General features: G+C 56.5%; 118 protein-coding genes, 3 tRNA genes, 1 other RNA gene and 2 pseudogenes (2 of these 124 only partly in view). 64 read left to right on the forward strand and 60 right to left on the reverse strand.

Features of this window, described 5'->3' with window-relative positions:
• The 5 genes from trpE to fabI form a co-directional block, all read right to left on the reverse strand.
• Positions 1-1,394: the 5' portion of an anthranilate synthase component I gene (gene trpE, locus ACXADZ_RS08010; RefSeq protein ID WP_475194688.1), read on the reverse strand. 118 nt of this gene lie to the left of the window's left edge; the window shows 1,394 of its 1,512 coding nt (coding positions 1-1,394); its start codon is at positions 1,392-1,394; its stop codon lies beyond the left edge, outside the window.
• 11 nt (positions 1,395-1,405) lie between these two features.
• Entirely contained in the window at positions 1,406-3,247 is a 1,842-nt protein-coding gene (locus ACXADZ_RS08015) for a peptidylprolyl isomerase (RefSeq protein WP_475194691.1), read from the reverse strand.
• Positions 3,248-3,327: 80 nt separating this feature from the next.
• Entirely contained in the window at positions 3,328-4,503 is a 1,176-nt protein-coding gene (locus ACXADZ_RS08020) for an aminotransferase (RefSeq protein WP_475194694.1), read from the reverse strand.
• A 65-nt stretch (positions 4,504-4,568) separates the two neighbouring features.
• On the reverse strand, positions 4,569-5,078 hold the full coding sequence (gpt, locus tag ACXADZ_RS08025; protein ID WP_171668292.1) for a xanthine phosphoribosyltransferase: 510 nt from the start codon (positions 5,076-5,078) through the stop codon (positions 4,569-4,571).
• Between the two features lie 4 nt (positions 5,079-5,082).
• Positions 5,083-5,889, reverse strand: a complete 807-nt coding sequence (gene fabI / locus ACXADZ_RS08030) for an enoyl-ACP reductase FabI (RefSeq protein WP_171090231.1) — start codon at positions 5,887-5,889, stop codon at positions 5,083-5,085.
• Positions 5,890-6,024: 135 nt separating this feature from the next.
• Here fabI and pdxH point away from each other — a divergent pair.
• The 4 genes and pseudogenes from pdxH (at position 6,025) to ACXADZ_RS08050 (ending at position 7,873) form a co-directional block, all read left to right on the forward strand.
• A pseudogene (gene pdxH, locus ACXADZ_RS08035) lies at positions 6,025-6,629 on the forward strand (pyridoxamine 5'-phosphate oxidase).
• 142 nt (positions 6,630-6,771) lie between these two features.
• Positions 6,772-7,278, forward strand: coding sequence for a cold-shock protein (locus ACXADZ_RS08040; RefSeq protein ID WP_174825370.1), 507 nt, complete (start codon positions 6,772-6,774; stop codon positions 7,276-7,278).
• Between the two features lie 7 nt (positions 7,279-7,285).
• Entirely contained in the window at positions 7,286-7,753 is a 468-nt protein-coding gene (locus ACXADZ_RS08045; RefSeq protein ID WP_171090225.1) for a DUF192 domain-containing protein, read from the forward strand.
• A gap of 43 nt (positions 7,754-7,796) precedes the next feature.
• Positions 7,797-7,873 (forward strand) — tRNA-Pro (locus ACXADZ_RS08050).
• Positions 7,874-7,884: 11 nt separating this feature from the next.
• On the opposite strand, the gene ACXADZ_RS08055 is transcribed toward ACXADZ_RS08050, so the two are convergent.
• Positions 7,885-8,319: a hypothetical protein gene (locus ACXADZ_RS08055; protein WP_171105261.1), complete on the reverse strand. Its 435-nt coding sequence runs from the start codon at positions 8,317-8,319 to the stop codon at positions 7,885-7,887.
• A gap of 542 nt (positions 8,320-8,861) precedes the next feature.
• Here ACXADZ_RS08055 and ACXADZ_RS08060 point away from each other — a divergent pair.
• Together ACXADZ_RS08060 and ACXADZ_RS08065 are read left to right on the forward strand one after the other, a co-directional pair.
• Complete coding sequence (locus tag ACXADZ_RS08060; RefSeq protein ID WP_475194699.1) at positions 8,862-12,482, forward strand: vitamin B12-dependent ribonucleotide reductase; 3,621 nt, start codon at positions 8,862-8,864, stop codon at positions 12,480-12,482.
• 540 nt (positions 12,483-13,022) lie between these two features.
• A complete protein-coding gene (locus ACXADZ_RS08065; RefSeq protein WP_171090220.1) occupies positions 13,023-13,268 on the forward strand; it encodes an EF-hand domain-containing protein in 246 nt (81 codons plus the stop codon).
• 43 nt (positions 13,269-13,311) lie between these two features.
• On the opposite strand, the gene ACXADZ_RS08070 is transcribed toward ACXADZ_RS08065, so the two are convergent.
• Positions 13,312-14,856 carry a trimethylamine methyltransferase family protein gene (locus ACXADZ_RS08070; RefSeq protein WP_475194705.1) on the reverse strand — a complete coding sequence of 515 codons (1,545 nt, stop codon included), beginning with the start codon at positions 14,854-14,856 and terminating at the stop codon, positions 13,312-13,314.
• Between the two features lie 400 nt (positions 14,857-15,256).
• Here ACXADZ_RS08070 and ACXADZ_RS08075 point away from each other — a divergent pair, with 400 nt between their 5' ends.
• Positions 15,257-15,787: an outer membrane protein gene (locus ACXADZ_RS08075; protein WP_475194709.1), complete on the forward strand. Its 531-nt coding sequence runs from the start codon at positions 15,257-15,259 to the stop codon at positions 15,785-15,787.
• 3 nt (positions 15,788-15,790) lie between these two features.
• Here ACXADZ_RS08075 and ACXADZ_RS08080 read toward each other — a convergent pair whose 3' ends face one another.
• Positions 15,791-16,978 carry a pyridoxal phosphate-dependent aminotransferase gene (locus ACXADZ_RS08080; RefSeq protein WP_475194714.1) on the reverse strand — a complete coding sequence of 396 codons (1,188 nt, stop codon included), beginning with the start codon at positions 16,976-16,978 and terminating at the stop codon, positions 15,791-15,793.
• A 57-nt stretch (positions 16,979-17,035) separates the two neighbouring features.
• On the reverse strand, positions 17,036-17,380 hold the full coding sequence (locus tag ACXADZ_RS08085) for an MmcQ/YjbR family DNA-binding protein (protein WP_475198523.1): 345 nt from the start codon (positions 17,378-17,380) through the stop codon (positions 17,036-17,038).
• Positions 17,381-17,598: 218 nt separating this feature from the next.
• Here ACXADZ_RS08085 and cysS point away from each other — a divergent pair, with 218 nt between their 5' ends.
• Genes cysS through ACXADZ_RS08100 form a run of 3 tightly spaced genes read left to right on the forward strand, consistent with a single transcriptional unit; the run spans position 17,599 to position 21,409 of the window.
• A complete protein-coding gene (gene cysS, locus ACXADZ_RS08090; RefSeq protein WP_475194719.1) occupies positions 17,599-18,996 on the forward strand; it encodes a cysteine--tRNA ligase in 1,398 nt (465 codons plus the stop codon).
• The gene (gene cimA, locus ACXADZ_RS08095; protein WP_475194725.1) at positions 18,996-20,630 is read left to right on the forward strand and encodes a citramalate synthase; all 1,635 of its coding nucleotides are present in this window, start codon (positions 18,996-18,998) and stop codon (positions 20,628-20,630) included. Before cysS ends, cimA begins: the two co-directional genes overlap by 1 nt.
• Positions 20,631-20,632: 2 nt before the next feature.
• Positions 20,633-21,409, forward strand: a complete 777-nt coding sequence (locus ACXADZ_RS08100; protein WP_475198525.1) for a squalene/phytoene synthase family protein — start codon at positions 20,633-20,635, stop codon at positions 21,407-21,409.
• Here ACXADZ_RS08100 and ACXADZ_RS08105 read toward each other — a convergent pair whose 3' ends face one another.
• The gene (locus tag ACXADZ_RS08105) at positions 21,410-22,636 is read right to left on the reverse strand and encodes an MFS transporter (protein WP_475194731.1); all 1,227 of its coding nucleotides are present in this window, start codon (positions 22,634-22,636) and stop codon (positions 21,410-21,412) included. It abuts the gene before it with no gap.
• Between the two features lie 97 nt (positions 22,637-22,733).
• Between ACXADZ_RS08105 and ACXADZ_RS08110 the strand changes: the two genes are divergently transcribed.
• Together ACXADZ_RS08110 and ACXADZ_RS08115 are read left to right on the forward strand one after the other, a co-directional pair.
• On the forward strand, positions 22,734-23,366 hold the full coding sequence (locus ACXADZ_RS08110; protein ID WP_171091163.1) for a DNA-3-methyladenine glycosylase family protein: 633 nt from the start codon (positions 22,734-22,736) through the stop codon (positions 23,364-23,366).
• On the forward strand, positions 23,363-24,028 hold the full coding sequence (locus ACXADZ_RS08115) for an alpha/beta hydrolase (protein ID WP_171183335.1): 666 nt from the start codon (positions 23,363-23,365) through the stop codon (positions 24,026-24,028). Before ACXADZ_RS08110 ends, ACXADZ_RS08115 begins: the two co-directional genes overlap by 4 nt.
• Before the next feature lie 45 nt (positions 24,029-24,073).
• Here ACXADZ_RS08115 and ACXADZ_RS08120 read toward each other — a convergent pair whose 3' ends face one another.
• On the reverse strand, positions 24,074-24,499 hold the full coding sequence (locus ACXADZ_RS08120; RefSeq protein ID WP_475194739.1) for a VOC family protein: 426 nt from the start codon (positions 24,497-24,499) through the stop codon (positions 24,074-24,076).
• A gap of 32 nt (positions 24,500-24,531) precedes the next feature.
• A complete protein-coding gene (locus tag ACXADZ_RS08125) occupies positions 24,532-25,137 on the reverse strand; it encodes an rRNA large subunit pseudouridine synthase E (RefSeq protein WP_475198529.1) in 606 nt (201 codons plus the stop codon).
• A 213-nt stretch (positions 25,138-25,350) separates the two neighbouring features.
• Between ACXADZ_RS08125 and ACXADZ_RS08130 the strand changes: the two genes are divergently transcribed.
• Positions 25,351-25,938 carry an HNH endonuclease gene (locus tag ACXADZ_RS08130; RefSeq protein WP_171090203.1) on the forward strand — a complete coding sequence of 196 codons (588 nt, stop codon included), beginning with the start codon at positions 25,351-25,353 and terminating at the stop codon, positions 25,936-25,938.
• Here the strand turns inward: ACXADZ_RS08130 and ACXADZ_RS08135 are convergent.
• On the reverse strand, positions 25,935-26,402 hold the full coding sequence (locus ACXADZ_RS08135; protein ID WP_475194748.1) for a disulfide bond formation protein B: 468 nt from the start codon (positions 26,400-26,402) through the stop codon (positions 25,935-25,937). The genes ACXADZ_RS08130 and ACXADZ_RS08135 overlap by 4 nt on opposite strands.
• Positions 26,399-26,977, reverse strand: coding sequence for a YqaA family protein (locus ACXADZ_RS08140; RefSeq protein ID WP_475194753.1), 579 nt, complete (start codon positions 26,975-26,977; stop codon positions 26,399-26,401). The genes ACXADZ_RS08135 and ACXADZ_RS08140 overlap by 4 nt, the downstream gene beginning before the upstream one ends.
• A gap of 147 nt (positions 26,978-27,124) precedes the next feature.
• On the opposite strand from ACXADZ_RS08140, the gene ACXADZ_RS08145 reads away from it, so the two are divergent.
• A tRNA-Leu gene (locus tag ACXADZ_RS08145) sits at positions 27,125-27,210 on the forward strand.
• Entirely contained in the window at positions 27,201-27,512 is a 312-nt protein-coding gene (locus ACXADZ_RS08150; RefSeq protein ID WP_475194757.1) for a hypothetical protein, read from the forward strand. The genes ACXADZ_RS08145 and ACXADZ_RS08150 overlap by 10 nt, the downstream gene beginning before the upstream one ends.
• On the opposite strand, the gene ACXADZ_RS08155 is transcribed toward ACXADZ_RS08150, so the two are convergent.
• Genes ACXADZ_RS08155 through fumC form a run of 3 tightly spaced genes read right to left on the reverse strand, consistent with a single transcriptional unit; the run spans position 27,497 to position 29,285 of the window.
• Positions 27,497-27,718, reverse strand: a complete 222-nt coding sequence (locus tag ACXADZ_RS08155; RefSeq protein WP_171090196.1) for a ribbon-helix-helix domain-containing protein — start codon at positions 27,716-27,718, stop codon at positions 27,497-27,499. The genes ACXADZ_RS08150 and ACXADZ_RS08155 overlap by 16 nt on opposite strands.
• The gene (locus ACXADZ_RS08160) at positions 27,715-27,891 is read right to left on the reverse strand and encodes a DUF4169 family protein (protein ID WP_475194766.1); all 177 of its coding nucleotides are present in this window, start codon (positions 27,889-27,891) and stop codon (positions 27,715-27,717) included. Before ACXADZ_RS08160 ends, ACXADZ_RS08155 begins: the two co-directional genes overlap by 4 nt.
• Positions 27,891-29,285: a class II fumarate hydratase gene (gene fumC, locus ACXADZ_RS08165; RefSeq protein WP_475194772.1), complete on the reverse strand. Its 1,395-nt coding sequence runs from the start codon at positions 29,283-29,285 to the stop codon at positions 27,891-27,893. The genes ACXADZ_RS08160 and fumC overlap by 1 nt, the downstream gene beginning before the upstream one ends.
• A 207-nt stretch (positions 29,286-29,492) precedes the next feature.
• On the opposite strand from fumC, the gene ACXADZ_RS08170 reads away from it, so the two are divergent.
• Entirely contained in the window at positions 29,493-30,056 is a 564-nt protein-coding gene (locus ACXADZ_RS08170) for a hypothetical protein (RefSeq protein WP_475194779.1), read from the forward strand.
• A gap of 26 nt (positions 30,057-30,082) precedes the next feature.
• Here ACXADZ_RS08170 and ACXADZ_RS08175 read toward each other — a convergent pair whose 3' ends face one another.
• From ACXADZ_RS08175 to ACXADZ_RS08215, 9 genes are all read right to left on the reverse strand, one after another.
• A complete protein-coding gene (locus tag ACXADZ_RS08175) occupies positions 30,083-30,541 on the reverse strand; it encodes an SspB family protein (RefSeq protein WP_171090189.1) in 459 nt (152 codons plus the stop codon).
• Positions 30,542-30,617: 76 nt separating this feature from the next.
• Positions 30,618-31,883, reverse strand: a complete 1,266-nt coding sequence (chrA, locus tag ACXADZ_RS08180; RefSeq protein ID WP_171090187.1) for a chromate efflux transporter — start codon at positions 31,881-31,883, stop codon at positions 30,618-30,620.
• A gap of 224 nt (positions 31,884-32,107) precedes the next feature.
• Complete coding sequence (locus ACXADZ_RS08185; protein ID WP_171183320.1) at positions 32,108-32,539, reverse strand: ester cyclase; 432 nt, start codon at positions 32,537-32,539, stop codon at positions 32,108-32,110.
• Positions 32,540-32,639: 100 nt separating this feature from the next.
• Positions 32,640-32,987: a transfer-messenger RNA gene (gene ssrA, locus ACXADZ_RS08190) on the reverse strand.
• A 36-nt stretch (positions 32,988-33,023) separates the two neighbouring features.
• The gene (locus ACXADZ_RS08195; protein ID WP_171090183.1) at positions 33,024-33,386 is read right to left on the reverse strand and encodes a DUF4345 family protein; all 363 of its coding nucleotides are present in this window, start codon (positions 33,384-33,386) and stop codon (positions 33,024-33,026) included.
• Positions 33,387-33,403: 17 nt separating this feature from the next.
• Positions 33,404-34,054 carry a TenA family protein gene (locus tag ACXADZ_RS08200; RefSeq protein ID WP_475194789.1) on the reverse strand — a complete coding sequence of 217 codons (651 nt, stop codon included), beginning with the start codon at positions 34,052-34,054 and terminating at the stop codon, positions 33,404-33,406.
• A 59-nt stretch (positions 34,055-34,113) separates the two neighbouring features.
• Positions 34,114-34,767: a hypothetical protein gene (locus tag ACXADZ_RS08205; RefSeq protein WP_171183317.1), complete on the reverse strand. Its 654-nt coding sequence runs from the start codon at positions 34,765-34,767 to the stop codon at positions 34,114-34,116.
• A 13-nt stretch (positions 34,768-34,780) separates the two neighbouring features.
• Entirely contained in the window at positions 34,781-36,181 is a 1,401-nt protein-coding gene (locus ACXADZ_RS08210; protein ID WP_171183315.1) for a selenium-binding protein SBP56-related protein, read from the reverse strand.
• 114 nt (positions 36,182-36,295) lie between these two features.
• Positions 36,296-37,027, reverse strand: coding sequence for a FadR/GntR family transcriptional regulator (locus tag ACXADZ_RS08215; protein ID WP_475194793.1), 732 nt, complete (start codon positions 37,025-37,027; stop codon positions 36,296-36,298).
• A gap of 97 nt (positions 37,028-37,124) precedes the next feature.
• Between ACXADZ_RS08215 and ACXADZ_RS08220 the strand changes: the two genes are divergently transcribed.
• The 19 genes from ACXADZ_RS08220 to ACXADZ_RS08310 all read left to right on the forward strand — a co-directional run bounded on the left by ACXADZ_RS08220 (position 37,125) and on the right by ACXADZ_RS08310 (position 53,941).
• The gene (locus tag ACXADZ_RS08220; protein WP_475198530.1) at positions 37,125-37,907 is read left to right on the forward strand and encodes a DUF2182 domain-containing protein; all 783 of its coding nucleotides are present in this window, start codon (positions 37,125-37,127) and stop codon (positions 37,905-37,907) included.
• 4 nt (positions 37,908-37,911) lie between these two features.
• Entirely contained in the window at positions 37,912-38,616 is a 705-nt protein-coding gene (locus ACXADZ_RS08225) for a DUF1326 domain-containing protein (protein ID WP_171090173.1), read from the forward strand.
• Positions 38,616-39,143 carry a DinB family protein gene (locus ACXADZ_RS08230; RefSeq protein WP_475194795.1) on the forward strand — a complete coding sequence of 176 codons (528 nt, stop codon included), beginning with the start codon at positions 38,616-38,618 and terminating at the stop codon, positions 39,141-39,143. The genes ACXADZ_RS08225 and ACXADZ_RS08230 overlap by 1 nt, the downstream gene beginning before the upstream one ends.
• Positions 39,144-40,247: a dimethylsulfoniopropionate demethylase gene (locus ACXADZ_RS08235; RefSeq protein ID WP_475194798.1), complete on the forward strand. Its 1,104-nt coding sequence runs from the start codon at positions 39,144-39,146 to the stop codon at positions 40,245-40,247.
• 104 nt (positions 40,248-40,351) lie between these two features.
• Entirely contained in the window at positions 40,352-41,347 is a 996-nt protein-coding gene (gene acuI, locus ACXADZ_RS08240) for an acryloyl-CoA reductase (protein ID WP_475194803.1), read from the forward strand.
• Between the two features lie 180 nt (positions 41,348-41,527).
• Positions 41,528-42,091 carry a ribosome recycling factor gene (frr, locus tag ACXADZ_RS08245; RefSeq protein ID WP_171183306.1) on the forward strand — a complete coding sequence of 188 codons (564 nt, stop codon included), beginning with the start codon at positions 41,528-41,530 and terminating at the stop codon, positions 42,089-42,091.
• A 9-nt stretch (positions 42,092-42,100) separates the two neighbouring features.
• A complete protein-coding gene (locus tag ACXADZ_RS08250; protein WP_171090161.1) occupies positions 42,101-42,832 on the forward strand; it encodes an isoprenyl transferase in 732 nt (243 codons plus the stop codon).
• Entirely contained in the window at positions 42,829-43,611 is a 783-nt protein-coding gene (locus ACXADZ_RS08255) for a phosphatidate cytidylyltransferase (RefSeq protein ID WP_475194806.1), read from the forward strand. The genes ACXADZ_RS08250 and ACXADZ_RS08255 overlap by 4 nt, the downstream gene beginning before the upstream one ends.
• Positions 43,611-44,783: a 1-deoxy-D-xylulose-5-phosphate reductoisomerase gene (gene dxr / locus ACXADZ_RS08260; RefSeq protein ID WP_475194811.1), complete on the forward strand. Its 1,173-nt coding sequence runs from the start codon at positions 43,611-43,613 to the stop codon at positions 44,781-44,783. Before ACXADZ_RS08255 ends, dxr begins: the two co-directional genes overlap by 1 nt.
• Before the next feature lie 4 nt (positions 44,784-44,787).
• Positions 44,788-46,140, forward strand: a complete 1,353-nt coding sequence (gene rseP, locus ACXADZ_RS08265) for an RIP metalloprotease RseP (RefSeq protein WP_475194818.1) — start codon at positions 44,788-44,790, stop codon at positions 46,138-46,140.
• Positions 46,141-46,219: 79 nt separating this feature from the next.
• Positions 46,220-46,363: a hypothetical protein gene (locus ACXADZ_RS08270; RefSeq protein ID WP_171090153.1), complete on the forward strand. Its 144-nt coding sequence runs from the start codon at positions 46,220-46,222 to the stop codon at positions 46,361-46,363.
• 127 nt (positions 46,364-46,490) lie between these two features.
• Positions 46,491-48,851: an outer membrane protein assembly factor BamA gene (gene bamA, locus ACXADZ_RS08275; protein WP_475194824.1), complete on the forward strand. Its 2,361-nt coding sequence runs from the start codon at positions 46,491-46,493 to the stop codon at positions 48,849-48,851.
• Positions 48,852-48,866: 15 nt separating this feature from the next.
• The gene (locus ACXADZ_RS08280) at positions 48,867-49,436 is read left to right on the forward strand and encodes an OmpH family outer membrane protein (RefSeq protein WP_253762022.1); all 570 of its coding nucleotides are present in this window, start codon (positions 48,867-48,869) and stop codon (positions 49,434-49,436) included.
• 72 nt (positions 49,437-49,508) lie between these two features.
• Complete coding sequence (gene fabZ / locus ACXADZ_RS08285) at positions 49,509-49,982, forward strand: 3-hydroxyacyl-ACP dehydratase FabZ (RefSeq protein WP_050602398.1); 474 nt, start codon at positions 49,509-49,511, stop codon at positions 49,980-49,982.
• A complete protein-coding gene (gene lpxA / locus ACXADZ_RS08290) occupies positions 49,979-50,764 on the forward strand; it encodes an acyl-ACP--UDP-N-acetylglucosamine O-acyltransferase (RefSeq protein ID WP_475194831.1) in 786 nt (261 codons plus the stop codon). The genes fabZ and lpxA overlap by 4 nt, the downstream gene beginning before the upstream one ends.
• A gap of 4 nt (positions 50,765-50,768) precedes the next feature.
• The gene (locus ACXADZ_RS08295) at positions 50,769-51,563 is read left to right on the forward strand and encodes an LpxI family protein (protein WP_475194834.1); all 795 of its coding nucleotides are present in this window, start codon (positions 50,769-50,771) and stop codon (positions 51,561-51,563) included.
• Positions 51,563-52,729, forward strand: a complete 1,167-nt coding sequence (gene lpxB / locus ACXADZ_RS08300; protein ID WP_475194836.1) for a lipid-A-disaccharide synthase — start codon at positions 51,563-51,565, stop codon at positions 52,727-52,729. The genes ACXADZ_RS08295 and lpxB overlap by 1 nt, the downstream gene beginning before the upstream one ends.
• A complete protein-coding gene (locus ACXADZ_RS08305; protein WP_171090142.1) occupies positions 52,722-53,297 on the forward strand; it encodes a hypothetical protein in 576 nt (191 codons plus the stop codon). The genes lpxB and ACXADZ_RS08305 overlap by 8 nt, the downstream gene beginning before the upstream one ends.
• A 98-nt stretch (positions 53,298-53,395) precedes the next feature.
• Positions 53,396-53,941, forward strand: coding sequence for a carboxymuconolactone decarboxylase family protein (locus ACXADZ_RS08310; protein ID WP_475194846.1), 546 nt, complete (start codon positions 53,396-53,398; stop codon positions 53,939-53,941).
• Here the strand turns inward: ACXADZ_RS08310 and mnmA are convergent.
• Positions 53,938-55,083, reverse strand: a complete 1,146-nt coding sequence (gene mnmA / locus ACXADZ_RS08315) for a tRNA 2-thiouridine(34) synthase MnmA (RefSeq protein ID WP_171090139.1) — start codon at positions 55,081-55,083, stop codon at positions 53,938-53,940. The genes ACXADZ_RS08310 and mnmA overlap by 4 nt on opposite strands.
• Before the next feature lie 130 nt (positions 55,084-55,213).
• Between mnmA and sciP the strand changes: the two genes are divergently transcribed.
• The 5 genes from sciP (at position 55,214) to ACXADZ_RS08340 (ending at position 61,007) form a co-directional block, all read left to right on the forward strand.
• Positions 55,214-55,507: a CtrA inhibitor SciP gene (sciP, locus tag ACXADZ_RS08320; protein ID WP_171668266.1), complete on the forward strand. Its 294-nt coding sequence runs from the start codon at positions 55,214-55,216 to the stop codon at positions 55,505-55,507.
• A gap of 85 nt (positions 55,508-55,592) precedes the next feature.
• Positions 55,593-56,309: a response regulator transcription factor CtrA gene (gene ctrA / locus ACXADZ_RS08325; protein WP_171183282.1), complete on the forward strand. Its 717-nt coding sequence runs from the start codon at positions 55,593-55,595 to the stop codon at positions 56,307-56,309.
• Positions 56,310-56,432: 123 nt separating this feature from the next.
• Entirely contained in the window at positions 56,433-58,685 is a 2,253-nt protein-coding gene (gene ligA / locus ACXADZ_RS08330; RefSeq protein ID WP_475194857.1) for an NAD-dependent DNA ligase LigA, read from the forward strand.
• The gene (gene recG / locus ACXADZ_RS08335) at positions 58,682-60,772 is read left to right on the forward strand and encodes an ATP-dependent DNA helicase RecG (protein ID WP_475194859.1); all 2,091 of its coding nucleotides are present in this window, start codon (positions 58,682-58,684) and stop codon (positions 60,770-60,772) included. The genes ligA and recG overlap by 4 nt, the downstream gene beginning before the upstream one ends.
• A 112-nt stretch (positions 60,773-60,884) precedes the next feature.
• Positions 60,885-61,007 carry a hypothetical protein gene (locus ACXADZ_RS08340; protein ID WP_256367922.1) on the forward strand — a complete coding sequence of 41 codons (123 nt, stop codon included), beginning with the start codon at positions 60,885-60,887 and terminating at the stop codon, positions 61,005-61,007.
• Positions 61,008-61,190: 183 nt separating this feature from the next.
• Here ACXADZ_RS08340 and ACXADZ_RS08345 read toward each other — a convergent pair whose 3' ends face one another.
• Together ACXADZ_RS08345 and ACXADZ_RS08350 are read right to left on the reverse strand one after the other, a co-directional pair.
• Positions 61,191-61,829 (reverse strand): MarC family protein, encoded by a 639-nt coding sequence (locus ACXADZ_RS08345; protein WP_216602802.1) that lies wholly within the window; start codon positions 61,827-61,829, stop codon positions 61,191-61,193.
• A gap of 58 nt (positions 61,830-61,887) precedes the next feature.
• A complete protein-coding gene (locus ACXADZ_RS08350) occupies positions 61,888-62,340 on the reverse strand; it encodes an iron-sulfur cluster assembly scaffold protein (protein WP_171090127.1) in 453 nt (150 codons plus the stop codon).
• Positions 62,341-62,388: 48 nt separating this feature from the next.
• Here ACXADZ_RS08350 and hisI point away from each other — a divergent pair, with 48 nt between their 5' ends.
• Complete coding sequence (gene hisI, locus ACXADZ_RS08355; RefSeq protein ID WP_171090125.1) at positions 62,389-62,778, forward strand: phosphoribosyl-AMP cyclohydrolase; 390 nt, start codon at positions 62,389-62,391, stop codon at positions 62,776-62,778.
• A gap of 9 nt (positions 62,779-62,787) precedes the next feature.
• On the opposite strand, the gene gluQRS is transcribed toward hisI, so the two are convergent.
• The 4 genes from gluQRS to ACXADZ_RS08375 form a co-directional block, all read right to left on the reverse strand.
• Complete coding sequence (gene gluQRS, locus ACXADZ_RS08360) at positions 62,788-63,669, reverse strand: tRNA glutamyl-Q(34) synthetase GluQRS (RefSeq protein WP_475194872.1); 882 nt, start codon at positions 63,667-63,669, stop codon at positions 62,788-62,790.
• Positions 63,666-64,280 carry a class I SAM-dependent DNA methyltransferase gene (locus ACXADZ_RS08365; protein WP_475194875.1) on the reverse strand — a complete coding sequence of 205 codons (615 nt, stop codon included), beginning with the start codon at positions 64,278-64,280 and terminating at the stop codon, positions 63,666-63,668. Before ACXADZ_RS08365 ends, gluQRS begins: the two co-directional genes overlap by 4 nt.
• A gap of 37 nt (positions 64,281-64,317) precedes the next feature.
• Positions 64,318-65,658 carry a methylenetetrahydrofolate--tRNA-(uracil(54)-C(5))-methyltransferase (FADH(2)-oxidizing) TrmFO gene (trmFO, locus tag ACXADZ_RS08370; protein WP_475194877.1) on the reverse strand — a complete coding sequence of 447 codons (1,341 nt, stop codon included), beginning with the start codon at positions 65,656-65,658 and terminating at the stop codon, positions 64,318-64,320.
• A 255-nt stretch (positions 65,659-65,913) separates the two neighbouring features.
• Positions 65,914-66,699: an enoyl-CoA hydratase gene (locus tag ACXADZ_RS08375; RefSeq protein WP_475194883.1), complete on the reverse strand. Its 786-nt coding sequence runs from the start codon at positions 66,697-66,699 to the stop codon at positions 65,914-65,916.
• 58 nt (positions 66,700-66,757) lie between these two features.
• Here ACXADZ_RS08375 and ACXADZ_RS08380 point away from each other — a divergent pair, with 58 nt between their 5' ends.
• A complete protein-coding gene (locus tag ACXADZ_RS08380) occupies positions 66,758-67,201 on the forward strand; it encodes a PaaI family thioesterase (RefSeq protein ID WP_475194887.1) in 444 nt (147 codons plus the stop codon).
• A gap of 61 nt (positions 67,202-67,262) precedes the next feature.
• Here the strand turns inward: ACXADZ_RS08380 and ACXADZ_RS08385 are convergent, their stop codons facing one another.
• On the reverse strand, positions 67,263-67,490 hold the full coding sequence (locus ACXADZ_RS08385; RefSeq protein ID WP_475194892.1) for a DUF1127 domain-containing protein: 228 nt from the start codon (positions 67,488-67,490) through the stop codon (positions 67,263-67,265).
• A 99-nt stretch (positions 67,491-67,589) separates the two neighbouring features.
• Here ACXADZ_RS08385 and ACXADZ_RS08390 point away from each other — a divergent pair, with 99 nt between their 5' ends.
• From ACXADZ_RS08390 to rpsI, 3 genes are all read left to right on the forward strand, one after another.
• On the forward strand, positions 67,590-68,993 hold the full coding sequence (locus ACXADZ_RS08390; RefSeq protein WP_475194898.1) for an aminotransferase-like domain-containing protein: 1,404 nt from the start codon (positions 67,590-67,592) through the stop codon (positions 68,991-68,993).
• Positions 68,994-69,155: 162 nt separating this feature from the next.
• Positions 69,156-69,614 carry a 50S ribosomal protein L13 gene (gene rplM / locus ACXADZ_RS08395; protein ID WP_039536983.1) on the forward strand — a complete coding sequence of 153 codons (459 nt, stop codon included), beginning with the start codon at positions 69,156-69,158 and terminating at the stop codon, positions 69,612-69,614.
• A 6-nt stretch (positions 69,615-69,620) separates the two neighbouring features.
• Entirely contained in the window at positions 69,621-70,106 is a 486-nt protein-coding gene (gene rpsI / locus ACXADZ_RS08400; RefSeq protein ID WP_171090107.1) for a 30S ribosomal protein S9, read from the forward strand.
• Positions 70,107-70,173: 67 nt separating this feature from the next.
• Here the strand turns inward: rpsI and ACXADZ_RS08405 are convergent, their stop codons facing one another.
• The 9 genes from ACXADZ_RS08405 to ACXADZ_RS08445 form a co-directional block, all read right to left on the reverse strand.
• Positions 70,174-71,334 (reverse strand): ABC transporter substrate-binding protein, encoded by a 1,161-nt coding sequence (locus ACXADZ_RS08405; RefSeq protein ID WP_475194902.1) that lies wholly within the window; start codon positions 71,332-71,334, stop codon positions 70,174-70,176.
• 25 nt (positions 71,335-71,359) lie between these two features.
• Positions 71,360-73,246 (reverse strand): AMP-dependent synthetase/ligase, encoded by a 1,887-nt coding sequence (locus ACXADZ_RS08410; RefSeq protein WP_475194906.1) that lies wholly within the window; start codon positions 73,244-73,246, stop codon positions 71,360-71,362.
• 5 nt (positions 73,247-73,251) lie between these two features.
• Complete coding sequence (locus tag ACXADZ_RS08415) at positions 73,252-74,025, reverse strand: ABC transporter ATP-binding protein (RefSeq protein ID WP_475194912.1); 774 nt, start codon at positions 74,023-74,025, stop codon at positions 73,252-73,254.
• Positions 74,022-74,786: an ABC transporter ATP-binding protein gene (locus tag ACXADZ_RS08420; RefSeq protein WP_475194918.1), complete on the reverse strand. Its 765-nt coding sequence runs from the start codon at positions 74,784-74,786 to the stop codon at positions 74,022-74,024. The genes ACXADZ_RS08415 and ACXADZ_RS08420 overlap by 4 nt, the downstream gene beginning before the upstream one ends.
• The gene (locus tag ACXADZ_RS08425; RefSeq protein WP_475194921.1) at positions 74,783-75,880 is read right to left on the reverse strand and encodes a branched-chain amino acid ABC transporter permease; all 1,098 of its coding nucleotides are present in this window, start codon (positions 75,878-75,880) and stop codon (positions 74,783-74,785) included. Before ACXADZ_RS08425 ends, ACXADZ_RS08420 begins: the two co-directional genes overlap by 4 nt.
• Before the next feature lie 3 nt (positions 75,881-75,883).
• Complete coding sequence (locus ACXADZ_RS08430; protein WP_171646993.1) at positions 75,884-76,759, reverse strand: branched-chain amino acid ABC transporter permease; 876 nt, start codon at positions 76,757-76,759, stop codon at positions 75,884-75,886.
• A 73-nt stretch (positions 76,760-76,832) separates the two neighbouring features.
• On the reverse strand, positions 76,833-77,861 hold the full coding sequence (locus ACXADZ_RS08435) for an alcohol dehydrogenase catalytic domain-containing protein (RefSeq protein WP_475194926.1): 1,029 nt from the start codon (positions 77,859-77,861) through the stop codon (positions 76,833-76,835).
• A 194-nt stretch (positions 77,862-78,055) separates the two neighbouring features.
• Positions 78,056-78,580 (reverse strand): hypothetical protein, encoded by a 525-nt coding sequence (locus ACXADZ_RS08440; RefSeq protein WP_171090091.1) that lies wholly within the window; start codon positions 78,578-78,580, stop codon positions 78,056-78,058.
• Between the two features lie 246 nt (positions 78,581-78,826).
• Positions 78,827-78,916 (reverse strand) — tRNA-Ser (locus ACXADZ_RS08445).
• 123 nt (positions 78,917-79,039) lie between these two features.
• On the opposite strand from ACXADZ_RS08445, the gene ACXADZ_RS08450 reads away from it, so the two are divergent.
• From ACXADZ_RS08450 to ACXADZ_RS08490, 9 genes and pseudogenes are all read left to right on the forward strand, one after another.
• Entirely contained in the window at positions 79,040-79,882 is an 843-nt protein-coding gene (locus tag ACXADZ_RS08450; protein ID WP_475194929.1) for a DUF2059 domain-containing protein, read from the forward strand.
• Positions 79,882-80,682 (forward strand): DUF2059 domain-containing protein, encoded by an 801-nt coding sequence (locus ACXADZ_RS08455; RefSeq protein WP_475194934.1) that lies wholly within the window; start codon positions 79,882-79,884, stop codon positions 80,680-80,682. The genes ACXADZ_RS08450 and ACXADZ_RS08455 overlap by 1 nt, the downstream gene beginning before the upstream one ends.
• A gap of 209 nt (positions 80,683-80,891) precedes the next feature.
• Positions 80,892-81,506 carry a 50S ribosomal protein L21 gene (locus ACXADZ_RS08460; protein WP_475194939.1) on the forward strand — a complete coding sequence of 205 codons (615 nt, stop codon included), beginning with the start codon at positions 80,892-80,894 and terminating at the stop codon, positions 81,504-81,506.
• An 11-nt stretch (positions 81,507-81,517) separates the two neighbouring features.
• Positions 81,518-81,787 carry a 50S ribosomal protein L27 gene (gene rpmA / locus ACXADZ_RS08465; protein WP_039535512.1) on the forward strand — a complete coding sequence of 90 codons (270 nt, stop codon included), beginning with the start codon at positions 81,518-81,520 and terminating at the stop codon, positions 81,785-81,787.
• Between the two features lie 95 nt (positions 81,788-81,882).
• Positions 81,883-82,491 carry a LysE family translocator gene (locus ACXADZ_RS08470; protein WP_475194944.1) on the forward strand — a complete coding sequence of 203 codons (609 nt, stop codon included), beginning with the start codon at positions 81,883-81,885 and terminating at the stop codon, positions 82,489-82,491.
• Positions 82,488-83,024 (forward strand): GNAT family N-acetyltransferase, encoded by a 537-nt coding sequence (locus tag ACXADZ_RS08475; RefSeq protein ID WP_475194949.1) that lies wholly within the window; start codon positions 82,488-82,490, stop codon positions 83,022-83,024. The genes ACXADZ_RS08470 and ACXADZ_RS08475 overlap by 4 nt, the downstream gene beginning before the upstream one ends.
• A 38-nt stretch (positions 83,025-83,062) precedes the next feature.
• Entirely contained in the window at positions 83,063-84,097 is a 1,035-nt protein-coding gene (obgE, locus tag ACXADZ_RS08480) for a GTPase ObgE (protein ID WP_475194952.1), read from the forward strand.
• A complete protein-coding gene (proB, locus tag ACXADZ_RS08485) occupies positions 84,085-85,191 on the forward strand; it encodes a glutamate 5-kinase (protein WP_475194955.1) in 1,107 nt (368 codons plus the stop codon). The genes obgE and proB overlap by 13 nt, the downstream gene beginning before the upstream one ends.
• Before the next feature lie 33 nt (positions 85,192-85,224).
• Positions 85,225-86,487 (forward strand): annotated as a pseudogene (locus ACXADZ_RS08490) (glutamate-5-semialdehyde dehydrogenase).
• On the opposite strand, the gene ACXADZ_RS08495 reads toward ACXADZ_RS08490, so the two are convergent.
• The gene (locus tag ACXADZ_RS08495) at positions 86,484-87,080 is read right to left on the reverse strand and encodes a histidine phosphotransferase family protein (protein WP_475194957.1); all 597 of its coding nucleotides are present in this window, start codon (positions 87,078-87,080) and stop codon (positions 86,484-86,486) included. The pseudogene ACXADZ_RS08490 and the gene ACXADZ_RS08495 sit on opposite strands and share 4 nt — an antisense overlap.
• 43 nt (positions 87,081-87,123) lie before the next feature.
• On the opposite strand from ACXADZ_RS08495, the gene ACXADZ_RS08500 reads away from it, so the two are divergent.
• The 5 genes from ACXADZ_RS08500 (at position 87,124) to tsf (ending at position 90,918) form a co-directional block, all read left to right on the forward strand.
• Positions 87,124-87,306 (forward strand): DUF3553 domain-containing protein, encoded by a 183-nt coding sequence (locus ACXADZ_RS08500; protein WP_050602459.1) that lies wholly within the window; start codon positions 87,124-87,126, stop codon positions 87,304-87,306.
• A 104-nt stretch (positions 87,307-87,410) separates the two neighbouring features.
• Positions 87,411-88,166, forward strand: a complete 756-nt coding sequence (gene olsB, locus ACXADZ_RS08505) for an L-ornithine N(alpha)-acyltransferase (RefSeq protein WP_475194964.1) — start codon at positions 87,411-87,413, stop codon at positions 88,164-88,166.
• Between the two features lie 5 nt (positions 88,167-88,171).
• A complete protein-coding gene (gene olsA, locus ACXADZ_RS08510; RefSeq protein ID WP_475194968.1) occupies positions 88,172-89,008 on the forward strand; it encodes a lyso-ornithine lipid O-acyltransferase in 837 nt (278 codons plus the stop codon).
• A gap of 166 nt (positions 89,009-89,174) precedes the next feature.
• Entirely contained in the window at positions 89,175-89,966 is a 792-nt protein-coding gene (gene rpsB / locus ACXADZ_RS08515) for a 30S ribosomal protein S2 (protein ID WP_171090068.1), read from the forward strand.
• Between the two features lie 76 nt (positions 89,967-90,042).
• Complete coding sequence (gene tsf, locus ACXADZ_RS08520) at positions 90,043-90,918, forward strand: translation elongation factor Ts (protein WP_475194970.1); 876 nt, start codon at positions 90,043-90,045, stop codon at positions 90,916-90,918.
• A gap of 382 nt (positions 90,919-91,300) precedes the next feature.
• Here tsf and ACXADZ_RS08525 read toward each other — a convergent pair whose 3' ends face one another.
• From ACXADZ_RS08525 to ACXADZ_RS08535, 3 genes are all read right to left on the reverse strand, one after another.
• On the reverse strand, positions 91,301-92,056 hold the full coding sequence (locus ACXADZ_RS08525; protein WP_475194973.1) for a LuxR family transcriptional regulator: 756 nt from the start codon (positions 92,054-92,056) through the stop codon (positions 91,301-91,303).
• Positions 92,053-92,502 carry a type II 3-dehydroquinate dehydratase gene (gene aroQ / locus ACXADZ_RS08530; protein ID WP_475194976.1) on the reverse strand — a complete coding sequence of 150 codons (450 nt, stop codon included), beginning with the start codon at positions 92,500-92,502 and terminating at the stop codon, positions 92,053-92,055. The genes ACXADZ_RS08525 and aroQ overlap by 4 nt, the downstream gene beginning before the upstream one ends.
• 129 nt (positions 92,503-92,631) lie before the next feature.
• Positions 92,632-93,627: an NADPH:quinone oxidoreductase family protein gene (locus ACXADZ_RS08535; RefSeq protein ID WP_475194978.1), complete on the reverse strand. Its 996-nt coding sequence runs from the start codon at positions 93,625-93,627 to the stop codon at positions 92,632-92,634.
• A 149-nt stretch (positions 93,628-93,776) separates the two neighbouring features.
• Here ACXADZ_RS08535 and ACXADZ_RS08540 point away from each other — a divergent pair, with 149 nt between their 5' ends.
• Together ACXADZ_RS08540 and ACXADZ_RS08545 are read left to right on the forward strand one after the other, a co-directional pair.
• Positions 93,777-94,595 carry an SDR family oxidoreductase gene (locus ACXADZ_RS08540; protein ID WP_475194981.1) on the forward strand — a complete coding sequence of 273 codons (819 nt, stop codon included), beginning with the start codon at positions 93,777-93,779 and terminating at the stop codon, positions 94,593-94,595.
• 14 nt (positions 94,596-94,609) lie between these two features.
• On the forward strand, positions 94,610-95,644 hold the full coding sequence (locus ACXADZ_RS08545; RefSeq protein WP_475194984.1) for a phosphotransferase: 1,035 nt from the start codon (positions 94,610-94,612) through the stop codon (positions 95,642-95,644).
• 18 nt (positions 95,645-95,662) lie between these two features.
• Here ACXADZ_RS08545 and ACXADZ_RS08550 read toward each other — a convergent pair whose 3' ends face one another.
• On the reverse strand, positions 95,663-96,274 hold the full coding sequence (locus ACXADZ_RS08550; RefSeq protein ID WP_475194990.1) for a DsbA family protein: 612 nt from the start codon (positions 96,272-96,274) through the stop codon (positions 95,663-95,665).
• Between the two features lie 196 nt (positions 96,275-96,470).
• On the opposite strand from ACXADZ_RS08550, the gene ACXADZ_RS08555 reads away from it, so the two are divergent.
• Positions 96,471-97,703, forward strand: coding sequence for a serine hydrolase domain-containing protein (locus ACXADZ_RS08555; RefSeq protein ID WP_475194993.1), 1,233 nt, complete (start codon positions 96,471-96,473; stop codon positions 97,701-97,703).
• 52 nt (positions 97,704-97,755) lie between these two features.
• On the forward strand, positions 97,756-98,625 hold the full coding sequence (locus ACXADZ_RS08560) for an acyl-CoA thioesterase (RefSeq protein ID WP_475194996.1): 870 nt from the start codon (positions 97,756-97,758) through the stop codon (positions 98,623-98,625).
• Here the strand turns inward: ACXADZ_RS08560 and ACXADZ_RS08565 are convergent.
• From ACXADZ_RS08565 to ACXADZ_RS08615, 11 genes are all read right to left on the reverse strand, one after another.
• Positions 98,622-99,389, reverse strand: a complete 768-nt coding sequence (locus ACXADZ_RS08565; protein WP_475194999.1) for an SDR family oxidoreductase — start codon at positions 99,387-99,389, stop codon at positions 98,622-98,624. The genes ACXADZ_RS08560 and ACXADZ_RS08565 overlap by 4 nt on opposite strands.
• Positions 99,390-99,628: 239 nt before the next feature.
• Positions 99,629-100,318, reverse strand: a complete 690-nt coding sequence (phoB, locus tag ACXADZ_RS08570; protein ID WP_171090046.1) for a phosphate regulon transcriptional regulator PhoB — start codon at positions 100,316-100,318, stop codon at positions 99,629-99,631.
• Positions 100,319-100,330: 12 nt separating this feature from the next.
• The gene (phoU, locus tag ACXADZ_RS08575) at positions 100,331-101,032 is read right to left on the reverse strand and encodes a phosphate signaling complex protein PhoU (protein ID WP_475198531.1); all 702 of its coding nucleotides are present in this window, start codon (positions 101,030-101,032) and stop codon (positions 100,331-100,333) included.
• Between the two features lie 25 nt (positions 101,033-101,057).
• Positions 101,058-101,855, reverse strand: a complete 798-nt coding sequence (gene pstB, locus ACXADZ_RS08580; RefSeq protein ID WP_171090042.1) for a phosphate ABC transporter ATP-binding protein PstB — start codon at positions 101,853-101,855, stop codon at positions 101,058-101,060.
• A 12-nt stretch (positions 101,856-101,867) separates the two neighbouring features.
• Entirely contained in the window at positions 101,868-103,199 is a 1,332-nt protein-coding gene (pstA, locus tag ACXADZ_RS08585) for a phosphate ABC transporter permease PstA (protein WP_475195007.1), read from the reverse strand.
• Positions 103,196-104,668, reverse strand: coding sequence for a phosphate ABC transporter permease subunit PstC (pstC, locus tag ACXADZ_RS08590; protein ID WP_171090038.1), 1,473 nt, complete (start codon positions 104,666-104,668; stop codon positions 103,196-103,198). The genes pstA and pstC overlap by 4 nt, the downstream gene beginning before the upstream one ends.
• A 94-nt stretch (positions 104,669-104,762) precedes the next feature.
• Positions 104,763-105,803 (reverse strand): substrate-binding domain-containing protein, encoded by a 1,041-nt coding sequence (locus ACXADZ_RS08595; RefSeq protein WP_171090036.1) that lies wholly within the window; start codon positions 105,801-105,803, stop codon positions 104,763-104,765.
• 193 nt (positions 105,804-105,996) lie between these two features.
• The gene (locus ACXADZ_RS08600; RefSeq protein ID WP_475195012.1) at positions 105,997-107,043 is read right to left on the reverse strand and encodes an ATP-binding protein; all 1,047 of its coding nucleotides are present in this window, start codon (positions 107,041-107,043) and stop codon (positions 105,997-105,999) included.
• A 28-nt stretch (positions 107,044-107,071) separates the two neighbouring features.
• Complete coding sequence (locus ACXADZ_RS08605) at positions 107,072-107,596, reverse strand: gamma carbonic anhydrase family protein (RefSeq protein ID WP_475195017.1); 525 nt, start codon at positions 107,594-107,596, stop codon at positions 107,072-107,074.
• A complete protein-coding gene (gmk, locus tag ACXADZ_RS08610) occupies positions 107,593-108,234 on the reverse strand; it encodes a guanylate kinase (RefSeq protein WP_171090030.1) in 642 nt (213 codons plus the stop codon). The genes ACXADZ_RS08605 and gmk overlap by 4 nt, the downstream gene beginning before the upstream one ends.
• 17 nt (positions 108,235-108,251) lie before the next feature.
• Positions 108,252-109,142, reverse strand: a complete 891-nt coding sequence (locus tag ACXADZ_RS08615; RefSeq protein WP_475195026.1) for a YicC/YloC family endoribonuclease — start codon at positions 109,140-109,142, stop codon at positions 108,252-108,254.
• Positions 109,143-109,386: 244 nt separating this feature from the next.
• Here ACXADZ_RS08615 and ACXADZ_RS08620 point away from each other — a divergent pair, with 244 nt between their 5' ends.
• The gene (locus tag ACXADZ_RS08620) at positions 109,387-110,061 is read left to right on the forward strand and encodes a PAS domain-containing protein (protein WP_475195032.1); all 675 of its coding nucleotides are present in this window, start codon (positions 109,387-109,389) and stop codon (positions 110,059-110,061) included.
• 61 nt (positions 110,062-110,122) lie between these two features.
• On the opposite strand, the gene ACXADZ_RS08625 is transcribed toward ACXADZ_RS08620, so the two are convergent.
• Positions 110,123-110,547 carry the final stretch of a class II 3-deoxy-7-phosphoheptulonate synthase gene (locus tag ACXADZ_RS08625; protein ID WP_475195036.1) on the reverse strand. Its footprint extends 946 nt past the window's final position, so the window shows 425 of its 1,371 coding nt (coding positions 947-1,371); the start codon falls outside the window, past its right edge; the stop codon is at positions 110,123-110,125.

Here is a 110,547-nt window from a genome sequence, read left to right on the forward strand (position 1 = left end):
CCACCGGCTTGAATATACAGCTTTTGATCTTTCACGATGGCAGTCCGCAGCGCGATACACATATCCATGTCACCGCCCGCGCTGAAATAACCTACGCCGCCGCCATAGACGCCGCGTTTTTCAGGCTCCAACTCGTCGATGATCTCCATCGCGCGCACTTTGGGCGCGCCCGAGACGGTGCCCGCAGGCATTCCGGCAAAAAACGCATCCAGCGCGTCTTTATCTTCGGCCAGCTCACCCACCACGTTAGATACAATATGCATCACGTGGCTGTAGCGTTCGATGATGAACTCTTCGGTCGGGCGCACGGTACCGATTTTGGAAACGCGCCCCGTATCGTTGCGGCCCAGATCCAGCAGCATCAGGTGCTCGGCCAGCTCTTTCTTGTCGGCCAGCAGATCCAGTTCGTTTGCCTTGTCCTCTTCGGGCGTCGCGCCTCGGGGGCGGGTGCCAGCAATGGGGCGAATGGTGACTTCATTGCCAAACACACGCACCAAAATCTCGGGGCTGGCACCGACGACCTGAAAACCGCCGAAGTTGAAATAGAACATGAAAGGCGACGGGTTGGTGCGCCGCAGCGACCGATAGAGTGCAAAGGGCGGCAGCGGAAATTCCTGCGCCCAGCGCTGCGCTGGGACAACCTGGAAAATATCACCTGCGCGGATGTATTCCTTGGCCTTTTCAACGGCTTCCATATAGCCGGACTTGGTAAAGTTCGACACAGGGGGTGCGATTTCACGTGCATCACCCAAATCGCGGGTTTCCGCAGGCATGGCACGCTCCAGATCGCGAACTGCATCCATAACGCGCTCAGCAGCTTGTGCATAGGCAGCCTTGGCGGATTGACCGTCACTGGCCCAAGCCGGTGATACAACGGTCACTTCACCTTTTACGCCATCCAGCACAGCGATGACCGAAGGACGCAACATGATCGCATCGGGCAGGTCCAGAGGGTCCGGATTCACGTCCGGGAGGTATTCCACCAGCCGCACCATGTCATAGCCCAAATACCCGAACAGCCCCGCTGCAGCCTGAGGCAGGTCATCCGGCAGGTCGATGCGACTTTCGGCCAGCAAAGCGCGGAGGTTGTCCATCGGGTTGCCGTCTTGCGTCGAGAACGCCTCGGAATCGAACCGGGCAGAGCGGTTGAGTTCGGATGCTTCACCGCGACACCGCCAGATCAGGTCGGGCTTCATACCAATGATCGAGTAACGACCACGAACTTCGCCGCCCGTCACGGATTCCAGCATGAACGCATCTTTCTGTGCGCCCGTCAGCTTGAGCATCAGCGACACAGGGGTGTCCAGATCAGCGGCAAGCCGTGTGTAAACCACCTGATTTTCGCCCGCTTCATAAGCGCGCGCGAAGGTGTCGAATTCGGGTGTCAGGGCCATATCGGTCTCGTTTAAAAGCTCGATTGCACGGCATTCAGCGCCTGTTGGTCTACGACCGGACGCGCGCGTGTCTGTGCATCGCGCACATAGGCGTTGAAAATATTCTGTGACAGGGCCTGATTCATCTGCGCGGACAGGGCTTCACGCAGTTGGCGCAGTTCGTCTGTGTCTGCGGGCGGAAGAATCTCATCCAAGCGCACCAGCAGTGCTGCGCCGTTTCCACCGATGACACGCAGTTCTCCGGGTTCCATCTGGAACACCTCGTTCATGAAATCTGCTGGAACGTCATCCAGAAACGCCGTGCGTGTCAGGGCATTTTCAACGCGGAAGGGCAGGCCGGTGGTCGTAAAGTCGCCGTCTGTTGCCAATTGCGTCAGAACTGCATTCGCCCGATCTTCCAGCGCTTTGTTGGTTTCGGCCTGAAGCCATGCGGCGGTCACTCGATCACGTGCGCTGTCCAGCGGCTCGGGGCGGCGCGGCAGCACCTCATTCAGGCGCAGGGCAAAGATCGACCCATCTTCGAGGAATGCGATTTCGGGGAAGTCACCTTCCTGCACGGCTTCGGCTGCAATGCGGAATCCGTCATAGGCGGCGATTTCGTCCGAACTCTCGCGGGTCCAGTCGATCTGACCCAGTTCCATTTCGGTCTCATCCGCCAGTTCTTCCAGTGTGGCTCCGCCAGCCAGCATGTCATTGATATCTTCGGACTGCGCCTCGATCAGGCGGCGGGCGCGTTCGGCTGCAAGCTCTTCGCGCAAGGCCGGTTCAGCTTCTTCGAAAGGCACATTGTTGGCTGCCAGAGAGCCGTTGATCCGGAACAAGGCCGGGCCAAAGACCGAAGGCAGAGGACCAACAACAGTATCGAGATCGGCTGCAAATACTGCATCCGCTGCCTCGCCCAGATCCTCGCGGGTCACGTCGCCGAGATCGATGTCGTTGAGCTCAAGATCGCGTTCACGAACCAGTTGCTCAAACGTAGTACCGCCAACCTCAAGCTGCGCCTTTGCTTCGCTTGCGGCTTGCTCATCCGGGAAGTTCAGGCGCTCAACCAAGCGGCGTTCCGGCTGGTTGTACTCGTCTGAGCGGTCTTCATAAAGTTTCTGCAGGGCGTCTTGATCCACTTCAACGCTGTCGATCAGCATGGCGGGTGACAGGATCGCGTATGTCAGTTGCTTGGTGCGGGGCAGGGTGAACAGGTCGCCGTTCTCATCATAGTAAGTCTGAATCTGCGCGTCGTTTGGTTCAGCAATTGGGTTTTCCAATGCCTCGGTCCCGACCGTGGCCACAGTAAAGCTGCGTCGCGCGCCAATATAGTCGGTCATCTTCTCTGTCAGAGTCGCTGGCATCTCGACCCCGCCCATGATCGCGCCTTGCACAATTGTGCGTGCAGATTCCTTGCGCAGATCCGTTTCAAACTCAGAGTCGGTCATGCCGATCTGTTCAAGTTGAAAGCGATAGGCTTCCCGATCGAAACTGCCGTCGACGCCCTGAAATGCGGGGATCGCTACGATCTCTTGCTGCAGGTTTTCGTCACCGATTGAAATTCCAAGTTGCCCAACTTCGTTGTCCAGAGCCGCCAACGCGGTCAGGCGGGCAAGCGCGTTCTGATCCAATCCCAGATCACGCGCCTGCGACATTTGCATCGGTTGGCCAGTCTGCGCTTCCACGGCGCGGATTTCTCGCTGCAGTTCCCGCACATACTCATCGACCGAGATGCTTTCATCGCCCACTTGTGCAACGGTTCGAACCGTTCCGCTGAGATTGGTGGCACCGAAGCCTGCGAGGCCCAGCATCAGCAGGCCCATCAGAATCCAGACAAAGGTTTTCGAAAGACTTTTAGCGCCTGCGGCCATGGTGCCCTCTTGTTATTGCGGCAGCGTTCTGCCCTGTCGGTTGCGGCCCTGAATACGACGCACACAGCCGAGGGGCAAGCTTAGAAGGACAGGCCCTGTAACCGGTCGAACAATTGGCCCAATCCAGCACGGTTCAGATTGGCGAATGCTACACGGACTTGCCGTTTTCCGGCGGGGTCGTGATCGGGCATGAACATGGTGCCGGGCAACAGCAGCACGCCTGCCTCTGCCACCAGACGGCGGGCCAGTTCATCCGAAGCCATATCGAATGGGTGTTCAAGATAAGCGAAATATGCACCAAGCCCCAAAAGACGCCATCCTTGGGCCTCAAGGGCGGGCATTCCATCATTAATTGCGGCTCTGCGGTCCAGAATTTCGTCTCGTTCACCCGCAAGCCATTGTGATAGGTTCTGCATCCCCCAAAGGGCTGCAAACTGGCCGATTTGGCCAGGGCAAATGGCAACAGTGTCCAGGAATTTCTCGACCTCGGCCAGAAGAGAACGGCTTGTGGCTATCGCACCAACTCGGTGGCCTGTCAGGCGATAGGCTTTAGAGAAGGAATAGAGATGAATAAGCGTCTCATCCCAAGCCGGTTGTTGGAACAGATCGTGTGGTGGACCGCTGCGGCTATCGAAATCGCGATATGTCTCATCGACGATGAGGCGAATTCCGGTGTCACGCGCCAGGTCATAGAAGGCCCGGACCAGATCAGTCGGGTATTCAACACCACCGGGGTTGTTGGGCGTGACCAGGGCGATGGCGCGCGTTTTTTTGGTGATCAGTGCGCCCGCACGATCCGGATCAGGCAGAAGGTCATCTCCTGTTGGCAGGTCAACGGCCTTCACCCCAGCCATGTCCAACCACATTTTATGATTGAAATACCATGGCGTTGGTAGAATCACTTCATCCGCCTCGTCAGTGATTGCCGAGATCACAGCCGAAAAGGCCTGATTGCAGCCCGAAGTGATTGCGGTCTGAGCCGGATCAACCTGTGCTGCGTAATGAGCGCTGATCTGTGCTGCCAGTTCAGTGCGCAGGTCGTCGTTCCCCAAGACCGGCCCATATAAATGCGCGCTGTCTTCCTGCACGGCAAAATCGGCCATGGCCTGACGCAGAGCAAGCGGAGGCGGGTCGACCGGCGCGGCCTGGCTGACATTGATCAGCGGGCGGTCAGCTGGGAAGGTGACACCTTCAACCCAACGGCGCGCCTCCATCACCGGAGGAGGGAAAGTGGCGCTGGTGCGGGTCTGGGTCATGGCGTACCGGTCTATTTGCGAGGCTCTGCCTCGCGCTCCGAGGTATTTTTAAACAGAAGAAGGGATCAGTCGGTGCCGCGATATGGCTCGACATATTGAAGTGCCATATCCCAGGGGAAGAAGATCCACGTATCCTGGCTGACCTCGGTGATGAAGGTGTCCACCATAGGGCGGCCCTTGGGTTTGGCATAAACAGTCGCAAAATGTGCGTTGGGGTACATTTTGCGGACCAACTCCAGCGTTTTACCGCTGTCTACCAAGTCATCGATGATCAGTACGCCGGTGCCATCGCCCATCAGATCAGCGTCGGGGGCTTTCAGAACTTCGGCTTCGCCTTGTTCCTGATGGTGGTACGACCGCACGCTGATCGTGTCGACCGTGCGGATGTCCAGCTCTCGGCTCACAATCATCGCAGGGGCCATGCCGCCGCGCGTAATGGCCACAACGGCGCGCCAGGCACCATCGTCTGGGCCTTGTCCATCAAGACGCCAGGCCAACGCGCGCGAATCGCGATGGATCTGGTCCCAGCTGATGTGAAATCCTTTTTCGTGGGGCAGGCGGTCTTTGGCGCTCATGATCCTAGCCCTTTTCCACGTCAGGTGCATCGACGGCCTTCATGCCGACAATGTGATAACCCGAATCCACGTGCAGATTTTCTCCGGTCACACCGCTGGACAGATCAGACAGCAAGTAGAGTGCTGATTTGCCCACATCATCGATGGTCACGTTGCGGCGCAGGGGCGAGTTATATTCGTTCCACTTCATGATATAGCGGAAATCGCCGATGCCGCTGGCGGCCAGGGTCTTGATCGGACCGGCTGAGATCGAGTTGACGCGGATGCCGTCCTTGCCCAGATCCTCGGCCAGATATTTGACCGATGCCTCAAGCGCGGCTTTGGCGACGCCCATTACATTATAATGGGGCATAACCTGTTCGGCGCCATAATAGGTCAGGGTGATGGCGCTGCCGCCTTCGCCCATCATCTTTTCGGCGCGCTGCATAACGGCGGTGAAGGAATAAACCGACACGTCCATTGTCAGCTTGAAATTCGCCCGGCTGGTATCGACATAGCGACCGCGCAGTTCGTTCTTGTCCGAAAAGCCGATGGCATGAACGATAAAGTCCAGTTTGCCCCATTTCTCTTCCAGCGCAGTGAACAGCGCATCAACGGATGCCTCATCGCTCACGTCACAGGGCAGGACGATTTCGCTACCCAATTGCGCTGCAAGCGGGTCTACGCGCTTTTTCAAAGCGTCGCCCTGGTAGGAAAAAGCAAGTTCGGCCCCGGCTTCGGACAAGGCGCGGGCGATTCCCCATGCGATTGATTTGTCATTGGCCAGTCCCATGATGAGGCCGCGTTTGCCGGCCATCAACTGATTTGACATGTGTGGTTCTCCGCCTGTCTTCGCGATGTGTTGAGTTGGTTTATGCCATTGGTAGCGTTGCATCAAGGCCGTGCGCTCTTGCCCGCAGCGGGTTCTCGCCTTAGGTTCGTCGTTAATACTTTCCAGGGGATGGAAATGACCGAGCGTGATGGCATCTTTGCTGGCTCCGATCCGTTTGAAATCGCGGGTCGGTGGCTAAGCGAGGCTGAAAAGACAGAACTAAACGACCCGAATGCGATTGCGCTGGCAACCGTCGACCCAGATGGAATGCCAAATGCGCGTATGGTGCTGCTGAAGGAGATCGAAGCAGATTCGTTTGTGTTCTATACGAACTACGAAAGCGCAAAAGCGGCCGAACTGGATGCAACCGAAAAAGCTGCATTTGTCATGCATTGGAAATCTTTGCGGCGACAATTGCGTGTTCGTGGTACAATCACCCGCGAAAATGGGCCTCAGGCGGATGAATATTACGCATCGAGGTCGCTGAAGAGCCGTTTGGGGGCTTGGGCGTCGAAGCAATCTCAACCCCTATCAAGCCGTACAGCCTTGATGGCTGAGGTGGCCAAGGTGACTGCTAAGCTGGGTCCGAATCCCCCCGCCCACCGTTTTGGGGCGGGTATAGATTGACGCCAACTGAAATTGAATTCTGGGCCGACGGGGCATTCCGTCTACATGATCGGTTCAGATGGAAACGCGCAGAGCCGGGATTGGCATGGCATGTGGAAAGGTTGAATCCATGACGTTCACGTGTCGTGAAATGCAACAGGCAGAAAATAAACAATTTTTTCGGCTTGAATTTACCTGTCATTCCCATAAACAACAAACCCTTAACGAACGGCTAAAACTCGCGATGGGAATACCGTGCCAGAAGATATGAACAACATGTATCGCGTTCGTGGACACGTGAAATGGTTCGACCCTGCCAAGGGGTACGGATTTGTTGTGTCCGACGATGGCGGCCCGGATATCCTGTTGCACGTGAACGTCTTGCGTAACTTTGGCCAGAGCTCGGTCGCAGATGGCGCAGGGATCGAGATCATGACGCACCGCACGGATCGGGGCGTTCAGGCCGTCGAAGTGGTCGCGATTGATCCTCCGGCGCGGACCGACTCGATGATGCTGGCCGATTTTGCCGAGTTGGATCCCGTGACGATCGCCGAGGCACCATTGGAAGCCGCGCGCGTAAAGTGGTTCGACAAGGGTAAGGGCTTTGGTTTTGCCAACGTCTTTGGCCGTGGCGAAGACGTTTTTCTTCATATCGAAGTGCTGCGCCGTTCCGGTCTTGCTGATCTGCAACCGGGCGAAGCGCTGGCAATGCGTGTGATCGATGGCAAACGGGGCCGGATGGCGGCTCAGGTGTTGGCCTGGGAAGCCGCACTGGACGGCTGACGTTTTCATGAAACGGTTTCTGACGCTTCTACCCCTGTTCCTAGTGCTTTGGACGGGTGGGGCGTTTGCAGCGTGCAGCGCTGACCGTGTTACCTTGCGAAATGACAACGCAACGGTGCGTTTTGACGTCGAACTTGCCGTTACACCTCAGGAACGCTCCCAAGGGTTGATGTTTCGCGAAACACTCCCGAATCGATCCGGAATGCTGTTTGTGTTTGACCCGCCTCAACGCGTCGCGTTCTGGATGAAGAACACTTTGATTCCCCTGGACATGATTTTTCTGGATCGCACCGGCTTGGTAACGCACGTGCATGAGGGGGCGATTCCTGGCGATCTGACCCCAATCGAGGGCGGAGATTCCGTTTTTGCAGTGCTGGAAATCAACGCCGGATTGTCGGCGCGCTATTCCATTACGCCCGGCACACAGATGCAGCACGAAATTTTTTCGTCAGGTCCTGCAATTTGGCCCTGTTAGGGCTTTTCAAATCAGATTGGCATCGTTAGGAAGGCGCACGGTCCGGGGCGTGGCGCAGTCTGGTAGCGCACCTGTTTTGGGTACAGGGGGTCGTAGGTTCGAATCCTGCCGCCCCGACCACTTCCACTCAATCATGAGGGCGATCCGCCCATTGCTTGGAACAGCCGGCTGATCGACTGATCCAGCTCGGTGCTGTCCAATGGCACTTCGACCACAGAACCGGTTCTCTGCGGGACTTTGAAGAACACGTTTGCATCTATGCGGTAACCGTCAGCGTTCTTGCTTGATGTCAGGCGCATAACGCTTTGTGGCAGGTCCTGAGGATTGCCGTCGTAATTCAGAATCAAATAGGCAGATGCCTCTGCGGGCAGAAACTCGCGGCATTCAAATGTTTGGCCGCTGGTTCTTTCAAAAGATTCCCCCGGACCGGAACAACTGGTTTCAAAAACATCGAACAGTCTTTGCGGATACGTTTCGAACTGGGCGCTGCGTGACGCATCGGGCACATCTTGTGGTGCGCAGGCCACGATACAGGCCAAGAACGGAATAAAGGTGAACAGCTTCATACCTTTGGACCTTTTCACAATTGAACGAACGGGCCGCGATCAAATTCGAACGCCTCAGAACAGAACCAGATGATTCCCGATCAGCCTAGACGTTGTCGCATTGGTTGATCAAATGCAGATAACTATGCTGGTAAAAACGGGAATTCGATTTGAGACTTTGAGGTTTCGGCGAAATTTTGCCGTGGATGATCCTGTGGAGGAATCGCGCACCGTTGGGTCACACTCCTGAAACGTCGTCAGGTCAACAAAAAAGATTTCAAAAAAGGCGGAAAAAGGGCGTTGACCTTATATGTGTTCATACGCCAAATTGTATGAGCCGAAGAGATTGCCACAATATCTGGTGTTGAAGCCGGAAGAGGCAGCAGGCGAGGGTCGGAAAGCACATCTAATTTAAGTGCGCCGTTTTTGCGGTTTTTCCGCTGTCTTTGACAGCGAAGGACGCCCTTGTCCGTAAAACTCTGGGCGTTGTGGGCGGCACCCTGCAACACAACATTTGGTGCCGGGAACTGAAAATTGGGCGGAATTTAACCAGGGCTGCGGACATGAAGATTGACAGAAAATTCACCAAACCAGATCAGGATGCCTACTCGGACCTTGATTTCGTGTCTGCAACGTCTGAAATCCGTAACCCGGATGGAACGATTGTATTCCGCCTGGATAACATTGAAGTACCCGCAAGCTGGTCGCAGGTGGCAAGCGACGTGATCGCTCAGAAATACTTCCGCAAGGCAGGCGTTCCCAGCAAGCTGAAGAAGGTCAAAGAAAAAGACGTTCCAGAATTTCTGTGGCGTTCGGTCCCTGCCGAAGGCGCTGAATTTGACGGAGAAACCTCGTCCAAGCAGGTGTTCGATCGTCTGGCGGGCGCATGGGCCTATTGGGGCTGGAAGGGCGGCTATTTCTCGGATGAAGAAGACGCGCGCGCCTATTTTGACGAGATGCGCTATATGCTGGCGACCCAGCGCGCCGCACCGAACAGCCCTCAGTGGTTCAACACAGGTCTGCACTGGGCCTATGGAATCGACGGACCGGCGCAGGGGCACCACTATGTCGACTACAAAACCGGCAAACTGACCAAATCGAAATCCGCGTACGAGCATCCGCAGCCGCACGCGTGTTTCATCCAGTCCGTTGACGATGATCTGGTGAACGAAGGCGGCATCATGGATCTGTGGGTGCGCGAGGCGCGCCTGTTTAAATACGGCTCGGGCACAGGAACCAATTTCAGCCATCTGCGCGCAGAAGGCGAAGCGCTGTCGGGTGGCGGCAAATCTTCGGGCCTGATGGGCTTTCTCAAGATTGGCGACCGCGCGGCTGGCGCGATCAAATCAGGCGGGACAACCCGTCGAGCAGCAAAGATGGTGATCGTCGATGCGGATCACCCGGACATCGAGCAATTCATCGAATGGAAGGTGATCGAAGAGCAGAAAGTGGCCTCGATCGTTGCCGGATCGAAGATGCACGAAAAGATGCTGAACGGCATTTTCGAGGCCATCCGTTCGTGGGACGGCTCGGCAGATGATGCTTATGATCCAAACGCGAACGACGCGTTGAAAAAGGCAGTGCGCGAAGCGAAAAAAGTCGCGATCCCAGAGACTTACATCAAACGCGTTCTGGATTATGCCAAGCAGGGTCACGACAGCATCGAATTCCCGACCTACGATACGGACTGGGATTCGGAAGCCTACAGCTCGGTCTCAGGCCAGAACTCGAACAACTCGATCCGCGTCACCAATGCGTTCCTGACCGCTGTCGAAAAGGACGCCGATTGGGAACTGATCAACCGCACCGACGGCAAGGTCGCCCGAACAGTCAAAGCGCGCGATCTGTGGGAAAAGGTCGGTCACGCCGCATGGGCATGCGCCGATCCGGGCATCCAGTTTCACGACACAGTAAACGAATGGCACACATGCCCCAATGATGGCGAGATTCGCGGCTCGAACCCGTGCTCGGAATATATGTTCCTTGATGACACGGCCTGTAACCTGGCGTCGATGAACTTGCTGACCTTCCTCAAGGATGGTGAGTTCCAGGCGGCGGACTATATGCACGCCTCGCGCCTGTGGACCCTGACACTGGAAATCTCGGTAACAATGGCGCAGTTCCCGTCGAAAGAGATTGCGCAACTGTCCTATGACTTCCGCACCTTGGGTCTGGGCTATGCCAATATCGGCGGTCTGCTGATGAACATGGGCTACAGCTACGACTCGGACGAGGGCCGGGCCATCTGTGGCGCACTGACTGCGATCATGACTGGTGTGGCCTATGCAACGTCGGCTGAGATCGCCGGAGAACTGGGCGCCTTCAAAGGTTACGAACGCAACGCTGATCACATGCTGCGCGTCATCCGCAACCACCGCCGTGCGTCGCAGGGTGTAACCGAGGGCTATGAGAAACTGGCGGTCAAGCCGGTGCCTCTGGACCACGGCAACTGCCCGGACAAGCGTCTGATCGATCTGGCCATGTCCGCTTGGGACGAGGCGTTGAGCCTGGGTGAAAAGAACGGCTATCGCAACGCGCAGGCCACCGTGATCGCGCCCACCGGCACCATCGGTCTGGTGATGGACTGTGACACCACCGGGATCGAGCCTGATTTCGCGCTGGTGAAGTTCAAGAAACTGGCCGGTGGCGGTTACTTCAAGATCATCAACCGCTCGGTGCCGTCGGCGCTGGAGAAACTGGGCTATTCCTCGTCTCAGATTGAAGAAATCGTCAGCTACGCGGTTGGTCACGGCACCATCGGCAACGCGCCGGGGATCAATCACACCTCGCTGACCGGTCACGGCTTTGGCCCCAATGAACTAGCGAAAGTGGATGCTGCACTGGAAAGCGCCTTTGATATCCGGTTCGTTTTCAACCAGTGGACACTGGGCGAGGATTTCTGCACCGGCGTTTTGGGCATCCCTGCGACCAAGCTGAATGACCCGACTTTTGATCTGCTGCGCCATCTGGGCTTTACCCGCGCGGATATCGATGCAGCCAACGACCACGTCTGCGGGACGATGACACTGGAGGGCGCGCCGCATCTGAAGGAAGAGCACTATTCGATCTTCGACTGCGCCAACCCCTGCGGCAAGAAAGGCAAGCGTTTCCTTGGGGTTGATAGCCACATCACCATGATGGCGGCGGCGCAAAGCTTCATCTCGGGCGCGATCTCGAAGACGATCAACATGCCGAATGATGCGACCATCGAGGATTGCCAGAAGGCATACGAACTCAGCTGGTCGCTGGGTGTGAAGGCGAACGCACTCTATCGTGACGGCTCGAAACTGTCGCAGCCTCTGGCCGCGGCGCTGGTCGAGGATGACGACGAGGCGGCTGAAGTGCTGGAAAGCGGTTCGACGCAGGAAAAAGCTGTCGTTCTGGCTGAGAAGGTGATCGAGAAGGTCGTGGTCAAGGAAATGATCCGCAGCCACCGCGAGAAACTGCCGCATCGCCGCAAGGGCTATACCCAAAAAGCGATCGTGGGCGGCCATAAGGTTTACTTGCGCACCGGTGAGTTCGAAGACGGCAAGCTCGGCGAGATTTTCATCGATATGCACAAGGAAGGCGCTGGCTTCCGGGCGATGATGAATAACTTCGCCATCGCCGTGTCGGTCGGTCTGCAATACGGCGTGCCGCTGGAAGAGTTTGTCGATGCCTTCACCTTCACCAAGTTCGAACCGGCAGGGATGGTGCAGGGCAACAACTCAATCAAGAACGCGACATCGATCCTGGATTACATCTTCCGCGAATTGGCCGTGTCCTACCTGGACCGCACCGATCTGGCCCATGTGAAACCCGAAGGCGCGACCTTTGACGATCTGGGTCGAGGCGAAGAAGAAGGTGTTTCCAACATCTCTGAGATCAGTGAAAGTGCTGCGTCCAAGTCATTGGAAGTGCTGAAACAAATTAGCTCGACCGGTTATTTGCGCAAGCGTCTGCCTCAGGACCTGGCTGTGTTCAATGCAGGTCAGGCTGAGCTAAACGGGATGGCTGAGACAGCGGCTGCATTTGAAGCACCAGTAGCAGAAACTGCAGTGGCAACCGGCATGGACGCCCGCACCAAAGCAAAGATGCAAGGCTATGAGGGTGATCCGTGCGGTGAATGCGGAAACTACACGCTGGTGCGCAACGGTACCTGCATGAAATGCAACACCTGCGGTGCGACAAGCGGGTGTAGCTAAGGCTTAACGCCCCGGCACCCCGGGGCGTAGGGGTCGGACGCTGCCCTTGGTTACCGACCCCGACGAATACGGAGAAAGGCACTGAGACTTACCAAGTTTGCCTTTTTCCACTCGGCCGACATGCCCGTGTTGGCCGGGAACAGGGTGGGGCGGAATATTTGCTCCCTCCCACTCTTTCACGGGGCGGGTGCGCTCGCCCCATGCGCAGTCCAGGCCGCAGGCAAAAAAACACCGGGCGGTCAACGACATGAGCCTGGAAGGCGAAACTGACAGGGGGCTTCGGCCCCCTTTCTTTTTTGCGTCACACGGCCCGCGTAAGCGCGGATTTGCCGGATTTGGTGAAATCCGTCGGGCAAGACCTGCCGAAACGGGTCAGGCGAAATTTTGCCCGGCGGCGCGTTGCGCGCCCGACTCGGCTAAACACGCAAGGATTGGCGCGAATCTCCAGCTTTCGCGCGATACGGGTGACGCGCTGAGATGTTGCGGTGTTTCTGGGACCTGTCCGGACGAAAGATAATCAACCTATCAGGAGGCACCAAAATGAAACCGCAGTATTTGATTGGGATTTCCATCGCTGCTTTGACCTTGCCGGGTCTCGTATCGGCGCAATCGACGGCAGATGCCAATGGTGATGGCGTTTTAACGATTGAAGAAGTGCAGGTGGTAGCACCAAGCGTGGATGCCGACACCTTCTCGGCCATGGATGCAAATGGCGACGGCGCGTTGGACGCAGATGAAGTGGCCGTTGCCCAAGAGGCTGGTTTGCTTCCGCCAAGTGACGGATAAACGTAAGGGCGGCCCGATGATGATCGGGCCGCCTGTTTTCCTGTTATCCGGGCAGGTGAATTTTGAACTTTTCGCGCAATTCCATGTCCAGCATCGGATCGAATCTGGCCTCGGATGGCGCGGATAGAATTTCTTCTTTTCGGGCTATGGCTTTGTCGATTAGATCCGGTTTGCCTAGCTCAACCCATTCTTTTGGCGAAGAACGGTCGCCGAAAACCGGATAGACATAGTCAGCTTGCATCCGGCTGAGCGTAGCATCCGTTCCAAGATAGTGACCGGGACCGCCCATGCAGACCTCGGCCATCTGGTCCAGTGCGAGGGTATCATCTGTAACTTCGATCCCGCGTACACAGCGTTGGGCCTGACCGATCAGATCATCACTGAGGATCAGGCTTTCAAAACAAAAACCCAGCAACGAGGCGTGCATACCTGCTGCTTCGTAGACCATGTTCAGACCGGACAGACCCGCCATCACGTTGGAACACATCTGTTCCCACCCGGCCTGCATGTCGGGAAGCTTCGAATCCGATGCCCCCGCAGCCGCACCGCCGGGCAGGTTGTAGAACCGGTGCATTTGCGCGCACCCAGCCGTCAGCAGGGCCTGTTCTCCAGAGCCGATGGACATTGCGCCTGTCCGAAGGTCCAGACCAAAGGGCCAAGTGCCAAAAACGGCTGGTGCTCCGGGACTTACGGCGTTTACGTAAACCAAACCAGCAAGGCATTCGGCGGTTGCCTGAGTGATAGCTCCGGCTATTGTCGAGGGCGCGGTGGCACCGGCCATCCCAGCCGAGAGCAGCAGAACAGGCATTCCGGCCTTGATGCATTCCTCCATCACTTCGCAGCTTTCCGTTGCGAATTTCATTGGCGGAACCACAAAGCAGTTCGAATTCGATACAAAAGGCCGCTCGCGGTACTTATCCTCACCACCCGCGATCATGTAGATCATCTCCATCGCGGTCGCGACGTGGCTGGGTTCGGTAAACGATGTCCCGATGTGTTTGAAAGTGCCGGAACAGCTGGCATAGATCGTGTTCAGGTCCATTTCCAGGTTGTCCGCGATGTCGCGGCAAACCATGGGCCGTTGAACAAAGTGAATGTTATCAAGTTGTTGACAGATTCGCGCGGCATCGTGCAGGTCCTGCACAGTTGAATCGCGGTATTCCCGTCCGTGTACGTCGACCATAGACACGGCAGCGCCCGCAGTGCCGTAATGAACCTTGGTGCCCGTCAGCTCGAGATCGGTTTTCCCGTCGCGACTGTAGAGCGTAACCGAGCGGTTCGCTTTGGCGATTGTATCTTCGACCAGCGCACGCGGAAACCGGATACGACCGTCGTCGCCAAGGATGCAGCCGGCGCCCACAAGGTAGTCGATGCCGCTTTGCGGAGCATCCGCCAGCCCAATGGTTTCAAGCGCGGTCAGGGCGGCCTCATGAATGCGCTCAATCTGTGCCTGCGTCAGAACATTCAGAACGCCGCCTTCCATACCGGGGCGTATAGGGCGCAAATGGTCAGGCAGGGCTGAGGCTCGGGCGGCACGGCGTGCAGCGCGGCCACCGCTGCGTGAAGTGTTGCGGGATTGGTCGTTCATTTCAAAATCCGGTCGTTGTGTGATGCGTTGGGGTGAGGGTAATCCCCCTTACGGTCGCCCCCGCGCGGCACGGCCACGATCCGCACCGATGGTGCGGCTAATCAGGCTGATCTTCCAATCGTGATCTGTCATGTGGCCTCTCAACAACTTCTCAATGCTTTCCAAAATGCTGCGACACAATCTGTCCTGTTTACGACCTTTGTTGGAATTTGCTGACGATTGTGCCGGTAATCTGCCGAGTGAAAGAGTGTTGGTTAGATTTTCTCCCGTTTTGGAAGAATTCTGTTATACTGCATTCACTTACTTTTGAGCGTTACGCTCCTGAAATTGAATTCTGAAGGAGTGGATCACAGATTAGAATTCGTTTGCGTCTTTGGATCGAAACAAGAGCGACATAGCTTTGAACCCGTGTGCAAAATCTCTTTCTGTCCTGTTTGCTGCGACCTTCATCGCAAGCGCAAGCCCGGTATCGGCCGAGGATTGGACAGGTGGGTATGTCGGCCTCAGCTTTGGATATGCAGATGCGGACGGACCGGGGGGTGCCAGCGGTGACGATACCGTTTTTGGGGCGCATATCGGGTATGATCAGGACTTTGGCAACTTTGTGCTGGGGGGCGAGTTTGAATACAACCGCCTCTCTCTGGATTTAGGGTCAACCCAGGGTAGCCTGGACAGCATGACTCGTCTGAAGCTGCGCGGTGGATACGATTTCGGCAGCGCCCTTGGGTATGTGGTTGTTGGCGCGGCGCGCGCCGAAACCTCGGTCGATAACGACACAGCAGCCGTTTACGGCATTGGCGTTGCCTATCCGATCGGCGAGAATTTTGTTATCAGCGGCGAGGCGCTGCGTCAGGATTTCGACGATGTCACCCGGTCCAATGGCCGTCTGGATTCCAACGTTTTCAACCTGCGCACCACGTTCCGCTTTTGAACTCTATTCAGCTGCGTGGCGCTTTGCGAGCTGTTCGGCAAATGAACATAGCGTTCTCAGGGCACTCGCAAAACGATCATCATCAACCGTCATGGCCACCCGAATGTGCCCAGCGGCGGCCGCCCCAAAGCTTTCGCCCGGCATGACGGCAATGGCGTGCGAATTGAGCAGAGCGTTGGCAAACCCTTCCCCTGACAATCCGGTCTTGCGCACGTCCAGCATCAGGTACATCGCACCTTGCGCCGGCACCAGGCCAACGGTGTCCTGCGTCTGAAGTATCTTCATCGCCATCGACCGCCGTCGGCGGAACGGGGCGGCGATCTTCTCCTCCAACTCGGACCCTGCGGTCAGCGCAAAACTCGACGCGTCCTGAATGAAGCCCGGCACGCCGTAGGTCGTGTGGGTGGCCAGATTGATCAGATGGGTGATGACTTCTTCTGGACCGACGATCCAGCCACAACGCGACCCCGTCATGGCATGAGATTTGGACATGGACCCTACAACCAGCGTCCGTTCCTTCATGCCGGGCAACGCGCGCGGCGACAGGTGTTCGCCTTCCCAGACTTGCGTGTCATAGACCTCATCTGAAATCAGCCAAAGTCCACGCCGCTGGCAAACTTCTGCGACTGCTTCAAGTGACTGACGGGAATAGACAACTCCGGTTGGGTTGTTGGGTGTATTGATCAAAAGCGAAACGGCACCGTCAGCAGCAGAATCAATCCTTTCGGCGCTGGGTTGAAAGGCATCTTCTGCCGCGGTCTGAACCGCGCGGGCAACCGCTCCGACCCCGCGAATCGTGCCCGGGTACGTGGCGTAGTAGGGATCGAGGAACAGGCCTACATCGCCCGGATCACAGACAGCCATATGGGCTGCAAACAAGGCTGATTGCCCACCGGGGGTGATCAGAACATTGTTGCGCGTTGTGGGTACACCCGTATGCGTTTGCACACGTGCAGCGACCGTATCGCGTAAAAGATCCGTGCCGGGCACCATGGCATAGCCGGTGTGCCCTTCACGGGCAGAAAGATCCATCGCATGTAGGATCGATGGATCGGTCCGAATGTCATGTTCACCAATCGTCAACTCGGTGACGGCCTGACCTTCGCTCAGCATCCTTCGGGCGCGATAAAACACGTCCCAGCCGTCGCTGCCACCGCCGGTGATCTGCGTGATGCGTTTTGACAGGTTCATTGGACCGCTCCCGGATTGCCTTTCGCTGAATGGGGCAGAGCGGCACGCCTTTGTCAATCAGCTTCGCGGCGGCAAGGTCGCCTTCAGCTTTTTCGTCAGGGATGCGCGGACAAGGTCGTAAGAAACAGTCAGTCGATGCCGGAGTTCCTCAGCCTCTGCATCGAACGGAAGGCGGACCCAACTGCGATGAAAGTATGGGGCTTTTACGCCGACACCAGCGTCGATGACCATCTGAGCCGTTTCCACGTCCGGGGTTTTCACGGACACCCCATCATTTGCGATGCCAATACAGGCGAACATCTTGCCACCAACTTTCCATGCATCGTGGCCGCCGCCCCACGGGTCAGAAAGCTCGGCCCCTGGGAACTCTTGGCAAATGGAGTTGATGTAGTCGCGGTCCATATCGGGGACTGTGCCCGAGGGGGTGCGCAAACTCAATGCTTGGCTTGAACCTGATCCCGTGCTAACCGATGCACATGAACCCGGTGACCTGCATCATTATCTGCTGCATTACCTGCTGATTTATCAAGCGGGCCGGTTTCTTTCGTTTTCATCCCTGAGACAAGTTGCTAAGCCCGCGCCAACGCGCAAGCACATGCTGTTTCTGAGGAGCACGACCGATGACGACGATCAAGCTGCACAACACACGGACGCGGACGAAGGAAGACTTCGCTCCGATCGACCCCGAAAATGTGCGGATGTATGTCTGTGGTCCGACAGTCTATGACCGCGCGCATCTGGGCAACGCCCGCCCAGTGGTGGTGTTTGACGTGCTGTATCGTCTGCTGCGCCATGTTTATGGCGCGGATCACGTGACCTATGTGCGCAATTTCACTGACGTGGACGACAAGATCAACGCCACCGCGCTGGCGCGTAAACAGGCGGGCGCGGAAGGCACGTTAGAGCAGTTGGTGCAGGAGCGTTCCGATGAGACCATCGGCTGGTATCTGCACGACATGGGCGCTTTGGGAACTCTTGAACCCAACGAGATGCCGCGGGCGACCCAATACATCGACCAGATGATTGTGATGATCGAGGGGCTGATCGCAAAGGGCCATGCCTATGCCGCCGAAGGCCATGCCCTGTTTGCTGTCGACAGTTGGAAAGAGGGCTATGGCAAGCTGTCGGGCCGTTCGGTCGATGACATGATCGCAGGCGCGCGGGTCGAGGTGGCACCCTACAAGAAGAACCCGATGGATTTCGTGTTGTGGAAACCCTCGACCGACGAACTGCCGGGTTGGGACAGCCCGTGGGGGCGGGGGCGTCCGGGCTGGCATATCGAATGCTCGGCCATGAGCTATGAGCTGCTGGGCGAGAGCTTTGACATTCACGGCGGCGGCAACGACCTGATGTTCCCGCACCACGAGAACGAGATCGCGCAAAGCTGCTGCGCGCACCCGGAAGGTGAGTTTGCGCGCTACTGGCTGCACAATGAGATGCTGCAGGTCGAAGGTAAGAAAATGTCCAAATCGCTGGGCAATTTCTTCACCGTGCACGATCTGTTGGAGCAAGGCGTGCCGGGTGAGGTGATCCGGTTTGTGTTCCTGCAGACCCATTACCGCAAGCCGATGGACTGGACCGAGAAAAAGGCGCGAGAAGCCGAAACGACGTTGCGCAAGTGGCGGGCGCTGACAGCGGGCGTCGAGCCCGCCGCCAGCGCGGCACCTGAGGTGATCGCAGCGCTGAGCGATGATCTTAACACAGCAGGTGCCATGACCGAGCTGTACCGTCTTGCCTCGGACGGTGACGCAGCGGGTCTGTTGGCGAGCGCGCAGTTGCTGGGGCTGTTGCTGCCGGAGATGGGCGCGTGGGCGGACACGGCATCTGTTGACTTGACTGCACATGCTGACCGTTTGGCCAACGCAAGGGCGACCGCCATGCAGAACAAGGATTTCTCGGAAGTTGACCGCCTCAAGGCCGCATATGTTGCCGCAGGGCTTGAAGTACGCATGAGCAAGGAAGGTGTGGAACTGGTGCCCGGTGCGGGGTTCGATGCCTCCAAACTGGAGGAGGTTTGATGTCCAAAGAACGCCTCTACCTCTACGACACCACCCTGCGCGATGGGCAACAAACGCAGGGCGTTCAGTTCTCGACCGCCGAAAAGGTGCAGATCGCGCAGGCGTTGGACGCTTTGGGTGTGGATTACATCGAAGGTGGCTGGCCCGGTGCTAACCCAACCGACAGCGCGTTTTTCGAAGCTGCGCCAAAGACCTCGGCCCGTTTGACGGCGTTTGGTATGACCAAGCGGGCAGGGCGCTCAGCCGAGAATGACGATGTGCTTGCAGCCGTGATGAACGCGGGTACGCAGGCCGTCTGTCTGGTGGGCAAGTCGCATGATTATCACGTGACCCATGCGTTGGGGATCTCGCTTGAGGACAATGTCGAGAACGTCCGCGCCTCGGTTGCACATATCGTGGCACAGGGTCGCGAAGCGCTGTTCGATGCCGAGCATTTCTTTGATGGCTACAAGGACAATCCTGATTATGCGGTCGCGGTCTGTCGCGCCGCGCTGGACGCGGGCGCACGGTGGGTAGTGCTGTGCGACACCAATGGTGGTGCTTTGCCGTCCGAGGTCGGACGGATTGTGTCAGAAGTGATCTCGGCAGGGCTGCCCGGTGATCGGTTGGGTATACACACCCATAATGATACCGAGAACGCGGTGGCTTGTTCCCTTGCTGCGGTCGAAGCAGGCGCGCGGCAAATTCAGGGAACGCTGAACGGCTTAGGAGAGCGTTGTGGCAATGCCAACCTGACGGCTTTGATTCCGACGCTGTTGCTGAAGGAACCCTATGCTTCTCAGTTTGAGACCGGCGTCAGTCTGGATGCATTGGCGGGGTTGACCCGCATCAGCCGGATGCTGGATGACGTTCTGAACCGGGTTCCCAGCAAGCAGGCGGCCTATGTGGGGGCGTCTGCCTTTGCGCATAAGGCCGGGCTGCATGCCAGTGCGATCCTCAAGGATCCGTCGACCTACGAACATGTCGAGCCTGCAAGTGTGGGCAACTCACGCATCATTCCGATGTCGAACCAGGCCGGGCAGTCGAACCTGCGCAAACGTCTGACCGAAGCTGGGCTGAGTGTTGAGGCGGGTGATCCCGCGCTCGGTCGGATCCTTGAACGGATCAAAACGCGCGAGGCGGATGGGTATTCCTATGACACCGCGCAAGCCAGTTTCGAACTGTTGGCGCGGGACGAGCTGGGACAACTTCCCGATTTCTTTGAAGTCAAACGCTACAAGGTCACGGTTGAACGGCGGAAGAACAAGTACAACAAGATGGTCAGTCTGTCCGAGGCCGTTGTTGTTGTGAAAGTGGATGGCGAAAAGAAACTGTCCGTCAGCGAATCCATGGATGATTCTGGCAGCGACCGGGGACCGGTGAACGCTCTGTCCAAAGCCTTGGCCAAGGATTTGGGGCGGTATTCGCAAGTCCTGTCAGATATGCGGTTGGTCGACTTCAAGGTGCGGATCACACAAGGCGGGACCGAAGCGGTTACGCGCGTCATCATCGACAGCGAAGACGGGCAGGGGCGGCGTTGGTCCACTGTGGGCGTCAGCGCAAACATAGTCGACGCATCGTTCGAAGCTTTGCTGGATGCGATCCAGTGGAAACTGGTGCGTGATTGCGACCCGCAGAAGGCAGCGGCTGAGTGAGCGTGGTCTTTGACGACGACGTCAAAGCCTGTGCCGCGCTGGTACAACGGGCTGATCCTGACCGATTCCGTGCCGCAATGGCAGCCCCGGTGGCGGCCCGCGCCGTTCTGTTCCCGATTTATGCACTGAATGTCGAAGTGGCGCGCGCGCCCTGGGTCACACAGGAACCGATGATAGCCGAGATGCGGCTGCAATGGTGGCGCGATGCCCTACAGGAAATTGCCGAAGGTGGCACCGTTCGACGGCATGAAGTGGTAACACCTTTGTCTCGTGTGCTGTCGCCGCATCTTGCCGGTGTTCTGGATGAATACGTAGCCGTAAGGCGTTGGGATATTTATCGGGATCCGTTTGAGGATCAGGAGCACTTTGACGCCTATATCAACCACAGCGCCGGGTCGTTGTTTGTGGCTTCAGCTCAGGCGCTTGGAATGGCGGATGAGGATGTTTTGCGCGACTTTGGTTATGCGGTCGGTGTTGCAAACTGGCTTCGCGCGATCCCTGAACTGGAAAACAGGGGGCGGATTCCCTTGTTGGATGGCACTCCTGATGGGGTGCGTGCCCTTGCGCAATCTGCGCTGGGGCGATTGAACAAGGCAAGGGCAAACCGGGCTGCGATTTCTGCCGAAGCCCGTCCTGCGCTTTCTGCCGGGTGGCAGGCGGACTGGGTATTGAAGCAGGCCGTTGCGCGGCCTGAGCGTGTTGCCGCTGGCACTTTGATACCGGGCGAAATGCGGCAACGCCTGTCCCTGATGTGGACGGTCAGCAGCGGGCGCTGGTGATCAGGCCCGTTCCGGGTCGGCGGGACGCAGCACCAGCCACAGCAACGCGCCGCCCGCCAGCGTGAGAAGTGGCACCATAGCCAGATTCACGGCCGTCCAGCCTTCGATCGCAGAGCCGCCCGAACAGTTCATCAACCCGCCTGAGGCCAGCGAAGCCAATGTGACACCTCCGAAAACCAGCAGGTCGTTCAGGCCCTGCATCCGGCCACGCTCTTGCGGGTCATGCGAGTTTGCCAGCATCGTGGTTGCGCCGATGAAGCCAAAGTTCCAACCGACGCCCAGAAGAACCAGCGCGAGGAAGAAGTTCCCAAGTTCAACCCCTTGCAAGGCAACAACCCCGGCGCTTGCCAAAATCGCAAGGCCCAGCGCCACGATCTTCTCAACCCCGAAACGGGCGATCAGATGACCGGTAAAGAAACTTGGGATGTACATGGCCAACACATGGCTTGTAACGATATCCGCTGCGTCGTTGGCCGAGAATCCACACCCAACGACGGCCAGCGGGGTCGAGGTCATCACAAGATTTATCAGGGCGTAAGACACCATCGCACAGATAATCGCCACAGCGATACGCGGCGTTTTCAACAACTCAAGCCGAGAACGTCCTTTGGGTTCGTTCTCAGTGGGTTTTGGCGGCGTTGGGATGTCGAGAAAGAAGAACAGGGCAGAGCCCAGAACGTTGATCCCGATCACAGCCAGATAGGTGCCGAGAAACGGGATGACATAGGCCTGAGAGGTGAGTTTCACGATTTGCGGACCAATGATCGCCGCAGCCAAGCCACCGGCCATGACATAGGAGATAGCCTTGGGGCGATAGGCGTCCGACGCTGTGTCCGCAGCGGCGAAACGATAGAACCCGTGAGCGCTCATGTAGATGCCAGTCAGCAGACTGCCCACAAGAAAGACAGGGAAAGACCCAAGGAACAGGCCATACGCGCCCACAAGCCCCCCCAATGCGCCCGCAGTTGCACCGACAAGGAACCCCGCGCGCCGGCCCCAACGCTGCATTATGGCTGAGATCGGCGTGGCCGCCAGCATGGATCCCAGAACAATCAGGGAAATGGGCAATGTCGCCAGGCACGGGTTCGAGGCCAGGGACTGGCCTGCCAGCCCGCCGACAATGAACATCATCGGCATTTGTGCGCCCAGAACAGCCTGTGCGGCCACCAAAACGGCCACGTTACGCTTGGCCCGACGGTCATCTGGAGCTGTTGAGGTCATTGTCATGGGCGAATGGTTATCGGCTAAGCGTTTGGGGCACAAGCGACTTGCATCTGCGGAACATGCGCCTAACGTGCCGATGAACGCCGAGCAGGGAGGTCGCATGTCCGTAGGTCGTATTATCGAAACCAACGATTGCGTGGCAGAAGGGGCCGAATGGTTGGCTCAAGCCTGCCCGCGCATGGCGTATGCGATCGAACAGACTGGCCCTTTGCCCCTGCGCCGCCGTCCGGATGGCTTTGCGCAACTGCTCAGCGCAATTGTCAGCCAGCAGGTCAGCGTGGCATCGGCGCGTGCGATCTGGAAACGGTTGCAGGATGCGAAACTGACCGGTCCGCGCAAGATCATGTGGGCCACGGATGAGGATCTGCGTGCTGCGGGCTTGAGCCGCCAAAAGATCCGCTATGCAAGGGCGCTGGCTGAGGCGCGTATTGACTTCAAATCGTTGCGCGAAGCGTCTGACGCCGAGGTTGTTGAAACTTTGACACAAGTGTCCGGCATCGGCGTCTGGACGGCCGAGATCTATGCAATGTTTTCCCTGGGCCGCGCCGACGTGATCGCACCCGGCGATCTGGCGCTGCAAGAAGCCGCGCGTGTCCTCTATGACCTGCCCAAACGCCCGACGGACAAGGAACTGCGCCAAATGGCCGAAGCGTGGTCACCCTGGCGGTCGGTTGCGGCGCGGGTTCTGTGGGCCTATTACCGGGTTGATAAACAAAGAGAAGGGATCAGATGACACGGGTTTTGAATGCGCTGAGGAAAGAGCCTGTTTCGGGTGACACGCGATCAGTCGTGGTGTTCGTGCATGGCTATGGCGCAAATGGCGCTGACCTGTTGGGGTTGGCCGATCCGCTGGGCGAGCATCTGCCTGACACACTGTTTGTGGCCCCTGATGCGCCCGAGCAGATTCCGGGAATGCCAAATGGGTTTCAGTGGTTCCCGATTCCGTGGATTGACGGCTCGTCCGAAGAAGAAGCGCGCCGTGGCATGGAAATGGCAGTTGAAGACTTCAACGCTTTTCTGGACGCCCTAATGGTGGACGAAGATGTGCTGCCCGAGCAGGTTGTGCTGTTTGGCTTCAGCCAGGGCACGATGATGAGCCTGCATGTTGCACCACGCCGCGAGGACCCGGTTGCGGGCATCGTCGCCTTTTCTGGCCGGTTGCTGGAACCTGATCTTTTGCCCGACGAAACTGTCAGCCGGATGCCGGTCCTGCTGGTGCATGGCGATGCGGATGATGTCGTGCCGCCACAATCGCTGCCCGAGGCCGCCGAAGCCCTGCAGGCTGCCGATTTCAAAGAGGTCTACGCGCATGTCATGAAAGGTACCGGCCATGGCATTGCCCCGGACGGGCTGAGTGTCGCGCTGGCCTTCATGCGCGACAAGCTGAGTTTGTAGCCTTTGAAATCAGATCAGCGGAACGTCCAAGCGTTCCGCACCAGATCAAGACCAAAGATGTGCTTCGGCAAACTCGACTGAGTTTCCAGCCGGGTCACGCACGTACAAAGACCGTGCACCGCTGGGCCAGTCAAATTCGGCGTCCACGGGGATGTTCCAATCCAGCAGGTGTTTGCGCATGGCCGCAATCTCATCGCGTGACAATACAAGACACACATGGCCGGGGCCGCGCGCACCATGAGGTGGGACAGGCATATCAGGGTTTAGAGGCGGCTGTTCTGTTTGGTCGGGGTTAAAGATCAGCAGGACCGACCCGCCAATGCGAAAGAAAACATGGCGATTGTCGACACGCTGAATCCGCTCAAGGTTCAGAACCTCGCCGTAAAACTGTTCCGCAGCATCCAGATTGTCTGCGTAAAGCGCCGCCTCCAGAATGGCAGAAGGGGTAGGTATATCTGGCGTGAGTTTCATGCCCCAACTGTATCAGAGCAGGGCAGGTTTTGTCACCGGCGCGGGCGACGGTCTCGTTTGCGCTGAGGTGCGGCATTCAGCGTCGGCATCGGCAGGCTGTCCCATTGACCGGGCTCTAAGTCATCCAGGGTCCAGTCTCCGACGCGATAGCGGATCAGGCGTAGGGTAGGCAGACCCACCGCGGCCGTCATCCGCCGCACCTGCCGGTTCTTTCCCTCGCGGATAGTCAGTTCCAGCCAACTGTCGGGAACGCTTTTACGCTCTCGGATAGGTGGAATGCGAGGCCAGAGCCCCTCGGGCTCATCAATCTGCCGTACCTTTGCAGGGCGCGTCAGACCATCCTTCAACTCAACCCCGTTGCGCAGCGCTTTTAAAGCTGCCTCATCAGGGTTGCCCTCGACCTGAACCCAATAGGTCTTTGCCATCTTGTGCTTTGGATCAGATATCTGGGCTTGCAGTTTTCCGTGATCGGTCAGCAGCATCAAACCTTCGCTGTCACGATCCAAACGACCAGCGGGATAAACGCCGGGCAGGTCGATGAAATCAGACAGCGTGCTACGCGGGCTTTCGGCATTGGCGCGGTCGGTGAACTGCGGCAGCACGTCATACGGTTTGTTGAAGCGAATGAACCAGGACATGACCAGCGCATAGCCCGAAGGACGCACCCGACGCAAGCTGTGGATAAGTGTCACGTACCTGTCACAGATTCGGCTTACCCAGTCTGCGACATATTGTGGAAACTCAGGGCTTGTCAGAGTTTTAACACGATATATAGTTATCTTAAGGCCGGGGCGGGTGCTCCCCGCTCTGGTGTCACAAACGGGCAGCTGAGAGCGAGGAGCGATTCTGTGATGGACGGAGATTTCAGGACCGAATTTGTAAGAGAGCCGGGTATGCTCAAACAACACCCGGCCTTGGTTTTGAACGCCGATTACCGCCCCTTGTCCTACTACCCGCTGTCCTTGTGGCCCTGGCAAGAGGCGATCAAAGCGGCTTGGCTGGATCGGGTCGACATCGTGGCCGAATATGACGAGGTCGTCCGAAGCCCGAGCACCGAGATCCGAATACCCTCGGTCGTTGTATTGAAAGACTATGTAAAACCCAGAAAGCGCGTGGCCTTCACGCGCTTTAATTTATTTTTGCGGGATGAATTCCGCTGCCAGTACTGCGGCAGCCGCGATAACCTGACTTTTGACCACGTGGTCCCTCGCGCGGCAGGCGGCGTGACCAGCTGGCAGAACGTAGTGGCGGCCTGTAGCCCCTGCAACCTGCGTAAAGGGTCCAAATCGCTGCGTCAGGCGGGGATGACATTGCGCAAGCCGCCACGTCAACCTGACGCCGAGGCGTTGCGCAATATCGGGCGGAAATTCCCGCCGAACCATCTGCACGAAAGCTGGATCGACTTCCTGTATTGGGATGCGGAACTGGACGAGTTTTAAGCGCGCGCCCGCCAGGCCGCGATCCAGATCAGCATCAGCACTGCCGAGGCGATGGCATTCCAGCCTGCCATCGAGATGCCGAGCATCTCCCACGGGATTTCGTCACAGCGCACCAGTGGCGCGTTCATGATCTGATCGAACAGATCGTCGTTGCTCAGTCCGCTGATATCGCCCGACGTACATGTGCTGGGGCCTTCCCACCAGCCTTGCTCAACACCGGCATGAAAGGCCCCGATGGCACCCGTTGTTGCAGCAGCTGCTGCGCCCAGCAGCGGCAGGATACCAAATCTTGGCAAGGCCAGCGCCGCCACGCCAATCACAACAGCCACCGCATGGGGGTAACGCTGCCAGACGCACATTTTGCAGGGTGCAAGCCCGCCCAAATACTGAAATCCCCACGCGCCCAATAGCAGGGCTGCTGAGCCAATCGTGGCGAGGGCCACAAGTACGGATTTTTTTGTCATAGATATTTAACCGCCACGAACCCGCCAAAAAGAAGGATGATGAACAGCGTGAACATAAGGCCCAGACGCTTTTCGATAAAGTCCCGGATCGGCTCGCCGAAGCCCCAAAGCAGGCCGGCAACCAGAAAGAATTGCATGGCACGCGCCAGAATCGATGTGGCGATGAATGTGCCCAGCGGCATTCCGGTCCAGCCGGACATGATGGTGATGACCTTGTAGGGGAAGGGCGTCACACCCGCGGCCAGCACAGCCCAGAACCCGAAATCGTTGAATCGGGTGTTGAATTCTTCCATCGCGTGCGCTTTGCCCATGGATTCCAGAATGGGCTGACCGATGCTTTCATAGAAGAACGCGCCAATCGCATAACCCAGCATCCCGCCTAAAACCGAAGCCACCAGCGCAACGGTTGCAATCAACCAGGCGCGTGACGGGCGGGCCAGAATCATCGGAATCATCAGGACGTCAGGGGGAATCGGAAAAAACGAGCTTTCGATGAAGGCGACAATGGCCAAGGCCCACAGGGCATGAGGGTGTTCGGCCAGACGAATGGTCCAGTCATAAAGCGATCGTAACATATACAGTACTCAAATCCCGTTTGCGGCCCCAAGAAGGCAAACCATGCACCTGACGGACCGTCAACCGCCCAGATTGAAACAAATGGAATGTGGGATGTTTTTTGCCTCTGGACCTTCCTGCGCATGGGCGCTAATCCAGTGTCCGTGGCCCAAGTGGCGGAATGGTAGACGCAGGGGATTCAAAATCCCCCGCCTTCACGGGCGTGAGAGTTCGAGTCTCTCCTTGGGCACCACATCTTCTTTTATCCTGCTATTTGTCTTTCGCGATCAGATGGTTGCGTTGCTGTATTGTCGTAGCTTTTGTTGCCGCAGCCTTGAGACGCGCGATTATTCCGCCTTGCGAATACTTGGATGCAAAAACGAAACGGCGACGATCTGGCGTGGTTTTCTACAACGCCTGAAAACTGAGCGGTCCAAGAAAACGAGTCTGGGTAAATGGGAAACAATTACGGCGCTGCGCTTCAATTGTTCATCGCAAGTTTTTTACTTCATGGCCAAACGCGAAGCCGGGCATATGCCTCAAACCTTGTTCTGATACCATTTCAGAACAAACACACGAATGGCCGATGCAAGGCCAGTTTCAGGATCGCGCTCAACATCAATTTCTGCGGCCAAAACATTGATCGGAAGTCTTTTTTCAGCCGCTATGTCGCGGAAAGCTCGCCAGAATTCATCTTCAAGCGACACGGATGTTCGGTGCCCCTTGAGAGTCAGAGAACGCTTGATCGGGCGGCCGCTCATTCGTCTAACTCGCGCTTGTCGAGGTCACGCTTCAGCTTGTCCTGTTCAAACTTGGCGATTTCTTTGTCGGCCTTGGTGCGGCCGAATGCGACAGCATTCTGATCCGCGCGGGCTTTCTTTTCAGCCCGCGCTTTTTCTTTACGATACCGGTTCAGGTTAACCGGCTTGCCCATCAGTCTTTTGGACCAATCATCTGCTCGGGGCGGACGACGGCGTCAAAGGTTGCTTCGTCCACAAAGCCCAGCGCGACGGCCTCTTCCTTGAGGGTTGTGCCATTCTTATGCGCCGTCTTGGCAACTGTTGTGGCGTTGTCGTAACCGATAGTTGGCGCCAGCGCTGTGACCAACATCAGTGATTCCTTCATCAGCTTGTCGATGCGCGGTTCGTTGGCCTTGATGCCCATCAGCATCCGCTCAGTAAAGCTGTCAGAAGCATCGCCCAACAGCTGGATTGACTGCAGCAGGTTGTAAGACATCATCGGGTTGTAAACGTTCAGCTCGAAATGACCCTGGCTGCCTGCGAAAGTCATCGCGGCGTTGTTGCCCATCACGTGGGCGGCGACCTGGGTCAACGCTTCGGCCTGCGTGGGGTTCACCTTGCCGGGCATGATCGACGAACCTGGCTCGTTCTCGGGCAGAATAAGTTCGCCCAGACCCGACCGTGGGCCCGAGCCCAGGAAACGAATGTCGTTGGCGATCTTGTAGCAACTGCCGGCAATCGTCGCCAAAGCGCCTGACAGGAAGACCATCGCGTCATGGGCGGCAAGCGCCTCGAACTTGTTCGGCGCAGTGACGAAGGGCAGGCCGGTGATATCGGCCATATGACCTGCGACAGCCTCGCCCCAGCCGTGTTGGGTGTTAAGCCCTGTACCAACTGCGGTACCGCCTTGCGCTAGCTCGTAAATCCCAGGCATGGCTGCATGAACACGGGCAATACCCTGGCGAATCTGGTGGGCGTAACCGCTGAATTCCTGTCCTAGCGTCAGAGGTGTTGCGTCCTGCGTGTGCGTCCGACCGATCTTGATGATGTCTTTGAACTCTTCGGCCTTCTGTTCCAGCCCTGCGGCCAGTTTTTCAAGACCCGGAAGCAGCACGTCACGCACGCTGGTCGCGGTGGCCACATGCATGGCGGTAGGGAAGGTGTCGTTCGAAGACTGACCCATGTTACAGTGGTCGTTCGGATGCACCGGGTCTTTTGAACCAATCACACCACCCAGGATTTCGATGGCGCGGTTTGCGATGACCTCGTTCGAGTTCATGTTCGACTGCGTGCCCGAGCCGGTCTGCCAGACAACCAGTGGGAAGTTGTCATCAAACTTGCCCTCGATCACTTCACCAGCGGCTTGAATGATCGCGTCGGCAATTTTTGCATCCAGTTTGCCGGTGACCTTGTTCTGCATTGCGCAGGCTTTTTTGATCACGCCCAGCGCGCGGACGATGGCGACGGGCTGTTTTTCCCAACCAATGGGAAAATTCATGATCGAGCGCTGCGTCTGCGCGCCCCAGTATTTGTCGGCAGGAACCTCAAGCGGGCCAAAGCTGTCGGATTCGGTGCGGGTCTGAGACATCTGTCACTCCGTCTGGTATGCAGTTGTATGCCGTTTAGCCGCAGCAAAGCCGTGACGCAATCGGCCAGTTGCGCGCACCTTAGCCAGAGGCGTCGCAAAGGTATAGGTGGCGGGGTGCGTCACTTTACTTAAGAAAGGCGGGGAAAGTGCCATTGTGCGTGGGTCTCTGTGAGCTACAATAAGAAGGTGAACGCCGTGGAGGACAAAATGCCAAATTTCCATCGTCTTGCGCTTGCAAAAGCCGTCACGATCTTTGCCATTTGCGCATTGTGGCTGTCCGTTTTCAGCGATTCTGCACGGGCTCAGGACATTGCACCTTTTGTGGGGGATTATATCGGGTCTGCTAACGTCGTGGATGCTGATGGCACCTCAACCCCTCGGGACATGAGCGTTTCCATTGCTGAAACCCAAAATGGGTTCAATGTCAGTTGGCGGACCACGACCTACAAGTTGGACGGGCGCGTCAAGGAACAGAAGTTTTCTATCGACTTTGTGCCCTCGGGCCGCGGGGATTTGTTTTCGGCCGCAATGAAGCGCAATGTCTTTGGCCACGAAGTGCCGTTGGACCCGATGAAAGGGGAACCGTTTGTCTGGGGTCGAATTGTGGGGGATACGATGACCGTGTTTTCTTTGTTCATCGATCAGGATGGCGGGTACGAACTGCAGCAATTTGATCGAACGCTTGCAGAAGGCGGGCTGAACCTGTCCTTTTCGCGTTTCATAGACGGTGTAAAATCCCGGTCAGTCGAAACATTTCTGCAAAAGAAATAACCCCGCGCGCGGCGGGGTTGATGTGGTTATTTCCGGAAACTGTCGAGTGAAACCACGTCTGCGTCGTGATGTGGCTCTTCTTCTTCGACTTCTATCGACTCTTCCATGATATGATCATCGTCTAACTCACCCTCGGGGCTTTCAAAGCGCAGGCCAAATTCAACAGACGGATCCACGAAGGTCTTGATCGCGGCATAGGGGATGTAGAGCGGTTCAGGCGCGTCGCCGAAATTCAGCGTTATGGCAAAACCGGATTCGCCAACTTCAAGGTTTTCGAACCAGTGCTGCATGACGATTGTCATTTCTTCCGGATACCGTTCACGCAACCAGTCGGCGATGTCTACACCGTCCTCGCGCGTGTCGAAGGTGATAAAGAAATGATGCGCCCCGGGTAAGCCGGTTTCGGAAACATCCGTCAGCACTTTCTTAATGAGCCCGCGCATGGCGGAGTGCATCAGGTTGCCGTAATCGATGCCTTGCGACATGTGTGATCCTCAAAACTGGTTATGCCCAGCATAGGGCTTTTGTTCGGAAACGAAAGGGCAGGTATGGCCGGATTGATCATATAGTGTGTGCGGCCAGCCCGGCGACAGACATCAGGGCCAACACGGTGCCCATCCCCAATTTCAGTCTAAAAATCAAGGCCCCAGCCAGAATAGTCAAACCCAAAGCGGTGAAATCCATTTGCGAAAGTTGCGGCGTGGGTATTGCCAGTGGGCCCCAGGATATGTGGGGAACTGATTCGAATAGAACGTTCAGGGCAAACCACACGGAAAGGTTGAGAATCACTCCGACAACAGCAGCGGTGATGCTGTGAAGGGCGGCCGACAGGCGCGGTCGCGCAGCCAGCCGGTCAAGGTACGGGGCGGCCAGGAAGATCCACAGGAAGCACGGCACAAAAGTTGCCCAAAGAGCGACCGCGCCGGCCGCCAAAGCCAGGCCAAAGCCTCCGCTCAACTCTCCCGCAAGCATTGCGACAAACTGAGTGACCAGAATCAAAGGGCCGGGTGTGGTTTCCGCAAGGCCCAATCCGTCGATCATCTGGTCAGTGCTGATCCAGTGATACTGATCCACAACCGTCTGGGTCATATAGGCGAGTACAGCATAAGCACCACCAAATGTGACGACGGCCAGCCGTGCGAAAAACCAACCCAAATCGCTCAGCAGTTGGTGTCCGCTTATGGTCAATGCAACCAAGGGACCAAGCCAAAGAGGCAACCAAACAGCGATGGTTCGCAGGGAAGGCTTCAGGTGCGACGGCTGGTTCGGCTCATATGGTTCCGTCGGGCCTCGGAAAGTCGCGTATCCCCAAAATGCGGCCGCAAAGATGATCAGCGGGAAGGGGAGGTTCAGCAGGAAAATGCTAAGGAATGAGAGTGCGGCGACGACGTAGTGGTCTTTGTCCGTCAAAGCTTTGCGCGAAAGGTTGCGCAGCGCTTGCAAGACAATCACGATGACTGTTGCCTTGACGCCGATGAAGGCCGATTGCACCAATGGAAGGTCTCCAAACGCAGAGTAGAGCGCGACCAAAACAGCGATGACTATTGCGCCGGGCAAGACAAACAAGCTGCCAGCGATCAGCCCCCCGGAAACCCCGCGCAAACGCCATCCGGCGTAAGTGGCCAATTGCATGGCTTCTGGACCCGGCAGCAACATGCACAGTGACAAGGCACGCAGGTAGGTTTGCTCATCCAGCCATGGTCTGCGTTCGACCAGTTCCTGATGCATCAGAGATATCTGCGCCGCTGGTCCGCCAAAGGACAGCAACCCGATCCTGCCAAAGACGCGAATTAGCTCTGGGACCGAGGGCGTCACGGAACCGCTCATGCTGTATGGCCCAAAAGCTCAGACTGGTTCCAGAATTTGGAAGTGTCGAAGGCAGCCAAAAGCACTAACACTTGCTGTTCAATGTCGGGTGGCCAAGTCACAACATTTAATCCTGCAAGTCCCGAAAGATGCGAAACTTGCGGCACCGCCTTGGGGTGTTCGCATTTGGACCCCTTGGCGCTTGCTAACGTGCAAGCGCAATTGGGGTCAAGATTGCTTTGGGTTCAGGCCCAGTCCAGACGTTGACCTGTCATGCACACGGGCAGTGTGTCGGATGGAAACTGGCCTAACTCTTCAAAGAACGAGATGAAATCAAAGTGATTGTAGGCCTCAACCATCTTGTCGCCTTTGAACCGCGCCATGACCTGTCCCGTGACCTCCAAAGGCGCGCCGTTGTCGGCGCGGAAGGTGCGAACATTCAAAATCGCTGACACCCAATCCCCGTTTTCGATGATCTTGGGCAGTTCAACCTTGATGTCGCCCAGGATATGGCGGAACGCGGTGACCAGGTCGCGGAAATCATCTGCACCAACTTGCATTTCGGGGATCAGCCCTTCGGCCATCGTTTCCGGCGCAAAATATTGATCGATTGCCTCGGTATTTCCGTTTTCCCAAACTTCGGAATACCACGCCCTGAGTATCTCTGAATTTGTCATCCCAGCTCTCCTGTCCAAGTGAGGGAACGATGACAGGCAGGAATGAACAAACTCTGAATGTGCCCTAAAAAAGGGAATAAGGTCAGATATGTCAGGGAATAATGCAGGTTTCTGTTGCCAGGTACCTGCGAACCCCGCCTTACGCGGCTAGGCGCAAGGGCTTAGATTTCGGTCTTGTTACTGCTTACGCAGCAACTGCAACCGGAGCACGATTGTCGTTTGCAATTGTACTAGTTTCGCCGATAACGGTGGCAGACAGCCGAGACAAAGCTAACCCCTTTAGACGTTCGTCGATCCTGTTTCGGCCCCAAAATCCCCAAACGAAGGATGGTTGGTGGAGCCGCCGGGTACCGCCCCCGGGTCCGATCCGCTTATTACGAGCGCGTTTATGTCCATAGTCCCGAAGGACATTCCATATATAGGTGAGGTGATGGTTAGATGCAAACTCAGATTGCACCTCAATCAACCCAATAGTCTCAGTTGGTTAGGTTGTTTTATTAAAGTTTGCAGCAATCAGCCAAACGGCCAGAACCAGTTCGATTCCACCAAAGATCATCGCCTTGGCCAACGGCGGATTGTCCAGCGCGACCGATACAAATCGGCCTAACGCTGCCCCCGAATAGACGACGCCCAGCATGACATAGGCCATTGGATTGTTCAGCCAGATAACGGCGATTCCGGTGACGACAAACAGACCTCCGACCGAGGCGCGCATCTCAGACAAGCCCATCGTGCTGTTGGTCGGGGCCAGATCAAGAGCCGAGGCAGTGTGGGCTGGGGCCAGAAACCCAAACGCGCCAAACCCGATAGTCAGCAACGCAGCAATCACGTTCAGAGTTGTGACCATTCCGGCCCCCTTATGGTTCAGGCCGCGTAGGCGGCGTCAAAGAAATCACGTTCCAGTTCGACTGCGCGATGGAACAATCGCGTGACCTCGGCCTGTTCAGCCGCATCCAACGTCGGCCAAACCTTATCCAGCTGTCCACGCAGATATTCGACCACGCTTTCAAACCCTTCGCCCGCATGTAGCGTGATCCATTCGGCAAACCAGAAGGGCAGGTCGTCTTTGGGTGGGTTTTCCGGGCTGGCCCAGCTCAGATAGACCCATTCGGCCACGACCAGCACGGCCAGCATGTTCTGATAACGGCCCGAGGCCACGGCCTCGGCCATCAGGTCCTGAAACGCCCGTGTGGCGGGGGCGGGTTCTGTGCTGGGTTTTGTGCCCAAAGCCTCCATTGCGCGCAGGAAATAAGTGTTCTCGGGGCCTGTGATCACCGCGAGAAACTGCGCGGCTGGTGTGCTGTCTGCGAGGGTCGGAGCGTGCGCGATGGCACTGGCAAGCAAGCGCACAAATCCGTCCACGAACTGATAATCCTGCTGAAGGTACCAGCGCATTTTGTCCTCGGGCAGGGTGCCGTCGGACAAATCGCGCGTAAAGGCGTGGGAGGTGGCGGCTTGCCAGTCATCACTTCTGCCCTGACGCAGCATTTCGGTCGGGCGGGTTTGGTCCAGCATTCGGAAACTCCGTTTTTGTCTTGCCGCAGACAAAGCGCGTTTCAAATCAAAGTACAAGATCAACCAAGCGCTGACCAAAGACCAAGGCCGCCAACCAATATCAGACTTAGCGCCCAGATGAGCTCAAGATTGAACCAACTGCGCGACAGAACCTGCAGGCCCAGCCAACGATAGACGGCAAAAGCCAGCAGACCTCCGCCCAGAACCATGGCGGCTGTGTGAAGCGCGGCGACGCCCAAAACCAGTAGTGTGTTTGTTGTCATGATCTGGGATATCGCTTGATGGCCAGCGTCCAGTTCATCTACGGCACACAGCCCCAGATAGATCGGAACCAGCATCAGGGCGGCCCCGTGCGCAAGGGCCACCAGAAACGACCAAAGAGCCAGTTTGCTGGGGGGAATCCGTGACAAAAAACGGGGGTGACGACGGGTGATTGCGATGAACAACCCCATCGCGATGACGAGCAGCGCGGCACCAATTCGGATTTCCTTTTGATAGTCGACCAGAACCGCCATCAGCGCAAAAGGCAGCAGCACTCCTAACATGGCCACAAAATGCCCGCCCGCCAAAGCCGCCAGTGCTTGCCAAAGCGCGGATTGGCGCTGCTCCATCAGCGCGGAAGAGACCGCCAGCGGCCAGCCCATGCCAGGGTTCAGACCGTGATATGCGCCGCTCAGAACAACGGCCAGCCAGAGGCCAGCCGTTGATGTCATCAAAACGTCCAACTCAGACCGAGGGGTAGCAGAAGCTGTCGGTTGAACAGTCTCCGCCCTCCAGCCGGATTTGGTGGCTGCGGTAGCCGTCGGGGAACTCGACCCAGAATTTCGGATCCAACGTCAACCCTCCGTTCTCGCCAACATCGGCCTTGACCATGGCCGCGCCGCCTTCGCCCGGATAGAATTGATCGTCCCAAGTGGAATAGAGCGAGTTGGTCCAATAGACGCGTTTGCCGTCACGGCTGATTTCAACCATTTGCGGACCGTAACCAAAACTCTGGCCATTTGGATGCTTGGTTTTCTTAACGATCCCCCCGATTTCAACCATACCAGCCAGCTTGGGGTTCATTGGGTCTGACACATCGTATTGATGCATCTCACCGGTGCCCCAGCACGAGACGTAGAGGTATTTGTCATCAAGGCTCAGGTCGATGTCAGTGACCAGCGGCGGCACCGCCGAAAACCCTTTGAGCAGATCTGGCAGATCATCGGGATCAGCTGGTTGCGGATCGATGGTGATGGTTTTCTTGGCCTCGAATGTGCCGTCATCATTGCGCCACCAGGTGAAGATCGCACCTTGAAGGTTGGTGGTGTCTACGACAACCCCGCAGAACCCATACTGCTTGACCGGGTCATGGGCCGGACGGATTTCCAGTGCCATCTGGTGGTTTTCACCAAGATCGATGGTCTGGATATTGGTCCGGTTACGCAGGTTCCAGAAATGGATACGGTGACCGTATTTGTTCGAAAGCAAGTCTTCGGCCACTATCCCGTTTTCGAACTGAGGCGGCAGACCCCATTCAGAACTGACCATGTAATCGCGCGGGAGGTTCCACCAGAAATCATAATGCTTGTCCTGCACACCGCGCTCGATCTCATAGCGGCCGATGATCTCAAAGCTCTCACAATCCATAATGAAGATGCCCGGAGGACCATCAGTGCCATCCGCGCCACCGCCACCCAGCGTGCTGACATAGATGCCTTCGGGTCCGCAATGGATCGTGTGTGGGCGGGAATATCCAGTCTTGGCAAAGACTTCTTCGGGTTCGATGATCTTGTGGATCTTCGCCTCAAGTGGGTTTTTAACGTCGATGACGTAAATCCGGCTGGATCGAATGCCGGGGATGATCAGATAGCGCCGCTCCAGAAAGGCGTGCCCGGTCAACGGTGACAGGGCGGACGAGCAGGCATTCCATCCGAAATGGTGAAACTCATCGCCTTTCTCAGGCATGATTACCTGATGAACTATTTTTCCAAAATCGTCGGATGTTGGATCGACATTCACAACCGCCAACCCGTCTGGTTGCGAAAAATCCGGGCTAAGCATCAAGGTGAAAGCAAGCGTTTCAGTAGGCCCCTCCATCGCGAGCTTGGCGGATGGGTAAAAGGTTGGGTCCGGTCTAGTGTTCATAACGTCCTCCCGTAAGTCATTGATCTTCAATTCGTATTGAGAGTTCCGGTCTTGACGCCGGATGACATTCTGCCTGCTCGTCTTCCTTTCGTTGCCTAAGCGCGCATTGGACGCTCAAGCTGGTTTGCGTTTACGCTCGGCCACGTCCTGCGCCAATTGGCGGGTGTAGTGTTCCAGATCATTCAGCGCGGCGTCCACGGTTTCGGCGTCCTGCGCTTCAAGCGCGTCAACTATTCTGCTGTGCAACGCTATGATTTCTTCACGAGACCGCGCGGTGAAAGTGATCATGTTCATCAGGGGTTGCATCGCCTCGACCGCCCCCGCCAATTGATATGACAGGACTGGGTTTCCAGCCCCATCCACCAAGGCACGGTGAAAGGTCACGTCAGATGCACAAAACGCTTCGTCTGTCAGACCCGGTTGAGATTGACGAAATATCTCGGCCCGCATGGTGGCTAATTGATCTGCGGTGCGTCGCTGCGCGGACAAAGGCGCACAAGCTCTTTCCAAAGCATAACGCGCCTCGCAGGCGGTATCAAAGCTGACCGCGTTCATCGACAGCAGCAAGGTCGAGGTTGTGACCTGCTGGGAATAGGCGTCCTCAAAACTCAGCCGATTTACAAACGCGCCGCCCGATGCGCCGCGCTGCGTGCGGATCAGGGATTGCGCCGCCAATCGTTTTAACGCTTCACGCACGGTTGGACGCGACACCTGGAATTGTTCTGACAACTCGGCCTCGGACGGCAAGCGGGCATCCACGATCAACTCACCTGACACAATCGCGTCCCGAATGGCTTGAGCGATCTGAGCGGACAGGTCAGCGGTTTTCCGGGGCGCGGCTTTCATCTTCAGAGGACCTTGGGCAAATTTTTATTTGTCTGACATTTAAAAGTCTGACATTTGAAAAGCAAGGGAGTTGAGTCGGGAGGCCGAAGTGAGTCGCATGTGGCTGCGCAGCGGAATGTGGCTGGGCTTTTATGTCCTGATCCTGTGGGCGTGGTGGGTCATGTTCTCGATGAGCCGGGACATGGACCTTGATCTGATAGGTCGCCCCGGACCCATGGGACAGACCATGGCGGCCATGGATCCGCGCATGGACATGTATATGCCCATGGCCGAGTTCGGGCCGCTGTTTTCAATGTGGGCGATCATGATGGCGGCGATGATGCTGCCGACACTTGTACCAACCCTGCGCAGCTATGATGACCTGATCCGCAGCGCAAATGGTAGCCGCGCAGGCTGGCTGGGCGTTCTGGCGGGGTACTGGCTCGTGTGGGTCGGATTTGCGGCTCTGATCACCGGGATTCAACTGATTTTGCTGTTTGGCGGTGTGGTCGATATGCTGGGCATCGCCAAGTCTGGCTGGGTTGCGGGCGGATTGATGATCGCAGTGGGGGCCTTTCAGTTCACCCGCGTGAAAGAGGTCTGCCACGGCGTTTGCCATGCTCCGATGACCTATTTTCTGGGCCATTGGAAAACCGGTTTCGCAGGCGGTGTTCGCATGGGTTTGGGCCTGGGCGCGTTTTGCGTGGGCTGCTGCTGGGGTTTCATGGCGCTGGGATTTGTGGGTGGTGTCATGAGCTTGTTGTGGATGGGTCTCGCGACACTGTTCATGGCTTTGGAAAAACTCCCACAAATCGGGCACGCGATAACGCGGCCTATGGGGTTTGCACTGATTGCGGGTGGTCTGGTCCTGCTCGTCTATCCAATTAGTTACGGAGGTTAAGCCAATGGCAAAAAACAGAAAACCAGAAGCTGATCGGTTACCTATCAGTCAACGGATCGACAGCCGGATGCCTAACCCCAAGCGGCGCGAAATGAGCCCAACGGATTGGTCGATCAAAGGCGAATTGATCCTGAACTGTTCGTGCGATGTTTTCTGCCCCTGCGTGGTGTCGTTGGGTGCGCACCCTCCGACCGAAGGCCATTGTCATGCCTGGATGGGCATCATCATCGATGACGGGCATTACGAGGGCGAAGATCTGTCGGGGCTGAATGTTGGTTTGTTGGTCGATATTCCGGGCCGGATGGGCGAAGGCCAGTGGAAAGTGGCGGCTTATGTAGACGAACGTGCCAGTGGCAAGGCGTATAACGGGTTGCTGCAAATCTTCAGCGGGCAGGCGGGCGGAACCACCGGGCTGTTCACCATGCTGGTCAGTGAGATCATCGGGGCCGAGCGCGCGCCCGTTCAGATCGAAAGAGACGGCACCAAGCGCCGCATCATGATTGGCCGAAAAATACAGGGCGAGATTGAGATGCTGGGCGGTAAAGATCCAGAACATCCCGTTATGGTGTCGAACTCGAAATACTGGATGGGCCCCGATATTATTGTCGCCCGTGGCACCAAGTCCAAAGTACGTGACTATGGCCGGGTCTGGGACTTTGGCGGTAAGTCGGCCGAGATTTGTCCAATTGACTGGCATGGGCCCAAGTAATGATCTCCGGTGCATATGCGCGTGAGTTGGCGCAATACAATCATTGGCAAAACAAGCAGTTGGCGGAGTTTCTGCAAGCTTTGACTCATGAGGAACTGGTCCTTGAACGCGGAGCGTTTTTCGGGTCGATCCTGGGAACAGCCAACCATTTGCTCTGGGGGGATTGGATCTGGATGTCTCGCTTTGAAAAGGCAGATGGACCGGAAAGCAACATTCATCGAACGGGCGGTGGTATTCATGAAAGCGTGTATCTGTGCCCCGACCTGTCCGCGTGGCTGCCCCTGCGAGAAAAGATTGACGCGCGCATTATCCGATGGGCTGACAGGTTGGGGGATGATCCTCTGACGGGTCCGTTCACGTGGTATTCAGCCGCGAAAGAGGCTGACATTACTTTGCCTTATGCGCGCTGCGTCATCCATATGTTCAATCATCAAACTCACCACCGGGGACAAGTGCACAAGATGCTGACCGAGGCGGGATCTGAAGCGCCGGTCAGCGATCTAGTCTTCATGCCGCAGGAGGATTGAATGCCGCAAATATCTCCTTCGCGCCGTCTGAGGCGCACGCCATTCTCGGATGGGGTTGAAGCTGCTGGGGTCAAAGGATATACGATATATAACCGTATGTTATTGCCTACTGTTTTCGAAAGCGTCGAGGCCGACTATCGGCATTTGAAGACCCATGTACAGGTGTGGGATGTGGCCTGTGAACGGCAGGTCGAACTGCGCGGGCCGGACGCTGCTCGGCTGATGCAGATGCTAACCCCGCGCGATTTGCGGGGGATGTTGCCGGGCCAGTGTTTCTATGTGCCGATCGTTGATGAGACCGGTGGAATGCTTAATGATCCGGTGGCCGTGAAACTGTCTGAAGATCGGTGGTGGATTTCGATTGCTGACAGTGACCTGTTGCTATGGGTCAAAGGGATCGCCGTCGGATACCGTTTGGATGTGTTGGTTGACGAGCCGGATGTATCTCCGCTTGCGGTTCAGGGCCCCAAGGCAGATGAGCTTATGGCGCGCGTTTTTGGCGACCGCGTGCGGGACATCCGGTTCTTCAGGTTCGATATGTTCGAGTTTGAGGGGCGCGATCTGGCGATTGCGCGTTCGGGCTACTCCAAACAAGGCGGGTTTGAAATCTATGTTGAGGGCAGCGAGATCGGCATGCCCCTTTGGAACGCGTTGTTTGCAGCAGGCGAAGACCTTCAGGTGCGCGCTGGCTGTCCGAACCTGATCGAGCGGATTGAGGGCGGTTTGTTGTCTTATGGCAATGACATGACCGACGATAACACACCGCACGAATGTGGGTTGGGCAAATTCTGCAACACCAACACCGCAATTGGGTGCATTGGGCGCGACGCGTTGCTGAGGGTGGCGAAAGAGGGGCCGATTCAGCAAATCCGACCTATCGCGATTGCGGGCGACCCTGTTCCGGGTTGTGATCGACCCTGGGGCCTTTACGCGGACGGAAAGTGGGTTGGGCAGGTAACGTCGGCCGCCTGGTCACCGGATTTCAAGACCAATGTGGCTATTGGAATGGTGCGGTTGAGCCATTGGGATGCGGGAACGGAACTGGATATCGAGGTGCCGGGCGGGATGCGGCGCGCAACTGTGCAGTCGCATTTCTGGATTTAACACGAGGGTTGGGGGCGCTGCCCCCGTCGCAGCGCGACTCCCCCGAGGTATTTTGGGCCAGGTGAAGGACTGGTCTGGTCAAGGTAACACGAAAGGATTTGAGAATGTTCAATGCGTTGGTGATGGACAAGGACGAAGAGAGCGGCTTGGCGAGTGCATCGGTCAAGCAGCTTTCATTGGATGATCTTCCACATGGTGAGGTGACTGTGGCGGTGGAGTTTTCAACCGTGAATTATAAGGACGGTCTGTGCCTGTCACCCAAAGGGGGTGGGCTGGTGCGAGCATATCCGCATGTGCCGGGTATCGATTACGCCGGTACGGTCGAAGCCTCGTCTGATGAGCGATACAAACCCGGCGACAAGGTTGTTCTGACCGGTTGGCGTGTGGGCGAGGCGCATTGGGGCGGCTATTCTCAGAAAGCCAATGCGCGGGCGGACTGGCTGGTGCCGCTGCCCGACGGGCTGGATGCACGTCAGGCCATGGCTGTGGGTACGGCTGGGTTTACGGCCATGCTTGCGGTGATGGCGTTGGAAGATCATGGGCTGACCCCGGATCGGGGACCGGTTCTGGTGACGGGCGCTGCAGGTGGTGTTGGGTCGGTGGCCACAGCCATTCTGGGCAAGCTGGGGTATGAGGTGGCGGCTGTGACCGGGCGCCCCGAAACCGGTGATTATTTGAAATCACTTGGCGCGACAACGATTGTGCCCCGCGAAGAGTTGAATGAAACCACCAAGCGCCCGTTGGAAAGTGAAGCCTGGGCTGGCTGTGTAGACGCGGTGGGCGGAGATATGTTGGCGCGTGTTCTGGGGCAGATGAAATACGGCTGCTCGGTTGCTGCCGTCGGTTTGGCCGGAGGCGCGGCCCTGCCTGCGACTGTGATTCCATTCCTGTTGCGGGGCGTGAACCTGTTGGGCATCGACAGCGTGATGCAGCCTTACGACAACCGACTGCGCGCGTGGCAGCGGATCGCGACAGATCTGCCGATGGACAAACTAGAGGCGATGGTTCAGCCAGCCGCTTTGTCAGATCTGCCGCAGCTTGGTGCGGATATTCTCAAGGGTCAGGTCAAAGGTCGCGTTGTTGTTGATGTGAACGCCTGAAGTTGACGCGTACTGCATCCTCGGGCGGGCGTGCCTGGCCGAGGATCGGATCGGAGTTGGTACAAAATGGTCGCAACACCTCTGGCCATTGATACAATTCCCGACCATGATTGCTATACATCCCAATTGTGATGGCGTAAGACCCATCCAAAGAGTACCTGAAAACGGGGAGTGAGCAGCATGTCTGACGACTTCGAACTGGACACAGATGATCTCAAGCGCCGCATGGATGGCGCCATGGCCAATCTGAAAACTGAATTTGCCTCGCTGCGTACGGGCCGGGCTTCGGCATCTATGCTCGAGCCTGTCATGGTTGACGCTTATGGCTCGCTGACCCCGATCAACCAGGTGGGGACGGTGAACGTGCCCGAACCGCGGATGGTGACTGTAAATGTCTGGGATAAGTCATTGGTTGGTAAAGTGGAAAAGGCCATTCGCGAAAGTGGACTTGGTATCAACCCTCAGTTGAACGGCACAATCATCATGTTGCCGATCCCGGAACTCAACGAAGAACGTCGGCGCGAGCTTGGCAAGGTTGCGGGACAATATGCGGAAAGTGCTCGGGTTTCGATCCGTAACGTGCGCCGCGACGGTATGGACCAGATCAAGAAGGCCAAGGCCGATGGGATGTCGGAAGATGACCAGAAACTTTGGGAAAGCGAAGTTCAGGATCTGACCGATGAAATGATCAAGGCCGTCGACGCCGCACTTGAGACCAAGCAATCTGAAATCATGCAGGTCTGAGCTGGTTTGATGCCCAAAGATCCCCAAACCGATCCGGTTTCCGGCCCGCGCCACGTCGCTATCATTATGGATGGCAATGGTCGTTGGGCACAGGCGCGTGGCCGTCCCAGACTGTTTGGTCATCACGCAGGTGCACGGCGTGTCCGTGAGGTGGTAGAGGCCTGCCCGGGATTGGGGATCAAGTATCTCACGGTATTTGCGTTTTCGACCGAGAACTGGAAACGAACACAGGTTGAAGTCGCGGGCCTGATGAGCCTGTTCCGTCGATACATCATCAAGGAAACCCGAACTCTCGCCGACAATGGAATTCGCGTGCGGTTCATCGGCGATCGGGTCCGTCTGGATTCAAAACTGACCGAGTTGATGGATTCTCTGGAACAGGAAACGAAGGACAACGACCTTGTTCATTTGACCGTAGCGTTGAATTACGGTGGTCGGGATGAGGTGGCACGCGCTACTAAACGGCTGGCGCGTGATGTTGCCGAAGGGCGTTTGAAGCCTGAAGAGGTGGATGAAGAAACGCTGCCTAAGTATCTGGATACGCGCGTTCTTCCGGATCCGGATCTTGTTATTCGGACCAGTGGCGAAGCGCGGATCTCTAACTTTCTTTTGTGGCAGTCTGCGTATTCGGAATACGAATTCATTGATACACTATGGCCGGATTTCACAGCAGCCGAATTGGAAGCCTTGTGCCGCAACTACGGCTCCAGAGAGCGTCGGTTCGGAGCGGTGCTGGCATGAGCGAAGGCCGATGGTCTGACCTGACAGCACGGGTTCTTTCTGCTGCGGTACTGGTTCTGATCGGCGCGGTCGAGGTATGGCTGGGCGGTATCTGGTTCGAGATTTTTATCGCGGTGGCCTGTGGTCTGATGACCTGGGAACTGGTTCGGATGATTGAGCCGAACAACCAGAGTACGGGAATTCAGTTGGGCATCCTGACAAGCGCTGCGGTTCTGCTCAGTTATCATGTGCCACCGCTGTATACATTGCCTGTTGTTGTCGCGCCTGCATTGGTGGGTATGGGGCAGGTGAGCCGGTCGAAAACTCTGTACGGGCTGTTTGCAGTTTGGATCGTTGGGGCCGGGTTGGGTTTTATCTCGATCCGCGAAAATTTTGGCTTTGGCTGGATGGTGTGGTTGATCGCCGTGGTCGTGGCCACGGATGTCGCCGGATACTTTGTTGGCAAAACAATCGGCGGTCCCAAGTTCTGGCCTAGGGTCAGCCCGAAGAAAACGTGGTCGGGAACCGCAGGTGGATGGGCTGCAGCGGCCTGTGTAGGGATCGCCTTTGCAACCCATGCCGGTTTCGGATTCGCCTTTGTCATTGTTTCTGTACTGGCTTCAATGGCAAGTCAGATCGGTGATATTATCGAAAGCGCGGTCAAACGTAAGTTTGGCGTCAAAGACAGTTCAAATCTGATCCCGGGCCACGGTGGCTTTCTGGATCGCTTCGACGGCATGATGGGCGCTGCGTTGTTTGTTCTGATCGCAGGGCTGATTTACGCGCCAGGTGGGATGTAATGCGCAAAGTAACTGTTCTGGGGGCCACAGGATCGATTGGGCAAAATACAATTGATCTGATCGCACGCGCGCCAGACGACTACGACGTCGTGGCTCTGACCGGTGGTGCGAATATTCAGCAATTGGCCGACGATGCGCGCCGCCTTGGGGCCAATCTGGCCGTGACAGCGCATGAAGAAAAGTTGGACGACCTGCGCAGTGCACTTGCAGGTAGCGGCGTGGAAGTGGGGGCTGGGTCGCGTGCCATTGCCGAGGCCGCGGCGCGCCCGGCGGACTGGGTTATGTCGGCCATTGTAGGTTCAGCGGGCCTTGCGCCGGGGATTGAAGCGCTCAAACAAGGGGCGACGCTGGCGCTTGCCAATAAGGAAACGCTGGTTTGCGCCGGGTCATTGGTTCTGGAAACAGCCAAGGCCCATAACGCGCGGTTGCTGCCCGTCGATAGCGAGCATTCGGCCGTGTTTCAGGCACTGGTCGGTGAAGACATCGATGCGGTCGAGCGCGTGATCATTACGGCAAGCGGCGGAGCCTTTCGGGACTGGCCGCTGGAAGACCTGGCCACTGCAACGGTTGAACAGGCGTCCAGCCACCCGAATTGGGACATGGGCCAACGCATTACAATCGACAGTGCGTCCATGTTCAACAAGGCGCTGGAAGTCATAGAAACCAAAGAATACTTTTCGTTCTCCCCGACGCAGATCGAAGTTGTGGTGCATCCGGAATCCATCGTGCACGCGATGGTTGGATACCGGGATGGGGCGGTGATTGCCCATTTGGGCGCACCGGACATGCGTCACGCAATTGGCTATGCCTTGCATTGGCCCCAGCGCCGCAACCTTCCTGTGGAACGGCTTGATCTTACGAAACTGGGCCAACTGAACTTCAAGTCGCCGGACCTGACACGGTATCCTGCACTGAAACTGGCATGGGATGTCATGGATCGCGGCGGTTTGGCGGGCTCGGTATTCAATGCTGCAAAAGAACGGGCGCTGGACCATTTCATTGCTCGCCATATCTCATTTACGGATATGGCCGATGCAGTTGCTGCCGTTCTCGACCGATTTGATGCATCAGACGGCCTTATTGATGCCGCGATGACCCTTGATAACGTGCAGCAAACGGACCATTTGGCACGTCAATGGGTCGATGACACCGTGGTGGAACGAGCAGGATAGAATTTTGGACGTACTTTCGCTGATCCCTCAATTTGGCAATCTTCTTTGGACGATTGTTGCCTTTGTCATCGCCTTGTCGGTCATCGTGGCCGTGCATGAATACGGCCACTATATCGTGGGCCGGTGGTCGGGCATCCATGCCGAGGTGTTCTCGATCGGGTTCGGTCCGGTCCTGTGGAGCCGCGTCGACAAACGTGGAACCCGGTGGCAGATCGCGCTGCTCCCATTTGGCGGATATGTGAAATTCCTGGGCGACGCCAATGCTGCGTCGGGCAAGGATGAAGAGGCGATGGGTGAAATCGCCACCCAAAGCCCGGAAGAGTTGCGCCGCACCATGCACGGGGCCCCGTTGTGGGCGCGGGCTGCCACAGTTGCGGCGGGTCCTGCATTTAACTTTGCCATGTCCATTTTGGTTTTCGGCATGATCTTCTGGTCTCAGGGCGTGTCGCGCGAACCCTTGACCGTGGCCTCCCTACAGCCTTTGCCGGGAACGGTACAGGAACTGCGGGAAGGTGATGTGATCACCGCAATCGCCGGTGTTCCTACGCCGGACTATGATGAAGAGGGCGCCTGGCAGGATTTCATCGACGCGTTGCCGGTGCAACCGGTTCTGGATTACACGGTCATTCGCGATGGACAAACACTGGACGTTCAGGCCCCCTGGATGTTCCCACCGCTGATCCGTCAGGTTGCCCCGCGCAGTGCGGCCATGGACATCCAGTTAGAGCAGGGTGATGTGATCACAGCCGTGAACGGCGAACCGATCTTTGCCTTCGATCAACTGAAGGATTTTGTCGAAAGTTCGGATGGGCGCGTTTTGCTGTTGAATGTATGGCGGGACGGCTCTGATCTTGAGTTCGCGCTTGCCCCACGCCGTACGGATGAACCAAAGCCGGAAGGCGGGTTTGTCACACATTGGCGGATCGGGATCATCGGCGGCATGATGTTAGAGCCCGCCACTGAGCCCGCCGGTTTTGTGGATTCACTGCGTGGCGGCGTCATTCAGACCGGCCGTATCATCGAAGGGTCTCTGTCCGGCATGTGGCACATGATTACGGGAGCGATCAGCACCTGCAACATTTCCGGGCCAATCGGGATTGCTGAAACCTCGGGTGCAATGGCCAGCCAGGGGGCGCAGAACTTCATCTTCTTTATCGCGGTCCTGTCGACGGCTGTCGGTTTGTTGAACCTGTTCCCGATCCCGGCCTTGGATGGCGGTCATCTGGTATTCTACGCGTATGAAGCGGTCGCCGGAAAACCACCCAGTGATGGCGCGCTGAGGATTCTTATGGGGCTGGGGATCACTATCATCCTTACGCTCATGCTGTTCTCGGTCAGCAACGATCTGTTCTGCTAAATGTGGCGGTTGGTGCAAGTTTAGGCCGCATTCCTGCCTCAATTCATGGCTATACTTTTTGCGTTGAAAGGGTATCGCCATGACCAAAGCGCTTAAAAAATCGTACCAGGGGTTCAGCTTTCTTTTCATGCTGAACCGTGACGTATTGTTGAGCTTTGCCATGACAGCGCTGGCGTTGACTGGCGCAATGTATCTGGCCGGGGTTTATCTGGCCGGATTCTGATTCTCACCGAAATGCAGAAAGCTTGCTGTGCGGCGTCGCACTGGAATGCTTCTATTTCGCCTTTTGACAAGCTCATTTAATCTCGTTACTCAGCATTAAAGTCTTAAAATTCTGGGTAGAGCACAAAATGACTGACAGGCGAGACGCGGGCACATCCTGCGGGGGGCAAATGCCGACAAACAATATTTTGTGGCAGGCGCTAACGGTTCTTTTCCTTTTTGTTGCGGCGTGTTTGGTGGCTTTTCCGAATACAGCGCAGGCGCAGAACTTCACGATCAATTCGTTTCAGGTGGAAGGCAATCGCCGGATTGAAACGGGCACGATCATCGCCCGAACCGGAATCGAACCCGGGCAAACAGTCAGCGCTGGTCAGATCAATGATGCCTATCAGCGTTTGCTTGACAGTGGTGTATTTGAAACAGTCGAGCTGACCCCGCGTGGCACGACTCTGGTGATCGAAGTTCAGGAATATCCTACGATCAACCAGATCAGCATTGAAGGAAACGCACGCGTCAAAGACGATGTTTTGCTGGACGCCATAGAGTCTGAACCGCGCCGGGTCTTTACCCCTCAGGCGGCGGAAGCAGACGCTGACCTGATCGCCGAAATTTATTCTGCGCAAGGCCGGGTCGCGGCAACAGTCATCCCGCGGATCATCCGCCGCAGTGACAACCGCGTCGATCTGGTTTTCGAAGTATCGGAAGGCACAACCATCGAAGTTGAACGCGTCAGCTTTGTTGGCAACCGCGCCTTCTCGGATCGCCGGTTGCGCCGTGTTCTCGAAACCAAGCAGGCGACGTTCCTGCGGACCTTCTTCCGCAATGATACATTTATCGGCGACCGCATCGAATTCGACAAACAGGTCATTCGCGATTTCTACCTGTCGCGCGGCTATGTCGATTTCCGCGTAAACAGCGCCAATGTGGAATTCACCCGTGAACGCGACGCCTTCTTCTTGGTGATGAACGTCACTGAAGGGCAGAAATTCTCGTTTGGCAAGATCACAACAGTAAGTGAAATCCCCGGCGTGAATGCGGCTGAATATCAGGATGCACTGAAGATCAAGCCGGGCGTGACTTATACGCCATCGCTGATTGAAAACTCGATTGCGCGTCAGGAACGTCTGGGCGTCAAACAGGGTGTGGACTTCTTGCGGGTCGAACCTCGCATCACGCGCAATGATCGCGACCTGACACTGGACGTCGAATTCGTTCTGACAAAAGGGCCGCGCATCTTTGTTGAGCGGATCGACATTGAAGGAAACACCACCACGCTGGACCGTGTCATCCGACGTCAGTTCGACACTGTAGAAGGCGACCCGTTCAATCCGCGCGAAATTCGTCAGGCGGCCGAGCGGATCAATGCTCTGGGCTTCTTCGCCACCGCAGATGTCGAGCCGCGCGAAGGGTCTTCGCCCAGTCAGGTGATCCTAGATGTGGATGTTGAAGAACAACCGACAGGCTCGCTTAGCCTTGGTGGTAGCTACTCGGTCACGGACGGTTTCGGGATTGCAATCGGCCTGAACGAATCCAACTTTTTGGGACGTGGTCAAAACCTGGGTCTGACCATTTCAACCGCGCAGGACTCTGAGCAGTATGCCATAAGCTTTACAGAACCCTATCTTTTAGGCCGCAAGTTGCGTTTTGACTTGGGGCTGGGGCTGTCGGGAACGAACTCTGGTTTTGCCAGCTATGACACAAGCTCGCTGTTCTTCACGCCGCAGCTGACCTACGCCATCGGCGAGTTGTCATCGCTGCGCTTGCGCTATGGTTGGGATCGCAGCGAGATGACCCAACAGGACAACGAAACCAATGGCGCCGTTATTTCGTCCGAAATTGCGCAAGGCAAAAGAACCTCTAGCTCGTTGGGTGTATCTTACGTGTATGACAGCCAACTCGGTGGTCTGGATCCGAATTCCGGTGTTCTGTTCGAGGTTGGCGTTGATGCGGCCGGTCTTGGAGGAGACAACAAGTACTTCAAAACCACAGCGCGCGGTATCGCACAAACCCGTGTTTGGAACGAAGAAGTCGTGCTGCGGGCGACCATGGAATTCGGCGCACTGCATTGGAGAGGCAACGACTTCAGCCGTACTGTCGACCGTTTTGTATTGGGCCCGAACACCTTCCGTGGCTTTGAGCCCGCTGGTATTGGCCCACGTGACTTGTCCAACGGTCAGGACGATGCCATCGGCGGCAACTACTACTGGGTTGCCCGGTTCGAAACCGACTTCCCGCTTGGCTTGCCAGAAGAACTGGGTCTGCGCGGTGGTTTGTTCTATGACGTCGGCAACCTCTATAACATCGACGATGTGAACACGGCAGGCGCAACTATTGTGGGTGCGAGCGGATCAATCCGCCATGTGATCGGCATTTCGGTTCTGTGGGACACGCCGTTTGGGCCGCTGCAGTTCAACTTCTCTCAGCCTCTCAAGAAAGAATCCTTCGACAAGGAACAGAACTTTGACTTTACCATTCAGGCTCGGTTCTGATCCCAGATGCTGAACATGCTCGTTAGTATAGCACGGGGCCCATTACGGGCCCTGTGTGTGTTTTCGGCCCTTATGATGCCGCTTGCATTGGACGCGCAACAACTTGGCGTGCCGCAGGCCAGCGTCGTTACGCTTTCCAGCGAAGAACTTTTTGCCGACTCGGCTTTCGGGCAGCGCGTTCTGCGAGAGATCGAGGTTGAAAGCGCTTTGTTGGCAGAAGAAAACGAACGGATTGTGGTCGAGCTGAGCCAGGAAGAAAAGGAACTGACGGAACAGCGCGCGACCTTGCCCGCTGAGGAATTCCGCCCGTTGGCCGAGGCTTTTGACACTAAGGTTCAGTCCCATCGAGAAGGCCAGCGCGCCAAGCTGGACGCATTGGCGCGGCGCAGCGAAGAAGCGCAACAGACTTTTTTTGAGATCGTGCGCCCAATTCTTGTTGATCTGCTGCGCGAGTTCGGTGCCAGTGTGATGATCGAACGGTCGAATGTGGTGGTTAGTACGACAGACATTACCGAGGCTGCGATCGCTCGCATCGACGCCGCAATCGGTGATGGCAGCACGCTGCAAGAAGGCAATGGCGAATAGGGTCGCTTGCTCTTGGAATGCGGTATTGTTAACCACGCGCAAAAGAAACATCCAAAACGGGATACCTGATCAATGACCACGGAAACCAAAAGCGCCGACATTCAGCTGATCCAAAGGATCTTGCCGCACCGCTATCCGTTTTTGCTGGTCGACAAGGTCGTGGACATCTCGGGCTATCAGTCGGCGCGCGGCATCAAGAACGTGACCATGAACGAGCCGCACTTTCAGGGGCATTTCCCAGGCACACCGATCATGCCGGGCGTCACAATTGTTGAGGCCATGGCCCAGACCGCAGGTGTAATGCTGGGTGTTGGCATGGACGTCATCGACACCGAGCTGCTGATCTATTTCATGAGCATCGACAAGTGCAAGTTCCGTCGCAAGGTTGTACCCGGTGACGTTCTCGAGATGCATGTTGAAACCGTGCGCGGCAAAAAGGGCGGCAAGCTGTTCAAGTTCAGCGGCCGGGCCACTGTTGAGGGCGAAGTGGCGGCCGAGGCCGAATTTTCGGCCTATGTAGATTGGGACATGGAAAAAACGACATGAGCGGAATCCATCCCAGCGCAATTATCGAAGAGGGCGCGAAGATCGGGCAGGACTGCTCGATCGGTCCATTTTGCTATGTGGGTGCGCAGGTCAAACTTGCGGATCGGGTTGAACTGAAATCCCATGTGGTCGTGACCGGTGACACTTCGATTGGTGATGATACTGTTATCTTCAATTTCTCGGTGATTGGTGAAATTCCTCAGGACCTGAAGTTTGGTGGCGAAAACACCCGTCTGGAAATTGGTCAACGTAACCGGATCCGGGAACATGTGACGATCAACACCGGTACCGACGGTGGCGGCGGTGTGACGCGGATTGGCGACGATTGCTTGTTTATGGCGGGCGTTCACGTGGCGCACGACGTGCAGATCGGCAACCGGGTCATCATGGTCAATCATGCAGGAGCAGCCGGTCACTGTATCGTGGAGGACGATGTGATCGTCGGCGGCATCTCAGGATTGCATCAATGGGTGCGCGTCGGGCGTGGGGCGATCATCGGAGCGCTGACCATGGTGCCCAAAGACGTTATTCCCTACGGTCTGGTGCAGGCCTCACGTGGTGAGCTGGACGGCTTGAACCTTGTAGGTCTGAAACGCAAGGGTGTTTCGCGCGAGGATATCTCGGCGCTGCGCGCGGCCTTCAAGGAACTGTCCGAGGGCGATGGAACCTTCATGGACCGCGCCAGCCGGATCGGCGAAGGCAATGAAAGCGATTATGTTCAGCGGATCGTCGATTTTGTTACCGGCCACAGTGATCGCTCATTCCTGACACCAGGGAAATAAACCAATGCTGGCGTTGATTGCGGGAACAGGGGCATTGCCAACCGAAGTTGTGGCTCAGCTCGCAGACCGACCTTTGATCTGCGCACTGGAAGGGTTTCCACCTGACGATCTGACCGTGGATATAGAATTCCCGCTGGAGCAGCTGGGCAGCTTCATTGCCGATCTCAAGGCGCGGGGCGTGACGCAGATTTGTCTGGCTGGTGCAGTTCAGCGCCCGTCCATCAACCCAAGCCGCATTGACGCAGCGACCCTGCCATTGGTTCCGGTGATCCAAAAGGCGATAATGTCCGGGGATGACGGCGCGTTGCGTGCGGTCATCGGAATCCTTGAGGATGCTGGGCTGCAAATGCGCGCCGCACATGACATTGCGCCCGGTTTGCTTCCGCCTTTGGGCTGTCTGACGGATGCGCAACCCTCTGAGGCTGACATGGCCGATGCAGACCGTGCGGCTGGTATTCTGCGCGCAATGGGGGCTGCTGATACCGGACAAGCATGTGCGGTCTCTAAAGGTCAGGCGCTCGCGATAGAAGGGATATTCGGCACTGCCTGGATGCTGAAGTCTTTGACCCAACGACCAGACGCGGGTGGAGGCATACTGTTCAAAGGGCCCAAACCCGATCAAGACCGGCGCGCCGATCTACCAGCCATCGGACCGGATACCGTCACGGATGCGGTCGCGGCCGGGTTGTCCGGGATCGTATTGGAAAAAGGCGGCGTGCTTGTCCTGGGGCAAGAGCAGGTCATCGCAGAATGTAACCGTCTGGGTCTGTTCCTTTTCATCCGCGAGCGGGCAGCCTGATGCGCGTCTTTCTGGTCGCCGGAGAACCTTCGGGCGACCGGCTGGGCGGCGCGTTGATGGAAGGCTTGAAGACTCTGATCCCAGATGTCGAGTTTGACGGAGTCGGCGGACCGCTGATGGAAACGCAGGGCCTGACAAGCCGGTTCCCCATGTCAGAACTTTCGGTGATGGGCCTTGTTGAAGTTCTGCCAAAGTTTTTCCACCTCAAGCGCCGAATCTCCGAGACCGCACAGGCCGTGCTGGACACAAAACCGGATGTGTTGATCACCATCGACAGCCCGGATTTCAGCCTGCGAGTTGCCAAGATCGTAAAGGCCGCAAGCAACACCCGCACGGTTCACTACGTCGCCCCAAGTGTCTGGGCCTGGCGACCGGGGCGGGCCGACAAGATGGCCAAGGTCATTGACCATGTTCTGGCCCTGCTTCCTTTTGAGCCGCCGTATATGGAACGGGCAGGGATGGAGTGCGACTTTGTCGGCCATCCTGTGGCCAGTGAACCGGTTGCCACTCGGGACGAGATCGCCGCATTTCGGAGCCGTTTTGGTCTGGGAGACGCGCCGATCCTTCTGGCTTTGCCCGGATCACGTCGGGGAGAGATCGAACGGCTTGCGGAGTCCTTTGGCGGCGCATTGCGGCTGTTTGCCAAGGACCATCCGGGCTACCGCGTGGTGATCCCGACAGTTGGTGCGACAACGGACCTCGTCAAAGAATTGGTCACAGACTGGCCCGGAGACCCGGTTGTACTGGACCCACGCCATGAAGACGCGGATCAAGCGCTGGCCAACAAGCGTTCCGCGTTTGGCGCGGCCAGTTTGGCGCTTGCGGCGTCAGGGACTGTGTCACTTGAGCTTGCTGCGCAGAATACGCCGATGGTCATTGCCTACAAACTGAACTGGCTGACACAGAAGATGGCCGAGCGGATGGTTAAACTGGACACCGTAACGCTGGTCAATCTGGTGTCAGATACGCGCGCTGTGCCGGAATGTCTGCTGGATGACTGTCGACCCGAAAAGATCTCCCAGGCCTTGCACAATGTGATCAACGCCCCGGATGCGCAGCAGCTTGCCATGAGCCTGACCATGGACCGATTGGGCCGAGGTGGCGAAGCCCCCGGTCTGCGGGCAGCACGGGCTGTATTGGACAGAATGCAGGTCCACAATGCTTGATCATGCGCTGTTCGCGGTGTCTGCCGGGATTGCGATGGTGTCCACCAATCTCGACAATCTGGCTGTCTTGCTTGGCCTGATCTTGGTTATGGAGCAACGCCGCGCCATTTTGGGTTTTGCGGTCGCACAGACACTTGTTCTGACTCTGGCTTTGACCGTGGCGTTGGGGTTGAACCAAAGCGGTGTGCCCTTCTGGATTGGGTATCTGGGCATCGTACCATTGGCATTTGGCTTGCGTGGTATTTGGAAGCAATTTCGGGAAGAGGAAGTGGAAGAGGCAGAACCGAAAGGTGCCGTAACCTCGGTCGTCACGCTTTTCCTGAGCCTCTCGATCGACAGTTTTGCGGTTATGACCCCTTTGCTTGCGGACTCCGCGCCCTCCTATCGCGTGGCAGCACTGGTTGGTGCAGTAGCGGCCGCCGCCGGTCTGGTCGCTGTTGCGACATGGGGGGCGCCCCGCGCCAAAAGCCTCGGCCCTCGTGTCGCACGTCTGGATCGGATCGCTCCTTACATCATGGTCTGCGTTGGGCTTTACATTCTCTTTAACTCGCCCACAGATATTGTGTAGCGGGTTCAAGACGCGCCCGTGTCGCGCATAAGTGATCTCAGCCAGGTTGTTGCAGCGGTGTGGGCCTGAGATATCTTGATCGAAAAAGGAGCTTTGCCATGACCCGCATTCCCCCGTTGTTGGATCATGAGATGACGGAAGAAGCACGCGCATCTCACGCCGCTTTGGGTGCGTATGGCCCGTTCGACAATTGGGCCCGCGTGGCTGCCTATTGCCCGCCCATTCTGGACCATGTCACCGGAATGCTGACCACGTTGCGCGAACAGCAGAACCTGCCACGCCGCGCACTGGAATTGGCGATGGTAACGGTGTCAAAGCTGAATGCTTGCGACTACTGCGTTTCCCATCATACGCCGCTGCTAACGGTCGCGGGCCTTAGTTCGGAAGGGGCTGCGCGCCTCCCGGATGTCGAGGATCATCCTGAACTTGATGCCTGTGACAAAGCTGTTGTACGCTATGCCGAAGCCGTGACAACACGGTCCGGTCGTATGCGGGACGCCGAAGTGTCTGACCTGCGAGAATGGTTCAGCGATGCACAGATCGTTGAATTGACCTGGCGCATCGCGTTGTGCGGAGCGTTCAACCGGTTCAACGATGCGCTGCAAATCCAGATCGAGTTTGAGGTCGAACCTGTATCGGCTTAGTATCCGCGCCAGATCCAGCCGCCGCCAAAAATGCGGCTACCTTCACTTGCATAAAACACACAAGCCTGACCCGGAGAGATGCCTTCTTCCGGCGTCAGCAGTTCAACTTCTGCTGTTGTGTCGGACAGCGGACGAATGATGGCTTCACGCGGCGGGCGGGTTGAGCGAACTTTGACCTTCAGGTGCCATTCATCGCGCGAGGTAAAAGGTTCATCGCCCAGCCAGTTGATCTCGCGCACCGGTACAACTCGGGTGGCCAGCATCTCTTTGGGGCCGACAACAACCTGTTTCTTGTCGACGTCCAGTTTGACGACGTAAAGCGGTTCGCTCAGGCCGCCGATGCCAAGGCCGCGCCGTTGCCCGATGGTGTAATGGATCACACCGTCGTGCTGCGCTAGAACGCGGCCATCGGCGTGTACGATTTCGCCGGGTTCCGCTGCACCGGGGCGCAGCTTTTCGATGACACTGGCATAGTTGCCATTGGGCACGAAACAGATGTCCTGGCTGTCAGGCTTGTCCGCAACGGACAACCCGTATTGCGCCGCCATTTCACGCGTCGCGTCCTTGGACGGCAAGTGGCCCAGAGGAAAACGCAGGAAGTCCAACTGTTCCGGCGTGGTCGAGAACAGGAAATAAGACTGATCGCGGTTCGCATCCTCGGCGCTGTGAAGCTCTGGCCCATTGGGGCCTATCTTGCGCTGGATATAGTGACCGGTGGCCATGCAGTCGGCCTCGAGATCTTTGGCAGTCTCCAGCAGATCCTTGAACTTCACCCGTTCATTGCAGCGAATGCAGGGCACAGGGGTCGCGCCCGCCAGATAGCTGTCAGCAAATTCGTCGATCACGGCGTCTTTAAAGATGTTCTCATAATCCAAGACGTAATGCGGAAAGCCACGCTCCTCGGCCACACGGCGCGCGTCGTGAATATCGATCCCGGCGCAACACGCGCCTTTCTTGGCCAAAGCCGCTCCGTGGTCATAAAGCTGCAACGTAACCCCAACGACGTCATACCCCTGATCCGCCAGATAGGCCGCCACAACCGAGCTGTCGACGCCACCGGACATCGCAACAACCACCCGCGTTTCCGAGGGCGGTTTAGCAAAACCAAGCGAGTTCAGCGGGGTCTCGGTATCGAGGGCCATGATCAGTTCCGTTTCGGGTTAAGGAAGACCGCCGGAATATAAGAAAATTCTACACATTCTCAAGGGGCGGTTTCATGCGGTCTTAAGTAGCCTGATGTCAGTAACGGAGCAGGAAGAAAAGGGTAGAAAGATGTTTTTGCACAAAGTTGAGGGCCCAAGGTCCGTGACACTGCCCGATGGGTCCGTTTTGACACGCGCAGATCTGCCGCCTGCAAATACGCGCCGCTGGGTGGCCTCACGCAAGATTTTGGTCGTGCGTGGCGTGCTTTACGGCCTGATCGGCTTGTCTGATGCCAAGAAAAAGTACGGGATCAGTGATGAAGAGTTCAACAGCTGGGTGTCTCTTGTCGCTGAACATGGTGTCGAGGCGTTGAAGGCAACAGCTTTAAAAAAATATCGACAACCTAAGGGAGAGTGTGAATAAATGATTCAACGGTAACGTCAGATTAACCATTCTTGTTCAGGTTTAATTTTAATTGGAATTGTTGACCGAACTGGAGCAGTGAAAAATGCGCGTACTTCTTGTCGAGGATGATCCGACCACGTCTAAAAGCATCGAATTGATGCTGACGCATGCAAACCTGAACGTTTATGCTACGGATCTTGGCGAAGAAGGCATCGATCTGGCGAAACTCTATGATTACGATCTGATTTTGCTGGATCTGAACCTGCCGGACATGAACGGGCACGAGGTTCTGCGTCAGTTACGCATCGCACGTGTTGAAACACCGATCCTGATTCTTTCAGGGGCCGACGATACCGAAAGCAAGATCAAAGGCTTTGGTTTTGGTGCTGATGATTACCTGACCAAACCCTTCCACCGGGAAGAGCTGGTGGCGCGTATTCACGCCATTATCCGCCGGTCGAAAGGGCATTCGCAATCTATCATTCATACCGGTCGGGTTGCGGTAAACCTGGATGCCAAAACCGTGGAAGTGGATGGAAAAACTGTTCACCTGACCGGCAAAGAATACCAAATGCTCGAACTGCTCAGCTTGCGTAAGGGCACGACCCTCACCAAAGAGATGTTCCTGAACCACCTCTATGGCGGCATGGATGAACCTGAGCTGAAGATCATTGATGTGTTTATTTGCAAACTTCGCAAAAAGCTCAGCAATGCGACAGGCGGTGAGAATTATATCGAAACCGTCTGGGGGCGTGGATATGTGCTGCGCGACCCGCAAAGCAACAGTTTGGAAGAAACACGAATGGCTGTCGGCCTCTGATTTGAACCACCTGTGCTGTCGGCGGTCCGGGGCAGCACATTGCACTCACGGCTCAGCACGTCTGGACCTGGCCATGACCTCGCCCTATCACTGAGGTCCAAGAACGCGTGACAGGGCGAGGCCATGAGCAACTCAATCTCCATTTCTGATCTGACCGAAGACCAAGCACGCGCCGAACTGGCGCGTCTGGCGGAGGTGTTGTTGCGGGCGAACACGCTCTATCACGGTGCAGATGCACCCGAGATTTCGGATGCCGAATACGATGCACTGAAACGCCGCAACTCAGAAATTGAGGCACGATTCCCTCACCTTAAACGTGATGACAGCCCGTCGGAGCAGGTGGGTTCCAAGGCGGCAGACGGGTTTTCGAAAGTCACACATGCTGTCCGAATGATGTCGCTGGGCAACGCCTTTGATGACGAAGACGTGGCTGATTTCGACAGATCCATTCGAAAGTATCTTGGCCTGAGCGCACAGGAGCCCATGTCTTTCACGGCTGAACCAAAGATTGACGGTCTGTCGCTGTCCTTGCGGTATGAAAAAGGTCTGCTGGTGCAGGCGGCCACACGAGGGGACGGTGAGGTCGGCGAGAACGTGACCGCAAATGCACGCACCGTCTCGGATATTCCTCAGCAATTGGACCACGCGCCTGAAGTTCTTGAGGTCCGCGGTGAGGTCTATATGTCTCATGCCGATTTTGAGGCACTGAATTCCCGACAAGCGGAGCGGGGCGGAAAACCATTTGCCAACCCGCGTAACGCTGCGGCCGGATCTTTGCGTCAATTGGATGCGGAAATCACGCGATCCCGTCCCCTGAAGTTCTTTGCTTATGCCTGGGGTGAAGTGTCTGAGCCTTTGGCGGGCACGCAAATGGAAGCGATTGATCGGCTCAGGTCGCTTGGGTTTTCAACGAATGACTTGACCCGTCTGTGCGCAACAACCCAAGAAATGTTGGAGCATTATCGGGATATTGAAGCGCAACGCTCTACCTTGGGCTACGACATTGATGGGGTTGTCTATAAGGTCAACGATTTGTCCCTTCAGGCGCGCTTGGGGTTCCGCTCGACCACACCGCGATGGGCCATTGCCCATAAGTTCCCGGCTGAACTGGCATGGACGACGTTGGAAGCAATCGACATTCAGGTCGGTCGCACGGGTGCGCTTAGCCCTGTGGCACGTTTGCATCCGGTGACTGTGGGCGGGGTCGTGGTATCCAACGCCACACTGCATAACGAAGATTATATCGCTGGGCGTGATGCCAAAGGCGGTACGATACGCGACGGCAAAGACATTCGTGTTGGCGACTGGGTGCAGGTCTATCGCGCGGGTGACGTGATCCCAAAAGTGGCAGACGTAGACCTGGCGAAGCGCCCCTCTGATGCTCAGCCCTTTGCCTTCCCGACGCTCTGCCCCGAATGCCACAGCGCGGCGATCCGCGAAGAAGGTGACGCGGTGCGCCGCTGTACGGGTGGTTTGATCTGCCCGGCGCAAGCGGTGGAAAAACTCAAACATTTCGTGTCGCGAAAGGCGTTTGACATCGAAGGCCTGGGTGCAAAGCAGATCGAAATGTTCTACGATGATCCGGTGCTGTCGATTAATTCCCCTGCGGAAATCTTTACGCTTGAACAGCGTGACAAGGGGAATCTGGCCCGGCTGAAAAACCGGGACGGGTGGGGGGAAACCTCGGCCGGAAACCTGTTTGCAGCGATCGACGAAAAGCGAACCATTCCGTTTGCTCGGTTATTGTTTGCTTTAGGCATTCGCCATGTGGGCGAAGTTGGCGCACGTGATCTGGCGTTGTATTACCGCGAGTGGGATGCCATGGCACAAGCGTTGGATGCTGCGCGCCCGGCGGCTTTGGCGCAACGGCAAGCTGATGAGGCAGAAGACGCCGAGCGGGCCGCAGCACTGTCTGAAGGTCGTCGTGCCCGCGTCAAGGAAGTGCGTGATGCAGCGATTGCCGCAGCTCGCGTACCAGCAGAGGCCAATGCCGCATGGTCCGATCTGATCGGTATCGATGGGATCGGAGCAACGCTTGGGCTGTCTCTGTCAGATGCGTTTGCAAATGCGGAAGAGCGGCGCGCATTTGATACACTGCGGCAGGAGTTGACCGTTATCGCACCCGATGCACCTGCGTCCGACAGCCCGGTCGCAGGCAAAACGGTTGTTTTCACAGGAACACTGGAAAAGATGACGCGCGCCGAAGCCAAGGCCAGGGCCGAAGCTTTAGGCGCAAAAGTGTCTGGCTCTGTCAGCAAGAAAACCGATATTCTGGTTGCCGGCCCCGGAGCCGGGTCGAAGGCGAAGAAAGCGGCAGAGCTTGGGATCGAAACGTTGGATGAGGATGGCTGGCTGCAGCTGATCGAAGGCGCATGAGCGGACGGCCTGAACAGCTTTTCCCGCTGTTTGCGGGTTTGGAAACACTTGAGGGTGTTGGTCCCAAAACCGCGCAGGTTATGGCGCAGACCGGCGTAGAAAGCCCGCGCGATGTTTTGTTCGGGTTGCCATATGCGGTGGTTGATCGGCGCAGGCGCGACACGATTCAGGGTGCTGACCTGCCGGCTACATTGACTGTTGAAGTCACTGTTGGCGCTCATCGTCCGTCGCGCAACAAGGGCGGAGCTTATCGCGTTCATGTCGAAGACAGTCAGGCCGATTTCCAGTTGGTCTTTTTTCATGCGCGTGGAGACTATTTGAAAAAGCTGCTTCCGCAGGGATCGCGCCGGGTAATTTCAGGCAAGTTGGAATTGTTCGACGGCATGGCCCAGATGGTGCATCCGGACCATATGTTGCCGGTCGAACAGGCCGGAGAGATTCCGGAATTCGAACCTGTCTATCATCTGACACAAGGGCTGACCCAGAAAACGGCGTTCAAGGCCAGTCGCAGCGCGTTGGCGCGGGCGCCTGAGCTTGAGGAGTGGATCGACCCCGCGCAGCTGGCCCAGCAAAAATGGCCGGATTGGGCTTCGGCCATTCACGCCGGGCATAACCCTCAGGGGGCGGATGACGTCGCCCCATTTGCACCCGCGCGGCAGCGTTTGGCGTATGACGAATTGTTTGCACATCAGTTGACCCTGGCATTGGCCCGTCAACGAGAGCGCAAATCCCGAGGTATCGTCAGCGTCGCGACCGGAAGATTGCAATCCAAGGTGCTGGCCAGCCTTCCGTATCGCCCGACCGGCGCTCAGAGCCGGGCGATTGATGAAATCGCGGCTGATATGGCATCTGAATCCCGCATGAACCGTTTGCTACAGGGCGACGTTGGTGCAGGTAAGACACTGGTGGCGTTTATGGCACTGCTGATCGCCGTCGAAGCCGGTGGGCAGGGTGTGATGATGGCCCCGACCGAGATTCTCGCGCGTCAACATCTGGAAGGGTTGCGCCCATTGGCCGAAGAGGCCGGGGTGGTTTTGGAACTGCTCACCGGGCGGGATAAGGGGGCCGAGCGTCGTGCCAAGCTTGAGGCGCTGAAACAGGGTAATATTCAGATTCTGGTCGGCACTCATGCCGTGTTTCAAAATGACGTGGAATTCAAGGCTCTGCGCTTGGCTATCGTGGACGAACAGCACCGATTTGGTGTTCGGCAACGGATGGAACTGTCGGAAAAAGGGCAGGGTGCGGATGTTCTGGTGATGACGGCGACACCGATCCCGCGCAGCCTGGCGTTGGCGCAATACGGGGACATGGACGTCTCGGTGCTGGACGAAAAGCCGCCCGGGCGAAAACCGATCAAAACGGCGATTGTCAGCACGCAGCGTATGGACGAGGTCGTGTCGCATCTGCGCCGCGCGATCGAAGAGGGGCGGCAGTGTTACTGGGTTTGTCCGTTGGTGGATGAATCCGAGGTTTCGGACCTGACCGCCGCCGAAGATCGGTTCAAACGGTTGCGCGCTATTCTGGGGGAAGGCGTTGTGGGGCTGGTTCATGGTCAGATGCCACCCACTGATAAAGACGCTGCCATGAGCGCCTTTCAGAACGGTGACACCAAGGTTCTGGTGGCGACAACCGTGATCGAAGTTGGGGTCAATGTTCCCAACGCAACGATCATGGTGATCGAACGGGCCGAGATTTTCGGGCTTGCACAGTTACACCAATTGCGAGGGCGTGTGGGGCGTGGCGACGCGGACTCGACTTGCCTGCTGATGTACCAACCGCCGCTCAGCGAAGGTGGGCGCAAACGGCTGGAGGTTTTGCGCGAAACCGAGGATGGATTCCGCATTTCCGAAACCGATCTTGAGATGCGCGGGGCCGGGGATCTGATCGGGACCGCGCAGTCCGGCCTTCCTAAGTTCCGTATCGCTGATCTTGAACGTCAGGCCGGGTTGATGGCTGTCGCCCAGTCAGATGCGCGGGCTTTGCTGAATGCGGATCCGAATTTGACGTCGGAACGGGGCCGCGCCGCGCGTGTTCTTTTGTGGCTGATGAAACAGGATCAAGCAATCCGTTTAATTTCAGTAGGTTAGACTAGATGTTCTGAAAAGTTCACAAATGTTCTCAAAAAGTTCTTTACCGACTCGGGTAAATATGAGAACAAAAGGTCAACAAAGGATTAAAACTCTGACCGGAGGTGACCCTATGCTGACCCAGATCAAGACCGCTTTCAGCCGCGCGCAATCGACCATCCTGCAGGATGCGGTTGGCGTGATGTCTCTGGTCGTGATCCTGATGGTCGCGTTGCACCTGCCTGTTGGTTTTTAAGACTTTCTGCCTGCGATCTCGTGCCGAAAAAACCGCGCTGTCATCCCCATTTCAGTCAAGGGTGACCTGCCTGTCCCAAACCCCTTGAGGGGCCATGCCTCGGCCCCGCGCGGTGAACCGGACCCCACGCGAGACACGCAATGCCTGCCGCCGCCCTTTCGCCCGGAAGGTGCGGCGGTTTTTTTACAGCTGGCCGGTTTTGAAAATCTCAAGCAGCGCGGAAAGAACAGAGTTGACCGCAACCGAGGCCAGGATCATCCCCATGATACGGCTGATGATCGCCGCGCCCGAGTGCCCGATCCAACGGATGATCGGCTCTGCCAGAAGCATCAGAAAGAACGCAACCAAAAGCACCGAAAGCATCACCAAAGCGGTGATCCCCTGATCGGCAGCGCTGTAGCGGTGATTGTCTGTCAGGATGACAATAGCCAGCATCGCTCCGGGTGAGGCCAAGGACGGGACCGCCAATGGGAAGATTGCCGGGTTTTGCTTGTGGTATTTGTCTTCCAGATCGTCTTCCGCCTGACGTTGTTCTATGTCCTGCTTGCTTTCGCCAAAGATCATGGTCAGCGCAAAGAGGAACAGGATGATGCCACCCGCGACCTGAAAGGAATTCAACCCGATATCGAGTGCTTCAATGAGAAGTTGCCCAAAAACGAGGAAGAACAACAAAACCCCGGCACTGATCAACGATGCCAGTAACGCGGTCTTGCGCCGGGCTGCGGCGCCTAGGCCCGCAGTGACGGCGATAAACACGGGAATTGTGCCGATCGGGTCGATAACGACCCAAAGCGTTACAAAATGCTCAAGCAGATTGTCCAAACCCATCCCTCCTAAAACCTGATCAGAGGGGTAACGGGTTTACCCTAGTTTGCCAAGTTCACGCGCAATGCGCCTGTTCGGCCTGTGCCAGCGCTTCGGCTGTGGCGTCCAGCGCCAACAGGATTGATGCATGCCGGTTCTTGTAGTCCCGTGCGGGCATCAGAACTTCCAGCCCGTCAAACGGTGCATCCGGGGCGGGGCCGTCTTTTTTCAACATGCGCGTCAGTTGATCGCGCGCGGCTTCAACCTGAGCACGCGTCGTACCAATGATGGCGTCCCCGACAACTGCTGCCGATGCCTGACCCAAGGCACAGGCTTTTACGTCCTGACCAAAGGCGCTGACCCGACCATCGTCAACCTTCACATCCACAGTCACAGTCGAACCGCACAATGGCGAGCGTTTCTTTACCGTCGCATCCGGGTTGTCCAGCCGGTCAAGATGCGGAATATCCGCAGCCAGCGCCAGGATGCGCCCGGAATACAGCTTAATCAGGTCGTTCTCGCCGCTCATGGCTTTCCCTCGTCGTGTGTTCCTCATACATAGTGGCCAGCCCACCGGATGCAAAAGGTTTTTGAGATGACTGATCCCGTCGTGTTCGATCCATCGACGCTGAAATATAACGAAGCGGGTCTGATCCCGGCCATTGCGCAGGATGACGCGTCAGGCGAAGTCCTGATGATGGCCTGGATGAATGCTCAGGCCGTTGAAAAGACACTGGAAACGGGCAGGGTGACGTATTGGTCGCGCTCTCGTCAGTCTTTCTGGATCAAAGGCGAAACCTCGGGCCACGTGCAGGAGCTGGTGGATTTTCGGATCGATTGTGACCGCGATTGCCTGTTGGTTCTGGTACGCCAGACAGGGGCTGCCTGCCACACCAACCGCCGGACCTGTTTCTATACTGCTGTTCGTGATGGCACTGAAACTGAACTTATGGCCCCGATGGAATAAGAGTAACGGTCAAAGACCGACCAGGCGCCGAATGTCTGCAGGGCTGTGGCCTTCGGCCCTGTATTTCGAAATCGCACGGGCATCGTCCCGTTTCGCCAGGCGTTTGCCGGCTTCATCGCGGATCAAATCATGGTGCAAATACGCAGGCGTGGGTAAATCCAGCAATGCCTGCAATAGAACGTGGATGCGTGTGGCTTCGAACAGATCCCGCCCCCGGACCACATGAGTGATGCCTTGCGCTGCGTCGTCAAGGACAACGGAGAGGTGGTACGATGTCCCCATATCACGGCGGGACAATACAACGTCGCCGATTGTGTCTATTAACTCATCGGGGGTGAAAGTGATGGTGCCCGTTTCACCATCAGGCCCTGAACCAAGTTCGATGAACTGAAATCTGGACTGGTCGTGGATCGCTTGACACGCCTTGGCAATGTCCAGCCGTAGTGGCTCGTTCCGTGGTCGAGGATTCTGCCTTAAGTCTTTGTCCTGATTAGCTTTTCGACACGTTCCGGGGTAGATTATTCCGTCAGGTCCATGTATTGGTGCGCCTTCCTGCGGAGCACTGGCAGCGGCGGCAATATCTTTTCGGTTGCAAGTGCAGGGAAACAAGAAACCCTGTCCCCAAAGACGATCTAAGGCCTGGTCATAGACCCCCATACGGTCCGACTGACGCACAACCGGCTTTGGCCATGTCAGGCCAAGCCATGTCAGATCGTCATAGATCTGATCCTCCCAATGCTGTCTTGAACGAGACTGATCGATATCCTCGATCCGCAGCAGAAACTGACCACTTTCAGCTATGGCCATGTTGCTGGCCAGCAACGCGGAATAAGCGTGTCCCAGATGAAGTGGCCCGGTTGATGATGGCGCGAAGCGTGTCAGGAAAGTCAAGTTTTTTCTAATATATACACGTCAGAGTTAAGGTTGATTCCGGGTAGATGTGGCCCGTATTCACGAAATAGCAAACGTGCAGCCCCCATGTCGACCCAATCGGTGATGCGGCACGTGTATGTGTTATCTGCCAGCGCGTGATCATTCAGAGAAAACGCAAACAGCCCTCTTTTAGGTAAAGCGTGCATCAACACATCGATTGTCTCCGCCGGGGCAGCGCCCTTACCGATGACACCGATAGCTGTGACAATCGAATATGCACCACGCTTGAGCGGGGCTGGTTTGGTGATATCAAAGCCGCTCAACGCTCTGTACACGTCTTTTGCCTTTGCTTCTTCCAGCATTTTTGGGGTGGGGTCCATTCCGTCGATAAGCTCGAATCCGACTGCGCGCAAAGCCTGACCGGACAGTCCGGTTCCGCATCCAAAGTCCAGAATCGGGGTTTCAGGGTGGGGGTGGGCAGACCACAAAGCCGCCGCCACACGACCCGGCGTGACGTATCCGTGATCTTCGATTTCTTTATCGTAGGTCGCGGCCCAGTTCTTGTAGTGCAATTCTGTCTCTTGTGGTGTGTCGAGGCTGTAAGTGCTATCTAGGAACTTGTCGGTCATAAAAGCATGCTAGGCCGAGACAGCATTGTGCGTCCAGTCAGCAGTGGTCCAACCAGGTTTGCCATTCGGCCTTGGCCCTGTCGGTGTAGGCTTTGTACCGGTCCTTGCGGCCGCGCCGTCCGCCTTTCAGACCGTCGACGGGGCGGAACAGACCAAAATTCACATTCATCGGCTGAAACGTCTTAGCCTCGGCCCCACCGGTTATGTGGTGGATCAAAGCGCCCATTGCGCTGTCCTGCGGGACGTCCGGCAAGTCACGCCCCAGAATCTCAGCCGCAGCCAGACGCCCGGCCAGAAGCCCCATCGCGGCGCTTTCGACATAGCCTTCAACACCGGTGATCTGTCCGGCAAACCGGATGTTGGGCTTGGATTTCAACCGCATCTGCGCGTCAAGCAACGTGGGTGAGTTGATGAATGTGTTGCGGTGAATGCCACCCAACCGGGCGAAACTTGCGTTTTCCAGGCCGGGGATCATGCGGAAGACGTCGGTCTGGGCACCATATTTCATCTTGGTCTGGAAGCCCACGATATTGAACAGGGTGCCCAATGCGTTGTCGCGGCGCAACTGCACCACGGCATGAGGTTTCATGTCCGGTGCGTGTGGGTTGGTCAGGCCAACCGGCTTCATAGGACCATGGCGCAAGGTTTCGCGCCCGCGTTCTGCCATGACCTCGATGGGCAGGCAGCCGTCAAAATAACCAGCGGTTTCCCCTTCATGGAACTCGGTCTTGTCGGCGGAAAGAAGCGCGTCGATAAACGCCTCATACTGGTCGCGGTCCATCGGGCAGTTCAGATAGGCTGTGCGCTCTTTCTCTGTCTCGCCTTTGTCGTAGCGCGACTGCATCCAAGCCTTCGACATGTCGATGCTTTCGGCATAGACTATGGGCGCAATGGCATCAAAGAAGGCCAACGCCTCAGCGCCTGTTTCCGAGCGGATCGCTTCGCCCAGTGCATGCGAGGTCAGCGGGCCGGTTGCAAAGATCCATTGGCCGTCATCGGGCAGGGTGGTCACTTCTTCATCCCTGACCGATACACGCGGATGGGCGCGGAGTTTTGCGGTGACGCTTTCGGCAAAAGGATCACGATCCACTGCCAGCGCGCCTCCGGCGGGCAGGCGATGGGCGTCGGCCGTTGTCATGATCAACCCGTTGGCAGCCCGCATTTCCCAATGCAGCAGGCCCACAGCGTTCTGCTCGTCATCATCTGATCGGAACGAATTCGAGCACACCATTTCGGCCAGGTTTCCGGTCTGATGCGCAAAGGTGCCAACCGTGGGGCGCATCTCGTGAATCACCACATCGACGCCTGCCTCAGCGGCTTGCCATGCGGCCTCGGACCCGGCCATTCCGCCGCCTACAATATGCAAAACTTGTGTCATGCGCTGCCACATAGGGCAGACCACAATCGGGCGCAACTCGGGCGGTGCAAAATTACCAAATTTACAGGAGGGGTCTTGGGGTCGCCGCTGCGGGAATGTCAGCGCTGGTGAGAGAGACCAGCTGGAGGGACCTTCCGCCCACGGCGACCCAAAAGTGTCCTGAGGCCTCAGCCTCGACCCAGCTTTGCCACAGAGTCGCCGTTTTGAAAAGTGCTAAAATCAAAACAGTGGCAAAAAATGTGCAAAATAATTGCCTCATTGGGTCCAATTTGGGGGGCGCTTTTCGATAAAGGCGGAAATGCCTTCTTCTGTGTCCCGGTGCAACATATTCTGCGCCATTACCTCTCCGGTATAGGTGTAGGCCTGATCCAGGGGCATTTGAAGTTGTTGATAAAACGCCTCTTTTCCTATTTTCACGGCAACGCCAAGCTTTGAGGCTACAAGCTCAGCCAATGCATTGGCCTCATGTTCAAGCTGCAATTCCGGGACGACGCGGTTGATCAGTCCAAGCTCTGCCGCTCTTTCGGCTGAAATGAACGCACCCGTCGTCAGCATCTCGAAAGCCTGCTTTCTGGGGATGTTGCGGCTGAGCGCCACCATCGGAGTCGAGCAGAACAACCCGATATTGACCCCGTTCACGCCAAAGCGCGTATCCTCGGCTGCAACAGCCATGTCGCAGGTCGCAACCAGCTGGCACCCGGCAGCGGTGGCAATGCCATGGACCTGAGCGATAACGGGTTGAGGAATTGATTGGATCGACATCATCATCCGGGCACAGCGCGCGAACAAGTCCTGGAAATAGGCTTTGCCACCGTCTTCGGACTGACGTCCGGCTGTCATTTGCTTCAAATCGTGCCCGGCACAGAAAGCTTTCCCAGCGCCTGACAGGATTACTGCGCGGATGGATCTGTCATCACGCAAAGCGTCAAGTTCATCCTGAAGCGCGGCCAGCATCTCTTCGCTCAGCGCGTTCAAGCGTTCGGGCGCGTTCATTGTAAGCCGTGCCACCGCGCCAGTGTCGTTACGTTCCAGAATTGTCATCTTGCCCTCCGATCCCAAGTTGGGCCAACTCTAGGTCGGGAAGAGCAGGAGGGAAAGTATGGCTTTGGCAATGAACCGGGATGAACTGTCGCAATACCTAAAAGAGGTGTTTCCCCAGGTGCATAAGGACTTCGTTGTCGAAGAATTGGCCGAAGAAAACATTACCATGCGCCTTGTGGTGCAGGATCGGCACCTGCGCCCCGGAGGTACGGTTTCAGGCCCGTCCATGTTCGGTTTGGCCGACGTCAGTGTCTATGCAATGATTTTGGCGCGAGTGGGGCGGCAATCTTTGGCGGTGACGACCAACAGTTCATTGGATTTTCTTCGCAAACCTACAGGTGGCGCTGATCTGATTGCGACATGCCGATTGCTCAAACTGGGTCGAACATTGGCCGTCGGCGATGTGTTGATTTTTTCTGAAGGCATAGACAAGCCGGTTGCGCGGGCGGCAATGACGTATTCCATTCCACCTGCAGGCTCGGCCGCGGCGCGGTTCGGCTAAAAATGGCCGGGGACTGGCCCCGGCCCAGGAAGAGGTCCCAAAAATTGGGACTGGGGATGATTTAGATCTGCCAGAAGTAGCGTTTTACTTCACGGTCCGCCTGCATGCGGGTAACGCCAACGTCTTTCAGCAACCTGTCATCCAAATTGCCCAAATTGACCCGACTGCGGCGACGGCGTTCCCATTGAGTGACTGCAGCCGCAAACCGCACGGCCAGCGCGGCGATCAGCGGCAACCGAGGGCTGGCGTTCAGCAGCATAAGGGCGGGGTTGTGCATTGTGCGTGTCATCTCAGAGTTCCTTTCAAATTGTATTGACACAAAGCAGTAATGTTCGGTACAAGGTGTTGATACATTCAATATTGTGTCAAAAGCAAAGGAAGAATTGTAATGGATACAATTTGGCCGGATGTGTTGCCGAAAGCCAAGGGGCCAAAGTATACTCTGGTTGCCGACACAATACGAAAAGCAATTGAGAGTAAGGCGTTAGACATCGGAGCTAAGCTTCCGCCGGTGCGTGAACTGGCGTATCGATTGCAGATCACGCCGGGGACGGTGGCACGGGCCTATACGATTTTGACGGATGAAGGCTTGCTACAAGCTGAGGTCGGACGTGGTACATTCGTGGCCCCACCGAAATCGCCGATTCTGGATGATGTCTGGTCTCGACAGCTGCATTTGGCCGAAGCACAGAGCGCCAATCACGTCAGCCTGTTCAGTCCAAGGCTGGCGGATATGGGGCAGGTGTCGTTGATACGGGAGTGTTTGCAGAAAGTTGCGCAGTCCGATCCGGCTTTGTTCATGAACTATCCAACCCGCGATGCCTATAAGCCCATGCGCCAGGCGGTGGTTGAGTGGCTGTCGGATTTGCCGTTGGGTCCGCTGACGGATGACGACATCGTTTTGACTCATGGCGGTCAGAACGGATTGTGTCTTGTGTTTCAAAGTATTCTTCAAGGTCCCAAACCGGTCGTTCTGGTCGAAGACCTGTCCTACGCGGGCTTTCGCCGCGCCGGTGAATTGATGCGGGCCGAAGTGGTCGGCATTCGGATGGACAAGTGGGGCATTGATCCCACGGCAATGGAGCATGTTTTGCGTCAAACACCCGCGCAGGCGATTTGCGTTTCGCCTGAGGTGCAGAACCCGACCGCGCTGCACACTCCGCTCGAACGGCGCAAAGAAGTGGTTGAAGTCGCGCGAAAATTCGATGTGCAGATCGTTGAAGATGATTGTTATCGAATGGGTGAGGCTAAAGAGCCCAGCTATCGTGCCTTGGCGCCCGAGCGGGGCTGGCATGTCTCGTCGATCTCAAAAGTGCTGACACCATCGCTGCGCGTCGGGTTTGCCATTGCTCCGAAAGAGCGAAGTGTGGATCTGAGGCGCTCGGCAGAGTACGGGTATTTTGGGCTGGCGCAGCCGTTGGCAGAGCTCACCCGATTGCTTTTGTCTGATCCCCGTACGCGGCAGATCGCCAAAGATGTGCGTTCTCGAATGGGAGAGTATGTGCGCGTCACGGTGAATGCGCTGGGTGGTTTTGACCTGACGTGGGCACCAGACGTACCGTTTGTCTGGCTGAACCTGCCATCTGGGTGGCGGGCAGCGGCCTTCAGCCGGGCGGCAGAGCGGGAAGGAATACAATTGCGTTCGGCGGACGAATTCGCGCTGCGCGATGGTCGAGCACCAAATGCGGTTCGCATTGCGATGAACGGGCATGTCTCGTTGCAACGGTTCGAGGATGCAATGCTTCGGCTGCGTGCGTTACTGGACAATCCACCCGAGCAAATCAGCGTTTAAATTGGGGTAAAATAATACCTATTTTGCAAGTCATTGGTTAAAAAGGATAAAATCTGATTTACTGTGCTTGACGTACGCGCAAGCACCCCATAGAACCCCTCCATCGAATTCGGGCCGCTCTGTCTTGGGGCGGTCTTTCACATCAAACAGGACTATCCTGCCATGAAAACCTTTTCTGCAACACCTGCAGACATCGACAAGAAATGGATCCTGATCGACGCTGAGGGCGTTGTTCTGGGCCGTCTTGCCTCGATCGTCGCCATGCGCCTGCGTGGCAAGCACAAAGCGTCGTTCACCCCGAACATGGACATGGGCGACAATGTCATCGTAATCAACGCTGACAAAATCCAGATGACTGGCAAGAAGCGCGAAGAAAACTTCTACTGGCACACTGGCCACCCGGGCGGCATCAAGTCGCGCACCAAGCAGCAGATCCTCGAGGGCGCACACCCCGAGCGCGTTGTGACCCAAGCGGTTAAGCGCATGCTGCCGGGCAACCGTCTGGCGCGTCAGCAGATGACCAACCTGCGCGTATACGCCGGTGCCGAGCATCCCCACGAGGCGCAAGCGCCCGAAGTTCTGGACGTTAAGTCCATGAACAAGAAAAACACCCGGAGCTAATGACCGATGGCTGATCAGATCAATACTCTCGAAGAGCTGAGCGCCGTCGCAGGCGTTGAAACCGTGGCCGAAGAAGTCATCGTGCGTGAACCCGTACGTGACGAGCTGGGCCGCTCCTACGCCACCGGTAAGCGTAAAGACGCTGTTGCCCGCGTTTGGATCAAGCCAGGTTCCGGCAAGGTCACCGTGAACGGCAAAGACCAGGACAAGTATTTCGCGCGTCCGGTTCTGCAGCTGATCCTGCGCCAACCGTTCCAGGTTGCTGGTGTTGAAGGTGAATTTGACGTTGTCGCAACCGTAAAAGGCGGTGGCCTGACCGGTCAGGCCGGTGCGGTCAAGCACGGCATCTCGAAAGCGCTGCAACTGTACGATCCGAACCTGCGTGGCGCTCTGAAAGCCGCAGGCTTCCTGACCCGCGACAGCCGCGTTGTGGAACGTAAGAAATTCGGTAAGCGCAAAGCCCGCCGTTCGTTCCAGTTCTCGAAGCGTTAATCGTCGGGACGATCCAAAAAGAAAGGGCTCGCATCTGCGAGCCCTTTTTCGTTGCGTTTATGGTGTCTTATTCTTCGTAGACCAATTTCCACGCGCCGTCTTCAACGACGTTTACGAATACTGTGTCCGCGCCTTGATGATCATCCGGCCCATAGGTGATGTGGTTGCCGACCAGATCGTCCTGATAATCCAGCGACTCCATGGCTGCGATGAAACTGTCATGGGTCAGATCCGGACCTGCAGCCTCCAGCGCTTTGACCATCATCTCGGCGGCGGAATAGCCCAGCATTGCAAACCCAACCGGATCTTCACCCGTGGCGGCCTTGTACTCTTCAATGAACGCGGCGGGGGCGGGTTCATCGGCGCGGGCCCACAGATCCTGCCACGATGCGGCGGCATAGAAGCCATCGGTCACGCCACCGGGAACCTGTGCGACAACAGTCAGGAAACTGGCCGAAGTGCCCAGGAATTTCATATCCGTCAGGCCCATCTTCTTGGCAGTACCCACCACAGTGATCGCCTGACGAACACCCAGCGCCATCGTGACAATGTCACAGCCTTCTTCCTTGAGTTTGCTGAGCGAGCCCACGAAATCGGTCTCGTCTGGCTTATGCGTGGTTTCGGATCCAAATGCGATCCCGGCCTCTTCGGCCCCGGCTTTGCTGCCTTCCAGTATTTCCTCACCGAAATCGGTGGGCAGGTACATGCTGCAAACGGTTTGCGACCCAAATTCTCCGGCGAGGTATTTCACGCCAATGCGGGCTTGATCATAGTAGGTCGAGAATGATGTGAACTTGTTGCGCATCGGCTCTTGCAACATCTGCCGCGCGGCTGTCAGGGGGGCAACGTTGGGAATTCCCTTTGGATCCAGCAGTTTGAAGCCTGCCATGTTCATCGGCGTGCCCAGTGATTGCAGCATCGCAAACACTTTGTCCCGGTTCAGCAGTTTGTTGTAGCCCTGCATGGCCCGTGGCATCTGATAGCCATTGTCTTCGACGACATATCGAATTTGTCGCCCATGCACGCCACCGGCTGCATTGACGCGGTCAAACACGACATTTGCGCCTTTGGTGGCCGGAACGCCTACGGCTGCGAATATACCACTCAGATCGTTGACCGATCCGATCACGATTTCTTCGTCGGTTACGCCTTGGGTTTGCGCCAAACCCATAGTCGCCGAGGCGGTCAAGGCCGTGGCGACAGCCAATAGTTTGAATGACTTTCTCATTTCTCTCCTCCCGAAATTCCCTTGTCTAACTGTACATGTCTTCAATCAGATGTCCGTGTTTCTTTTCCACCAAACCCCGTTTCAGCTTCATCGTAGCGGTCAGTTCATCGTCTTCGGCCGTTAAAAGCACGTCGATGAGACGGAAATCCTTGATCTGTTCGACCCGTGCAAATTGGGTATTCACAGCTGCAACTTCGGCGCCGATCAGATCGCGGATCTCGGGCGCGGCACAGAGTGAGGCGAAATTCGAAAACGGAATTTTGCGGTCCTGCGCATATTTCTCGACATTCTCCTGATCGATCATGATCAGGGCCGTCAGGTATTTACGCCTGTCACCAATCAGGATCGCGTCAGAAATATAGTGGCTGAACTTTAACTGGCTTTCGATTTCGGCCGGGGTGATGTTCTTACCACCTGCGGTGATGATGATGTCTTTCAGGCGGCCGGTGATGGTGACAAAGCCATCCTTGTCGATATGCCCCATATCCCCCGTGCGCAGCCAACCATCGGCGGTAAATGTCTCGGCCGTTTTGGCGTTATTGCGCCAATACCCCTGAAAGATGTTCATGCCTTTCAGCTGGATTTCACCATCTTCTGAGATACGGATGTCGCAGCCTTCTACGACTTGACCGATGGTCCCGATCCTGTTGCTTTCAACGGTGTTGAGCGTGGCCAGCCCGGCGGTTTCAGTCATCCCAAAACCTTCGACCAAAGGTACTCCGATGGCCCAGTACCATTTCAGCAAATCAGTCGAAATCGGTGCAGCTCCGGTGCCGCCACGACGCAGTTTGTCCATACCCAGCATACGGCGCAGGTTATTCAGAACCAGTTGATCCCATATCCAGAACTGCACCGCGATACCGATCGGAACGCGTTTACCTGCCGCCCTGTATTCGGCGCGGCGCGCGCCAGCTTTCAATGCCATCCCAAAGGCGGCCCGGCCCAACGGTGTGGCCTCCTGCGTCAGAATTTGCACATGTGCATAAATCTTTTCCCACACGCGCGGCACAGCCGTGAAGGTCGAGGGTGAGACCTCTTGCAGGTTCGCAAATACGGTTTCCGGGCTTTCCGCGAAATTCACCGTGCATCGGGCTGCCAGTGGGAAATAGACCGACACGTCCCGTTCCAGAATATGACACAGCGGCAGGAAGCAAAGCTGCTCATCACTGGCCAGAACCGGCAAGGCCCGCGCGCCGGATTCAATGGCAGCAAGGATATTCTCGTGGCTCAGCATCGCGCCCTTGGGCTGTCCCGTGGTGCCGGAGGTATAGACAAGCAGCGCCGTATCCTGCGGTTTCGCCAGCGCGATTTCGGCCTCGAACCGCCCGGGATCGGCTGCTTCTACCTCTTGGCCAAGAGCGTAGAGGTCGTTGATCATCATGCAGCGCGGGTGTTTGAGGTCGTGCAGACCTTCGTCTTCCAGAATGATCACCTTGATCAGGTCCGGAACTTCGGCCTCGATTTCCAGAAACTTGTCCAGATGCTCTTCGTCTTCGACAATCAGGAATTTGCTGGCGCTGTCATTGATCAGGTATTGCAACTGACTGGCTAAATCGGTGGTGTAAACGCCCGACGCTATGCCCCCGACGCCCTGAATACCCATGTCGAACCACGCCCATTCCTTACGGTCCTCGGAGAGGATCGAGACCGCATCGCCCCGTTCCAGCCCCAGTTTGCGTAACGCCAGACCGATCCATTTGGCATGTTGCCAGTAATCGGCCCAGGAATAGGATTTCCAGATGCCCAGATCTTTTTCCCGATGCGCGGTGCGTTCGCCCAGCTCGGCGCAGCGGTGTTGAAACAGCTCACTGATGGTGATGCAGCCGTCCACCCGCAGCGGCCTTTGCCCTGTTGTTGCGTTAAAGCGCACGCCGTTGATTGTGGTCTGCGGGGGCAGGGGGCTGGCATCCATCCGTCTTACCTCCACGTCTTTTTCCGTTTCCAGCGCCGGTTTTCCCGCGCGCCGTCTTCACGCACACCAAGATAGAAGTTCTGGATGTCCTCGGACTTCAACAGAGCCTCGGCGCTGCCGTCCATAACGATGCGTCCAACCTCCATCACATAGCCATGATGGGCCAGATCCAGTGCCGCATGGGCGTTTTGTTCGACCAGCATCATGGTCATCTGCTGTTCTTGGTTGAGGCGTGTGAGGATCTCGAAAATCTCTTGCACCAGCATCGGCGACAGGCCCAGTGATGGCTCGTCCAGCAACATGATACGAGGACGGGCCATCAGCCCACGTCCAATCGCCAACATTTGCTGTTGACCGCCTGACAGGGTGCCAGCCTCTTGCCCGCGGCGGCCTTTGAGAACCGGGAAGTAACTGAAGACCAGTTCACGATCTTGCTCGATCTGGTCTTTGTCCTTGCGGGAATACGCACCAAGGCTGAGGTTTTCATCAACAGTCAGAAGGGGAAAGACCTCGCGCCCTTCGGGGATATGCACGATCCCGCGTTGCACAACCTTATGTGGTTCTGCCCCCTGAATGTCTTCACCATCAAAGGTAATTTGTCCCTTTTCCGGGTCCATCACACCCGAGACGGTTTTCATCAGCGTCGTTTTTCCCGCGCCATTGGCCCCGAGGATCGACACGATCTGCCCCTCGTGCACATCCAATGACACCCCGCGAATGGCCATGATGGGGCCATAAAAGCTTTCGATATTGCGGATTCTCAGGATTGGCTCGGTCATGAAGCTTTTCCCAGATACGCTTCGATCACAGCCGGGTGAGCCTGCACCTGCGCCGGAGAGCCCAGTGCCAGTTCAGCGCCGTCTGCCATGGCCAAAACCCGGTCTGACACGCCCGAGACCAGGCCCATGTCATGTTCCACCATCAGCACGGTGATGCCCATCTGACGCCGGATGTCATCGATCCACCACCGCATGTCACTGGTTTCTTCAACCGACAGGCCCGAGGCGGGTTCGTCCAACAGCAGCAGTTTGGGATCAGTTGCCAAAGCGCGCGCGACCTCAACCACTTTTCGCACGCCGTAGGGCAGCCCTGCGATCATCTTGTCGCGATAGGCTTGAAGATCGAGGAAATCGATGATCTCTTCAACCTTCTCGCGGTTTTCGATTTCCTGCCGTCGGGCAGACGGAAGGAACAACAGCTCGGACAGTAGATTTGTTTGTCGATGCCGATGCCGCCCAACCAGAAGGTTTTGCAAAACGGTTGCGTGCTCGAACAGTTCAATGTTTTGAAACGTCCGCGCCACGCCAAAAGCTGCAACGCCCGAGGGTTTGACACGCAGCAGATCATGGCCGTCGAACTGGATCGACCCAGCATGGGGCTCGTAGAACCGCGAGATCAGGTTGAACACGGTCGATTTGCCAGCACCGTTGGGGCCGACGATGGCAAAAACCTCGCCCTCCAGCACTTCGAACGACAGGTTATCGACCGCAGTAAGGCCACCGAACTTCAGGGTAACGTTTTCAAACTCCAACAGGCTCATCTCAGACGCTCCGTCTTCAGATAAGATTTTTGCCGTTTGAACATGTCCTTGCGGTAGAAGGGGAACAGCTCGAACCAGGTGCGGATCTTGAGCCAGCGGCCATAAAGCCCCATGGGTTCGAACAGGATGAAGGCGATCAGGATCATGCCAAAGATGCCGAATTCAAGGCCCGGAATGGCAACTGTGTTGCCGCCGAACAAAGCTCCGGCATATTCTTTGGAGATTGACAGGAACTGAGGCAGAAACCCGATCACGATCGCACCCAAAAATGCCCCGTGGATCGAACCCAGTCCGCCGATCACGATCATCATCAGCAACTGGATCGAGATCAGAACACTGAAGGTTTCGTTGTTGAAGGCTCCGGCAAACAACCCCATCAGTGCTCCGGCCCAGCCTGTGATGGCACAGGACACGGCGAATGAGATCATCTTGGTCCGCGCTATATCAATACCCATCGCCTGTGCCGAAACCTCGGAGTCGCGAACCGCGATAAAGCTGCGCCCTAAAGGCGCGCGCAGCAGGTTGATGTAGCCCATCGTCACAAGGACAGCGACGGTCAGAACCAACCAGAAGAACAGATTTGGCGTACCCCAGCGGTCTACCAAATGGCCAAAGATCTCGACCCCGCCGACATACTTGCCTGCGACGCCTCCAGTGATGGGTTCAGACAGAACGATGATGTCATCCATCAGGATCGAAAGGGCCATGGTGAAGATGGCCAGATAGATACCGTGCAGCCGCAGGGCAGGGATGGCGACTGTCACACCTGCGATGCCGGTTAGAACTCCGGCCAGCGGGAAGGCGATTAGAAAGGGCACTCCCGCTTCGATCAGGGCAACATTGGCATAGCAGCCAAAAGCCAGAAAAGCGGCATGTCCCAGACTGACCTGCCCGGTATGCCCGGTCAGGATCATCAGGCCCAGCCCTGCTATGGCCCAGATCAGAACGTTTGTCAGCTCGCCCAGATAGAACGCGTCCAGCCACCATGGGGCCGCTGCAACGACGGCCAGAAGGATCAGGTAAAGACACAGTTGATACCGGTCTTTCCAAGGCCTGATATCCTGCATGTAATTGGTTTTGAACACAATCCGCATGAGTCAGACCTTTTTGACCCGAACCTGACTGAACAGCCCGTTGGGCCGGAAAATCAGCACGGCCAGCAGTAAGGCATAGGGCGCGACCTGGCTGTAACCCGCGGCGATATAGCGGCTGGCAAAAGGTTCGATCACGCCAACGATAAGCCCTCCGGCCAGAGCACCGGGCAGACTGCCAAATCCACCGATCACTGCTGCTGCAAAAGCCTTGATCCCCAGCAATCCGGTGGTCGGGTCCACCGCGCCCTTGGCGGCAAACAGGATACCGGCGATCCCGGCAACGACCCCGGCCAGTGCCCAGATAAAGCCCTGAACGCGTTTGACCGGAATGCCCATGTAATATGCCGCCAATTGGTTTTGCGACGCGCCCTGCATCGCAAGGCCCAGCTTGGTGCGGCTGAAAAAGACATAAAGCGCCACGGTCAGAAGGATCGTGACGATAATCACCGCCACATCCTCCATCCCCAGCACCAGACCGCCAAAGCGAACCTCTTTACCGGCAAGCGGGTTTTGCAACGTTTGCGGTTCATGCCCCCAGATCAACCCCGCAACAAAGCGGATCACGAACCCCAAAGCGATTGTCAGGATGACGACTGCGGTCTGGCTTTCACCGAACAATCGACGGATAATCAGCCGATCCAGCAGATAGCCTAAGGCACCCATAATCCCCAGTGAGATCGGCAGGGCCATCCAGAAGGGCAGGCCCATATACTCGGTATTTGTCAGGCCGATGGTCACAAAGGCCCCCAGCATCATGAAATCACCCTGCGCGAAATTCACCGCTTCGGTCGCCTTGTAGATCAGAACAAAGCCAAGCGCGATCAGGCCATAGACGCAGCCATTCGCCAGTCCGCTGATCAGCAGCTGTGCGTTATCCAAACTGTCCTCCCTCCAACGAGCAACAGATGCCGTCAGCCTCACGCAAGTCTTCGGGATGCGTGGGGTTCTTCTACTATGGCGTGATTATCACCTTTCCGTCACTCTTTTTCAGCGCATTGGCTAAATTTGGCACCAGATCTCTGAGTGTAAGGTGTTCAGAAACATCTGTTTTCCAGCGCCCGTCTGCAAAACGCGCCTGAACCTCGGCCACCACCCGCATCTGATCCGCCGGTGGCGTCGACATCATCCATTGCGTCAGCCAAAAACCTTCGATCCGCTTGCCCATAAAGATCAACTGGCCGGTTTGAGTGAGCGTCGGCGCTTCGGTCGAAAGCTTGCCATAGGTGATCCAGCGTGCACGGTTTGGCATGGTACAGAACAACTGCTCCGAAAGCTGGTCAGTCACGGCGTCAAGAAACACGCGTGGCTTCATGGATGTGCTCAGTCCGGCAAATTGCTCAACAACATCTGAATCTGTCGTCACCAGGACTTCGGCGGCGCCAAGGCTCTTCAACGTTTCAACAGTCTCAGCGCGCCGCACGAGCGCTATGGGTTTCAGCCCGAGATCGCGGCCAAGGCTGCACATGAGCTTTCCGAGCTGGCTGGTTGCAGCAGACACGACAAACGCGTCGCCGTCGACCTTGGCCATGTCCACCATCGCCATCGCGGTCAGCGGATTGACAATTTGCGCGGCCCCGTCGTCGTCTGAAATATCCGGCCTCAGGGGGATACACATCTGCATCTGAGTGACGACATATTCAGCCCACGCACCGGACCCAGCAGCGACAAATGCAACGCGCTGACCTTGCAGGGCTTCGGCACCTTTGCCGGTGGCCACAACATCACCACATCCTTCGAAACCGGCTGGGGATCCCTTTACTCGGGGTTGGCCATACTCACCCTTGATGAAGTGCAGGTCGGATGGATTGACGGATGCGGTGCGCAGTTTGATCAAAACCTGACCCGGACCAGGCTGTGGTACAGGTACTTCTGCGGGTTCAAGCCATTCGGCTGCATCCGCGATCACCGGTCCGCTGGATGTGCCGGAATATCCGTCATGCTTCAAAATGGTGGCAAACATGGTGTGCGGCAAATCTGTCATTTGGTCATCCTTGACTAAACTGGAGTGACACGCGCCGTATCGAAACAAATGTTCAAGAAGGCATGGCGCGGGTAGGGTGTCAGAATGAGCCAATCAAAAGCCGCTTAGGGCGTCAATTCAATGCCGAAATAACGTGGGGGCATCCAAGATGCCCCCGAAGAGTGGGACTTACCCAAACGGGCAGCCCATTTATTTTATTGTTGGGTCAGCAGGTTGGTCAGTTCCTGAATTTTCTGAGCGATGGTTTCAGGCGATGCTTTGATGTCATTCACGATCTTGATCGCTTGCTCTTTCAGGTCCGCTGCCAATGTGCTTTCTTCTAGCGATGTCATGATGCCGTCATAGTCGAAATTGGCAGGGTTCAACTTGCCTTCCGCGATCCAGGAGTTCAGCAGCTCTTGCCCTTGTCCAGTCAGAGCAGCGACCTGATCGCTTGCTTGTTGCGCGGCTTCTGATGCCTGATCGGCAACAGAAGATGCCGCCTCGGATGCCTGTTCAGTCAATGATGAAGCCGCTTCCGAGGCTTGTTCTGTGGCGGCGTCAACCGCGTCGGAGGCGGCGTCTTGTGCCGCAGTGGCAGCATCGGCCAATGCGTCACTGGCGTCTTCGGCTGCTGACTGCAAACGTTCAGCCGGAGTTGGTTCCGGTTGGTTTAGGTAATAATATCCGCCAACGCCGATTGCGGCGAGGACTATGATCAAAATTAAAGTACGCGACATGTGAATCTCCTTTGGAATTTGTGTCGCTGGGATGATCCAAAACTAACGCAAAGACAAAGGGGAAATCTTGTGAAGTCTCGGCAAAACAGAGGTTTGAGCCGGGCTGTGCTGATCGGGAGTATCGAACCCGGCAAGATCACGCTGCTTTCGGGACATACCCTTCAAGACTGCGCAGCGATCCGCCATTGATGTCGCGCGACAGGGCAAGTATTCGCTGCGCCCGGTTAATATAGCCAATTTGAAAAATGGCGGAGAGACAGGGATTCGAACCCTGGGTGGGCTTGCACCCACAACGGTTTTCGAGACCGCCCCGTTCGACCACTCCGGCACCTCTCCGCGGGGGTCTGTGAGGGGGGGATTTAGTGAGGAACGGGCGGGGGTGCAAGCAGAAAATTCCAGAATTTGACAAAGCCGGGTTTTTCCATTGCCAGCGGACGGAAAACACCTACTCTGAATACTATGACACAGCCTGCACACCGCTTTGCTTTTCTGTTTTTGGCGCCGCTATTGGCGTTTATTATGGCTGCTGCTCCTTTGTTTGCGGCCAACCGGGATCGGATCGAGGCGTTTCTGACCACAACCGGATTTGATGTTGCGCTGGAAAGCATCGCGCTGAGTTCTCGGTCTGCACCGCAAATGCTTGGCATTGATCCGGACGGGTTCGGTTCGGACTGGGCGCGCCTGACGGATGAGGTGTTTGACGTCGAGGCCATGCACAAGACGGCCGTTTCCATCTTGGAAGAGACGCTGCGCGATGAGGCTTTGACACATGCGGTTGAATTCTATGCCTCCGATCTAGGGCAGCGTTTGGTCGAAGTTGAAAATGCGTCTCATATGAACGCGGATAACGAAGCCAAGCAAATGGAAGGCCAGCAGATCATCTCGGATCTGATCAAAGAAGGGTCACAAAGGGTCGAAAGCTTCAAGCGAATGGGTGCGGCCATCAACTCGACCGATACAGCGCTTCGAGCATGGCAGGAGATACAGTTTCGCTTCCTGCTGGCGGCCAGCGCTTCCGGCGTCATCGAATTGCAAATGGATGCAGAAGATTTGCGAGAGCTTTTGAAAAGAAACGAGCCCGCTCTGCGTCAATCGCTTCAATTGTCCAGCCTTGCAGGCGCGGCTTACACGTACAAGGATTTCTCGGACGAGGACGTGAACGCCTATGTCGATGCGTTGGAACAGCCCTTGATGCAGGAAGTTTATGAACTTCTGAACGTCATACAATTCGAAATCATGGCCCGACGGTTCGAGGTTCTTGCCTCGCGGATGGCAGAATTGCATCCCGCACAGGATATTTGATGCAGCGGTTCGCTCAGGTTCTGGTCTTTGTCCTTTTGGGGTCGCCCGCGCTGGCGAACGAAAAGATAGACCGGTTGGCTCAGGCCATGCACCTGCCCGACGTGATGGAGATTTTGGTACAGGAAGGGCAAGAACACCGGAAAAACCTGGATGAAACCATGCTGAGCAACACTGGTGGGGCGCTTTTCGAAGCTCAGGTCAATGACATCTATGATCCCATGTGGATGCAAGATCACCTGACTGAAGCGTTCGAGACAGGTATGTCGGATGCGCAGCTTGATCAGGCCATCGTGTTTTTTGAGAGTGATCTGGGTCAAACGATCGTAACACTTGAAAACTCGGCCCGTCAGGCGATGTCGGATCCGACAATCGAAGATATGGCGCGCGACGCGTTTGAAGAAACCGCACGCACAACAACGCGATTTGCTTTGGTTGAGGAATATATCGAAGCGAACAATCTGGTTGAGAAGAACGTTCAGGGGTCTTTGACGTCAGATTATAATTTCTTTCGCGGCCTAGATGTGGATTCAAGAGCAGACACTCAGGACTTACTGGCAGAGCTTTTGTCGCAGAAGGACAGCAGGACAGCAGACACCGAAGCGTGGCTTTATGCCTTTCTACTGCTGGCATATCGCCCGTTGGACGAGGCGCAAATGCGAGAGAATATAGCTTTTTCCAGAACGGAGACCGGACAAGCGCTGAACGACGCGTTGTTTGATGGGTTTGATCGTATGTTCAACGATATCTCCTATCAGTTGGGACAAGCGGTTGCCCGTGCTCTCAGGGCGTCTGACCTTTGAGGCTGGTTTGGTGTTGACTTTCTTCTGCAATCTATGGATAAGCGCGCATCCCGGCCGGTCATCCGCGCCGGGTCTCGTTATTATTTGACCCTTAAGATACATCGAAAGGGTCTGTCACACAGCCCGAAAAGGGCGCGCTGTTCGAGGTGGCTTAAGCCAGAAACGCCCAAAAGGGGACCACAGAACGCGGGTATGAAAAGGAAAGACGCATGTTTGCGGTCCTCAAGACTGGCGGCAAGCAGTACAAGGTTCAGGCGGGCGATATCCTCCGCGTTGAAAAACTGGCTGCCGACGCAGGTGAAAAAGTTCAATTCAACGATGTTCTGATGCTGGGCGGTGACGCTCCGGTTGTTGGTGCACCTTTCGTTGAAGGCGCAGGCGTACAGGCCGAAGTGATCGAACAGATCAAAGGTGACAAGGTCATCAAGTTCGTCAAGCGCCGTCGTAAGCACAGCTCGAAGCGTACCGTTGGCCACCGTCAGAAGCTGACTCTGGTCAAGATCACCGACATCCTGTCGTCGGGCGCTGACAAGTCGGGCATCAAAGCTGCAACCGGGTCTGCTCCGGCTGGCGAAGCGGCACCTGCTGCAAAGCCTGCCAAGAAAGCTGAAGCCAAAGCAGAGGCACCCGCCGCTGCTGCTGCCGCTGACGATCTAACCAAGCTGAACGGTGTCGGCCCTGCCGCTGCCAAAAAGCTGGTTGAGGCCGGTATCGAGAGCTTTGCCACTCTGGCCGCCTTGTCGGACGAGCAGATTGCTGCTATCGACACCATCAAAGTGAAACCCGAATGGGTTGAGCAAGCCAAAGAGCTGGCTCAGGGCTAAGGAGAGAGAGAATGGCACATAAAAAAGCTGGCGGTTCCTCCCGTAACGGTCGCGACTCAGCTGGTCGCCGCCTTGGCGTGAAACTGTATGGTGGCCAGGCAGCCATCGCAGGCAACATCATCGTACGTCAGCGCGGCACCAAGTTCTGGCCGGGCGAAGGCGTAGGTATGGGCAAAGATCACACCATCTTTGCAACCACCGATGGCGCCGTGAAGTTCCACAAGGGACTCAAAAACCGCACCTTCATTTCGGTCCTGCCAGTGGCGGAGGCCGCAGAGTAAGCCGAGACCCAGAAGGTTAATAAAAAATTCATGGGGGACCGGCAGAAAATGCCGGTCCCTTTTTCGTTTTAACACAGTCGTGATCCAAAGAGCCGATGACCGTTGCAACCACCAGCTTCCTGATCTTTGCCGCCTCGCAGGTCGGCACGCCGGGACCGGCCAATATGGTCCTGCTGGGAACAGGTGCGCGCTATGGTTTCCGTGCGGCCCTTCCGTTTGTTGCCGGTGTTGTTCTGGGCAAGCAGTTGATTATCTGGCCGGTGGGTTTTGGCCTCATGCGAATTGCGGAACAAGCGCCATTTGTGTTTTCTGCGCTGAAATACGCCTCTGCTGGCTATGTATGCTGGCTGGCTTGGAAGATCGCCAATCTTCGATTGTCGCGTGATGGGGCAGGTGGTTCGGTACCAGGTTTCTGGGCCGGACTGATCGTGCATCCGCTGAACCCCAAGGCCTGGGCCATGATCATTGCCGGGTTTACCGGTTTCGTCGCGGCTGGCACGTCCAGTTTGGACGCAACGTTCACGATCGCTCTTTGTTTGTTCATCTGCCAGGTTGTTTTGCACCCGATCTGGACCTTCGCAGGCGATAGAATTGCCCATGCGGTTGAAGGTCGCCCTGCGGAAAAATATCTAATGTGGACGTTGGCCGGGCTTACGGTTGCGTCCGTCCTTTTTGTGTTGTTCGGAGGAGGAACACACCAATGAAGCTTGAAGCAATAATAAATCAGCCGGTCATAGAAACCGAGCGGTTCGATCTGCGCCCGCTGCGCCGTTCGGACATGGGACTGATCGAGCACTACGCGGGGGATGAGCGCGTGGCACGCATGACCACAAGCATCGCGCACCCGCTGGCACCCGGCTCGACCGAGGCTTTTGTCACCCGTTCGATGGCAGAAGACCGGGACGAAGATGTCTGGGTGATGGATGCAATCAAGGACGGCGGTCCGGAACTGATCGGTCTGATCACACTGAAACGACTGGATCGGAATCAGTCCGAGGTCGGATATTGGGTTGCGCCGATTTATTGGAACACTGGCATTGCATCTTTGGCCGTTGAAGCATTGGTCAACGCCAACCCTCTGAAGAACGCGACCATGTTTGCCAGTGTGTTTCAGGATAACCCCGCCTCGGCGCGGGTGCTGACCCATTGCGGGTTCCAGTATCTGGGTGACGCGGAAAGCTATTCGGTGGCGCGTGATGCGAATGTGCCCACTTGGACTTACAGTAAAAAACTCTGACTTGTGGCCGATGGGGCCTTTGCAGTAGGGGACAGACCATGAAATTTCTCGATCTTGCAAAGGTCTACATCCGGTCCGGGGCCGGCGGTAGCGGCTGCGTCAGCTTCCGACGCGAAAAATACATCGAATACGGCGGTCCCGATGGCGGGGACGGCGGCAAAGGCGGGTCTGTGTGGGCCGAAGTTGTGGACGGGTTGAACACCCTGATCGACTTTCGCTATCAGCAGCATTTCTTTGCCAAGAACGGCCAGCCGGGCCGGGGCCAGCAGCGTACCGGTAAGGACGGCGACGATATCGTTCTGCGCGTACCTGTAGGTACTGAAATTCTGGATGAAGACGAAGAAACCGTCATCTGCGATCTGACTGAGGTTGGACAGCGCGTGCTGCTGGCCAAGGGCGGCAATGGTGGGTTCGGAAACCTGCACTTCAAATCTGCGACCAATCAGGCACCGCGCCGGGCCAATCCGGGGCAGGCGGGGATCGACCGTAACATTTGGCTGCGGCTGAAGCTGATCGCGGATGTGGGGTTGCTGGGTATGCCCAATGCGGGAAAGTCTACTTTTCTTGCAGCCACATCGAATGCGCGCCCGAAGATTGCGGATTATCCCTTCACCACGCTGCACCCCAATCTAGGTGTTGTTGGTGTCGACAACGTTGAATTCGTGGTTGCCGATATTCCCGGCCTGATCGAAGGCGCGCATGAAGGGCGAGGCATCGGGGACCGGTTCCTTGGCCACGTTGAACGCTGTGCCGTGCTGTTGCATCTGGTTGATGGCACCTCTGAGTTTGTTGCCGAAGATTACCGGACAATTATTCACGAGCTTGAAGCCTATGGCGGTGAACTTGCTGAAAAACCTCGGATCACCGTTCTGAACAAGGTCGACGCGCTGGATGACGAAGAGCGGGAATTGACCAAAGCTGAACTGGAGGAAGCCGTGGGCGGCCCCGTCATGACCATGTCGGGTGTGGCCCATCTGGGTGTGACCGAGGTTCTGCGCGCGTTGCGGGCGCAGATCGACGACAATCGCGTGCGCCATAAACCCGCTGAGGAGGCGCAGCCTTGGCAGCCCTGACCTCTGCCCGCCGTCTGGTGGTGAAAATCGGATCCGCTTTGCTGGTGGATCGCGACACCGGTTTGCTTCGGTCGGACTGGTTGACCTCGTTGGCACAGGACGTGGCCTGGCTTAAGGGGCAGGGGACAGATGTCATTTTGGTCTCTTCCGGGTCAATCGCGTTGGGCCGCGGTGTATTGCGGTTGCCGATGGCTGCTTTGCCTTTGGAGAGATCACAAGCCGCCGCCGCAGTGGGACAGATCCGTCTGGCACGGGCCTATGAAGAAGCTTTGACACCGCACCAAATAACGACGGCGCAGGTGCTGGTGACGTTGGAAGACAGCGAAGACCGCCGCCGCTATTTGAACTCACGGGCCACTCTGGAAACTTTGTTGGGTCTTGGGGTTGTTCCGATCGTGAACGAAAATGACACGGTTGCCACGGACGAGATCCGATATGGCGACAATGATCGTCTTGCCGCGCAGATTGCTGTAACGGTCGGGGCCGATCAACTGATTCTGCTGTCCGATGTGGATGGGTTCTATTCCGGTAATCCGAACGAGGACGCCACAGCCACCCGGTTCGAAACCATTGATCGGATCACACCCGAGATCGAGGCCATGGCGGGTGATGCAGGTTCGGGCCTGTCCAAAGGTGGGATGAAGACAAAACTGCTGGCTGCCAAGATGGCCACGGCTGGTGGCTGCGCGATGGCGATTACTGAAGGTTCGGTGTTGAACCCTCTGAAATCGTTGAAAAACGGCGCGAATTCAACGTGGTTTACGGCCACGCTGGATCCGCACGCCGCCCGCAAACGTTGGATCTCTGCGATGAAACCACGCGGAGAGATCACCGTGGATGACGGGGCCGCCAATGCTTTGGCCAATGGCAAAAGCCTGCTACCTGCGGGTATAGTCGAGGTGACTGGCGATTTCGGGCGCGGCGATCCTGTCGCTGTTCTTGACGCCAAAGCACGGCGACTGGCTCAGGGCATCAGCCGATACACCGCACAAGAAGCGGACGCGATCAAAGGGCGCAGGTCTTCTGAAATTGAGGCAACGCTGGGCTACCCTGGACGCGCAGCCTTGATCCACCGGGATGATCTGGCCCTGTAAACACTTCAAAAGACGACCTGAAAGGCACGCGATATGAAAGACTTCGACAGCATTCCCGCTCTGATGGCCGATCTTGGGAAACGCGCCAAAGAGGCCTCGCGTGATCTGGCGTTTGCAAGCGCCGAGCGTAAACACGCTGCATTGATTGCCGCTGCGGATGCGGTTTGGGCCAATCGTGAACAGATCATCGAAGCGAACCAAAAAGACCTGGAGTTTGGCCGTGACAAGGGCCTGAGCCCGGCGATGATGGATCGGCTGATGCTGGATGAGACCCGCATTCAGGGCATGGTCGACGGGCTGCGCACCGTGGCTGATCAGGCGGACCCGGTGGGTGAGGTTCTGGCTGAATGGGAGCGCCCCACTGGATTGAAGATTTAGCGGGTCCGTACGCCTTTGGGCGTCATTGGCGTGATCTATGAAAGCCGGCCCAACGTGACCGCTGATGCCGGTGCGCTGTGTCTGAAGTCCGGCAATGCTGTCATCTTGCGCGGTGGGTCCGAGAGTTTTCATTCTTCAGTTGCAATTCATGAATGCCTGGTCGAAGGTTTGAAAGCGGCCAACCTGCCCGAGGATGCAATTCAATTGGTACCCACACGAGATCGCGCAGCAGTGCAGGAATTGCTGACCCTGACCGATTATGTCGACGTCATCGTTCCGCGCGGTGGCAAGGGGCTGGTAGGGCTGGTGCAGCGCGAGGCCCGTGTGCCGGTCTTTGCTCACCTCGAAGGTATTGTTCATATCTACATCGACAAAGCTGCTGATCCGCAAAATACGCTGGATGTCGTGCTGAACGCAAAGACCCGCCGCACCGGCATCTGCGGGGCCGCCGAATGTTTGCTGATCCATCAGGATGTCGTTGAAACACTGGGGCGCAGTGTGATCGAGGCCCTGCTGGCCGCAGGTGTCGAGGTTCACGCCGAAGGTGCTTTGGCAGTCGAAGGTGCACAGGCCGCAACGTCAGAGGATTGGGGAAAGGAATTCCTTGATAGTGTGATTGCTGCGAAACCCGTTGAGGATATTGACGCAGCGATTGCCCATATCCGGAAATTCGGGTCCAACCACACCGATTGCATCATGACCGAAGACGATGCGGCAGCAGCCCGATTCTTTGAACGTCTCGACAGTGCTATCCTGATGCACAATGCCTCCACCCAGTTTGCAGATGGCGGTGAGTTCGGTATGGGCGCGGAAATTGGGATCGCCACAGGCAAGATGCACGCGCGCGGCCCGGTGGGTGCGGCGCAACTGACCAGTTTCAAGTATCTGGTTCGTGGGGACGGAACGACCCGGGCTTAGAACCTGAGCGAAACGCGCGTTGCGGTGGTTTCTGCCGCGACGCGACGCCCCATCGTCTTGGCTGTTTCCGGCAACAAGGCAAACTGTACCTGCGCGGGTGTCAGTTTGTTAGGGAAACGTCCTGTGACAACGTGTTTCCACAAGTCGCTGTCCACATTCAGCTTGTCGGCGGAACCGGTCACAATCCAGTTCGCGCCTTGACTTGTGACGTCGACGGTGCCCCCCAGAGGCATAGCGCTTTCGCAGCACATCAATGCCAAAAAGGCCAGTTTGACCTGATTGCGCGGAACAGGCTCGGTCAGGTTCCAGTTGACCCGCACACGCCCGGCACGTTCGACGTCATTCAGCAGTTCGGTGATTTCGGCCCGCCCGAGCGGTTGGTCGCTGGCGGAACCAAAGGCTACGCGGAAAAAGCGAATACGCGCGCCCGCACTGCCAACACTGCCCGAGATCAGCTCCATCTCGGGGCCTTGAACAGCGCCAACCATATCCAACAGCTCAAGCCCGTTGGTGATGGCCCCGATCGGGCTGATCAGATCATGGCAGATCCGAGAGCCGATCAACTCGGCCAGGTTGACGTCCGAAGCGCCCATGCGTACCTCCTGCTGTATCTGCCGCCGGATTCAGGAGCCCCGCATGACAGACATGAATGCCATTCTTGCACCGGGCATGTTTGTCCGCCACCCGGATTTTCCCGAATGGGGCGTTGGACAGGTTCAATCCAACATCGCAGGCAAGATCACCGTGAACTTTCGCGAGCAGGGGAAAGTGGTAATCGACGGAACGCGCATCGCCCTGATGCCGGTCTTTGATCCGTGAAACTGGTTTAGGAAAAGTTAACAACTGTGACCAAACCGCCAGTTGTTGCCTTCGATTGGCCAACTGCGGTATCAGCGGCGAAAAGAAAAACGGACGCATCTATTATGCCGGATACAGGCCCATCCTTTACCGTCAAGCTGGCCGAAACCGAGGCAGAGCTGCAGGCTGCGCAACGTCTGCGTTATGACGTCTTTGTGCGTGAACTCGGTGGTGGTGGCGATTTGGTGGATCACGAGGCGGGGTTAGAGAGAGACCGGTTTGACCCCTATTTCGATCACATGTTGGCCTATGACGACGGCACTGACGAAATCATTGGCGTTTACAGGATGTTACCGGGTGAACGTGCAGCAGAGGTGGGCCAATTTTATTCAGAAGATGAATATGATCTGACGGTTTTGAAAAACAGTGGCCGCAAGTTGCTGGAACTGGGCCGGTCCTGTGTGCATCCCGACTATCGTGGTGGCACCGCCATGTATCATCTTTGGAACGGGCTGGCGGCCTATGTCACGGAACGTGAGATCGAAGTGCTGTTCGGGGTCGCAAGCTTTCACGGCACGGACGTCACAACGCTGGCACAACCTTTGTCCATGTTGCATCATAACCATCTGGCCCCGCCCGAATTGCGGGTGCGCGCGCAGCCTGACGTTTTTCAATCCATGGATCTGGTCGCTAAGGACGCGTTGGACAGGCGGGCGGCCATGGTTCAGGTGCCTGCTTTGATCAAAGCTTACCTGAGACTTGGCGGTTTCGTGGGCGAGGGCGCATTTATCGATCACAAGTTCAACACCACCGACGTGTGCCTGATCCTCGACACTGCGCGTATGAACGACCGACAGCGCCGTATCTACAGCGGGGCCTGACATCTGTGAACGATCCGCTTTGGAACAGTGAGGATGAACCCGATCCGATCGACCTTGGAGTGATTGGTTGGCTGCTGGTAATCCTTCGAGGACTGCCTCTGGCCGTTCTGGTCTTTGGTGGCTTGATCGTGCTTTTGGCCGTACGAATGGTTGAGTATCCGTTGTGCGGGGTGCGCAGACCCGTCACGCCCTTCATCACGCAATTTGTGTGCCGTAACGCATTTCGCATTCTTGGCATGGGATTCCGAACCTCGGGCGTGTTGATGCAAGAGCAGGGGGCGGTGGTGGCCAATCATACCTCTTGGTTGGACATCTTTGCCCTGAACGCGCGTAAGAGGGTCTATTTTGTGTCTAAGGCCGAAGTCGCGAAATGGCCCGGAATTGGATGGTTGGCCCGCGCCACCGGCACCGTGTTCATCCAACGGGATCGTGCAAAAGCCAAAGAACAGACCAAACTGTTCGAGACCCGCCTGAAAGCGGGCCACAAGCTGTTGTTCTTTCCCGAAGGCACTTCGACGGATGGATTGCGGGTTTTGCCATTTAAAACAACGCTTTTCGCTGCGTTCTTCGCAGATGAGTTGCGCGACTTAATGTATATCCAACCGGTTTCGGTTGTTTTTCATGCGCCCAAAGGGCAACCCAAACGGTTTTACGGCTGGTGGGGCGATATGGAATTCGGCCCGCATTTGCTCAAGACACTTGGGGCGCGCAGGCAGGGTTCTGTTGAGCTGATTTATCACGCTCCGGCAAAGGTCAGTGACTTTGAAAACCGAAAGGCACTGGCGGCACATTGCGAAGAGGCGGTCAGGCACGCCCATGCTTTGGCTTTGCTTGAAAAATAAGGGCGATTGGCCCTTGCACTGCATCAAAACCTGCCGTATACGCGCGCCATTCAAACCCGCAGGCGGGGTTTGGGCTTTTTGAGGGAGACATCCTCATCAAGACCGCCGGTTGGAGCATCTGCTTCTTTCACCCCCGCCCAGGCGTAAACCGGAAAAGGAAAATAGCATGGCTCTTCCCGAGTTCTCCATGCGTCAGCTGCTGGAAGCTGGCGTTCACTTTGGTCACCAAACACAGCGTTGGAATCCCCGCATGGGCCCGTTCATCTACGGCTCGCGCAATGGCATCCACATCATGGACCTGACCCAGACCGTTCCGATGCTGGACCAGGCTCTGCAGGCTGTTCGTGACACCGTTGCCAAAGGTGGCCGCGTTCTGTTCGTTGGTACCAAGCGTCAGGCCGCTGGCCCGATTGCTGAAGCGGCTGAAAAGTCGGCTCAGTACTACATGAACCACCGCTGGCTGGGCGGCACGCTGACCAACTGGAAAACCGTTTCCCAGTCGATCAACCGTCTGAACCAGATCGACGAAGCCATGGAATCGGGTGCCGAAGGCCTGACCAAGAAAGAGCGTCTGGGCATGGAACGCGACCAGGCCAAGCTGCAAGCTTCGCTGGGCGGTATCCGTGAGATGGGCGGCGTTCCTGACCTGCTGTTCGTCATCGACGTCAAAAAAGAAGCACTGGCCATCGCCGAAGCCAACAAGCTGGGTATCCCGGTTGTGGCTGTTGTCGACACCAACTGCTCGCCCGATGGTGTTGACTACATCATCCCCGGCAACGACGACGCAGCGCGCGCAATCTCGCTGTATTGCGACCTGGCCGCACGTGCCGCTCTGGACGGCATGACCGCTCAGATGGGTGCTGCCGGCGTTGATCTGGGTGCCTTCGAAGAAGCACCGGTTGAAGAAGCCGTTGCTGAAGAAGCGCCTGCCGAAGCAGAAACACCTGCTGAAGCGTAAGCTGCCCGTCACGTAATTGACATATGGGGCAGGGTAGACCTGCCCCAATTCCGTTTGAATTGAGGAGAGCCAAAAGATGGCAATCACAGCAGCAATGGTTAAAGAACTGCGCGACTCGACCGGCGCAGGCATGATGGACGCGAAAAAAGCGCTGACCGAAACCGGCGGCAACATGGACGAAGCCGTTGACTGGCTGCGCACCAAGGGCCTGGCCAAAGCGGCCAAGAAATCGGGCCGTACCGCAGCAGAAGGTCTGGTTGCAGTTCACGTGAACGGTGGCAACGGTGTTGCTGTCGAAGTGAACTCGGAAACCGACTTTGTTGCGAAGAACGCTGAGTTCCAGGAAATGGTTGGCAAGATCACCTACGCTGCTGAAGGCGTCGACAATGTCGAAGCTCTGCTAACTGCTGATCTGGGTGGTAAATCCGTTGCAGACACCATCACCGACAAGATCGCCACCATCGGCGAAAACATGTCGGTACGCCGTATGTCCAAACTGTCGGGCGACACTGTTGTGTCCTACGTCCACAATGCGGCCACCAACGGCATGGGCAAAATCGGCGTTCTGGTTGCGCTGTCGGGCGGCGACGAAGCCATCGGCAAGCAGGTTGCGATGCACATCGCAGCTGTGAACCCCGCTGCTCTGTCTGAGGCCGACATGGATCCGGCCGTTGTCGAAAAAGAAAAGCAGGTTCAGATGGACATCGCCCGCGAATCCGGCAAGCCGGAGCAGGTAATCGAGAAGATGATCGAAGGCCGTATGAAGAAATTCGTCGCCGAATCGACCCTGCTGAACCAGTCGTTCGTTGTGAACCCTGACCTGACCGTTGAAGCAGCGGCCAAAGAAGCGGGCGCAACCATCACTGGCTTTATCCGTCTGGAAGTTGGCGAAGGCATCGTGGTCGAAAAAGAAGACTTCGCAGCCGAAGTTGCCAAGGCCGCTCAGGGCTAAGCACGCTATCGGGAAAGGCTCCACTTGGGGCCTTATCTCTGCAAAACGAAAGGGTTACGCTGTGCGTAGCCCTTTTTTGTTCGCGCAAATTAAGACGCGCTGAACGTGTGCTTTTTTGTCGTCTGAGGATGAAATGGAGGGCCCCGCTTGATGGGGATGGTCGGGGCCCCCCAAAATTCCGACACAGGTACGCGGACAAATAGGCGCCCCCTTGTCAGAGTGATCGGAGAGCTCTGAAATTGCAAAGATCCAATCGAATGTTCCCTGGCTAAAGCCACCACTCACGGAACACTCTCACTTTGCAACTTTTTCGCCAGATTTGAAAAGTAGTGATTTCCTTACCTAGGGTAAACTGACGCGGGATAGCGTCAAAATCTAGCGGTCAGGCTTCCATTATGAACATCTGGTTGTGTAGCGATGCCTTGAGAACGGCTTGTGCCGTTGTTTCGACCGACAATGCCTCGCGCGCGAGTTGGAGGTGCTTTTCAACCGTGGCAGAAGTCAGCCCCATCAGCAACGCGATGTCTTGTGTGGTTTTGCCGTCGCCAACCCATTGCAAAGCTTCTCGCTGCCGTTTCGTCAAAGCACGGTTTGGCGGGTTGAAGGGCAAAGTGAGAATTTTCAGATGCGCGACGTTGTTCATCAAAAGAATGTCCTCGCCATGCTCTTGCCAGACGGCGTCGATCTCTTCCTGGCTCATCCCGTTTTGAGCAGAAAGTGAGATTGCACCTTTGGACCGCATGGAGACAGAGTTGAAACTGACTGTATAGCCAGCCACAACACCCATGGACTTGTTGAACTCGAACACTTTGCGTTCTTCGTTCGTCAAAGTTCCGCTGGCGTTCATGTCCTGAATCATTTTCCAACTGGCAGCGCCTTCATTGTCCAATGCCCATTTCAACATGGGAGCATGAAAATAAAGGCCGCCCTTCAGGAACCCGTCTACATAAGCGCGCTTGTGATTGGTCAGAATAACAAAATCTTCGGGGTCGCCCAAAGACGTCGCCGTTCTGTAGACCGTATATCCATAGATCAGGCGATCGAACCCGAATTTGCCCATTTGACGACAATGCGCATCCCACAGGTCTTCCATGGTCTTGGTATAGCTGACGTACCGCAGGTATTCTTTGAGTGTCATGCCGCGCCACCTGCTTTCAATTGCGCAGCCAGTGCATCCAGAGCCAGAATGTAACCTTTCGCACCGAACCCGCAGATCTGACCCAGAGCAACCGGCGCGATATAGGATTTGTGCCGGAACGGTTCGCGGGCATGAATATTGGAAAGATGTACCTCAACCAATGGCAGTTCGACCGAGGCAATCGCGTCCATCAATGCAATCGATGTGTGTGTAAAGGCACCGGCGTTCAGAACAAGGCCTGATTGCACGCCACGCGCGGCATGGATTGCGTCAAGCAACACACCTTCGTGGTTGGATTGCAGATGCGTGACATCCAGCCCAACAGACGCGCCATGCTGCACGCATTGTTCTTCGATCATATGCAGAGTTGTGCTGCCGTAGACCTCAGGTTGACGCGTGCCAAGCAAATTGAGGTTTGGGCCGTTTAATACCAGTACTTTATGCATGTCTTCACAATCCCCATTAGTGGTTCATAGACATCTAACGGCCGAGTTGTCTACCTGGCTTCACACAACAAAGCTTCGCCTGCGGCTTTGGTGCAAGACTTGTACAAAAGCTGTATTTTCGGGTTTAGCTCATTCCATCGTTATGACCAGTTTTCCAAGCACAGATCGCTGTGACATCTGCTCAAGTGCCTCAGAGGCGCGTGCCAGGGGAAACCGGGCGCTAATCTGAGGTTTTATGTCTCCGGATGCATGAAGGGCAAAGAGATCTGCAATGTTCCGGGCATGGCCCTTGGGGTCGCGGAAAACGGACGCACCCCAAAAGACGCCCACGATCTGGCATCCTTTCAGCAAAGGCAGATTTAGGGGGATTTTGGGAATGCCTGCCGGAAATCCAACCACAAGATAGCGCCCGTTCCACGCCATGCAGCGCAAGGATGGTTCGGCCAGAGCACCACCAACCGCGTCATAAACGACATCCACCCCATTGGGTCCGGCGATTTTCTTAACCTCGGCAGAAAAAGCCTTTTGTGCGTCTTTGTCCAAATCATGCGGATAGATGATGACCTCATCTGCTCCAATCTGGCGGCAAAACGCGGCCTTTTCAGACGATGAAACGCCCGCGATCACTTTGGCACCCATAGCTTTGCCAAGTTCAATGGCAGCAGATCCAACACCACCGGCTGCGCCTAACACCAGTAGTGTTTCGCCGGTCTTTAGGTCAGCCCGGTCTTTAAGTGCGTGATAGGAGGTGCCATAGGTGAAAATGAAACAAGCAGCGTCTTCATACGGCATGCTCTCAGGAATTTTGATGGCGGTGTCCGCCCGGATCGTCGCGTGGGTCGCAAAGCCATCATGCCCCGTCAGGGCAAGAATGCGATCGCCGACCTCAAATCCAGGTACGTTTTCGCCCAATGCCAGCACTTCGCCTGCGATCTCACCACCGGGAGCAAAGGGTCGTGGCGGTTTAATCTGATACAGGTCCCGGATGATCAATGTATCGGGAAAGTTCACACCTGCAGCTTTAACAGCAACCAAAAGTTGGCCTTTTCCAGGTTGAGGGTCGGGCAGGGTGGTCAGCTCCAGTGTTTCGGGTCCGCCCGGTGCGACGCTGAGTAATGCTTGCATACGACCTCTGTTCTGCCTGTAACGTGTCTTTGGGAAGTTTTGGTGCCGCTTTAAAGTTTGTCAACGTGAACGACGGCCGCCTGCCGTAACGGTAACAGGTGGATCACGACAAGCTCTGACAGGCATCAACAATAGTGAGGAGCACCAGAATGACGCCAGACACCCTATTTTCGCTTGACGGCAAAACCGCACTTGTCACAGGTGGCGCAACAGGCATCGGGCGTATGGCGGCCGAGGCGCTCGTGCGAGCAGGCGCGCGCGTTTTGATCGCCTCGCGCAAAGGGGATGCCTGCGCCGAGGTTGCGGCTGAGCTGAACGCGTTGGATGCGCCGGGACACGCCGAGGGCTTTGCAGGCGACATAGGTAGCGAGGCAGGTATAGCCAACCTTGTATCAGACATTCAGAAGCGAACAGAAACACTTGATATTCTTATGAATAACTCGGGTGTGTCGTGGGGCGCGCCGCTGGGGCAGTTTCCTTATGACGCCTGGGACAAGGTGATGTCTGTCAATGTGACGGGGATATTCGAACTGACCCAAAGGCTTTTACCCTTGCTTATGAAATCGGGAACCGCCGACGATCCCGCCCGTGTTGTCAATGTTGGGTCTGTGATGGGTGAAGTGCCCATGGGGGACGGGACCTATAGCTATTCGGCGTCTAAAGCTGCGGTTCTGCATCTGACAAAGATCATGGCCAAAGAGCTTTCTCCGTACCACATCACCGTCAACGCACTGGCACCGGGGCCGTTTGTATCCCGGATGACAGCGTTTGCCACAGCGGATGAGACCACCCGGGACAAAGTTGGCAAATCCGTCCCGCTGGGCCGGGTCGGACGTGACGAAGACATTGCAGGGTGCATGCTGTTTCTGTGCGGCCGGGGCGGCAGCTATGTGACCGGAGCCGTAATTCCGGTTTCCGGCGGGATCAATGTGGTGACGGCTGGTAATATTTTTGCAGAAGCCTTGTGATCGGAAGATAAGCCATGAGCAATGACACCAATCTCGATCTGGCTGCCGTGGATACGTATCTCAGCGCGCATCTTTCAGGATACAAAGGACCGTTGGAGGCAACCAAATTCACGGTTGGGCAGTCCAACCCGACATTTGAGCTTCGAACGCCCGAAGCCGCCTATGTGCTGCGGCGAAAACCTCCGGGTGTGCTGCTGAAATCTGCCCATGCTGTTGACCGTGAATTCAGAGCGCAACGCGCGCTGTCAGGCAGTCAGGTTCCGGTGCCTGAAATGTTCCTGTTGTGCGAGGATGACACTGTAATCGGTTCAGCGTTTTACGTGATGGAACGTTTGCACGGCAGGGTCTTTCCCGAACCAACCCTGCAAGGCGAAAGCAATGAAACACGCACTGCTGTCTTGAATGAAATGAACCGGGTGCTTGCCGGTTTGCATATGGTCGACATTGATTCTGTCGGTCTGTCCGATTTTGGACCTGCTGGTAACTACTACGAGAGGCAGATATCGCGTTGGACCAAGCAATATCGCGCGTCCGAGACGTCGGTGATCGAAGACATGGATGCTTTGGCAACCGAGCTTGATCGCTCGGTTCCCGCGGATGATGGGCAGCGCACCTTGGTGCACGGGGATTATCGCATCGACAACCTGATGTTCGCGCCGGACGGCACGGATTGCATTGGAGTGTTGGATTGGGAATTGTCAACAATTGGCCATCCATATGCGGATCTGGCCGCTGTGATCATGCAATGGCAGCTGCCACCGGGGAAACAGGGGCGGGGTCTGGCGGGGATAGATCGCGCCAGCCTGGGACTGCCCAATGATCAGGATTTTGTCGACCAATATTGCAAGCGACGGGGTTTGCCGGGCATTGACAACTTCGGGTTCTACCTGGCTTTCAACTTCTTTCGAATGGCCGGCATTTTGCAGGGCGTCTACAAGCGCGCTTTGGACGGAAATGCCTCGGACCCGGAGCGGGCCAAAGCATATGGTGCCTATGTTCCATTGTTTGCGCGGCACGGGCTGGAGGCGCTGCGAAGCACATTCAATTGACTGTGTAAGCCTTGGAAATCAATCGCTTTGTGCTCTCTCTAACTCTACCTTTACGTTCGGCAGGCTGTTCTTGCCAAAAAACATCTCGGTCCCGACGAACACGGTAGGCACGCCAAAAACGCCGCGGCGAACACTGGCCTTGGTTTGATCTTTCAGGTCTTGCTTGACGTCAGGGCCGGTCATGGCTTCACGGATTTTGCGCACGGGCAATTCGTTTTCATGCAAGATGTCGACAAGCACCGCCATTTCGTCGACCTTTTGCCCATGCACCCAAATCGCATCAAAAATCGCGTTTATATAGTTGGTTTCCCAAGATTTACCTTTCGCAAAATGAGCTCCGCGCATTGCGAATTTGGTGTTCATGGGGAAATGCGGGCTCATGTGAAAACTCAACCCGCGTCGCCGCGCAAAGCGGTGAAGGTCATGGGTCAAATAGGCGGTTTTCTGACGGTTTTCCGAAAACGCTTGAAATGGGCTTTGATTGTGGGTCGCCTTGAAGACGATCGGCAGAAGTACAGGAACGTAATTTATCTCAACATCGTGCTGCGCGGCCAGATCCGGCAGCACTTTGTGGGCCAGAAAGGCATTTGGGCTGCAAAAGTCGTAAACGAAATCGATGCTTTGCGTCATGGTGATCCCTTCCATCCGTTTGGGGGCTCTGTTCGGATCATCACACTGCGAATCCGAGATAGCCGCAGTCTAACACTTCAATGCAGGGCAAGCTTGCGTCGTCTGAGGCGAAACCATGGGTAAATTAAATTTTCGCTGTTAACTCAGGCTTCAAACCGACACACTCAAAGAAGTTAATCGGATGAAAGAAGGTCTTATGCCTCTACAGCCAGTGATGTTTGATCAGTCGCGCCTGGATCGAATTCGGGTCTGGATGGACAGCTATGTCGAGCAAAGGAAGTACGCAGGATCCTCTTTTTTACTTCGTCAAAGCGGGTCCGAAGCATTCTTTCATGCAAGTGGTCTCAGGTCCGTAGAAAGCGATCTGCCATTTGAGCGCGATACGCTGGTGCGCATCTATTCGATGACAAAGCCGATTACATCCGTTGCCTTGATGATGTTGGTGGAACGCGGTCTGTTTCATTTGGACACCCCAGTGTCCGACTTCTTACCTGAATTCAAAGAGATGCGAGCGCTTGTTCCAGAAGCCAAATCCATAGATCACACAGAAGATGCGCCAACGCCAACTCTGCATCAGTTGCTGACGCACACCAGCGGTTTCAGCTATCCGTTCAACCCTGGAGTTCTGCCCGAAGCCATGGATGAGCAAGATCTCATGTTCAAACCAAATCAAGGACTTCTGGCAGATCGCGTGCAAGATTTGGCTGGTCTTCCACTGGCATTTCAACCAGGCACCCGCTGGGAATACTCGGTCGGCACCGATGTTCTGGGCCGGGTGATCGAGGTTGTCTCTGGCCAGACGCTAGCGCAGTTCTTTGAACAGCATATCTTTGAACCGTTGGGCATGCGCGAGACCGGTTTTTCGGTGTTATCTGGGGCAGGGGACCGATTTGCCTCGCTCTACACACCCCTTGCTGGGGACGCCATGGCGCTGAACTCAGCCAATCAAGGCGATGACAGCCTGCGACTAGTCGATAGTTGTGCCGGATCACCGTTCTTCGAAACCACGACCTTTTCAGGTGGTGGCGGGCTGATCTCGACGCTTGATGACTACGCTAAGTTCGCGGATATGCTGCGTAATCGCGGTATTGGTAACGGCCAGCGCCTGCTTGGGCCAAAGACCATCGAGTTCATGATGCGCAATCATTTGCCGGGGGACATCGCCTCGATGGGGCCAAAAAGTTTTGCAGAGCAACCAATGGAAGGGATGGGTTTTGGACTTGCAGGGTCGGTTGTATTGAATCCCGGACGTGTCCGGGTGCCCGGTTCGATTGGGGATTTCAGTTGGGGCGGCATGGCTTCGACCTATTTCTGGATCGATTGGCAGAACGACCTGACGGCAGTTTTCTTCACCCAGTTGTCGCCATCCAGCTCATACCCATCCCGTGCTGAACTTAAGGCACTGGTTCATGCGGCCATGATTGAATGATCTTAACCGGGCTGGTACCCAAGGCGCGATTACCTAACTTTACAGGCTTAAAATGACCGAAGCGGAACGTGTCTTACTTGATCTTCTGGATATTGAACGACTGGAAGTTGATTTGTTCCGAGGCACGGGTTCGGGTGGTGAAACGCCGACACGTATCTTTGGCGGACAAGTCATTGCACAGGCTTTGGCAGCCGCGTATCGGACAGTTGAAGACCGCTTGTGCCATTCTCTTCATGCCTATTTTATCCGACCGGGCGATCCTGAAATACCGGTTATTTATCAGGTTGATAGGGCGCGAGATGGAGGTTCTTTCACAACGCGTCGCGTGGTTGCCATTCAGCACGGCAAACAAATTCTGAACATGTCTGCCTCCTTCCATGTTCAGGACGAAGGTTGGGACCATCAGCATCCAATGCCATCTGTGAATGCACCCAAAACCTACCCGTCCCGCTCCGAGCTGCGGCAATCCTATGTTGACCGTGTGCCCGAGCGCTTGCGCGGTGAGTTACTGCGTGAACGCCCGATCGAGGTGCGCGATGTGGATCCTTTGGATCCGTTTACGCCAAAAGTTTCTGACGACCGGAACCAGACCTGGTTTCGGATGTCTGCAGCGGCTTCAGCCGATGCGAAAACGCAGCATCTTTTGCTGGCCTATGCCTCGGACATGAACCTCATGTCTTCAGGCTTGCGCCCCCATGGCCTGAGCTGGTTTAGCGGCGAATTCAATGGCGCGAGTCTTGACCACACGCTTTGGTTCCATGCACCTGTTCAGTTTCAGAATTGGCACCTCTATGTGATGGACTCACCTTGGACAGGGCAGGGACGTAGCTTTAATCGAGGCTCAATCTACTCTGAAGATGGGACTTTGGTTGCATCTGTCGCTCAGGAAGGGTTGATGCGCAAGGCTCATCCCAAACGCTAAGATTGGCTATTAAACTTCTGATGTAACTTAGACATTCCGGATAGCCACCTGTCGTAGTCCGCAGTTTTGAGCTGCATGTAATCCAGAACTTGTGGATGCGGCAGTACAAGAAACTGTTCGGCTTGTATGGCTTTGACGCAGGCTTCGGCAACGTCAGTCGGTTCCAGCATTCCGTCGATGGACGCCACCGAGACTTCATGTCCTTCGGTCATCTTCGAACGGACCGCCTGCGGGCACAAAACCGAGACTTTTAAGCCTTCTGATCCGTACGTCAGCGCAAGCCATTCGGCGAATCCAACCGTAGCGTGTTTACTAACAGCGTATGGAGCCGCGCCTGGTTGGTTTAACAAACCGGCAGCCGAGGCGGTCGTCAGTATATATCCGCCGCCGCGCGCAATCATACGGGGAACCAGATGTCGCGCTGTCCAAACATGCGACATCACATTAATTTTCCAAATGCGGTCCCAGTCTTCATCGGCAGTGTCGATTCCACCGAGCGTCAAAATTCCGGCATTTGCGCAGAACAAATCGATTGGGCCGACCGTGTCTTCGGTAAAATCGATCAACGCCTTGATTTGGTCCTCGCTGGAAACATCACAGGGAAACGCATGTCCATTTAACTGAGCTGCCAGAGATTGTGCACCGTCCTGGTTGATGTCCGAACACACAACACGCGCGCCTTCATGCGCAAACCGTTCAGCCAATCCACGACCAATGCCATGCGCGGCGCCTGTTACAACAACAGTTTTATCTATGAAGTTCATTTACGTTCCTGAACGCTAAAATGCGGTACAGAAACAGTGTACGTGTGCGTAACGTTAGACAAGCTACTTCTGCATTATTACCATAATACCAATTACACGATATTTTAACTTTACCTGAGGAACCGCAGCTGAGTGTTTCAACTAACTGGTTTTTAACGGTAAAAAACAGTGCACGTCGAAATCTCATACGACGTGCTTTGGATAACTTTAATCCGGAACACTTCAGTTCTGCCCCAACTTCAGCCGAGTGCGTATCCAGCGCCGCGTACCGTGCGAACGGGATCTTCTCCACCGTGTTGCGTCAAAGCTTTGCGCAAACGTCCAATGTGAACATCAACCGTTCTTGTGTCGACATAGATGTCGCGCCCCCAGACACGGTCCAGAAGTTGCTCACGGCTCCAGACCCTGCCCGGCTTTTCCATGAAGGTGCTGAGCAGCCGGAACTCGGTTGGACCAAGTTTCAGAGGCTTGCTGTCGCGGCTCACTTTATGGGTCTCAGAATCCAGAACGATATCGTCGAACTCCAGGCGAATGCCAACAGTGGCCGGACGAACCCGGCGAAGCTGGGTGCGAACGCGCGCCATCAGTTCGACGACAGAATAAGGTTTGACCACATAGTCATCCGCACCGGTTTCCAGACCACGCACCTTGTCGACTTCTTCAGTACGCGCCGACAGCATGATGATCGGAATTGAACGCGTCTCGGGCCGGCTTTTCAGGCGGCGGCAGACCTCGATTCCGCTGAGGTTCGGCATCATCCAGTCCAGAACGATGATATCCGGACAATCCTCATCCACCAGCAGCATGGCCTCGTCGCCGCTGGCGGCTTTCGAGACGCGAAACCCTTCTGCTTCGAGGTTGTAGGCCAGCACTTCGCGTTGCGCCAGCTCATCCTCAACCACCAGAACTGTCGGTTGATCTGCGGACATTTCGGTCGTCTCCTAGACGGTTTGCGACGTTGTGTCGGCCTTGGGCCGTGCCTCGGTTGGGCGTTCCCCGGTGACCAGATAGACCACCTGCTCGGCGATCGAGGTGACGTGATCGCCCATGCGCTCGATGTTTTTGGCGATGAAATGCAGGTGCATACAGGACGAAATGTTGCGCGGATCCTCGGCCATGTAGGTCAGGAATTCGCGAAACAGACCATTGTACATCTGGTCGACATCTTCATCGCGGTTAATGACATCGACCGCCAGTTCCGCATCGCGTTGAATATAGGCATCCAGCGCATCGCGCAGCATCCGTTCAACTTCGCGCGCCATACGACGAAGGGCTGCCGAACTGCCATTGATCTCGTTCGCATCTACCAAAACTGTGGTTCGCTTTGCGATGTTCTTGGCATAATCGCCGATCCGTTCGAGATTGCCCGATACTTTCAGAACGGACAACACCAGCCGCAAATCGCTGGCTGTGGGCGCACGCAATGCAATCAGGCGCGCGGTTTCCTCGTCGATGACGTCTTCCAGAGCATCAATGGCTTTGTCGCCCTGCCGCACTTCTTGCGCCAGTTCCACATCGCGAGTCTCTAGCGAGCGCGCGGCGCTCATGATGGCGGCTTCGACAAGGCCCCCCATCTTCATGATATGCGCCTGAATCGCTTCGAGATCGCGATCGAAAACGGATGCAATATGTTGTTCGCTCAAATCAGACATTTCTGAATACCTATGCTCAGCCGATACGGCCGGTGATGTAGCTTTCCGTGCGAGGATCTACAGGGTTGGTGAAGATCTGGCCGGTTTCGCCGAACTCGACCAGATTACCCAGATGGAAGAAGGCGGTTTTTTGACTGACCCGTGCGGCCTGCTGCATCGAGTGGGTCACGATCACCACCGAATAGCGCGAGCGCAGTTCGTCAATCAGTTCTTCAACTTGCGCAGTTGCAATTGGATCCAAAGCCGAGCAAGGCTCGTCCATCAGCAGAACTTCGGGTTCAGTCGCAACGGCGCGTGCGATGCATAGACGCTGTTGCTGACCGCCCGAAAGGCCGGTGCCAGGCGCATCAAGACGGTCCTTGACCTCATCCCAGATCGCGCCACGACGCAGGGATTTTTCAACGATTTCATCCAGTTCCGCCTTGTTCTTTGCAAGGCCGTGAATGCGCGGGCCATAAGCCACGTTGTCATAGATCGACTTGGGAAACGGGTTCGGCTTTTGGAACACCATGCCCACCTTGGCGCGCAACTGAACCGGGTCGACGCGTTTGTCATAGATGTCTTCGCCATCCAGCAGGATATCGCCTTCGACCCGGCAGATGTCGATGGTGTCGTTCATCCGGTTCAGACAGCGCAGAAACGTGGACTTGCCGCAGCCCGACGGGCCGATAAAGGCGGTCACGGTCTTGTCTTCAATCGCAACATCCACGTCTTTGATGGCGTGAGTGTCGCCGTAATAGACCTGAACCTTTTTGGCGTTGATCTTGATGTCTTTGGAGTCCACGGCTCTCTCCACTCGTGTCATGTCGTTCATTGTTGCCCCCTCTTACCAGCGGCGTTCAAAGCGGCGGCGCAGGATGATTGCGATGATATTCATGGTCAGCAGGAACATCAAAAGGATGATAATGCCGCCCCAGGCTTTCTCGTAAAACCCAACGTCGGCGCGCGCGGCCCACGTGTAGATCTGCGCTGGCATGGCCGAGTTCGGCTCGGTGAAGCCAGCGACGAAGCCATCGGGATAACCGCGCGCCACAAAGCCCACCATGCCGATCAGAAGCAACGGAGCGGTCTCGCCCAGGGCTTGCGCCAGACCAATGATGGTGCCGGTCAGAATACCCGGTGCGGCCAGCGGCAGAACGTGGTGGAACACGGCCTGCATTTTCGAGGCCCCTACCCCCAACGCTGCGTCACGGATCGACGGGGGAACCGCCTTCAGCGAAGCGCGGGTCGAGATGATGATTGTCGGCAACGTCATCAGGGTCAGCACCAGACCACCGACCAAGGGCGCCGATTGCGGTAAATGCATAAACTGGATGAACACGGCCAGACCCAGAATACCGAACACAATCGACGGAACGGCTGCGAGGTTAGAGATATTCACCTCAATCAGGTCCGTAAACCGGTTCTGCGGTGCGAATTCCTCAAGGTAAATTGAAGCCGCGACACCGATGGGCAATGACAGTGCCAAAACCACCAGCATCATGAAGAACGAACCAACAACCGAAGCGCCGATGCCCGCCCCTCCGGGGTTGTCCACGCCCGAGTTTGCACCTGTAATGAAGGGCCAGTTAAATGCCTGCTTGATGATACCTGCCTCTTTCAGGGCATCGACCAGATCCAGGTCGCTGAGCTGCAGGAAGCGGCTGTCTTGCAGGGTGTCACGCGAAACGCGACCCTTGAAGTATCCGTCAACCCGGCTTGAGGCGGCCAGATCGAACTGTACCGGTTCCCCCAGTTTGTCTGGGTTGTCCGCGTAAAAGGTGCGGATCGTGCCACCCACTTTACCCAAAAGACGCTCAATCGCGTCCTGATCGAAATCGACGGTTACACCGCTTTCGGTCAACTGATCGTTCAGCGCACCGATAAACAGGTCGGAATAGGCTTTGGTCTTGAACAGAGTGCCTTCCGCTTCGTCGCGTTGTGCCGGCGACAGAGTGAACTCGACGCTTACGACGGTACGCTGAAAGGCCGGGATGCCCTGCGACAGGATCGAAGCGAACAGAACGATCAGAAAGAAAAGCCCGGTCGCAATTGCAACGATGCCGTAGGCCCGGAAGCGTTTTTCTGCATTCGCTCGCTTTTTTGTCCGTGCGTCCGTGGCCATCAACGAAGTCGCGTGGCGGTTCGTGTTCGGGCTGTCCATGCTTGCGTCGGTCATTCGTACTGCTCCCGATACTTACGCACGATATAGAGGGCAAAAACGTTGAGCCCCAGCGTGAGGATGAAAAGGGTCATGCCAAGGGCAAAGGCGACTAGCGCCTCGGGCGAGGCGAAGTCCGCGTCACCGGTCAACTGGCTGACGATCTTGGCGGTGACGGTTGTCATCGCTTCAAAAGGATTGAGGCTGAGCCTTGCAGCGGCCCCTGCCCCCAAAACCACGATCATGGTTTCACCGATCGCTCGCGATGCCGCCAGCAGGATCGCACCCACGATCCCAGGCAATGCAGCTGGCAGAACAACCTGGCGAATGGTCTCGGATTGGGTCGCACCCAAACCGTAGGACCCGTCGCGCATCGCCTGAGGTACCGCGTTGATGATGTCGTCAGACAGAGACGAAACAAATGGGATCAGCATGATGCCCATGACAATACCGGCGGTCATTACGGCTGTACCTGCCTTCATCCAGCCCAAACCGTTATCGCCGAACACGTCCAGCAAAAGCGGGCCGACAGTTAGCAGGGCAAACAGACCGTAAACGATGGTCGGGATCCCGGCCAGAACCTCAAGCAGAGGCTTGGCGACAGAGCGCACGCGGGATGAGGCGTATTCGCTGAGGTAAATCGCGGCAAACAGTCCGATGGGCACAGCCACCAGCAGAGCCACCAACGAGATATAGAACGTGCCCCACAGCAGAGGGATGATCCCCAGATCCGATGCGCCGCCGCGGCCCGAAAAGCTGGGCGCCCAGGTTGTACCAAAGAAGAAGTCAGACGCGGGATAGAGTTTGAAGAACTCCCACGTGTTGAAGACCAGCGACAGAACAATTCCGATAGTCGTCAGAATTGCGATAGAAGCCGCAGCCAGAAGCAAAAAGCGGACCCCCTGCTCGACCACGTTGCGGGCACGGTAGTCGGAATGTGTCTGAAACCAGCTGATTGCGGCTCCAATCAGAGCCACCAGGATGACCGCCCCCGTCATGATCGCGTAGCCGGTGGAGTTCATGGCGCGGTAGCTTTGTGCAGCCCGCAGAACCGGTTGAGTGATCTCAGACGTCACCACCTGCCCGGCATCTTTCAGGCGCTGCGTCACGTCGGTTACGTCCGCGCGCGCGTTGCTGGCCTGATCTTCCGAGAGCACGCCGGCGGCCACAGCGTTGTTCAGCCCGTCCGCCGTGCGGCGTACTTCAGCCATAACCAGGCTCAGGGACGAGCCTTCTTTGACGGAAGTCTCTGGGATCATTTCGGAAACCTGAGACGACACGTACAGCGGCTGGGCCAGCAGCCAAATGATCAGCAGACCAAAGGCGGGTACAATCGCTTTAAGGGCTACATTTGCGCCGTAGTAAGTTGGCAGCGAGTGCAGGTTCCTGCTGTCTCCGCCGGCGCTTTGCAAGGCGCGTGCGCGTCCTGACACATAACCGACTGCGGCGATCGCAAGCACGATCAGAAAGAGCCATAGTATCGGCATGACACCCCCGTAAGGTCTTGGCTGGGAATTTCGGAAAACACAGTTGGGGGCGGCATAAGCTGCCGCCCCCGGGTCATTCAAGCCAAAGGCGGGATTAGCTGCCCGAACCCATGGTAACTTCGTTTGCGATGGCGTCCTGGGTCTTGGCCAGCTCAGGATCTGCAACCAGGCCATAGTTGGCCAGAGGGCCGGAACCGCCTGCGATTTCGTCAGCAGTAAAGAACTGTGCGTATTCTTTCAGGCCAGGGATCACGCCGATATGCGCTTTCTTGACGTAGAAGAACAGCGGACGCGACACAGGGTATTCACCCGAAGCGATGGTCTCGGTCGACGGTGCGATACCGCCCATGGTGGCCACTTTCAGCTTGTCGGTGTTGTTCTCATAGAACGCCAGACCAAACACGCCGATGCCGTTGGGGTTGGTGTCGATGCGCGCCAGAGTTTCTGTGTAGTCACCGTCGATGTCGACCGACTTACCGTCGGTGCGGACGTCCAGGCATGCGTCTTCGGCGTCATCTTCGCTCATGCCGCCTGCAACCATGGCCTCCATGGCGCCAGTGGCTTCGCAGCCTTCCAGCAGAACTTTGTCTTCGAACACTTCACGAGTGCCGTGCTTGGTGCCCGGGATGAACATTGCGATTTCAACGTCCGGCAGATCGGCGTTGAATTCGGCCCAGCTGTTGAAGCTGTTGTCGACCAGCGCGCCGTCTTTCATGACTTTCGAACCGATGGCGTTGTAAATGTCGGCAGGCTCGAACGCGGTAAAGGCAGGGCCGGATTGCTGGCTGGCAAATACGATGCCGTCATAACCGATGCGGACTTCCATGATGTCGGTCACGCCGTTTTCGGCACAGGCTTTGATTTCTTTTTCGCGGATTTTACGCGATGCGTTTGCAACGTCGATGGTGTTTTCGCCAACACCCTCACAGAAACGCTTCAGACCGGCCGAAGAGCCGCCGGATTCTACAACCGGGGTCGGGAAGTCGGTGTTTTCACCGAACAGTTCAGCAACAATCGAAGCATAAGGCAGAACGGTCGACGAACCGGCAACCTGTACGTTGTCACGGGCAGCAGCAGTGGTTGCCGAGACGGCAGCAATCGCCAGCGCAGAAGCCGACAGTTTGACAAAGGACATTTCAGTCTCCCTGAAAAGGTATGTTTGATCACCCCCATGATGATCCTGCGCGAACCCCTAGGCCGCGTGCGTAAGCCTTTTGTGACAAGTGTGTAACGGTTTTATGACAACCAGCGTTTTGTAACGCTTTACTTGTCGTAAAGTGACCCGGCTTTGTAAACGTAAGCTGCGCGAGGTTCAGCCCGACGAGGGGCTAACGTGGCAAAATCACCGTAAAAACAGAGCCTTTACCCAGCTCGCTTTCAACACGCAGCCGGCCCCGGTGCCGGTTGACGATATGTTTGACGATGGCAAGCCCAAGTCCGGTTCCGCCCAATTGTCGGGATCTGTGGCTGTCTGCGCGATAGAATCGCTCGGTCAATCGTGGAAGGTGAATCGGATCAATACCGGGGCCCCGGTCAATGACTTGTACGCGCACTGACGGGCCCCGCATCGCTGTGTCCCGGTCCATAGACAAAACGCGAACCAAAACATTTCCGCCGCTGCCGCCATATTTTATGCCGTTCTCGATCAGGTTGGTGAAAACCTGACGCAGCTGGTCACTGTCGCCGGTCACTGAGACCGGACCGTCCTGAGCCTCAAGCGTCAGGTCTATGCCTGCATCCTCGGCAAGCGGGCGAACAGAATTCAGAATGGATTGTAGCAACCCGGTAAGTTCCAGTTGCTCACTGGGTCGCACGCGTTCTTCGCTTTCGACGCGGTTGAGCGACAACAAATCACCGACCAAACGGTTCATCCGGTTGGCTTCATCTGTCATGATCTGGAGAAACCTGTCACGTGCGCCGGGATCATCACGCGCCGGTCCGCGCAGGGTTTCGATAAATCCCATCAACGCAGTCAGTGGAGTACGCAGCTCGTGGCTGACATTGGCCACGAAATCCCGACGCATTTGACTGGCATGTTCCAGATGGGTGATGTCCTGAAACGTGGCCAGTATGGCACCGCCGGACACAGCACCAATCCCGTTCATATAGCGGCACTCAACTTCGAATGTCGTGTCCTGCGCGCCGTCATTGGACAGGTGACGCGTCTTTTTCATGCTTTTGGACTGAAGGCTTTGTTCGATGGCTTCCAATACCTGAGGTTGCCGCAGGATCGTGGCGAAATGCCGACCGACTATATTCAGGCCAAGCAGGGTCGTTGCATCGGTATTGGCGGCTATTATCCGTTCTGTCTGATCCACTATCAGCGCAGGCATCGGAATAGCTCGGACAAATTCGTCTAACAGGTCGGTGGACATAACTTACATCTCAATTGGCCCGGACGCCTTACGAGACGGGTTTTAAAGTTTTGCGAAACTTGCGCATGTTTTCCTGATAATGCAGCGCGCTGAGCGTGATGCGTTGCGCCGCCGCCTCGTCCAATTGACGCACGACTTTGCCCGGCGCACCCATGACCAGCGAATTATCTGGAATTTCCTTGCCCTCGGTGATCAGGGCCCCTGCGCCAATCAGGCAATTCCGCCCGATCTTGGCACCGTTCAGAACAATTGCGCCCATGCCGATCAAAGAGTTGTCGCCAATGGTGCACCCATGCAGCATTACCTTGTGCCCGATCGTGCAATTTGCACCGATGGTCAAAGGAAAGCCCGCATCGATATGCATGACGCAGTTTTCCTGAACATTGCTGCCTGTGCCGACACGGATTTCCTCGTGATCGGCGCGGATCGTGCAGCCAAACCAAACCGAGGCACCCTGCTCTAAAACCACTTTGCCGATCAGGTTGGCATCAGGTGCGACCCATGTGTCCTCGTAAATCTCGGGCGTATGATCCCCCAGCGCGTAAATGGTCATGAAAGGCCCTCGAACTCGTTTTGCAGTTTGCGCACATGCTGTTGCAGCTTTGGTTGCTGAATGCGGCGCATTCGCTCGGCGCTGACAATGGTCTTCAGCTTTTCTTCGGTTGCCTCAAGATCGTCATTGATCAGGACATAGTCGTAATAGCCCCAGTGGCTGATCTCATCCCAGCTTTTGAGCATCCGCTTGCCAATGACGTCATCGCTGTCCTGACCACGTGTCTCAAGACGGCGGCGCAGTTCGGGGATCGACGGTGGCAGAATAAAGATCGACAGGGCGTGTTTACCGAGATCGGAATTTCTGATCTGCACCTCACCTTGCCAATCAACATCAAACAGAACGTCCTTGCCAGTGTTGATCGAATTGCGCACGGGTTCCGCCGGTGAACCGTAGAAGTTTCCGAAAACATGGGCGTGCTCCAGCATCTGCCCTTCGGCAACCTGCTGCTTGAACTCGTCCTCTGACAGAAAGAAATACTCGCGCCCATGTTCTTCACCGGGGCGCGGTGCGCGGGTCGTGGCCGAGATCGAAAATTCCAGATCCGTATCCCAGGCCATCAACCGTTTGGCCAATGTGGATTTGCCCGCCCCGGACGGAGATGACAGGATGATTAAAAGGCCGCGGCGATCCGCCATGTCAGTTGTTCCCATACTCATTCTACGTTCTGCACTTGCTCGCGCATTTGATCTATTACCGCCTTAAGCTCAAGCCCAACCGCCGTCAGGTCCGAGCTTTGGGCCTTTGAACACAGCGTGTTGGCCTCACGGTTGAACTCCTGCATCAGAAAATCCAGTTTGCGGCCCACGGCACCGTTCTGCCCCAACAGATCGCGCGCGGCTGTAACATGTGCCGCCAACCTGTCGATCTCTTCCGTGATATCGGCTTTGACGGCGATCATAGCGAGTTCTTGTGCTACGCGCTCGGGATCCGCACCCTGAGAATTGTCCAGAACCCGTGCCAGGTTTTCCCGTAGGGCTTCTGCCATCTTGTCCTTGCGCTTTTCCGCCAGTTCAGCTGCCTTCGCGGTCAAAGTGGCGACCTGATCCAGTTGCGTGTTCAGGACAGTGGTCAAGGCGTCGCCTTCAGCCCTGCGCATGTCGAGGAAGGCGCTTACGAGGGTGTCAAATTCAGCAGTAAGATGCGCAACCAATGGGCCTGGATCATCTGCGTCCGAACCTGCATCCAGCATCCCCTTTAAGGCCAACAGGTCTGATGCCCGCGTTGGTGCCAAAGAAATTCCGCGCGACGACGCCATCTGCTCTGTCTGCTCAAGCGCGGTCAGCGCCGCGTTCATGGTGGTTTCATTCAGGACTAGGTCCGGGGCCGAGTCTTCGCGGCTTAAGCGCATCGACAGAGTAACATTTCCGCGGCTGAGGGATTTGGACAGTTTTGACCGCAGCGCGGCTTCTAAACCTGTCAACCAATCCGGCACGCGCAGGCGCATATCAAGGCCCTTGCCGTTAACGCTGCGCAGTTCCCACGTCCAGCTATGTGGCCCGTGCTGCCCCTTTCCCGAGGCAAACCCGGTCATGGATCTGATCATTCCTGCCCTTTCTTGCGGTTCTGCAACCTCAAACATCTGCTGCACCTAATGCTATAGGCCGGTGCAGAGCAAGTATTTGCTGACGTGGCAATTGTTTGGTGCGGGTTAACCATTCGTTAAAGAATTGCTCCAAAATTGAATCAACCCGAGTCAAACTACCCAAAGCAATGGGTTGCAGGCCGCGGATGCTCTCGATGTGTTGCATTTTAGGAAAATGGCGGCCTTTTGGCGTAAGGGTAAGAAGATGAAAACCTTTTTCGGGATTGGTTCCGGGTCAGAATTTGGAAAGATCGTCGCAATGGATCGCTTTGACAATGGGCGCAGCCTTTCGCCGATCCGCCAGGCCGAGGCGTATTGGACCGCGTTGCTGAGCGGTGACAGCGTTCCCATGCGCTCTCAGATCGATCCGCGCGGTTTGGAAAACATCCTGGAATACACGTTTATACTAGAGCGTATCGCGCCCGGTCTTGCCCGGATTCGTCTGGCCGGAAGCCATTTAAACGCGCTTGCCGGTATGGAAGTGCGGGGCATGCCCTTGACCGCGTTCTTCCAGCCCGACGATCGCGCGGGGGTCAAGGATGTGCTTGAGCAAGTGTTTGCTGCGCCCGCTGCTGCAGAGTTGGGGCTGATCTCGGGCGGAATAATGGGTCGCGCACGGATGCAGGCTCGAATGATTTTGCTGCCGTTGAAAAGTGATCTTGGCGATGTCAGCCGCGTTTTGGGTGTGATGGTCGCTGACGGAACCGTTGGTAAAACACCTCGACGGTTCTCAATCTCGGACACGCGGGTCAAGCCCGTTGCTGATATACAGGCACCAAGCCCTGCAACACCACAACCTGTTCAGGGGTTCGCGGAAGACGAAGGCGAATTCAAACGCCCTGCCAGTCACTTGCGATTGGTCGTGTCTCGCGACGACTAACGTTTCACAAAACAAAAAGCAGCGGACCAATGGCCCGCTGCTTCAATTGATTTACGACCGTTTAGCTGGCGGCGCGTTTGCTGCCGTTGCGGCGTAGGTTTGTCAGCTCTTCGGCCACTAGGAAGGCCAGTTCCAGCGACTGGGACGCGTTCAGACGCGGATCGCAGGCGGTGTGGTAACGATCCGACAGATCCTCTTCGGTCACTGCGCGCACGCCGCCGGTGCATTCGGTTACATCCAGACCGGTCATCTCGAAATGCACGCCACCGGGGATGGTGCCTTCGGCCTGATGCACGCCAAAGAAGTCACGCACCTCGCGCAGGACAGAATTGAACGGACGGGTCTTGTAACCCGTGGCCGATTTGATCGTGTTGCCGTGCATCGGGTCGCAGACCCATGTAACCTTGGCGCCTTCTTCCTTCACGGCTTTGACCAGACGCGGCAGGTGCTCACCTGCTTTACCGGCACCAAAGCGCGCGATCAGGG

The sequence above is a fragment of the Ruegeria sp. ABM4_193 genome (genome assembly GCF_056158705.1).

What these genes read in the sequence shown, in the direction of transcription:
- ACXADZ_RS08565 (WP_475194999.1), bottom strand. Translation starts at nt 99,389, where the DNA reads ATGAACTTCATAGATAAAACTGTTGTTGTAACAGGCGCCGCGCATGGC.
- olsB (WP_475194964.1), top strand. Translation starts at nt 87,411, where the DNA reads ATGCCGGATACAGGCCCATCCTTTACCGTCAAGCTGGCCGAAACCGAG.
- ACXADZ_RS08525 (WP_475194973.1), bottom strand. Translation starts at nt 92,056, where the DNA reads ATGACACTCAAAGAATACCTGCGGTACGTCAGCTATACCAAGACCATG.
- rpsI (WP_171090107.1), top strand. Translation starts at nt 69,621, where the DNA reads ATGGCTGATCAGATCAATACTCTCGAAGAGCTGAGCGCCGTCGCAGGC.
- lpxA (WP_475194831.1), top strand. Translation starts at nt 49,979, where the DNA reads ATGAGCGGAATCCATCCCAGCGCAATTATCGAAGAGGGCGCGAAGATC.
- ACXADZ_RS08045 (WP_171090225.1), top strand. Translation starts at nt 7,286, where the DNA reads ATGAAACGGTTTCTGACGCTTCTACCCCTGTTCCTAGTGCTTTGGACG.
- gmk (WP_171090030.1), bottom strand. Translation starts at nt 108,234, where the DNA reads ATGGCGGATCGCCGCGGCCTTTTAATCATCCTGTCATCTCCGTCCGGG.
- ACXADZ_RS08250 (WP_171090161.1), top strand. Translation starts at nt 42,101, where the DNA reads ATGCCCAAAGATCCCCAAACCGATCCGGTTTCCGGCCCGCGCCACGTC.
- ACXADZ_RS08340 (WP_256367922.1), top strand. Translation starts at nt 60,885, where the DNA reads ATGCTGACCCAGATCAAGACCGCTTTCAGCCGCGCGCAATCGACCATC.
- ACXADZ_RS08160 (WP_475194766.1), bottom strand. Translation starts at nt 27,891, where the DNA reads ATGGGCAAGCCGGTTAACCTGAACCGGTATCGTAAAGAAAAAGCGCGG.
- ACXADZ_RS08545 (WP_475194984.1), top strand. Translation starts at nt 94,610, where the DNA reads ATGAGCAATGACACCAATCTCGATCTGGCTGCCGTGGATACGTATCTC.
- ACXADZ_RS08040 (WP_174825370.1), top strand. Translation starts at nt 6,772, where the DNA reads ATGTATCGCGTTCGTGGACACGTGAAATGGTTCGACCCTGCCAAGGGG.
- ACXADZ_RS08420 (WP_475194918.1), bottom strand. Translation starts at nt 74,786, where the DNA reads ATGAGCCTGTTGGAGTTTGAAAACGTTACCCTGAAGTTCGGTGGCCTT.
- ACXADZ_RS08140 (WP_475194753.1), bottom strand. Translation starts at nt 26,977, where the DNA reads ATGTTACGATCGCTTTATGACTGGACCATTCGTCTGGCCGAACACCCT.
- frr (WP_171183306.1), top strand. Translation starts at nt 41,528, where the DNA reads ATGTCTGACGACTTCGAACTGGACACAGATGATCTCAAGCGCCGCATG.
- ACXADZ_RS08495 (WP_475194957.1), bottom strand. Translation starts at nt 87,080, where the DNA reads ATGGGCGCTTCGGACGTCAACCTGGCCGAGTTGATCGGCTCTCGGATC.
- ACXADZ_RS08210 (WP_171183315.1), bottom strand. Translation starts at nt 36,181, where the DNA reads ATGAACACTAGACCGGACCCAACCTTTTACCCATCCGCCAAGCTCGCG.
- fabZ (WP_050602398.1), top strand. Translation starts at nt 49,509, where the DNA reads ATGACCACGGAAACCAAAAGCGCCGACATTCAGCTGATCCAAAGGATC.
- ACXADZ_RS08020 (WP_475194694.1), bottom strand. Translation starts at nt 4,503, where the DNA reads ATGACCCAGACCCGCACCAGCGCCACTTTCCCTCCTCCGGTGATGGAG.
- ACXADZ_RS08135 (WP_475194748.1), bottom strand. Translation starts at nt 26,402, where the DNA reads ATGACAAAAAAATCCGTACTTGTGGCCCTCGCCACGATTGGCTCAGCA.
- obgE (WP_475194952.1), top strand. Translation starts at nt 83,063, where the DNA reads ATGAAATTTCTCGATCTTGCAAAGGTCTACATCCGGTCCGGGGCCGGC.
- ACXADZ_RS08470 (WP_475194944.1), top strand. Translation starts at nt 81,883, where the DNA reads ATGACCGTTGCAACCACCAGCTTCCTGATCTTTGCCGCCTCGCAGGTC.
- ACXADZ_RS08555 (WP_475194993.1), top strand. Translation starts at nt 96,471, where the DNA reads ATGCCTCTACAGCCAGTGATGTTTGATCAGTCGCGCCTGGATCGAATT.
- ACXADZ_RS08120 (WP_475194739.1), bottom strand. Translation starts at nt 24,499, where the DNA reads ATGAAACTCACGCCAGATATACCTACCCCTTCTGCCATTCTGGAGGCG.
- ACXADZ_RS08175 (WP_171090189.1), bottom strand. Translation starts at nt 30,541, where the DNA reads ATGTCGCAAGGCATCGATTACGGCAACCTGATGCACTCCGCCATGCGC.
- ACXADZ_RS08605 (WP_475195017.1), bottom strand. Translation starts at nt 107,596, where the DNA reads ATGACCATTTACGCGCTGGGGGATCATACGCCCGAGATTTACGAGGAC.
- trmFO (WP_475194877.1), bottom strand. Translation starts at nt 65,658, where the DNA reads ATGACACAAGTTTTGCATATTGTAGGCGGCGGAATGGCCGGGTCCGAG.
- ACXADZ_RS08280 (WP_253762022.1), top strand. Translation starts at nt 48,867, where the DNA reads ATGCTCGTTAGTATAGCACGGGGCCCATTACGGGCCCTGTGTGTGTTT.
- ACXADZ_RS08350 (WP_171090127.1), bottom strand. Translation starts at nt 62,340, where the DNA reads ATGAGCGGCGAGAACGACCTGATTAAGCTGTATTCCGGGCGCATCCTG.
- ACXADZ_RS08500 (WP_050602459.1), top strand. Translation starts at nt 87,124, where the DNA reads ATGACAGACATGAATGCCATTCTTGCACCGGGCATGTTTGTCCGCCAC.
- ACXADZ_RS08385 (WP_475194892.1), bottom strand. Translation starts at nt 67,490, where the DNA reads ATGACACGCACAATGCACAACCCCGCCCTTATGCTGCTGAACGCCAGC.
- ACXADZ_RS08255 (WP_475194806.1), top strand. Translation starts at nt 42,829, where the DNA reads ATGAGCGAAGGCCGATGGTCTGACCTGACAGCACGGGTTCTTTCTGCT.
- lpxB (WP_475194836.1), top strand. Translation starts at nt 51,563, where the DNA reads ATGCGCGTCTTTCTGGTCGCCGGAGAACCTTCGGGCGACCGGCTGGGC.
- mnmA (WP_171090139.1), bottom strand. Translation starts at nt 55,083, where the DNA reads ATGGCCCTCGATACCGAGACCCCGCTGAACTCGCTTGGTTTTGCTAAA.
- fabI (WP_171090231.1), bottom strand. Translation starts at nt 5,889, where the DNA reads ATGTCAAATCAGTTGATGGCCGGCAAACGCGGCCTCATCATGGGACTG.
- ACXADZ_RS08205 (WP_171183317.1), bottom strand. Translation starts at nt 34,767, where the DNA reads ATGACATCAACGGCTGGCCTCTGGCTGGCCGTTGTTCTGAGCGGCGCA.
- dxr (WP_475194811.1), top strand. Translation starts at nt 43,611, where the DNA reads ATGCGCAAAGTAACTGTTCTGGGGGCCACAGGATCGATTGGGCAAAAT.
- ACXADZ_RS08595 (WP_171090036.1), bottom strand. Translation starts at nt 105,803, where the DNA reads ATGTCCTTTGTCAAACTGTCGGCTTCTGCGCTGGCGATTGCTGCCGTC.
- rpsB (WP_171090068.1), top strand. Translation starts at nt 89,175, where the DNA reads ATGGCTCTTCCCGAGTTCTCCATGCGTCAGCTGCTGGAAGCTGGCGTT.
- ACXADZ_RS08230 (WP_475194795.1), top strand. Translation starts at nt 38,616, where the DNA reads ATGATCTCCGGTGCATATGCGCGTGAGTTGGCGCAATACAATCATTGG.
- ligA (WP_475194857.1), top strand. Translation starts at nt 56,433, where the DNA reads ATGAGCAACTCAATCTCCATTTCTGATCTGACCGAAGACCAAGCACGC.
- ACXADZ_RS08560 (WP_475194996.1), top strand. Translation starts at nt 97,756, where the DNA reads ATGACCGAAGCGGAACGTGTCTTACTTGATCTTCTGGATATTGAACGA.
- ACXADZ_RS08055 (WP_171105261.1), bottom strand. Translation starts at nt 8,319, where the DNA reads ATGAAGCTGTTCACCTTTATTCCGTTCTTGGCCTGTATCGTGGCCTGC.
- ACXADZ_RS08110 (WP_171091163.1), top strand. Translation starts at nt 22,734, where the DNA reads ATGTCCGTAGGTCGTATTATCGAAACCAACGATTGCGTGGCAGAAGGG.
- ACXADZ_RS08125 (WP_475198529.1), bottom strand. Translation starts at nt 25,137, where the DNA reads ATGTCCTGGTTCATTCGCTTCAACAAACCGTATGACGTGCTGCCGCAG.
- ACXADZ_RS08380 (WP_475194887.1), top strand. Translation starts at nt 66,758, where the DNA reads ATGGCTTTGGCAATGAACCGGGATGAACTGTCGCAATACCTAAAAGAG.
- ACXADZ_RS08070 (WP_475194705.1), bottom strand. Translation starts at nt 14,856, where the DNA reads ATGAACGACCAATCCCGCAACACTTCACGCAGCGGTGGCCGCGCTGCA.
- ACXADZ_RS08225 (WP_171090173.1), top strand. Translation starts at nt 37,912, where the DNA reads ATGGCAAAAAACAGAAAACCAGAAGCTGATCGGTTACCTATCAGTCAA.
- ACXADZ_RS08460 (WP_475194939.1), top strand. Translation starts at nt 80,892, where the DNA reads ATGTTTGCGGTCCTCAAGACTGGCGGCAAGCAGTACAAGGTTCAGGCG.
- ACXADZ_RS08195 (WP_171090183.1), bottom strand. Translation starts at nt 33,386, where the DNA reads ATGGTCACAACTCTGAACGTGATTGCTGCGTTGCTGACTATCGGGTTT.
- ACXADZ_RS08235 (WP_475194798.1), top strand. Translation starts at nt 39,144, where the DNA reads ATGCCGCAAATATCTCCTTCGCGCCGTCTGAGGCGCACGCCATTCTCG.
- pstC (WP_171090038.1), bottom strand. Translation starts at nt 104,668, where the DNA reads ATGCCGATACTATGGCTCTTTCTGATCGTGCTTGCGATCGCCGCAGTC.
- ctrA (WP_171183282.1), top strand. Translation starts at nt 55,593, where the DNA reads ATGCGCGTACTTCTTGTCGAGGATGATCCGACCACGTCTAAAAGCATC.
- ACXADZ_RS08550 (WP_475194990.1), bottom strand. Translation starts at nt 96,274, where the DNA reads ATGACGCAAAGCATCGATTTCGTTTACGACTTTTGCAGCCCAAATGCC.
- ACXADZ_RS08105 (WP_475194731.1), bottom strand. Translation starts at nt 22,636, where the DNA reads ATGACAATGACCTCAACAGCTCCAGATGACCGTCGGGCCAAGCGTAAC.
- ACXADZ_RS08425 (WP_475194921.1), bottom strand. Translation starts at nt 75,880, where the DNA reads ATGCGGATTGTGTTCAAAACCAATTACATGCAGGATATCAGGCCTTGG.
- bamA (WP_475194824.1), top strand. Translation starts at nt 46,491, where the DNA reads ATGACTGACAGGCGAGACGCGGGCACATCCTGCGGGGGGCAAATGCCG.
- ACXADZ_RS08540 (WP_475194981.1), top strand. Translation starts at nt 93,777, where the DNA reads ATGACGCCAGACACCCTATTTTCGCTTGACGGCAAAACCGCACTTGTC.
- cimA (WP_475194725.1), top strand. Translation starts at nt 18,996, where the DNA reads ATGTCCAAAGAACGCCTCTACCTCTACGACACCACCCTGCGCGATGGG.
- ACXADZ_RS08415 (WP_475194912.1), bottom strand. Translation starts at nt 74,025, where the DNA reads ATGACCGAGCCAATCCTGAGAATCCGCAATATCGAAAGCTTTTATGGC.
- cysS (WP_475194719.1), top strand. Translation starts at nt 17,599, where the DNA reads ATGACGACGATCAAGCTGCACAACACACGGACGCGGACGAAGGAAGAC.
- ACXADZ_RS08475 (WP_475194949.1), top strand. Translation starts at nt 82,488, where the DNA reads ATGAAGCTTGAAGCAATAATAAATCAGCCGGTCATAGAAACCGAGCGG.
- pstA (WP_475195007.1), bottom strand. Translation starts at nt 103,199, where the DNA reads ATGACCGACGCAAGCATGGACAGCCCGAACACGAACCGCCACGCGACT.
- recG (WP_475194859.1), top strand. Translation starts at nt 58,682, where the DNA reads ATGAGCGGACGGCCTGAACAGCTTTTCCCGCTGTTTGCGGGTTTGGAA.
- ACXADZ_RS08455 (WP_475194934.1), top strand. Translation starts at nt 79,882, where the DNA reads ATGCAGCGGTTCGCTCAGGTTCTGGTCTTTGTCCTTTTGGGGTCGCCC.
- ACXADZ_RS08080 (WP_475194714.1), bottom strand. Translation starts at nt 16,978, where the DNA reads ATGAACCTGTCAAAACGCATCACGCAGATCACCGGCGGTGGCAGCGAC.
- ACXADZ_RS08310 (WP_475194846.1), top strand. Translation starts at nt 53,396, where the DNA reads ATGACCCGCATTCCCCCGTTGTTGGATCATGAGATGACGGAAGAAGCA.
- ACXADZ_RS08600 (WP_475195012.1), bottom strand. Translation starts at nt 107,043, where the DNA reads ATGTCCACCGACCTGTTAGACGAATTTGTCCGAGCTATTCCGATGCCT.
- sciP (WP_171668266.1), top strand. Translation starts at nt 55,214, where the DNA reads ATGTTTTTGCACAAAGTTGAGGGCCCAAGGTCCGTGACACTGCCCGAT.
- acuI (WP_475194803.1), top strand. Translation starts at nt 40,352, where the DNA reads ATGTTCAATGCGTTGGTGATGGACAAGGACGAAGAGAGCGGCTTGGCG.
- ACXADZ_RS08185 (WP_171183320.1), bottom strand. Translation starts at nt 32,539, where the DNA reads ATGACAAATTCAGAGATACTCAGGGCGTGGTATTCCGAAGTTTGGGAA.
- ACXADZ_RS08450 (WP_475194929.1), top strand. Translation starts at nt 79,040, where the DNA reads ATGACACAGCCTGCACACCGCTTTGCTTTTCTGTTTTTGGCGCCGCTA.
- aroQ (WP_475194976.1), bottom strand. Translation starts at nt 92,502, where the DNA reads ATGCATAAAGTACTGGTATTAAACGGCCCAAACCTCAATTTGCTTGGC.
- ACXADZ_RS08065 (WP_171090220.1), top strand. Translation starts at nt 13,023, where the DNA reads ATGAAACCGCAGTATTTGATTGGGATTTCCATCGCTGCTTTGACCTTG.
- ACXADZ_RS08015 (WP_475194691.1), bottom strand. Translation starts at nt 3,247, where the DNA reads ATGGCCGCAGGCGCTAAAAGTCTTTCGAAAACCTTTGTCTGGATTCTG.
- tsf (WP_475194970.1), top strand. Translation starts at nt 90,043, where the DNA reads ATGGCAATCACAGCAGCAATGGTTAAAGAACTGCGCGACTCGACCGGC.
- ACXADZ_RS08615 (WP_475195026.1), bottom strand. Translation starts at nt 109,142, where the DNA reads ATGATCAGATCCATGACCGGGTTTGCCTCGGGAAAGGGGCAGCACGGG.
- rplM (WP_039536983.1), top strand. Translation starts at nt 69,156, where the DNA reads ATGAAAACCTTTTCTGCAACACCTGCAGACATCGACAAGAAATGGATC.
- ACXADZ_RS08170 (WP_475194779.1), top strand. Translation starts at nt 29,493, where the DNA reads ATGCCAAATTTCCATCGTCTTGCGCTTGCAAAAGCCGTCACGATCTTT.
- ACXADZ_RS08390 (WP_475194898.1), top strand. Translation starts at nt 67,590, where the DNA reads ATGGATACAATTTGGCCGGATGTGTTGCCGAAAGCCAAGGGGCCAAAG.
- fumC (WP_475194772.1), bottom strand. Translation starts at nt 29,285, where the DNA reads ATGTCTCAGACCCGCACCGAATCCGACAGCTTTGGCCCGCTTGAGGTT.
- ACXADZ_RS08215 (WP_475194793.1), bottom strand. Translation starts at nt 37,027, where the DNA reads ATGAAAGCCGCGCCCCGGAAAACCGCTGACCTGTCCGCTCAGATCGCT.
- ACXADZ_RS08410 (WP_475194906.1), bottom strand. Translation starts at nt 73,246, where the DNA reads ATGGATGCCAGCCCCCTGCCCCCGCAGACCACAATCAACGGCGTGCGC.
- ACXADZ_RS08305 (WP_171090142.1), top strand. Translation starts at nt 52,722, where the DNA reads ATGCTTGATCATGCGCTGTTCGCGGTGTCTGCCGGGATTGCGATGGTG.
- ACXADZ_RS08155 (WP_171090196.1), bottom strand. Translation starts at nt 27,718, where the DNA reads ATGAGCGGCCGCCCGATCAAGCGTTCTCTGACTCTCAAGGGGCACCGA.
- ACXADZ_RS08375 (WP_475194883.1), bottom strand. Translation starts at nt 66,699, where the DNA reads ATGACAATTCTGGAACGTAACGACACTGGCGCGGTGGCACGGCTTACA.
- ACXADZ_RS08365 (WP_475194875.1), bottom strand. Translation starts at nt 64,280, where the DNA reads ATGACCGACAAGTTCCTAGATAGCACTTACAGCCTCGACACACCACAA.
- hisI (WP_171090125.1), top strand. Translation starts at nt 62,389, where the DNA reads ATGCAAAAGGTTTTTGAGATGACTGATCCCGTCGTGTTCGATCCATCG.
- rpmA (WP_039535512.1), top strand. Translation starts at nt 81,518, where the DNA reads ATGGCACATAAAAAAGCTGGCGGTTCCTCCCGTAACGGTCGCGACTCA.
- gpt (WP_171668292.1), bottom strand. Translation starts at nt 5,078, where the DNA reads ATGAGCGCCAAAGACCGCCTGCCCCACGAAAAAGGATTTCACATCAGC.
- ACXADZ_RS08295 (WP_475194834.1), top strand. Translation starts at nt 50,769, where the DNA reads ATGCTGGCGTTGATTGCGGGAACAGGGGCATTGCCAACCGAAGTTGTG.
- ACXADZ_RS08535 (WP_475194978.1), bottom strand. Translation starts at nt 93,627, where the DNA reads ATGCAAGCATTACTCAGCGTCGCACCGGGCGGACCCGAAACACTGGAG.
- ACXADZ_RS08440 (WP_171090091.1), bottom strand. Translation starts at nt 78,580, where the DNA reads ATGTCGCGTACTTTAATTTTGATCATAGTCCTCGCCGCAATCGGCGTT.
- ACXADZ_RS08620 (WP_475195032.1), top strand. Translation starts at nt 109,387, where the DNA reads ATGAAAACCTTTTTCGGGATTGGTTCCGGGTCAGAATTTGGAAAGATC.
- ACXADZ_RS08405 (WP_475194902.1), bottom strand. Translation starts at nt 71,334, where the DNA reads ATGAGAAAGTCATTCAAACTATTGGCTGTCGCCACGGCCTTGACCGCC.
- ACXADZ_RS08200 (WP_475194789.1), bottom strand. Translation starts at nt 34,054, where the DNA reads ATGCTGGACCAAACCCGCCCGACCGAAATGCTGCGTCAGGGCAGAAGT.
- ACXADZ_RS08060 (WP_475194699.1), top strand. Translation starts at nt 8,862, where the DNA reads ATGAAGATTGACAGAAAATTCACCAAACCAGATCAGGATGCCTACTCG.
- phoB (WP_171090046.1), bottom strand. Translation starts at nt 100,318, where the DNA reads ATGTCCGCAGATCAACCGACAGTTCTGGTGGTTGAGGATGAGCTGGCG.
- ACXADZ_RS08270 (WP_171090153.1), top strand. Translation starts at nt 46,220, where the DNA reads ATGACCAAAGCGCTTAAAAAATCGTACCAGGGGTTCAGCTTTCTTTTC.
- ACXADZ_RS08435 (WP_475194926.1), bottom strand. Translation starts at nt 77,861, where the DNA reads ATGACAGATTTGCCGCACACCATGTTTGCCACCATTTTGAAGCATGAC.
- ACXADZ_RS08130 (WP_171090203.1), top strand. Translation starts at nt 25,351, where the DNA reads ATGGACGGAGATTTCAGGACCGAATTTGTAAGAGAGCCGGGTATGCTC.
- ACXADZ_RS08220 (WP_475198530.1), top strand. Translation starts at nt 37,125, where the DNA reads ATGTGGCTGCGCAGCGGAATGTGGCTGGGCTTTTATGTCCTGATCCTG.
- pstB (WP_171090042.1), bottom strand. Translation starts at nt 101,855, where the DNA reads ATGAACGACATGACACGAGTGGAGAGAGCCGTGGACTCCAAAGACATC.
- ACXADZ_RS08115 (WP_171183335.1), top strand. Translation starts at nt 23,363, where the DNA reads ATGACACGGGTTTTGAATGCGCTGAGGAAAGAGCCTGTTTCGGGTGAC.
- chrA (WP_171090187.1), bottom strand. Translation starts at nt 31,883, where the DNA reads ATGAGCGGTTCCGTGACGCCCTCGGTCCCAGAGCTAATTCGCGTCTTT.
- ACXADZ_RS08085 (WP_475198523.1), bottom strand. Translation starts at nt 17,380, where the DNA reads ATGGACCGCGACTACATCAACTCCATTTGCCAAGAGTTCCCAGGGGCC.